The organism is Pseudoalteromonas sp. ATL1, from assembly GCF_058933015.1.
The window spans coordinates 1-115,343 of the sequence record NZ_JBZYXL010000003.1 but is presented as its reverse complement, the minus strand read 5'-3'; the positions used below and the strand labels follow the sequence as shown (position 1 = coordinate 115,343).

At 42.8% G+C, this 115,343-nt stretch carries 105 protein-coding genes (1 of these 105 running past the window's edge); 81 read left to right on the top strand and 24 right to left on the bottom strand.

The annotated features are described in order from the left end of the window. The 21 genes from AC5FX4_RS23590 to AC5FX4_RS23490 form a co-directional block, all read left to right on the top strand. On the top strand, nucleotides 1-1,155 hold the 3' portion of the coding sequence (locus AC5FX4_RS23590; protein WP_493608878.1) for a hypothetical protein. 213 nt of this gene lie to the left of the window's left edge; 1,155 of the gene's 1,368 nt are visible here — the last part of the coding sequence; its start codon lies beyond the left edge, outside the window; the stop codon is at nucleotides 1,153-1,155. A 77-nt stretch (nucleotides 1,156-1,232) separates the two neighbouring features. Next, nucleotides 1,233-1,541, top strand: a complete 309-nt coding sequence (locus AC5FX4_RS23585) for a PAAR domain-containing protein (protein WP_493608877.1) — start codon at nucleotides 1,233-1,235, stop codon at nucleotides 1,539-1,541. A 69-nt stretch (nucleotides 1,542-1,610) separates the two neighbouring features. Beyond that, nucleotides 1,611-1,979: a GPW/gp25 family protein gene (locus tag AC5FX4_RS23580; protein ID WP_125251876.1), complete on the top strand. Its 369-nt coding sequence runs from the start codon at nucleotides 1,611-1,613 to the stop codon at nucleotides 1,977-1,979. 16 nt (nucleotides 1,980-1,995) lie between these two features. Further along, entirely contained in the window at nucleotides 1,996-3,438 is a 1,443-nt protein-coding gene (locus AC5FX4_RS23575; RefSeq protein WP_493608876.1) for a hypothetical protein, read from the top strand. A 17-nt stretch (nucleotides 3,439-3,455) separates the two neighbouring features. Continuing rightward, entirely contained in the window at nucleotides 3,456-5,075 is a 1,620-nt protein-coding gene (locus tag AC5FX4_RS23570) for a phage tail protein (protein WP_493608875.1), read from the top strand. Nucleotides 5,076-5,357: 282 nt separating this feature from the next. Beyond that, nucleotides 5,358-8,381: a DUF4815 domain-containing protein gene (locus AC5FX4_RS23565; protein WP_493608874.1), complete on the top strand. Its 3,024-nt coding sequence runs from the start codon at nucleotides 5,358-5,360 to the stop codon at nucleotides 8,379-8,381. 17 nt (nucleotides 8,382-8,398) lie between these two features. Beyond that, a complete protein-coding gene (locus tag AC5FX4_RS23560) occupies nucleotides 8,399-9,610 on the top strand; it encodes a hypothetical protein (RefSeq protein ID WP_493608873.1) in 1,212 nt (403 codons plus the stop codon). 42 nt (nucleotides 9,611-9,652) lie between these two features. After that, the gene (locus AC5FX4_RS23555; protein ID WP_493608872.1) at nucleotides 9,653-13,438 is read left to right on the top strand and encodes a DUF4815 domain-containing protein; all 3,786 of its coding nucleotides are present in this window, start codon (nucleotides 9,653-9,655) and stop codon (nucleotides 13,436-13,438) included. A gap of 97 nt (nucleotides 13,439-13,535) precedes the next feature. Further along, nucleotides 13,536-13,961, top strand: coding sequence for a hypothetical protein (locus AC5FX4_RS23550; protein ID WP_493608871.1), 426 nt, complete (start codon nucleotides 13,536-13,538; stop codon nucleotides 13,959-13,961). Between the two features lie 3 nt (nucleotides 13,962-13,964). Next, nucleotides 13,965-14,852 (top strand): hypothetical protein, encoded by an 888-nt coding sequence (locus AC5FX4_RS23545; RefSeq protein WP_493608870.1) that lies wholly within the window; start codon nucleotides 13,965-13,967, stop codon nucleotides 14,850-14,852. A 146-nt stretch (nucleotides 14,853-14,998) separates the two neighbouring features. Further along, nucleotides 14,999-15,625, top strand: coding sequence for a hypothetical protein (locus AC5FX4_RS23540; protein ID WP_493608869.1), 627 nt, complete (start codon nucleotides 14,999-15,001; stop codon nucleotides 15,623-15,625). A gap of 158 nt (nucleotides 15,626-15,783) precedes the next feature. Then, nucleotides 15,784-15,993, top strand: coding sequence for a hypothetical protein (locus AC5FX4_RS23535; protein WP_125251867.1), 210 nt, complete (start codon nucleotides 15,784-15,786; stop codon nucleotides 15,991-15,993). 94 nt (nucleotides 15,994-16,087) lie between these two features. Then, the gene (locus AC5FX4_RS23530; protein ID WP_493608868.1) at nucleotides 16,088-22,039 is read left to right on the top strand and encodes a hypothetical protein; all 5,952 of its coding nucleotides are present in this window, start codon (nucleotides 16,088-16,090) and stop codon (nucleotides 22,037-22,039) included. Nucleotides 22,040-22,064: 25 nt separating this feature from the next. Next, on the top strand, nucleotides 22,065-24,461 hold the full coding sequence (locus AC5FX4_RS23525) for a hypothetical protein (RefSeq protein ID WP_493608867.1): 2,397 nt from the start codon (nucleotides 22,065-22,067) through the stop codon (nucleotides 24,459-24,461). 94 nt (nucleotides 24,462-24,555) lie between these two features. Next, nucleotides 24,556-24,858 (top strand): hypothetical protein, encoded by a 303-nt coding sequence (locus tag AC5FX4_RS23520; RefSeq protein WP_493608866.1) that lies wholly within the window; start codon nucleotides 24,556-24,558, stop codon nucleotides 24,856-24,858. Then, nucleotides 24,858-25,247, top strand: a complete 390-nt coding sequence (locus AC5FX4_RS23515) for a hypothetical protein (RefSeq protein WP_493608865.1) — start codon at nucleotides 24,858-24,860, stop codon at nucleotides 25,245-25,247. The genes AC5FX4_RS23520 and AC5FX4_RS23515 overlap by 1 nt, the downstream gene beginning before the upstream one ends. 8 nt (nucleotides 25,248-25,255) lie before the next feature. Continuing rightward, nucleotides 25,256-27,442: a hypothetical protein gene (locus AC5FX4_RS23510; protein WP_493608864.1), complete on the top strand. Its 2,187-nt coding sequence runs from the start codon at nucleotides 25,256-25,258 to the stop codon at nucleotides 27,440-27,442. Between the two features lie 35 nt (nucleotides 27,443-27,477). Then, nucleotides 27,478-28,458: a hypothetical protein gene (locus tag AC5FX4_RS23505; protein ID WP_493608863.1), complete on the top strand. Its 981-nt coding sequence runs from the start codon at nucleotides 27,478-27,480 to the stop codon at nucleotides 28,456-28,458. Nucleotides 28,459-28,507: 49 nt separating this feature from the next. Continuing rightward, a complete protein-coding gene (locus AC5FX4_RS23500; protein ID WP_493608862.1) occupies nucleotides 28,508-29,035 on the top strand; it encodes a hypothetical protein in 528 nt (175 codons plus the stop codon). A 45-nt stretch (nucleotides 29,036-29,080) separates the two neighbouring features. Then, a complete protein-coding gene (locus AC5FX4_RS23495; RefSeq protein ID WP_493608861.1) occupies nucleotides 29,081-29,776 on the top strand; it encodes a hypothetical protein in 696 nt (231 codons plus the stop codon). A 1,454-nt stretch (nucleotides 29,777-31,230) separates the two neighbouring features. After that, nucleotides 31,231-32,334, top strand: a complete 1,104-nt coding sequence (locus AC5FX4_RS23490; protein ID WP_493608860.1) for a hypothetical protein — start codon at nucleotides 31,231-31,233, stop codon at nucleotides 32,332-32,334. A gap of 780 nt (nucleotides 32,335-33,114) precedes the next feature. On the opposite strand, the gene AC5FX4_RS23485 is transcribed toward AC5FX4_RS23490, so the two are convergent. The 4 genes from AC5FX4_RS23485 to AC5FX4_RS23470 form a co-directional block, all read right to left on the bottom strand. Then, complete coding sequence (locus AC5FX4_RS23485; protein WP_493608859.1) at nucleotides 33,115-33,324, bottom strand: hypothetical protein; 210 nt, start codon at nucleotides 33,322-33,324, stop codon at nucleotides 33,115-33,117. 1,060 nt (nucleotides 33,325-34,384) lie between these two features. Then, nucleotides 34,385-35,815 carry a hypothetical protein gene (locus AC5FX4_RS23480; protein ID WP_493608858.1) on the bottom strand — a complete coding sequence of 477 codons (1,431 nt, stop codon included), beginning with the start codon at nucleotides 35,813-35,815 and terminating at the stop codon, nucleotides 34,385-34,387. A 258-nt stretch (nucleotides 35,816-36,073) separates the two neighbouring features. Next, nucleotides 36,074-37,684, bottom strand: a complete 1,611-nt coding sequence (locus AC5FX4_RS23475) for a hypothetical protein (protein ID WP_493608857.1) — start codon at nucleotides 37,682-37,684, stop codon at nucleotides 36,074-36,076. A gap of 172 nt (nucleotides 37,685-37,856) precedes the next feature. Then, entirely contained in the window at nucleotides 37,857-37,985 is a 129-nt protein-coding gene (locus tag AC5FX4_RS23470) for a hypothetical protein (RefSeq protein WP_493608856.1), read from the bottom strand. Between the two features lie 172 nt (nucleotides 37,986-38,157). Here AC5FX4_RS23470 and AC5FX4_RS23465 point away from each other — a divergent pair, with 172 nt between their 5' ends. From AC5FX4_RS23465 to AC5FX4_RS23360, 22 genes are all read left to right on the top strand, one after another. Next, a complete protein-coding gene (locus AC5FX4_RS23465; protein WP_493608855.1) occupies nucleotides 38,158-38,919 on the top strand; it encodes a hypothetical protein in 762 nt (253 codons plus the stop codon). Nucleotides 38,920-38,929: 10 nt separating this feature from the next. Further along, a complete protein-coding gene (locus tag AC5FX4_RS23460) occupies nucleotides 38,930-39,655 on the top strand; it encodes a hypothetical protein (RefSeq protein ID WP_493608854.1) in 726 nt (241 codons plus the stop codon). A 54-nt stretch (nucleotides 39,656-39,709) separates the two neighbouring features. Further along, nucleotides 39,710-40,252 carry a hypothetical protein gene (locus tag AC5FX4_RS23455; protein WP_493608853.1) on the top strand — a complete coding sequence of 181 codons (543 nt, stop codon included), beginning with the start codon at nucleotides 39,710-39,712 and terminating at the stop codon, nucleotides 40,250-40,252. Between the two features lie 12 nt (nucleotides 40,253-40,264). After that, complete coding sequence (locus AC5FX4_RS23450) at nucleotides 40,265-41,302, top strand: hypothetical protein (RefSeq protein WP_493608852.1); 1,038 nt, start codon at nucleotides 40,265-40,267, stop codon at nucleotides 41,300-41,302. Between the two features lie 46 nt (nucleotides 41,303-41,348). Then, the gene (locus tag AC5FX4_RS23445) at nucleotides 41,349-42,416 is read left to right on the top strand and encodes a hypothetical protein (RefSeq protein WP_493608851.1); all 1,068 of its coding nucleotides are present in this window, start codon (nucleotides 41,349-41,351) and stop codon (nucleotides 42,414-42,416) included. A 163-nt stretch (nucleotides 42,417-42,579) separates the two neighbouring features. Then, on the top strand, nucleotides 42,580-43,368 hold the full coding sequence (locus AC5FX4_RS23440; protein WP_493608850.1) for a hypothetical protein: 789 nt from the start codon (nucleotides 42,580-42,582) through the stop codon (nucleotides 43,366-43,368). An 8-nt stretch (nucleotides 43,369-43,376) separates the two neighbouring features. Then, nucleotides 43,377-44,105: a hypothetical protein gene (locus AC5FX4_RS23435; RefSeq protein ID WP_493608849.1), complete on the top strand. Its 729-nt coding sequence runs from the start codon at nucleotides 43,377-43,379 to the stop codon at nucleotides 44,103-44,105. Nucleotides 44,106-44,137: 32 nt separating this feature from the next. Further along, on the top strand, nucleotides 44,138-44,941 hold the full coding sequence (locus tag AC5FX4_RS23430) for a hypothetical protein (RefSeq protein ID WP_493608848.1): 804 nt from the start codon (nucleotides 44,138-44,140) through the stop codon (nucleotides 44,939-44,941). Nucleotides 44,942-44,952: 11 nt separating this feature from the next. Beyond that, a complete protein-coding gene (locus AC5FX4_RS23425) occupies nucleotides 44,953-45,684 on the top strand; it encodes a hypothetical protein (protein WP_493608847.1) in 732 nt (243 codons plus the stop codon). 51 nt (nucleotides 45,685-45,735) lie between these two features. After that, nucleotides 45,736-46,620 carry a hypothetical protein gene (locus AC5FX4_RS23420; protein ID WP_493608846.1) on the top strand — a complete coding sequence of 295 codons (885 nt, stop codon included), beginning with the start codon at nucleotides 45,736-45,738 and terminating at the stop codon, nucleotides 46,618-46,620. A gap of 383 nt (nucleotides 46,621-47,003) precedes the next feature. Further along, nucleotides 47,004-47,786, top strand: coding sequence for a hypothetical protein (locus tag AC5FX4_RS23415; RefSeq protein ID WP_493608845.1), 783 nt, complete (start codon nucleotides 47,004-47,006; stop codon nucleotides 47,784-47,786). 8 nt (nucleotides 47,787-47,794) lie between these two features. After that, on the top strand, nucleotides 47,795-48,520 hold the full coding sequence (locus AC5FX4_RS23410; protein WP_493608844.1) for a hypothetical protein: 726 nt from the start codon (nucleotides 47,795-47,797) through the stop codon (nucleotides 48,518-48,520). A gap of 32 nt (nucleotides 48,521-48,552) precedes the next feature. Further along, nucleotides 48,553-49,356 (top strand): hypothetical protein, encoded by an 804-nt coding sequence (locus AC5FX4_RS23405; RefSeq protein WP_493608843.1) that lies wholly within the window; start codon nucleotides 48,553-48,555, stop codon nucleotides 49,354-49,356. An 11-nt stretch (nucleotides 49,357-49,367) separates the two neighbouring features. Next, complete coding sequence (locus AC5FX4_RS23400; RefSeq protein WP_493608842.1) at nucleotides 49,368-50,099, top strand: hypothetical protein; 732 nt, start codon at nucleotides 49,368-49,370, stop codon at nucleotides 50,097-50,099. Between the two features lie 51 nt (nucleotides 50,100-50,150). Next, on the top strand, nucleotides 50,151-51,035 hold the full coding sequence (locus tag AC5FX4_RS23395; protein WP_493608841.1) for a hypothetical protein: 885 nt from the start codon (nucleotides 50,151-50,153) through the stop codon (nucleotides 51,033-51,035). A 145-nt stretch (nucleotides 51,036-51,180) separates the two neighbouring features. Continuing rightward, nucleotides 51,181-51,366 (top strand): hypothetical protein, encoded by a 186-nt coding sequence (locus AC5FX4_RS23390; RefSeq protein WP_493608840.1) that lies wholly within the window; start codon nucleotides 51,181-51,183, stop codon nucleotides 51,364-51,366. After that, nucleotides 51,347-51,718: a hypothetical protein gene (locus AC5FX4_RS23385; protein WP_493608839.1), complete on the top strand. Its 372-nt coding sequence runs from the start codon at nucleotides 51,347-51,349 to the stop codon at nucleotides 51,716-51,718. Before AC5FX4_RS23390 ends, AC5FX4_RS23385 begins: the two co-directional genes overlap by 20 nt. 25 nt (nucleotides 51,719-51,743) lie before the next feature. Further along, on the top strand, nucleotides 51,744-52,952 hold the full coding sequence (locus AC5FX4_RS23380) for a hypothetical protein (RefSeq protein ID WP_493608838.1): 1,209 nt from the start codon (nucleotides 51,744-51,746) through the stop codon (nucleotides 52,950-52,952). Between the two features lie 369 nt (nucleotides 52,953-53,321). After that, nucleotides 53,322-54,149 carry a ProQ/FINO family protein gene (locus AC5FX4_RS23375; RefSeq protein WP_493608837.1) on the top strand — a complete coding sequence of 276 codons (828 nt, stop codon included), beginning with the start codon at nucleotides 53,322-53,324 and terminating at the stop codon, nucleotides 54,147-54,149. 1 nt (nucleotide 54,150) lies between these two features. Continuing rightward, a complete protein-coding gene (locus tag AC5FX4_RS23370; protein WP_493608836.1) occupies nucleotides 54,151-54,507 on the top strand; it encodes a hypothetical protein in 357 nt (118 codons plus the stop codon). A gap of 119 nt (nucleotides 54,508-54,626) precedes the next feature. Next, complete coding sequence (locus AC5FX4_RS23365) at nucleotides 54,627-54,995, top strand: hypothetical protein (RefSeq protein WP_493608835.1); 369 nt, start codon at nucleotides 54,627-54,629, stop codon at nucleotides 54,993-54,995. A 56-nt stretch (nucleotides 54,996-55,051) separates the two neighbouring features. Next, nucleotides 55,052-55,531 carry an RES family NAD+ phosphorylase gene (locus tag AC5FX4_RS23360; protein WP_493608834.1) on the top strand — a complete coding sequence of 160 codons (480 nt, stop codon included), beginning with the start codon at nucleotides 55,052-55,054 and terminating at the stop codon, nucleotides 55,529-55,531. Between the two features lie 185 nt (nucleotides 55,532-55,716). On the opposite strand, the gene AC5FX4_RS23355 is transcribed toward AC5FX4_RS23360, so the two are convergent. Beyond that, complete coding sequence (locus tag AC5FX4_RS23355; protein ID WP_493608833.1) at nucleotides 55,717-57,609, bottom strand: hypothetical protein; 1,893 nt, start codon at nucleotides 57,607-57,609, stop codon at nucleotides 55,717-55,719. A gap of 563 nt (nucleotides 57,610-58,172) precedes the next feature. Here AC5FX4_RS23355 and AC5FX4_RS23350 point away from each other — a divergent pair. The 4 genes from AC5FX4_RS23350 (at nucleotide 58,173) to AC5FX4_RS23335 (ending at nucleotide 63,247) form a co-directional block, all read left to right on the top strand. Then, on the top strand, nucleotides 58,173-59,957 hold the full coding sequence (locus AC5FX4_RS23350) for a hypothetical protein (protein ID WP_493608832.1): 1,785 nt from the start codon (nucleotides 58,173-58,175) through the stop codon (nucleotides 59,955-59,957). Next, nucleotides 59,957-60,667, top strand: coding sequence for a hypothetical protein (locus AC5FX4_RS23345; RefSeq protein ID WP_493608831.1), 711 nt, complete (start codon nucleotides 59,957-59,959; stop codon nucleotides 60,665-60,667). Before AC5FX4_RS23350 ends, AC5FX4_RS23345 begins: the two co-directional genes overlap by 1 nt. A gap of 8 nt (nucleotides 60,668-60,675) precedes the next feature. Further along, complete coding sequence (locus AC5FX4_RS23340; RefSeq protein ID WP_493608830.1) at nucleotides 60,676-61,806, top strand: hypothetical protein; 1,131 nt, start codon at nucleotides 60,676-60,678, stop codon at nucleotides 61,804-61,806. 79 nt (nucleotides 61,807-61,885) lie between these two features. After that, nucleotides 61,886-63,247 (top strand): hypothetical protein, encoded by a 1,362-nt coding sequence (locus tag AC5FX4_RS23335; protein WP_493608829.1) that lies wholly within the window; start codon nucleotides 61,886-61,888, stop codon nucleotides 63,245-63,247. A 416-nt stretch (nucleotides 63,248-63,663) separates the two neighbouring features. On the opposite strand, the gene AC5FX4_RS23330 is transcribed toward AC5FX4_RS23335, so the two are convergent. Further along, nucleotides 63,664-64,761, bottom strand: coding sequence for a hypothetical protein (locus AC5FX4_RS23330; protein WP_493608828.1), 1,098 nt, complete (start codon nucleotides 64,759-64,761; stop codon nucleotides 63,664-63,666). 284 nt (nucleotides 64,762-65,045) lie between these two features. Here AC5FX4_RS23330 and AC5FX4_RS23325 point away from each other — a divergent pair, with 284 nt between their 5' ends. The 3 genes from AC5FX4_RS23325 (at nucleotide 65,046) to AC5FX4_RS23315 (ending at nucleotide 68,405) form a co-directional block, all read left to right on the top strand. Continuing rightward, on the top strand, nucleotides 65,046-65,405 hold the full coding sequence (locus tag AC5FX4_RS23325; RefSeq protein ID WP_493608827.1) for a hypothetical protein: 360 nt from the start codon (nucleotides 65,046-65,048) through the stop codon (nucleotides 65,403-65,405). A gap of 125 nt (nucleotides 65,406-65,530) precedes the next feature. Continuing rightward, entirely contained in the window at nucleotides 65,531-67,384 is a 1,854-nt protein-coding gene (locus AC5FX4_RS23320) for a DEAD/DEAH box helicase (protein ID WP_493608826.1), read from the top strand. Beyond that, on the top strand, nucleotides 67,350-68,405 hold the full coding sequence (locus AC5FX4_RS23315; RefSeq protein ID WP_493608825.1) for a hypothetical protein: 1,056 nt from the start codon (nucleotides 67,350-67,352) through the stop codon (nucleotides 68,403-68,405). Before AC5FX4_RS23320 ends, AC5FX4_RS23315 begins: the two co-directional genes overlap by 35 nt. A gap of 75 nt (nucleotides 68,406-68,480) precedes the next feature. Here AC5FX4_RS23315 and AC5FX4_RS23310 read toward each other — a convergent pair whose 3' ends face one another. Then, nucleotides 68,481-68,804 carry a thioredoxin family protein gene (locus AC5FX4_RS23310; RefSeq protein WP_493608824.1) on the bottom strand — a complete coding sequence of 108 codons (324 nt, stop codon included), beginning with the start codon at nucleotides 68,802-68,804 and terminating at the stop codon, nucleotides 68,481-68,483. A 369-nt stretch (nucleotides 68,805-69,173) separates the two neighbouring features. Further along, a complete protein-coding gene (locus tag AC5FX4_RS23305) occupies nucleotides 69,174-69,725 on the bottom strand; it encodes a hypothetical protein (RefSeq protein ID WP_493608823.1) in 552 nt (183 codons plus the stop codon). Between the two features lie 987 nt (nucleotides 69,726-70,712). Here AC5FX4_RS23305 and AC5FX4_RS23300 point away from each other — a divergent pair. Both AC5FX4_RS23300 and AC5FX4_RS23295 read left to right on the top strand, forming a co-directional pair. Then, nucleotides 70,713-71,033, top strand: coding sequence for a hypothetical protein (locus AC5FX4_RS23300; RefSeq protein ID WP_493608822.1), 321 nt, complete (start codon nucleotides 70,713-70,715; stop codon nucleotides 71,031-71,033). A gap of 272 nt (nucleotides 71,034-71,305) precedes the next feature. Then, entirely contained in the window at nucleotides 71,306-71,593 is a 288-nt protein-coding gene (locus AC5FX4_RS23295) for an HU family DNA-binding protein (RefSeq protein WP_493608821.1), read from the top strand. 64 nt (nucleotides 71,594-71,657) lie between these two features. Here the strand turns inward: AC5FX4_RS23295 and secB are convergent, their stop codons facing one another. After that, complete coding sequence (secB, locus tag AC5FX4_RS23290; RefSeq protein WP_493608820.1) at nucleotides 71,658-72,155, bottom strand: protein-export chaperone SecB; 498 nt, start codon at nucleotides 72,153-72,155, stop codon at nucleotides 71,658-71,660. A 46-nt stretch (nucleotides 72,156-72,201) separates the two neighbouring features. Next, on the bottom strand, nucleotides 72,202-72,519 hold the full coding sequence (locus AC5FX4_RS23285) for a hypothetical protein (protein WP_493608819.1): 318 nt from the start codon (nucleotides 72,517-72,519) through the stop codon (nucleotides 72,202-72,204). A 282-nt stretch (nucleotides 72,520-72,801) separates the two neighbouring features. On the opposite strand from AC5FX4_RS23285, the gene AC5FX4_RS23280 reads away from it, so the two are divergent. Together AC5FX4_RS23280 and AC5FX4_RS23275 are read left to right on the top strand one after the other, a co-directional pair. Continuing rightward, the gene (locus tag AC5FX4_RS23280; protein WP_493608818.1) at nucleotides 72,802-73,218 is read left to right on the top strand and encodes a hypothetical protein; all 417 of its coding nucleotides are present in this window, start codon (nucleotides 72,802-72,804) and stop codon (nucleotides 73,216-73,218) included. Nucleotides 73,219-73,693: 475 nt separating this feature from the next. Then, nucleotides 73,694-74,116: a hypothetical protein gene (locus AC5FX4_RS23275; protein WP_493608817.1), complete on the top strand. Its 423-nt coding sequence runs from the start codon at nucleotides 73,694-73,696 to the stop codon at nucleotides 74,114-74,116. 476 nt (nucleotides 74,117-74,592) lie between these two features. Here AC5FX4_RS23275 and AC5FX4_RS23270 read toward each other — a convergent pair whose 3' ends face one another. The 5 genes from AC5FX4_RS23270 to AC5FX4_RS23250 all read right to left on the bottom strand — a co-directional run bounded on the left by AC5FX4_RS23270 (nucleotide 74,593) and on the right by AC5FX4_RS23250 (nucleotide 76,896). Beyond that, complete coding sequence (locus tag AC5FX4_RS23270) at nucleotides 74,593-75,135, bottom strand: hypothetical protein (protein WP_493608816.1); 543 nt, start codon at nucleotides 75,133-75,135, stop codon at nucleotides 74,593-74,595. An 83-nt stretch (nucleotides 75,136-75,218) separates the two neighbouring features. After that, on the bottom strand, nucleotides 75,219-75,524 hold the full coding sequence (locus AC5FX4_RS23265) for a hypothetical protein (protein ID WP_493608815.1): 306 nt from the start codon (nucleotides 75,522-75,524) through the stop codon (nucleotides 75,219-75,221). A 9-nt stretch (nucleotides 75,525-75,533) separates the two neighbouring features. Continuing rightward, a complete protein-coding gene (locus tag AC5FX4_RS23260) occupies nucleotides 75,534-75,947 on the bottom strand; it encodes a hypothetical protein (protein ID WP_493608814.1) in 414 nt (137 codons plus the stop codon). A gap of 44 nt (nucleotides 75,948-75,991) precedes the next feature. After that, nucleotides 75,992-76,351 (bottom strand): hypothetical protein, encoded by a 360-nt coding sequence (locus AC5FX4_RS23255; RefSeq protein WP_493608813.1) that lies wholly within the window; start codon nucleotides 76,349-76,351, stop codon nucleotides 75,992-75,994. Further along, entirely contained in the window at nucleotides 76,348-76,896 is a 549-nt protein-coding gene (locus AC5FX4_RS23250) for a glycoside hydrolase family 108 protein (protein WP_493608812.1), read from the bottom strand. The genes AC5FX4_RS23255 and AC5FX4_RS23250 overlap by 4 nt, the downstream gene beginning before the upstream one ends. 579 nt (nucleotides 76,897-77,475) lie before the next feature. Between AC5FX4_RS23250 and AC5FX4_RS23245 the strand changes: the two genes are divergently transcribed. From AC5FX4_RS23245 to AC5FX4_RS23220, 6 genes are all read left to right on the top strand, one after another. Then, the gene (locus AC5FX4_RS23245; RefSeq protein ID WP_493608811.1) at nucleotides 77,476-78,570 is read left to right on the top strand and encodes a ParA family protein; all 1,095 of its coding nucleotides are present in this window, start codon (nucleotides 77,476-77,478) and stop codon (nucleotides 78,568-78,570) included. Between the two features lie 18 nt (nucleotides 78,571-78,588). Continuing rightward, the gene (locus AC5FX4_RS23240) at nucleotides 78,589-80,202 is read left to right on the top strand and encodes a hypothetical protein (RefSeq protein ID WP_493608810.1); all 1,614 of its coding nucleotides are present in this window, start codon (nucleotides 78,589-78,591) and stop codon (nucleotides 80,200-80,202) included. Next, on the top strand, nucleotides 80,195-80,767 hold the full coding sequence (locus AC5FX4_RS23235; RefSeq protein ID WP_493608809.1) for a YlcI/YnfO family protein: 573 nt from the start codon (nucleotides 80,195-80,197) through the stop codon (nucleotides 80,765-80,767). Before AC5FX4_RS23240 ends, AC5FX4_RS23235 begins: the two co-directional genes overlap by 8 nt. Before the next feature lie 88 nt (nucleotides 80,768-80,855). Beyond that, on the top strand, nucleotides 80,856-81,188 hold the full coding sequence (locus AC5FX4_RS23230; RefSeq protein ID WP_493608808.1) for a hypothetical protein: 333 nt from the start codon (nucleotides 80,856-80,858) through the stop codon (nucleotides 81,186-81,188). A gap of 250 nt (nucleotides 81,189-81,438) precedes the next feature. Next, nucleotides 81,439-82,479, top strand: coding sequence for a hypothetical protein (locus AC5FX4_RS23225; RefSeq protein WP_493608807.1), 1,041 nt, complete (start codon nucleotides 81,439-81,441; stop codon nucleotides 82,477-82,479). Between the two features lie 12 nt (nucleotides 82,480-82,491). Next, entirely contained in the window at nucleotides 82,492-82,779 is a 288-nt protein-coding gene (locus AC5FX4_RS23220; RefSeq protein WP_493608806.1) for a hypothetical protein, read from the top strand. Here the strand turns inward: AC5FX4_RS23220 and AC5FX4_RS23215 are convergent. The 6 genes from AC5FX4_RS23215 to AC5FX4_RS23190 form a co-directional block, all read right to left on the bottom strand. Further along, complete coding sequence (locus AC5FX4_RS23215; protein WP_246239897.1) at nucleotides 82,774-82,863, bottom strand: helix-turn-helix domain-containing protein; 90 nt, start codon at nucleotides 82,861-82,863, stop codon at nucleotides 82,774-82,776. The two genes, AC5FX4_RS23220 and AC5FX4_RS23215, sit on opposite strands and share 6 nt — an antisense overlap. Nucleotides 82,864-82,991: 128 nt before the next feature. After that, the gene (locus AC5FX4_RS23210; RefSeq protein WP_493608805.1) at nucleotides 82,992-83,318 is read right to left on the bottom strand and encodes a recombinase family protein; all 327 of its coding nucleotides are present in this window, start codon (nucleotides 83,316-83,318) and stop codon (nucleotides 82,992-82,994) included. A gap of 421 nt (nucleotides 83,319-83,739) precedes the next feature. Continuing rightward, nucleotides 83,740-86,598: a hypothetical protein gene (locus AC5FX4_RS23205; protein ID WP_493608804.1), complete on the bottom strand. Its 2,859-nt coding sequence runs from the start codon at nucleotides 86,596-86,598 to the stop codon at nucleotides 83,740-83,742. A gap of 5 nt (nucleotides 86,599-86,603) precedes the next feature. Then, the gene (locus AC5FX4_RS23200) at nucleotides 86,604-90,713 is read right to left on the bottom strand and encodes a hypothetical protein (protein WP_493608803.1); all 4,110 of its coding nucleotides are present in this window, start codon (nucleotides 90,711-90,713) and stop codon (nucleotides 86,604-86,606) included. Nucleotides 90,714-91,037: 324 nt separating this feature from the next. Beyond that, nucleotides 91,038-91,556, bottom strand: coding sequence for a hypothetical protein (locus AC5FX4_RS23195; RefSeq protein WP_171625418.1), 519 nt, complete (start codon nucleotides 91,554-91,556; stop codon nucleotides 91,038-91,040). A 249-nt stretch (nucleotides 91,557-91,805) separates the two neighbouring features. After that, nucleotides 91,806-94,739: a Tn3 family transposase gene (locus AC5FX4_RS23190; RefSeq protein WP_493608802.1), complete on the bottom strand. Its 2,934-nt coding sequence runs from the start codon at nucleotides 94,737-94,739 to the stop codon at nucleotides 91,806-91,808. A gap of 75 nt (nucleotides 94,740-94,814) precedes the next feature. Between AC5FX4_RS23190 and AC5FX4_RS23185 the strand changes: the two genes are divergently transcribed. Further along, nucleotides 94,815-95,303 carry a hypothetical protein gene (locus tag AC5FX4_RS23185; RefSeq protein WP_493608801.1) on the top strand — a complete coding sequence of 163 codons (489 nt, stop codon included), beginning with the start codon at nucleotides 94,815-94,817 and terminating at the stop codon, nucleotides 95,301-95,303. Between the two features lie 60 nt (nucleotides 95,304-95,363). On the opposite strand, the gene AC5FX4_RS23180 is transcribed toward AC5FX4_RS23185, so the two are convergent. Next, a complete protein-coding gene (locus AC5FX4_RS23180) occupies nucleotides 95,364-95,858 on the bottom strand; it encodes a hypothetical protein (protein ID WP_493608800.1) in 495 nt (164 codons plus the stop codon). Nucleotides 95,859-96,047: 189 nt separating this feature from the next. Between AC5FX4_RS23180 and AC5FX4_RS23175 the strand changes: the two genes are divergently transcribed. From AC5FX4_RS23175 to AC5FX4_RS23135, 9 genes are all read left to right on the top strand, one after another. Continuing rightward, nucleotides 96,048-96,530 carry a hypothetical protein gene (locus tag AC5FX4_RS23175; RefSeq protein WP_493608799.1) on the top strand — a complete coding sequence of 161 codons (483 nt, stop codon included), beginning with the start codon at nucleotides 96,048-96,050 and terminating at the stop codon, nucleotides 96,528-96,530. A 72-nt stretch (nucleotides 96,531-96,602) separates the two neighbouring features. Further along, nucleotides 96,603-96,956 carry a hypothetical protein gene (locus AC5FX4_RS23170; protein ID WP_493608798.1) on the top strand — a complete coding sequence of 118 codons (354 nt, stop codon included), beginning with the start codon at nucleotides 96,603-96,605 and terminating at the stop codon, nucleotides 96,954-96,956. Between the two features lie 88 nt (nucleotides 96,957-97,044). Continuing rightward, nucleotides 97,045-97,299 carry an RNA chaperone Hfq gene (locus tag AC5FX4_RS23165; protein WP_493608797.1) on the top strand — a complete coding sequence of 85 codons (255 nt, stop codon included), beginning with the start codon at nucleotides 97,045-97,047 and terminating at the stop codon, nucleotides 97,297-97,299. Further along, a complete protein-coding gene (locus AC5FX4_RS23160; RefSeq protein WP_493608796.1) occupies nucleotides 97,292-97,705 on the top strand; it encodes a hypothetical protein in 414 nt (137 codons plus the stop codon). The genes AC5FX4_RS23165 and AC5FX4_RS23160 overlap by 8 nt, the downstream gene beginning before the upstream one ends. Before the next feature lie 97 nt (nucleotides 97,706-97,802). Next, nucleotides 97,803-98,366 carry a hypothetical protein gene (locus tag AC5FX4_RS23155; RefSeq protein ID WP_493608795.1) on the top strand — a complete coding sequence of 188 codons (564 nt, stop codon included), beginning with the start codon at nucleotides 97,803-97,805 and terminating at the stop codon, nucleotides 98,364-98,366. Nucleotides 98,367-98,530: 164 nt separating this feature from the next. Next, nucleotides 98,531-99,865, top strand: a complete 1,335-nt coding sequence (locus AC5FX4_RS23150; RefSeq protein ID WP_493608794.1) for a hypothetical protein — start codon at nucleotides 98,531-98,533, stop codon at nucleotides 99,863-99,865. 58 nt (nucleotides 99,866-99,923) lie between these two features. Further along, nucleotides 99,924-101,240 carry a hypothetical protein gene (locus tag AC5FX4_RS23145; protein ID WP_493608793.1) on the top strand — a complete coding sequence of 439 codons (1,317 nt, stop codon included), beginning with the start codon at nucleotides 99,924-99,926 and terminating at the stop codon, nucleotides 101,238-101,240. A gap of 182 nt (nucleotides 101,241-101,422) precedes the next feature. Further along, the gene (locus AC5FX4_RS23140) at nucleotides 101,423-101,725 is read left to right on the top strand and encodes a hypothetical protein (RefSeq protein WP_493608792.1); all 303 of its coding nucleotides are present in this window, start codon (nucleotides 101,423-101,425) and stop codon (nucleotides 101,723-101,725) included. Between the two features lie 75 nt (nucleotides 101,726-101,800). Next, nucleotides 101,801-102,406 (top strand): hypothetical protein, encoded by a 606-nt coding sequence (locus AC5FX4_RS23135; protein ID WP_493608791.1) that lies wholly within the window; start codon nucleotides 101,801-101,803, stop codon nucleotides 102,404-102,406. Nucleotides 102,407-102,413: 7 nt separating this feature from the next. Here the strand turns inward: AC5FX4_RS23135 and AC5FX4_RS23130 are convergent, their stop codons facing one another. Next, on the bottom strand, nucleotides 102,414-102,629 hold the full coding sequence (locus AC5FX4_RS23130) for a hypothetical protein (RefSeq protein WP_493608790.1): 216 nt from the start codon (nucleotides 102,627-102,629) through the stop codon (nucleotides 102,414-102,416). Between the two features lie 213 nt (nucleotides 102,630-102,842). Then, nucleotides 102,843-103,289: a hypothetical protein gene (locus AC5FX4_RS23125; protein ID WP_493608789.1), complete on the bottom strand. Its 447-nt coding sequence runs from the start codon at nucleotides 103,287-103,289 to the stop codon at nucleotides 102,843-102,845. A 527-nt stretch (nucleotides 103,290-103,816) separates the two neighbouring features. On the opposite strand from AC5FX4_RS23125, the gene AC5FX4_RS23120 reads away from it, so the two are divergent. The 11 genes from AC5FX4_RS23120 to AC5FX4_RS23070 form a co-directional block, all read left to right on the top strand. Further along, complete coding sequence (locus AC5FX4_RS23120; protein ID WP_493608788.1) at nucleotides 103,817-104,308, top strand: hypothetical protein; 492 nt, start codon at nucleotides 103,817-103,819, stop codon at nucleotides 104,306-104,308. A 236-nt stretch (nucleotides 104,309-104,544) separates the two neighbouring features. After that, nucleotides 104,545-105,186, top strand: coding sequence for a hypothetical protein (locus AC5FX4_RS23115; RefSeq protein ID WP_493608787.1), 642 nt, complete (start codon nucleotides 104,545-104,547; stop codon nucleotides 105,184-105,186). 140 nt (nucleotides 105,187-105,326) lie between these two features. Continuing rightward, nucleotides 105,327-105,920, top strand: a complete 594-nt coding sequence (locus AC5FX4_RS23110; RefSeq protein ID WP_493608786.1) for a nucleotidyl transferase family protein — start codon at nucleotides 105,327-105,329, stop codon at nucleotides 105,918-105,920. Then, the gene (locus AC5FX4_RS23105) at nucleotides 105,917-106,255 is read left to right on the top strand and encodes a hypothetical protein (protein ID WP_493608785.1); all 339 of its coding nucleotides are present in this window, start codon (nucleotides 105,917-105,919) and stop codon (nucleotides 106,253-106,255) included. The genes AC5FX4_RS23110 and AC5FX4_RS23105 overlap by 4 nt, the downstream gene beginning before the upstream one ends. 216 nt (nucleotides 106,256-106,471) lie before the next feature. Then, nucleotides 106,472-107,554 carry a hypothetical protein gene (locus AC5FX4_RS23100; protein WP_493608784.1) on the top strand — a complete coding sequence of 361 codons (1,083 nt, stop codon included), beginning with the start codon at nucleotides 106,472-106,474 and terminating at the stop codon, nucleotides 107,552-107,554. Nucleotides 107,555-107,608: 54 nt separating this feature from the next. Further along, nucleotides 107,609-108,499, top strand: coding sequence for a hypothetical protein (locus tag AC5FX4_RS23095; protein ID WP_493608783.1), 891 nt, complete (start codon nucleotides 107,609-107,611; stop codon nucleotides 108,497-108,499). Between the two features lie 165 nt (nucleotides 108,500-108,664). Further along, complete coding sequence (locus tag AC5FX4_RS23090) at nucleotides 108,665-110,011, top strand: hypothetical protein (RefSeq protein WP_493608782.1); 1,347 nt, start codon at nucleotides 108,665-108,667, stop codon at nucleotides 110,009-110,011. Nucleotides 110,012-110,025: 14 nt separating this feature from the next. Then, nucleotides 110,026-111,357 carry a hypothetical protein gene (locus AC5FX4_RS23085; protein ID WP_493608781.1) on the top strand — a complete coding sequence of 444 codons (1,332 nt, stop codon included), beginning with the start codon at nucleotides 110,026-110,028 and terminating at the stop codon, nucleotides 111,355-111,357. Nucleotides 111,358-111,491: 134 nt separating this feature from the next. Beyond that, nucleotides 111,492-113,459, top strand: a complete 1,968-nt coding sequence (locus tag AC5FX4_RS23080) for a hypothetical protein (RefSeq protein ID WP_493608780.1) — start codon at nucleotides 111,492-111,494, stop codon at nucleotides 113,457-113,459. 18 nt (nucleotides 113,460-113,477) lie between these two features. Further along, entirely contained in the window at nucleotides 113,478-114,737 is a 1,260-nt protein-coding gene (locus AC5FX4_RS23075) for a hypothetical protein (protein ID WP_493608779.1), read from the top strand. Between the two features lie 255 nt (nucleotides 114,738-114,992). Then, nucleotides 114,993-115,343, top strand: a 351-nt coding sequence (locus AC5FX4_RS23070) for a hypothetical protein (RefSeq protein WP_493608778.1), incomplete at its 3' end; no start/stop codon positions are given.

Genomic DNA, 115,343 nt, shown 5'->3' with positions numbered 1-115,343 from the left:
CGTGCAGTAGAGCTATCCGATGACGAATTTCTCTACCAAACTGTTGGCGGAATGAGTCGTTTATTTGCTTCCATTGCCAATGGTGAATATTTCGAGCCACTGCGAGAGCAGTTCACCGCACTCACTCAGTTATCTGACTGTAATGCCATTGCTGCGCAGCTTGCGACTATTCGTAACACTCTGTACTTATTAAAAAACATTGCCCAAGAGCTAGTTGATTTTGCAAAAACGGTTGATGAGTTGCTCTCAACCGCCATGCAGCATTTAGCCCAACTCATGATGGAAATAGGTCAACTCACGGAGCCCAATTCTCCTTTTGAACACTGCTTTACTGCCGTAGCCACCTATAGCCAAGACATACAGCAAAATTATTTAAACATTCAACAACTCCAAGCCGGACTCGAGGACGGTTCAATTGATGATGAAGACATAGGTCCGTGGGCCACCAATAAGGCAAGACAGGCCGCCCTACTCCCCGACAAACTGATTGAATCAAAACAAGCACTGAGTGAACCTGCACGACAAAGACTGGATGTCGCAATTGAACAATTCGTCGCTGACAACCCGTTAGAGCCCAACGATCCATCAGAGCCCGTGCCTGCAGTCGATTTTTCATCGCATAGCTGGCGTGCTTTGCGCGGCGAATGGCAATGGCTTGGGCAAAACGAGGTGGTGCTGAGTGATGCTAGCTACTACCGTCGTGGGTTTTATTTGTACAATGATATTAATGATCCTGATTGGCGCGGCAGTTTAACCGTTCACCTAAAAAGCGCAGCGCTGCATCGATATGCGGCCGGTTTTTGTCTAGGCTATGACCATGAAGAGCAACTGATCAGCATTATTAAACGAGGTATTGGCGGCGTAATGAGTGTGGCTGTCGATCAGATAACCTTTAACACGCCAACCGATTACATTCCCTTGGAAAATAATAGCAGTGGTCAATCGTTCCAAACTTGGTCGGAAATAGAGGGGATTGAACTGAAGCTTATCAGCGATGATATTGGATTCACGGTGCTGGCAAGAGAGTTAAATACCGATACACCGTGGGACCAGCTCAGCTTCGAAAGAGACACTTTCGCGGAGTTAGAACTTGGCTTAATTACATTTGGCCAAGAAATTCAGTTTGAGTTGATCTCCCGTGAAGATATTCAATAACCAACTTATTAAAACATAGTGATACACATGGTAACTATTGTACAATAATATTAGCTTTCCGTTATGAGAGGTTTATTATGTTACCAGCACTGAATAACGCGCGACTCGGTGATAGATGGGTTGGTATATGTGTATGTCATCCTACGCCTATCCCAATGACAGGAACGATTGTGCGTAGAGGCGCAAAGAAAGTAATTGCGCAAGGTAAGCCAAAAGCAAGGTTCGGCGACATCACATCGTCCTCATGTGGCCATAAAGGTGTGATTGTCACTGCATCGGGATTTACGTCGGCTCAAAAAAGGAATGATGCACGGATCACTGACCTAGTGACTGGATGCAACATCGGGGTCATTGTGTCGGGTGCAAGCACGGTTAAAACAGCCTAGACAAGCACGTCTGTGAGTTAAATTGTACAACTTGCTTATTTCTAATGAGACCAGATATTGGAGTTTTAAATGGCGTTATATAGTGACGTTAATCAATGTGATATGTTTACTGAACATCTCGTCTCTGACGAAGAGTCCGTGCAGCAAGCATTAAATAATCTATTTAATACACGCCTCGGAGAGCGCGTATTCCATCCAGAGTACGGTATGGATATTGAACACCTGCTGTTTGAAATAATGGATGACGAGATTGCTTTTAACATTCAACACCGACTGAATAATGCCATCACCCAGTTTGAACCACGCGTCGTTATCATGTCTTTAAACGTAGAGATGATACCTGACGAACACATTTATTCTGTAAACTTACTTTATAGTATCAAAGGCTTAGGTGATAGAACCTTTACCTTCACAAAAAAACTGCAGACCAAAGATTAACACGAGGTAGTGTCCCATGTCACAAGACTTGATCAAGCCTGATTCGTTCAGCTATGAACAAATACTGAACGATTTAACCAGCAAATTAGAAGAAAAATACGCCGAAACCGATGGTGCTTGGCGCGACTTTTACAAGTTTGGCACCGGGCAAATCATTTTAGAGTTACTTTCTGCGGTCGGTTCATTTACCACTTACTCGGCGCTGGCAAATCGACGAGAGGCCTACCTAAACGAAACCCACTTAGAAAGCTCCGCCCGTGCAATCGCGGGGCCTCTTGGTTATTCTGCATATCGTGGTAGTAACGTGAGTCTGCGGTTATCCATTTATACATCGAGTGTTACCACAATTAAAAAATTCGACAAAGTGGGTGAATACGAGGACGAATCTGGCGTCTATGACTTACTCGCTTTAGGAGACTACACAATTTCTCCACCAAGCAGTGACCATGCGCTACCAACAGACATCGATGTTGCCATTGGACAACTTGCCACAACGTCTATCATATTACCCACGTCTAAACCGCAAGTGTTTAGATTTACAGAAGAAAATGTCAGCGAGCATTTTGAATTAAAGCTCAACGATAAACGCGTGCCACACAGTGAAGATGTGATTGATCTGATCAATGGCAAGTATGTTTGTATCACCAACACGATTGGCTCAATTGACGTGATGGCCATCAATGACTACTTGGCGGATGCTGATAAATTCAGGGCAGGATACGAACTGTCACTGCTTTATATTCAACTACATGAAAACAAACGCGTGCAATTGACCAATATAAACCTAGAAATTGGCACCCTAGAGAATGTCGCGATCGCCAGTCGCTATCAAGCACCCGACACCGTCGGCGAGATACAGGTAAAGGGCCCGCTTCGCCATGAAACAGGGCGCGTGATCAGAGGTCGTCATGACTACATGAAACGCATCACTGAAATGCTCCCTAATGCCATTGATGTTCGCGCAAAAGATTTAGATTCAGCAAAGCAAATGATCGCGTACATTATCGATACAGAACAACCACTTACAGAGGCTGAAAGAGAGAACTTAATTGCCCAGGTGGCACCGGAAGAAAATCGCCCTATGGGTGTAACCCCACCAGTACTGATCAGTGGCAGTGTTGTTGAGGTGATCTTAGAAGTACAAATCATCCCCAAACAAGGTAATCAGTTACCTCCTTCAATTGAAGTGGATGTGCTTGAATCTTTGGCTCAATTTGAAAACCGTTTAGGCCTAAAACTCGATGCTTTTGACGTAGAAAGCGCCATTTTAGCTGATCTACCTTACGCTAAAGCGGTGCGCATCGAGGTTATCCCAGCCCCCGATCTGACCGATGAAGAATTAGAACAATGGCAACCACTTAACATTGCTTGGAGTGAGTATTTCAAATTTATGCCGCGCGTGTCGTTATATGACTCAAGTAAAAACTTTGAAGCGACTTCGGGTCCTGCCCAGCGTTAGTGCATATGGAGAATGAGATGCAAAATTCTTTTATCGATATTCAAGGGTTGGTGCCGGAAAAACTGCGAGACAAACCGCTGTTTAAAGATGTTATCGACGCCCTTGAACACATCTACTTTGAACGTACCAATAATGTCCAAGAGCATTTAGAAGCGATTAGGGATAAGTACGCCACTTACTTAGTGTTAGCAAAACAGCCCGCTGCGGACATATTTCAAATCACAGGCTACCCTAGCGACACGCTCATTGAACCTAGCGTGTATATGGATGAACCCCTGATCAAACGACAAGTTGCCGAGTTAAGCTTTGGTACGGGAACCCATCAATTTATAGCGCAAGCACTCTCACTGGAGCCAATCAGTCACATTACTGCAGGCGAAGCAATAGAGTACATCAAGCAGATCACGCCGCTACAACGCAACATGAAAGAAGGCTATTTTGAAGAAAACGCCTTGTATGAAATCAAATGTGTTGCACCTGTACGCTTTGAATACTTAGGTTTATCTCATGGCCACCCAGTCCCAATTGATACCATCGAATGTGAAACGCTTGGTTTAGTTTATCAATTCAATGACTTGCGTAACTCCGATTTATACGCCTTAGAGCCAGGCTTTAAGTACCGTATTAAATCGGCTGCCGAAGGGTTTGAATGGGTCATTCAAGGAAAAAAACACACCCAAGAAGACCTTGACCTGAGTCGCAATCGAAACAGCCAAATTATTTCTGAGTTCGGGTATCAATATCTCACCGACGCCTTAAATATGAGTTCACTCGACGTGGCGTTGGTGCGCTCATTTTTAACGGCCATTCACCAGCTAAAAGGTTCTAGAAAAGGGGTTGAGCTGATGCTCGACTTGCTCGAACTGAAAGACTACGTACAGCTATTTGAATGGTGGGAAGATGATCCGACTGGTGACACCGTTGAGGAAATGACCTATCGTGCAGAAGTGGATCTAACCAAAGACAACAACAAGCTGACAGGAAACGCACTGCAAGCATTGCGACTCTTTTTGCGCCAATACGTTTACCCAGTAATGAGCGATTTTGCGCTGATGATCAATTTTGTTGATGAAAAGCTGCGCACCGCTTACAACATCCTACCTCATCAAACTCTCGATGGGACGGTACAATCGCCACTGGTGTTGGGTGTGCACTATCGCGCAAACCATACACTCGAAGGTAATATCGCCTCTCCGCTGATGCTGGATGTGAGAGGTTTGCTAGAACGCGAGTACTTGGCCACCATGACAAGTATTGTACAAGAGTACACTTGTTCGGTCAGTACTGAAATTAAAACCGCCGTCAACGTACTCTCAGACCGAGAAATTCCGGGCGCAACATCTACCGGCGTTTTATTTGGTATGGCGGGTGTCGGGCTAAGTCAATTTTCTGGTTATACCGTCAGCCCCATTGTCACAAGCGTGGTCGGCTTAGTTCATCAAGACTTACTTGGTTATACGAAAGAAAGAGAGCAAGAACAATCGCTTACATTCACGTTGGATGCCAACATTGTTGGTACAAAAGGCATGATAGCACAAACACTTAGTAGCACTTTGCCCTCGCCTTTGATGTGTATGTTAGTCGGACAACTAGACCGAGAGTTCTCGGGTGATATACACAGTGTGCAACCAAGCTGACCCAATCATGGATTGTAAAATGAATAAAATAACATCAAAATTAGCGTGGTATATTTTATGGTACATAGATAAGACCATGACGTTAACGCACAATTAAACTGAGACAAATTCGCTAATTGGTTTGAAGTAAGAGCAACTGCCAGTATTCTTTTTTCACTCCTTTTCGCTTTACGCTAGCGCCACATTGTACAACAGTGGTAGTATTAACACAGACTTATGTCTTGAGACTTGTAGGTGGCCTATCCCAAACGCCACCAAAATGAAAATTGAGGGGATTATTCCATGGCTATAACAGGCGTTGTGACCAATAAAGGTCTTGCCGAAGCTGTAAAGGCATCATCGAACCAGGGCTGGTCGATCTTCCCAACGCGGTTTGGTATTTCGGCATTAGACGGAGAGTTGAGTGCAAAACGAACTGACACAAATGACACTTGGTACGATGCACACATCACAGATCAAACCGTGGTTTCTGAAAATACCATTCAGTTTGTTTGTACAATACCTCCACAGGTAACCGAAACAGATCAGCACATCAAAGAAATTTACCTGTTTGGTGAAAATCCAGACGAAGGCTCGGAGTTTTTGCTAGCGATTGGTCACCCAAGTGACAGCATCACTTATTTTAAAGATGGCTCAATCACGCTGCGCATGCACGTTACGCTTGCCAACATTCAAGCATCACAGGTATTTGAATTTAAATACACAGGCCACCGTTCGATTGAAGAACACAATACCGATGCTACCGCTCACCAAGAATTATTCGGCACGCTAACAGATCAAATTAAGGCCCTAGGCGAAACCATTCTAGTGGACGGTCAGCTTGCCAGTGGTGGCTCAATGTATATTGACCGCACAACAGGCCGATGCAAACTAGACTCTGCACGTTTTTACCACAAAGGGGCACTCTACACGGTGCCTGCGGGTGAGGTGATCGTACCTTTAAGTGGCGTGATGGGCGTCGGTGTGTGGATCACAACCGATTCAGACACACAAGAGAAAACGCTAAAATGGGGCACGCGCCATCAAAGTGCGGGCACGCGTTACTATGAAGTTCACGTGGTTGAAAATGGCTACCTAAAAACCGTTGTAAAAGGTGAAATTGTACAAGAGCCTGTGTCTACCGCCATTATTCGTTACGACAGAGATGCCAATGGCTCTTATGTGGTCAATGGTCTAAAAGCAAAAATCACCGAAACCGATAATAACTCTTATGTGATTCAAGTTTCTGAAGGTAAAGCCCATATCGACGGCACAGAAATAAAACAGCATAAAACCGTCGAGATAAAAGAGTATTTTGACCCTGATACCGCGCCGATTGCAGGTGAGATCCATACTTTTCAACCCGATACTAAAGGGGTTATGGGAGTTTCATTATTTGAACAACCCATTGCTATCGACAAACCAATTCGAGTTGATTATATCAAGCAGCTAACGTTTAGCGTAGACAGGGAAGAATCTCGAGAAACTGACTTCGTTGTTGAAAACCTTCGCAAAGTCATTGCCGTAAATGTAGGCGGCAAGCAGTACTTAGAGGGCGTACATTTTGAGGTTTCAGGTTCATCGCTAAATTGGAGTCGAGGTGCATCAGACCGTCCACCAAGCGGCAGCACCTACTTTGTTGAAGCACAATTTAACAAAACCGAAATAATTACCAATGACAAAATAAGCGCAGCAGGCTTCACATTTCAAGGTGCGCTTGAAGGCTCGGACTTTTATGTCAGTTATGAAACTCTACTACCACGAAAAGACTTGGTTATTTTAAATCGTTCTGGTCAGGTAGAACGCGTAAAAGGCAAAGGTGATACTCGTTCACTAACCACACCAGCCGTACCAGCAGGAGCCCTGCAACTGGCTGAAATTCGTCATCACTGGACCCCAGGTGTTAACCCTTTGATTGAAGACTCTGGCGTGGTGGCACTCAAAGCATCCGAACTCAATGAGATGCGCAACCATATTTCACAACTGTTTGATATGCTTGCGGTTGAACGCGTTGAGCGCCTTGCTAATTCTGACGATCCGCGTACCACCAAAGGCATGTTTGTTGACCCATTTATCAGCGATGACTATCGCGATGGCGGTGCAACACAAACCGCCATGGTTGACGCACAGAACCAAGAACTCACCTTAGCATTTGATGTCAATACCATAGATACAAAGTCAATTAGCCAAGCAGATGCACCGCAAGGTTTAGCCTGCTTACCGTACACGTTAAAAGAAGTCGTCGCACAAAATGCCAGCACAGGCACCATGAAGGTCAACCCGTATGCTGCATTCGACCCCATTCCACCAAAGCTAACGATTTCCCCGGCGATCGATAATTGGACGGTACAAACAAATTTAAGAACTTCCATTAGTCGTACCGTCATTGCGTCGCGTCAACGTATGCGTGCCTCTGATTTCAGGCAACGTTTTGGTAGTGGTACCGTTGCCACCGTTACTAATTCGCGAAATGTAAGTTCATCCTCAACCATGCGTGTCGAAGATTTGCCTAACTTACGTAGCCTGCGCGTTAGTTTTGATCTGCAAGGCTTTAAGCCGGGCGAAGAGGTAAGGAACATTCGCTTTGGTAGCAGAGATGTGACAGATTCTATTGGTGAATACGGCCTACCAGCGGTGGGTAAAACACTGCTGATTGGCGACAACACGCGATTGGATACACGCCCACTGTTTGAAGGCGCACAGCACGCCATTCTTAATTGGGAGCGCAGTAACCCTTCTACTAATGGGCAAGTTGGCAACGAAAGTTCGGCTTGGTCAGTATCGGACGGCCACCTTCAGTACCGCTTTAACTCTACCTCTTGGGCGATGCTGCTTTCAACCAATACCTTTGATAATTTTGATGTAACGGCCCGTTTCACCGGCCTTGATAACGACAATGACCGCATGGGCATTGTTATTGCGCGTATCAAAGTGGACGGTAAAGAGCATACCCTCAGTGCTGTTCGAAACCAAGACAAAGGCGAAAACGATTTGCGCTGGGCCATTATTAAAGATTACCGATCAGCCGATGCCACTGAGATTACCCGTTCAAAAAATACCGATGTACGTAACAATAACGGCGCAGCTTGGTCAGCATTCCCTGAAGGTGTGTTAGTACGCGTACGCCGTCAAGGTGATGTGATTGAATGTTGGACCAGTGAAGCCGGTGAAACTGAACTCAAAGCATCATCTAAATATGTGATTGACTTGAGTAAAGATACTCGTTTATCAGTTTTTAGACGCCCTTGTTCATGGGGATTGGGTTCATTTAGCCAACAAAATCGTGCTGAAGTTATCAGCCACACAAACCATGGCAACTTAGGCTAATAAAGAGAGAATGAGACATGTCTAACACATTGATAGCAGATCACAACGGCGCTGTACGCGGTTCATTCCAAATTCCATCAAATGTGCCTGCGGGCACCTATGATGTAACAGTGGAAGGCAACAAAAACAGCAGCGCAGCAACCACCTTTACCGGACAAGGGCAAGCAGAAGTAACCCAAGTACAAGATGTGATCACCACATCTTTAACACAAATTACACGCTACGACCCATTGGCACAAACCTTTACTTTTGACCGCACCTTGTATTTGGCTGCAGCTGATGTGTGGTTTACCAAAGTAGGTGAAACCGCACTGACTGTCGACATACGTACCACAGAAAACGGCATTCCTACGCAAACCGTATTACGTCGCACCCGTGTTGAGGCCAATACCATTGCCACACAAAGCAACACGGCAACACGCATTACCTTCGACCCTGTGCTGTTAGAGCGTGGTGTTGAGTACTGTATTGTACTGATGTCTGACGACCCGAACTATGAAGTCGAAGTGGCCACATTAGGTGACTATGATGAACGAGCAGATACATGGGTAACAGCACAACCATTTCAAATTGGTGTGCTACTGAGTTCAAGTAACGCGGTCACTTGGACCCCACATCAGAAAACCGACTTGCGCTTTAAATTGCATGAAGCCGAATTTACCTCGACCAAAAGAAACTACAATTTGGGCGAGTTTGATTTGTATGAAGCAGATCTGGTGCAAACCCAGTTTAACGCCATGCGCCAAGACGCCGAAACCGATGTAAACCTTATCATGACCTTGCCTAATAACCGTGAAGTGCGTTTAAAAGAAGGCTCATTAGTCACCTTAGGCGAGAAAGTAACGGGCCGCGCAAAGGTCAAAGTAGAGCTGTCAGGCACCAACGGAAAAACCCCACAAGTACTTGCGCCCATCACCATGGTTGGTGCAGGTGTAAAAGAAAAAGGGGTTTATATCACCCGCCACATCAGCTTAGGTGAAAATGTCGATGTCCGTGTTGGCTTTGATGCCGCAACCGGACTTGAATCAAAAGTGACGGCGTTTTACTCAATTGGTTCACAATGGTTAGAGTTACCATTGGTAGAGCAAATGTCGTTGGGCGGTGGCTTTAGTGAGCGACGCTACGAACTAAATGATATCTCGGGTGAAACAATACGCATTAAGTTAGAACTTGAAGGTACCGCAAGTGATTTACCGCGCGTACGCCCTTTACGTGTGACCGTAGTTTAACATCCACACATCCGAATGAGACTTGTATAAAGGAAAATTGAAATGGCAGTTATTGGCGTCATAACGAACGAAGGTCTATCAAAGACGATTAACGCAGCCAACCAACAAGGTTGGAACATCAACCCTACACATTTTGCTATCAGCGCAATAAAAGGCGATTTAAATTCGTCACGCGATGGCGAATCTACCAATGAAACTTGGTATGAAGCCCCTATAACATCCCGACGTGTGATCAGTGAAAACTCCATAGAATTTGTGTGTAATATTCCACCAAATGCCACCACAGAAGATATGGATATAGGTGAGGTTTACCTGTACGGGAGCGTCAGCGAAGACGATAACATTCCAGCTGAAGAGCCGTTCCTACTGGCACTTGGTCAACCTTCAAATGCCTTAACGTATTATTTTGAAGGCTCAATTTCACTGCGCTTGGTAGTGACACTCACCAACATTAATATCTCTGAGTTATTTGAGTTTAAATACGAAAATACCCTCGATATTGATGATCACAACATGGATGCCGATGCGCACCCTAAATTGATCTCAGCCATTGCACAATGGGTGAAAGGCCTAGGTAATGCCCTGCTACGTAATGGCCAATTACTTTCGGGTGGTTCACTGCACGTATCACAACCGATTGGCGATGATATTAAACTGCGCGCCGATGCAGCCGCTATTTATATTAACGGTGCAGTGCTATACGTACCGCAAACTGCCGAGCCAATCTCAGCAAGCCATAATGCCACCTTTAAATTTGGTGTCTGGGTTGATAACTCAGGCGCAGAAAATGTCGGGGGTTCCGATCTCACTTCACCGGATGCTTCGGTTAAATGGGGCCTCGACTATGTTGAAGATAATGTAGGTGACTTCTACCCTGTTTACACAGTTTCAAATGGTAAACTGCTTGAAGAAGAGGCGCTATTATCCGATGAAGCCAAAGAATTAGTCGCACAGATTGTACGCTACGATGTGGACGCTCATGGAGACTATGCTGTCAATGGTCTTGATGTTCGATTACACAGTTTTAATACCGATATAGAAGGTGATCCAGCGGACAACACTCGAGACTCTACCGTGCTTATCATTTCAGGTGGGCGAGCCCATGTTGGCGGTCGAGAGATTGACTTGCGTCATGATAAACGCAGCCGTTTTGCCAACGATGCGATTACTTACCTTACCCAAGGTGAAGGGATTACTTTCCATCCAAACAATGACTCAACACGTTCTACATCTAAAGTCGATTTAGATTTTGGCCCAGTATATAAACTCGAACGTGTGTACGGAACCGTGAAGCTAGAAGGATATGAAGCAACCCGTAGCACCAGCGGTGAAGATAGTTTAGGCGTAAGTGCCGTTCAAGAAGTCTTGAAAGTTTATAATGGTTTTGGTGAAGACCAAATCATATACCAGTTTGGAACAGATTGGGTGTTCGCGGCAGGACAAGACAAGAATTCCAAAATACAGTGGGTTCTCGGAGGAAATGGCCCATTAGACGGACATACGTATTATGTCGACCTGTTACATCGTGAAGACATTACGCACGCATCGTCTATTTCTGGCGACCGCAAAGGGATCGAAATTCAAAAAAGTTTTGTACCACTTGAGAGCCCTGATGGGAAAGAAACGAGTGTAGAGCCTGGCACTGAATTAATTGTTGATTATCAATGGCGCGTGCCAAGAATTGATCGCTTGTACTTGAATAGCGATGGTGAATTAGTAATGAAACGAGGCGTTTCATCTCCATTTGCGCCTCCAACATCACCTTCTATACCAGATAATGTACTGTCTCTGGCTGAAATCTACCATACCTGGTGGGAAGAGCCTGAAATAAAACGAGATGGTGTTCAAGTTGTTCACATGAGTGACTTGAATAAAATGCAAAGTAACATCGTAGACCTCTATGATCTCGTGTCATTAGAACGCCTAAAAAATGACACAAACCGTCGAGCGCCAGCAGCTACACATGGTTTATTTGTTGACCCAATGTTAAACGATGACATGCGTGACACCGGTCTTGAAGACAAAATTATTCATGAAAAACAAGATGGTATAGAGGCGCGAGCACAAATTAACCCTGCGAGAGAAGAGCTGATACTTCCCATCGATATGAAGCCAAGCTCTTTAAATAAAACCAAAGAAACTAAGCCATGGACGCTTGACTATAAACATACTGTACTCATTGATAAAGGACGCCCAGTAGCACAGGTCGAAAAGACCGGAAGCATGAAAGTTAACCCTTATTCTGCTTTTAAACCTATCCCTGCTAAAATGACGCTGATTCCAGCTGTGGACATTTGGACAGAGAGTAAAATTGACCTAAAAAGCGGCGGCGCAATCAACAGCACGGTAGTAAACCATGGCGTATATGGCTTTAGGTTCCAAGGCAATGTATCTTCACAGAAAGTGGGTTCAACTTCCCGAGCAGCAGAGTTTCTGCGTGAACTCGATGTCGAATTTACGCTAGAAGGGATGCTAGAAGGGGAGGCAATAAAAACCCTAATCTTTGATGGTGATGTATTGCCAATCGAGTCTATTGACGGGAATACGCCTACAGTCGCAGACGCAAATGGCGTACTGAAAGGCAAATTCCAGATCCCAAGTAATACTTATACAGCAGGCCGAAAAGCTGTATCTATTATTGGAACATTCAATACGGAAGCTGAAGCATCATTCACAGGTAAAGGCACCATCACAACCGAAGAATGGCAAACAAAGTTTTCGGGGGGCTTCCAGCGCTGGGATCCATTAGCACAAACCTTTACGCTTAATGAAAACCATTATATTTCTGGTGTAGACATCAAAATGACCAATATTGGGTCTAAGCAAATTGTGGTTCAATTACGCAATACGACTGTCGGTATTCCAGATAAAACACTCGCGGAAGTACGTGTCGATGCTCAAGACTTACTGTTATACAATACAACGGAGTACATCAATAAAGATGACCCACTCGTGGACGGCCAACCTCAATCTTATAGCAAGCCAGAAGACTATGGTTGGACACGTATCACGTTTGATCCAACTTTCATTGAGGCTGGTAAAGAGTATGCATTTGTCGTATTAACCGATGATGCAGAACACGAGATGGCCATTGCTGAGCTAGGTGGAGTCAATGAAAACCAAAAAGTGATCACTGAGCAAGCTTACCAAATTGGTGTAATGTTATCCTCGTCAAACGCAACCACATGGACGCCGCACCAAAAAGCTGACTTGACTTTCCGCTTACTTCGAGCTGAGTTTACTTCAGTGGAAAAAGAGATCAACTTTGGTGAGTTTGATGCAGATAAATTATCAGATCTAATGGTAGTCGGTGGAGCTATTCGCCCCTCAGAGAAAGCCAACATCAAAATCAATTTTACAACAGATGATAACGTAACTTACGAGATCAATGAAAATGTACCATTACGCCTACCAAAATCGGTTACAGGCAAAGTGAGTGTATCTGCACATTTATCAGGTAGTACGTATATAACACCATTAATGTGGCCAGAAATGTTAATGATGATGGGCTCTCAAGCTTCTAAAGCTGTGTACTGTACAAGACGTTTTGAAGCGGGAGAACAGCCATCGACATTACGCGTCACCTTTGAAGCAGAGCTAAAAGGGGAAGCTGGCGTTAAAGTCTATTACTCAACTGAATCAAGTAATGGTCAAACCACTTGGGTGGAGATGACTTCTCCAGAAGAAGAGTACATTGGCATTGATAGAGTAGAGTACACATATACCAAGACGCAATTTGCCGATACCAGAACACGTATCAAATTAGTACTCAGTGGCTCGGCGCTTAACCGACCGGTGGTATCAAACTTACGTGCGATGGCTTTCTAAATAAAGCCCCTAGCAACTAAGCAACAACAGGGGCGTCTCACTGAGTGAGCCGCCCTTTTTTGACTAGAAGCCACAACGTTAAACACAGAGGCCTGTCATGGCATTATTGAACGACTTTAAAATCCTCAAGGGCGGTGGCGGCGGCGGTGCCGCGTATCGTCGTGAAGATATACTCACCTCGGGAGTCATTGCGCCAAAACAGTTTGAAAGCCTAAGCGTAAAAATGGGTCAATCAATCACGCTGACTAAGCTCAAGGTCAGTGCGCCCTGCTTGATCAGGATATTTGGCAAAAAAGACTTTTCTGATCCAAACCCTTTTGAGTTTTTGGCTTATCCAAACTATTTAAGTTATGAGGGTGCTGTGTGGGATACCTTAGGCACCGTCTGGGGTAATAACCGATACCCGACACTCATTAACAAAGACGAATTTCCAAATAACAAACTCTATTGGCACATTGCCAACCCCAGCGATGATCCAATACAGATCACGGTTGACTTTGGCTGGTTAGTTTTAGAGGAATAACGCATGTTTTATATTGATATACAAAGAGAAACAGAGCGCCGTTACTCAGCTGAAAAGTTCATGCCATTTAAACACCGTACAGAGCACTCTGGAAAGCTAGGTGGCGTGTATGATGTATTAGATTCATATATGTTTGCAGCCATCAAAAAGCTACCGATGGCCGGTACTTACTTAATCGTTGAAGATGAGGGTAATCCGCCACTCATCTCATACCGATTATATGGCCATACTGAGTATTGGTGGATGCTAATGACCTACAACAGTCTCGTTAGCCCCATGCAACTCAAAGCGGGTGTCAGTATAAAGTACCCCATACTCTCAGAATTAGAAGCTTTATACGCAAAACTAGCAGCTCGAGAACGTCATCCTGCAGTTAAAAAAGTCGCCGCGTCAACGCCACAAACAACGGGTAAAATTGGTGATCCTGATTCGCTCAATCGCATTATTCCAAGTGGTAATGGCAACACCAACGCCATGTTACTCAGAGCGTATGCAAGCTTTGCTGCGCAAAAGTACGATCTCGCTTATGCCATCATTGACGATTTTCAAACTACTGAAGGGATCAATATTGATGCCTCTTCAGGTATTGATCACACACCGTACAAAGTCGATATGTCAGCGGGTGGACGCAGCGCGCCAGTTCTGACCACTGTGACCCATAATTTGCTCGACGCAGCAAACGGTAACGCGGTTCATATTGCAATGCTACCCGACACCGAAGGGCTAAACATCGAATATAGTTTGGATGGCGGCACAAATTGGGAAGCGTTTAACAAGGGTGTTATTTTCACCAAAGGCGGTGAACATATTACACTGAGGTTTATATATAACCCCAGTGCAGGTGCGTCAATGAAACGTGCTTTTAACGGATATGTTATTGTACATAATTAGTAATGTATTGGGGGACAGTGCAAATGCCCTCATATCGTCATAAATATGCAATTCTAGGTATTTTTCAGCAGTGACTATCGCCTCAGAATTAGCTAAAATTGTACAATAGTAGAGAATGAGACTTGTAAGTTGGATATCATTTAAAGATGACCATACATAGAAAGACGATAACAGTTCCCGTCAAAACGGGCAGTCGCGATCACCGTCATAGCAACCTAGATGTGTTAGACAGTTTTCGTACAGACCAATATGGGACATTAAAATTCAATAGTAAACCTCTGGTTGATAAAGAATTTTTAGAGAAATCATTGAGAAAAAGAGAGCTGTTACAACGACCTTATGTCGTCGTCAGTTATTCAACTCACTTGTCACTGACGTCAGGTTTACCTTATTTAAACCTGATCACCTTTAAAGAAGGTAATGAAGTCAACAAGCAAGAAAGCCTTAATTGTACAATAGGACCATACGATGCGGTAATGCATATTAGTCAAAGTAACGCTGAACTGGTCACCAATAGTGTAAACATAACCAGTGACAGCCAACCAGATGGAAAAGCCCATCAACTTTTGATTACAACCATCCCATCGTATGAAGATCAAATTGTAAAAGTGTCTCTTGATAACACTGACAACTGGTATGCCATCGCTCAAGACACACCGATTGACATACCCAATGGTGCAAGCTCATTACGAGCAAAACTATCGATGCCTCAAAGCAAAGACCCCGCAGATACAGAGCGTCCGATCTACGGTATCTACATTCTGTATCGATGAGATTTGAAGGCGTTCAAACCACCGCCAGATGTCAGAGCAGTGGTATAACGCGAGCATCCAAAAAGTGCACGCTAGAGACTACAGCCCATGGTGATGGTAGACGCGAATGCTAGCTGTGAGTGAGACAAATAGCGAAAATGATTAATTAGGAGTTTGATATGGTGATCTCAACACACCGTTTAGGGCTAGCTGCGTTCATGAAAATGCAAGGTTGTAGCCTAGAAAAATTTGAAAATCGTCGTTTTTTCTTTGCAACAGAAAAAACACTGACCGATTGGGAAATCGAATACAGCAACTCTTGCTGTTATCGACATGACCTTGAGCTTTGTGAACTACGTAAGCTCTACCCTACAAGCCCTCGAGGTTAATTAAGTAGGCGTTGGAAAGGTGGCAAGTTTAGTTTGCCACCTTTGTTTATGAGCATGCGTCAATAAGGCGCAAAGTTGAGTGAGAGTTTGCGAGATGACCACGCTAGATTACGGGAATCTAAGTTCTCAAATTTTGCAAGAGGAACGAGCTGCATTAATCGAGTCAGCAACAAAGCAGCTTACTGAGCAAGATCAGGAATATTTTGGAACCCAAACCTATCACAACACCGTTATTTTCAACCTTGATGTTGATTTAGGTGCACTCGAAAATGCCAAATACGCTGTCAACGCGTATAGCGTTAAACAGTACGTCAATAATTTTTTTAACGAGATACTAAGCCCGACTGCAAATATTGAATACAAAGGAAAGGTCACATTTTCAGGTCTCACCCCTACTCAATTTGCACAAAGTCCCGTTATTCACAATGCGTTATCGCTATCTTCTATAGACAACTTAGCCAATTTCCCAAACCCTGAGCGCCTTAAAACCCCCGCGCTTGTTGGCGACGTAAAAAGCTACATAGACGAGAACTTTCGCTTAATAAACCTAAGCCTAGAATACACGGCAGAGCAAGTTGTTGAAACAAGACTGAATCAAATCCTACCAGACACGGTTGAGTATTTTATAGACATCACGCTTGGTGACAAATTAGCTGGCTTTTCTGATGAATATGTATTCCCAAGAGTTAAACAACAAGTCAGTGCTGCGCTAAATGAGCAGGTTGCGCCAGTTGTGGCTGCAGCAATTGAAAATGATTTAGCGACGTTCAAGCAATCAATCACCACGGATTATACAACGGCGATCGCCCAAGCCATCGAGAGCATTGACCAGGGCAATAGTTGGACCGAAGCACAGATCCAAGAAATCGCTGCTGCAGTAGACAACCTCACCGTCCCAGATATTGTTGATACGCAACTCAACTTAAAAGTGGCGCCGATGGCCAAAGCCGCCGTCGCCGATGACTTGAGCGCTTTGCAAGCCAGCGTTACCGAAGCGTATAAAACGGACATCGCCCAAGCTATCGAAGGCATTGACCAGGGCAACAGTTGGACCGAGTCACAAATTCAGAACATTGCCGCCGCGGTCGATAACCTCACCGTCCCAGATATTGTTGATACGCAACTCAACTTAAAAGTGGCGCCGATAGCCAAAGCCGCCGTCGCCGATGACTTGAGCGCTTTGCAAGCCAGCGTCACAGAGGCGTATAAAACGGACATCGCCCAAGCCATCGAAGGCATTGAGCCGGGCAACAGTTGGACCGAGTCACAAATTCAGAACATTGCCGCCGCGGTCGATAACCTCACCGTACCGGATATTGTTGATACGCAGCTCAACTTAAAAGTGGCGCCGATAGCCAAAGCCGCCGTCGCCGATGACTTGAGCGCTTTGCAAGCCAGCATCACAGAGGCGTATAAAACGGAGGTCGCTCAAGCCATCGAAGGTATTGAGCTGGGCAACAGCTGGACCGAGTCACAAATTCAGAACATTGCCGCCGCGGTCGATAACCTCACCGTACCGGATATTGTTGATACGCAACTCAACTTAAAAGTGGCGCCGATCGCCAAAGCCGCCGTCGCCGATGACTTGAGCGCCTTGCAAGCTTCAGTGACTGAAGCGTATAAAACAGACATCGCCCAAGCCATCGAAGGTATTGACCAAAGTGGCGGTTGGACCGAAGCGCAGATCCAAGAAATTGCCGCAGCGGTCGATAACCTCACCGTCCCAGATATTGTTGATACGCAACTGAACATAAAAGTGGCGCCGATAGCCAAAGCCGCCGTCGCCGACGATTTGAGTGCCTTACAAGCCTCTGTGACTGAAGCGTATAAAACAGACATCGCCCAAGCCATCGAAGGCATTGAGCCGGGCAATAGCTGGACTGAAGCGCAAATTCAGAACATTGCCGCCGCGGTTGATAACCTCACCGTCCCAGATATCGTTGATACGCAGCTCAACTCAAAAGTCGCTCCGCTTGCCAAAGCCGCCGTCGCCGACGATTTGAGTGCCTTACAAGCCAGCGTCACAGAGGCGTATAAAACGGAGATAGCTCAAGCCATCGAAGGCATTGAGCCGGGCAATAGCTGGACTGAAGCGCAAATTCAGAACATTGCCGCCGCGGTTGATAACCTCACCGTCCCAGATATTGTTGATACGCAGCTCAACTTAAAAGTGACGCCGATAGCCAAAGCCGCCGTCGCCGACGATTTGAGTGCCTTACAAGCCAGCGTCACAGAGGCGTATAAAACGGAGATCGCTCAAGCCATCGAAGGCATTGAGCCGGGCAATAGCTGGACTGAAGCGCAAATTCAGAACATTGCCGCCGCGGTTGATAACCTCACCGTCCCAGATATTGTTGATACGCAGCTCAACTTAAAAGTGGCGCCGATAGCCAAAGCCGCCCTCGCCGACGATTTGAGCGCTTTACAAGCCAGCGTCACAGAGGCGTATAAAACGGAGATCGCTCAAGCCATCGAAGGCATTGAGCCGGGAAACAATTGGACCGAAGCACAGATCCAAGAAATAGCGGCAGCGGTCGACAATATCACCGTGCCGGATATCGTTGATACTAAACTCAACGCAAAGCTGGGGCCTCTGGCCAAAGAGACCGTTGCTGAAAGTCTATACGTCATGGCTCAATCCATCACGCAAGACTACACGGCAGCTATCACTCAAGCCATTGCAGGCATTGATCAAGGTACCAACTGGACCGAGGCGAAAATCCAAGAAATCGCCGCTGCAGTTGATAACCTCACCGTCCCCGATATTGTCGATGCGCAACTGAACTTAAAAGTGGCGCCGATAGCCAAAGCCGCCCTTGCCGACGATCTCGATGCGTTAGAGACGTCCGTAACTACTGCCTATACCGCGGCCATTACGCAGGCCATAGAAGGTATTGAGCTAGGTAATAATTGGACCGAAGCGCAAATTCAGAACATTGCCGCCGCGGTTGATACCCTCACCGTGCCGGATATCGTCGATACGCAGCTCAGCTTAAAAGTTGCGCCAATGGCCAAAGCCGCCCTCGCCGACGACTTAAGCGCTTTGCAAGCCAACGTCACAGAGGCGTATAAATTAGAAATCGCCCAAGCCATCGAAGGTATCGAGCCGGGCAACAGTTGGACCGAAGCGCAAATTCAGAATATTGCCGCAGCTGTCGATACCCTCACCGTGCCGGATATTGTCGATACGCAGCTCAACACTAAAGTCGCACCACTGGCTAAAGCCGCCCTCGCCGACGACTTAAGCGCCTTGCAAGCCAGCGTTACCGAAGCCTATAAAACAGAAATCGCCCAAGCCATCGAAGGTATTGACCAAAGTGGCGGTTGGACCGAAGCGCAGATCCAAGAAATTGCCGCCGCGGTCGATAACCTCACCGTGCCGGATATTGTTGATACTAAACTCAACGCAAAACTGGGGCCTCTGGCCAAAGAGACCGTTGCTGAAAGTCTATACGTCATGGCACAATCCATCACGCAAGACTACACGGCAGCTATCACTCAAGCCATTGCAGGCATTGATCAAGGTACTAACTGGACCGAAGCACAGATCCAAGAAATTGCCGCGGCGGTCGATACCCTCACCGTCCCGGATATTGTTGATACGCAGCTCAACACTAAAGTCGCACCACTGGCTAAAGCCGCCCTTGCCGACGATCTCGATGCGTTAGAGGCGTCCGTGACGGCCGCCTATAGCGCTGCCATTGCACAGGCAATCGAAGGCATCGAGCCGAGTAACAGTTGGACCGAAGCGCAAATTCAGAATATTGCCGCTGCGGTTGATACCCTCACCGTGCCGGATATTGTCGATACGCAGCTCAACTTAAAAGTGGCGCCGATAGCCAAAGCCGCCCTCGCCGACGACTTAAGCGCTTTGCAAGCCAACGTCACAGAGGCGTATAAATTAGAAATCGCCCAAGCCATCGAAGGTATCGAGCCAGGCAACAGTTGGACCGAAGCGCAAATTCAGAATATTGCCGCAGCTGTCGATACCCTCACCGTGCCGGATATCGTTGATACGCAGCTCAACTTAAAAGTCGCTCCGCTTGCCAAAGCCGCCCTTGCCGATGATCTCAATGCGCTAGAGACGTCCGTAACTACTGCCTATACCGCGGCCATTACGCAGGCCATAGAAGGTATTGAGCTGGGTAACAATTGGACCGAAGCACAGATCCAAGAAATAGCGGCAGCGGTCGACAACCTCACCGTCCCAGATATTGTTGATACGCAGCTCAACTTAAAAGTGGCACCGATGGCCAAAGCCGCCCTCGCCGACGACTTAAGCGCCTTGCAAGCCAGCGTCACAGAGGCGTACAAATTAGAAATAGCCCAAGCCATTGAGGGTATTGAGCCGGGTAACAGTTGGACCGAAGCACAGATCCAAGAAATAGCGGCTGCTGTCGACAATATCACCGTGCCGGATATCGTTGATGCGCGGCTCAATTCAAAAGTCGCTCCGCTTGCCAAAGCCGCCCTCGCCGACGATCTCGATGCCTTAGAGACGTCCGTGACTGCTGCTTATACCGCAGCCATTGCGCAGGCTATTGCGGGTATTGATCAAGGCAATGCTTGGACCGAAGCGCAAATTCAGGCCATCGCGGCTGGCGTAGATAACATTACAGTCCCTGACATTGTTGATACTAAACTCAACATAAAACTGGGCACGCTCAGCGAAAGCACCGTGGCGGACAGCTTGTCGGCCATGACACAGTCCATCACACAAACATACCGCGCTGAAATAGCCCAAGCCATCGAAGGCATTGAGCCAAGTAACAATTGGACCGAAGCGCAAATTCAGAACATCGCCGCCGCAGTTGATAGCCTCACCGTGCCGGATATCGTTGATACGCAACTGAATTTGAAAATTGCGCCACTGGCAAAAGCCGCCCTCGCCGATGATTTGAATACCTTGCAAGCCAGTGTCACCGCAGCATACAAGGCAGAAATCTCCCAAGCGATTGATGCAATTGAACTAGGTAACAGCTGGACCGAAGCGCAGATCCAAGAAATAGCGGCTGCTGTCGACAATATCACCGTACCAGATATTGTTGATACAAAACTCAATGCTAAATTAGGGGCGCTTGGCGACAATACCGTTGCTGACAGTTTGTCAGCCATGGCCCAGACTATCAGCCAAGCATATCGCGCTGAAATAGCGCAAGCAATTGACAGCATTGAACTCGGTAACAACTGGACTGAAGCGCAAATCAAAGAAATCGCAGCGGCAGTCGACACTATCACCGTACCTGATCTGATCAATGCGCGTCTTAATGAAGATGTTTTGTGGCCTATCGTCGCCGCAAAGACTGCTGCACAGATCGATACGACGATTGATCAAACAGTCTTACCAAAAATAGCGCATGAAGTAGACAAACAACTACCCGATATTCTCTCTACTGTTGTACAATTAGAAATATCTAATCAACTTCCACCACTCGTTGACAGTGAAGTTGATAAGGCCTTTGGCACGATAACGTCTGGATTACCCAGTTTAGTTGAATTCAAGATCGATGAAGGTCTAAAAGATGCTGGCAGTATTGCCACATACTTTAAAAACAATGTAGAAGCGCTCGCACAAAGCATTGTACAACAATATATCAATACAACGGTGTCACCGTTTATCGAGCGCACAGTACCTGAATATGCACTCAGTGAAGTGCAAGCCGCGCTCCAAGAAGCGGTGCCTGACTTGGTAAACTACACAGTTCGTACCGTTGTAGATGCAGAAGTCGACACATTAAAGTCGACCTTTATACCAAACCTAGTCACGCTAAAACTAACTGAAACAGTGCCACAGCTGGTCGAAGACCGCATGGCACAAATACTGACTCAAGTATCACTGCCGAAAAGGCTGAGGTTTGAATTTGCTCAGCAGTCAACGCAGTGGATTGTACAACATGAGAGAAATACCAGAGATTTCTCAATTGAAATTTTTAACAGTCAAGGTGTGCGCATGTTCGCACATCACGAAATCATTGACGACATGAGTTTTGTGGTGAGTCTCACCGAAGCCCTAACCGGCTTCATTGACGTTGTGTTTTATTCATAATTCGACGTAAGAGGACAGTCAAAGTATGGCTAACTACCCTATTTTTCACGGTATCACGCTAGCAAATAGCGCAACATTTGAAAACCTAGTTATTGAATCACTGGCTTTGGATCCGCAAGGCGCTTCTGAAGGCCGCGTATGGTATAACTCAGCTGAAAAGCAATTTAAAGCATCGATCACAGACGAAGGCGGTGCACTGACAACAATCGCTTTTCAAACCACGCAAGAATTTACAGACTTCTTAGCGGCACTCGCATCTCAAGAAGCGGGAAAGTCAGGTGCCTCTAAAGTCGGCTACGAAGGCAAGCAAGGCAGCAATGCGCAGTTTTCAGCACAGGCAAGTACGCTAGATAACATTATCGGCGCTATCATCGATGCCGTTGATGAAGACAAGCAAGCATTAGCTGATTTGGCTGCTCAAAATGCAGGCCTAGGTGCCAATAAAGTTGGCTATGAAGGTAAAGCGGGTGATCTAGGCGAATTTAGTATTGCACCGACCACATTGAAAGCAGCCCTAGATGCGATGGTCGATCAAATCGACAAAAACAAAGCTGCAAGTAAAGTCAGCTCTGAAGCCATCCAAGATGAATTGGACAAAACGCAAAAAGCGGCAGGTTTAGGTGAGTTCGGCGATTACACGGCTCCGTCTGGTTCTAATTACTTAAAATCGGAAGATTTTACCAACGCCTCAAAAGTGCCTTCTTTGGCAACTGCGGACGAGCTATTAGATAGTGCAATCAAGTCATTATCTGACACAGTGCAAAGCAACAAAATTGCTGCAGAGCAAGCCGATGCATTAAAACTAGACATTGCAGGCGGTGTAATGACAGGTGCACTTGATATGGGTAACAACCCAATCAGTAGTGCACATGTACCGACACAACCTGATCACCTAGTTAACTTAAAATACATCGATGGTATGCGTGCAGGCCTTGATGTACGCGAGTCAGTGCGCGTTGCAACAACAGCACCAATCGCGAACCTTGCAGGTGACATCCAAGATAATGGTGATAAAAGCTATCAAATTGATGGTGTGACACTCGTTTCAGGCGACCGTGTACTAGTAAAAAATACCGCAAGTTCAGACGGTACTGAGCCACAAAGTGCCATTTTAAATGGTATTTATGTGGTCACTATTTCTGAAGGTGCGGCAGATACAAACGAAGCAAAAGCTGTATTTGAACGTGCTCTCGATGCGGATGGTACACCAGATGGCGAAGTTACCAACGGGATGCACACCTTTGTTGAAGAAGGTGCTACCTATGCCAATGCCGGATTTGTACTTGGTACCCCAAACCCCATTGATTTAGAAACCACTGAACTGACTTTCGTGCAGTTTTCTGGCGCAGGTCAGCTTACTGCGGGTGCGGGTATTCAAAAAGACGGCAACACGCTATTTTTGAATTTTGGTGCCGGTGTTAAAGAATCACCAACTGATGAAATTGGTATTGATTTTGGTGATGGCCTGTTTACAACTGAAGATGGCAGCACAGAGTCTGATGCAACGGCGGCCAAATTACAGATCAAAATAGATGGCGATACACTTGAAAAAAGTAGTGCCGGTCTAAAGGTTTCAGAGGCGTTCCAAGTCAGAGTGAATGCGATTGCCAATGAGCTAAACGCAACGCAAGTAGGTGCAGGCCTTGAGGATGATGGTCGTTATGTTGCTGACTCTGAAACGAACTACCTAACAGCTGTAACCAGCTTAAAAACGGCTGATAAAGCGTTAGATGATGCAATTAAAGCAGTTGATGAACGTCTGTCGAGCGAATCTGAAGCACATAACAACGCAAGACAAGCCCTACAGTTAGAACTTGATAAAACGCAAGTTGGTACTGGCTTAGATGTGGACGGTGGTTATAAACAACCAACCGACAGCAACTACTTGAATACGGCCTCAAGTGTACACAATGCAAGCTTACTCTTAGACAGCGCATTAAAAGCGGTGTCTACCGAGCTAGTCGCTGAAATAGCAGCCCGTGAAAACGGTGATAGAAATATCAAGCTAGGTGCGGGCCTATCGGTAGACGGCAGCATGCAAAGCGTTGATAGCTACACGTACATCAAGGATTCAACGTCGCTGTTTGGCGCTATCACTAAGTTAGATGTAGAAATGGCGGCAGAACTGGGTAGCGTGCGCTCAAACATCACCAATGTCGTAAGCCAAGTAAACGATAATGTGTATTCCTATCTGTCACCAGCCCCACAGATGGAGCACATAATCGAACATAACTTAAACGCTGAATTTGTCGATGTGATGGTCTGGGTAGAGCGTGGTGAAGGCGAAGATGCTCGCTTCTACAACGACATTACCATGGTCAAGCAAGAGTCAAACAAAGTTGTGAAGGTTTATCTAACTGAAGCAGCAAGAGTAAAAGTGTCTGTCCAAGCTGTTCGTAAACTTGCTGATCCAACAGCTTAAGTTTTTACGGCCTACCTTGTATTAACACACTTAATGGGCTGACGCATTTGTCGGCCCATTTTATGTTGTACAACATATGAAGACGGAGCCGAGTATGTCAACCTCATTCAGTTTTTACCGCGTCAATGTTGTTGCACTCAAAACGCGTGAAGATGCCTTGTATGTACTGCACGATGCATTATCAGAGCTAAAAGCAGCCATGCTCAGTGAGCAAGGCATGCCAGTGAAAGAACTCACGCAAGCAATTACGTTTTTACGCCGCTTTTATGAGCGCATAGAACGGCTGATCCTTGATGAAGGACATTTGGATTACCGCAAATTAAAGCAAAGGCAACAACAAAGCACGCTTTTACTCAACGCCATGCAAGTCAAACAAACGATGTTAAGGCACAGATAATGGCGATGAAAGATCTCAAAACAGTACAAAGTGCTGGCTGGATCAACCAGTTACAAAGGCAGATAGAGCGGTTTTTGATCAAATCAAATCATGGCAAGTTGCCAGCCGACGTACCAAAACATCTGGTGCAAAAACTAGCGCACACACAAAGCAAACAGCACATCGCCAATACGGATGAGATGTCTGCTGAAGATATGGTGGTCTTTGTACAAGAGCAATATGAGTTATTGAGTTTATTGCAGCAAGTTGCCACAAACTTTGATGGTAAATGCCGCTTTAGTGGCATTGACGTAGACAGGGTACAAAGCGAGAGCCATACCCTATCAAACACAGAGCAAACGTGCCCATCTCACAGTACAGCCAAACCTGAGTACCCAATTATTAAATAGGAGGCGATATGTCTACTTCTGAATTGCGCGTGATGACGAATATGAGAATGTTCGGTCGGTCAGCGCTTAGTTTTGACCAAATTGATTCTTTTCCACTGAATCCTTTTCCGGGGCAATTTGCACTCGTCGAGGGGATTTTATACATATATTCAAAAATCGGCGTGACAGAAACCTGGTTTCCATTAACCAATAAAAAAAGCTCTCATGTGCATTTTCAAGAAACCCCCGATTACGAATGGACTGTCTCACATAACTATAACACCAACGAATACGTGTTTATGGTTTATGATAAAAGCGGCAATATTTTACATGCCAACCCAACACCTATCGATGAAAATAGCTTTAAATTAAATTTCAGTAACGCGGTGTCAGGTAAGGTAGTGGTGTTCATCCATAGCGACTTAGCGATACCCAGACTGGCAACGGAAGATGGCATTATCGAAATGCTGACGGTAAACCAAATTATTTCTGTTGCCAACGGAAAGGTAACTGCAGATAGCAGTGGATTGATGATTGACGGCACCAATGTGGGTTCAACACTCACAGATCACACGCAGCGCATCGATTCATTGGACAGTATGTTGACTGCAGATTTCGACCACAGCAAAGTAAATAAAGACTTATTACCCAATACAGGTGAAGAAACGCTAGGACGCGCGGAGCAACCATTTTCCCAGGTTCACGCTGCTGCAGTATCGACAAACTCAGTCGATACACGCACTCAAAGCGACGATCCGAATACACAACAGGGCAAATTACTCGCTAACCAAGTTGATATTCAAGCTCGAGTCACTAGCGCAGGTGTTGCCCCCGCACAACTTACACTCATAGGCTCTGATAAGAAGCAGTACGTAATGCGCTATGATGAACCAACAGGCCAATTAAAGCTAATGGATGAGACTGGCGCTCCTCTTGCTATCAATGGCCACGCTTTTGTTGGTGCGCGCATTGATGTTGAACAAGGCGAACTCACTAACCTTCATGTTAGCAACAACACGGTATTGGGTAGCAACAGTACCGACAGCGCAGAGATCAATGCCACAACAATATTCAATGCGCCGGTGAGCTTTTCTGAGGACGCGAGCCTTGGTAATGGCGACGATAATGTCAATATTAACTGTGGCACCGAGCAGCTGCTCACGGTGATCAGCAAATTTTTTAACTTAAACTCAGAGGGCAAACTGACAGTTAAAAACTTAGTGGTGTCTGAAAATCTAGATGTGGCTGGTACACGTACCGAAACAAACTCGACCAATGTGACCTCTGGCGAGCAGTTTATCACCCTATTAGCCGGCACCACTGACGAACCAACCTTAGACGCCGGTGTTAAAATCACCCGCGGTAATTCAGCCAGCGCAGCTATTTTGTGGGATGAAACGCTCAATGCATGGACACTTGGTGTCGATGGTGACATGAGTGCCATTGTGCGTACTGACGACCTGCGCTTACTGACTGAACAGCAACATCAGCAGCTAACGCTTGGCGAGAGCACCCACCTACACTATCACGAAGCAGACCGAGATCGCGCCAATCATACAGGCACACAACTGGCGCAAACCATAGCCGACTTTGCACAAGCCGTAGCGCAAACGCCGTCAGTGCAAAGTAAAGTTGATAACGAGCCAGGCAAAGGTCTTTCAACCCATGATTTAACTGATGAGTTGATCAATAAAATCAATAGCGCGCTGCAAAGTGTCAAAATGGCTGATATTGCTGATTTACCTGATCTATCTGGCGTTGGCCCCCATCCATCCGATGACTTTACCCATGTGGAAGTTGCAAACTTGCGTTCGGGTAAAACCGCAACTGGCGAGACAATGCATAAAACGTTGGTTTTTGGCGGCGATGAGCCACCACCAGATGCAGATGCGGGGATCAATGATATTTGGTTTAACACTTCTGGCGACGCCACTGTTGTAGAACGAAAAACGGCAGACGGTTTTGAGCCGGTAGTTACCATTGCATCCGAAATGAATATGCAACACTCAGACATTGAATACGTGATGTCTACATCTCTCAAAGAGTACACATTTAAGGTTGATGGTGAGCCGCTCACGCTCAAACCCAAGTTCCTTACCGTTTACTTAAACCGAAAATTATTGCGTAAGAACGAGTACACCATCAATGGCACAGAAAGTATCACGCTAAACATCGATTTATCAGTCGATGATGAAATTGAGGTTGTAACTGCTTAATGCGGTTGAATTCATAGCTTAAGGAGAATACCCAGATGAGTAATATCGATGACCTATTTGTGGTCCGTAAAGGCGGTGGACGCCAGTACTTAAAAGCCAATAAACGCTATGTTGTGACCCGACAGGGTGCCGTGGTTGAACTGGACACCTCAGATCCATCCTATGCCGCACAAGCAGAAAACCAAGAAACCTTATTATTATTAGGTGACAAGGGCGATCTGCGTCAACTAGAAACCATTTATCGTAACTTAACCGTGCTGTTCAATGGCTCTGTGCGTAAGGAAGAAATGTACCACATTGAAGCTGGAGCGATTTCTACCGTCCACTCCCCTAACGGCAGTTACGATGCGACCGGTTTAGCCTATCTCAGAAGTGTTCGTTTCAAATCTACGGCCAATACATCGGTAAACTACCTTGTACAAGGTAGTAACGACGATCACACTTGGCATGACATTTTCGAGGGCAGCTTAACGGTACCTGAGTCAGAATCCGCACCAGAATCTGAGCCTGTCGAACTGACGGCCCCTCAAGGCATTGCAAAATTTAGATATTTTCGCGCCAGTGCTCAAGCTGGAGAAGATTTCCGAGAGATTGTTTTTGTTGTGGAAGAAATTGCTAAAAGTAAATTTCTCCCCTTGGATGAAGCGGGTAAATTACAAGAGCTTAATTCAGAAACATACGATGTGACTTTTTTCGTACAGGGCGCACCCGATCTATCAACCAAATTATTGACGTTTGTGGTGCCTCGAGAACTCTACATCAGGAATAATTGGGGCGGATTTATAGGCTTTGCAGATACCCCTCCGGCCGCCCCCTACCCTATCAAAATACTCATTAATGACGTTGCAAAAGGCACGTTTACGGTCGACCCCAATGGCACTACCAGTATGTCGAGTCTTGCCAGAACCAAGCTGGTCCCTGGTGATAGAGTAAGCTTACTCACACCCGCATATACGGACGCAACTTTGGCGGATCTGTCTCTTACCCTGGTATTCGATAGACAAGAGTTAGCTTAAATACCGTGCTAGCGTGTTCGCTAGCACACCTACTCAAGAAGGAAGTATCATGGAGAGTATTATCAAAGCTCTTTTTAACTGGGCACTTGTTGTGGAGCAAGACGGTTCAATTCGCGTGATGGCGGATGTGTTTCTCTCATCTGCGCTTATCATCGGCTTGTTTTTCTTATATCGATACAAAATGTCTCCATTGTTTAAACAACTCGAACGAGCACTCCCCGCTTGGATTGAACAAACCAGCACATTCAACGAATTGACCAAAGAGCACAGAGAAACCTCTAAGCGGCTTGAGCATGTTGTTGAATTGATGAAGGATCTTGACGCTGATCAACTCAAGTTCCATGACGATGTTAGATCATTCATCAAGTCACACCCCGACGCCTTAGAGCAACTCTCTTCGGCCACCGTTAACCAACATAACGAGACGCAAAAAGAAGTGCGAGACTGGCTCGATAATCTCGTTGATAAAACCCAAAGTAGTAGCCATCAATTGGCCACGATCCAGGCAGAGTTGAGAAATATTTCGGCACTCCTCGTCGCCGCATCAGCGGCTCGTTACAACAAACCATTAAATTAAACTTAGCCCACACCTGTGGGCTGCATTCTATCAAGGGAAAAGACAATGCATGTTGCACCAAGTACACATCATAAAAAGCTCGCATTTAGAATGAATTCATCTAAGTGGATTGAAACATTTAAATCAAACCAAACCTTCTCATTGAATGAAATGGTCAGCTACGACCCCCCTTTTCATATTGAAAGCCAAGAACTTTTAATGTCCTTATATGATAAGTGGTTCACCTGGTTACTCGATTTAGAATCTACGCTTAGCCAAGTGGATCAATGTGATGTCACGGTCAAACATCAGATCATACTTGCCACTGAGCAGCTTAAAAATGCGCTATTTGACGAATGGAAAGTAAAAACCAGTGCACAATATGTGCTATGGCAACGAGTCTACTTCAGCGCCCTAGATGCATTTGTTAGCCAAATCAGTGCAATCCCTCAGTCTGATCCAGAAACCGTCTTTTCTCACTGCGCCGAGCAATTGCTCGGGTTTATGCAACATACCTTATTAATAATGCACGAAATAGATACGATCGTGAACCAGCCAAACAAACGTCATTTCGTGTCATTAGACGATTATGGTTGTTCCGTGTTTAAGCAGCAAGGCAAAGATCTCGTTAGCGCGAGGCTGCAAGCATATCGACATAACATTGCGATGGAGCAGCTCGGTGAATGGGAAGTAAAGCACTATAACAACATCGATGTACCAAGTGATATGCATTGCCATTTACAAAGAACACTCGATCAGTAATCACTTAAAAGCGCCAAACAAATGAAAAGCAGGCTGTATCAGCTTGTGGATAAGCCGCTATTGACCACTAATCTATGTGATTACCAACCACTGATTTATCAAATAAATCAGTGGTGAAATGGCTCAAAACCAGTTGTCTCTGTGGATATTTACCACTGATCTATTTGAAATATCTAAAATTTTCTGTGAATAAAATATCAAATTCTGTGGAAAATTTGTGGAAACAGAATTCCAGAAAAAACAACACCATTGATTTTAATGATTAGCGACCACTGATTTTAAAGGATCCGATCCTCTGATCTGAATGATTAAGATTTTCAAGGGATCCCTTTTAAAACAAGCTTTGCGTAGAGTCCTAACCTTAGTTAACCTGATCTAACCTATAGATCTAAGTAGATATAAAGATCTTTGATCTATATTAACCAATCAAAGTTTAAAAATTCTAATTTGTTTTTACAAAACAATATGAGCTTACACAACTGTACCTGTTTGCTTTACCTCTGCTTTGAACAAAGATGCTCAGTTGAATTAAAACTAATCATTAAAATGAGTGGATAAGCAGGAAAAGTAAGTTCTACCGTAATCTAAAAGTTTATAGTAAACAAAGGATTGTAATTTTTAATCAATAGAATAAGTGGTTTGTAGTGTAACATCTTAATCATTTATATCAGTGGTGGAGTCACATAACTTGAGAGACATTAAGAGGAAAATCATCAAAATCAGTGGTCAAGACTCGACAAAAACGACTCAGCCTAGGGATTAATCACTCAGATCAGAGGTCTAGCATGATTTGAGTGATCGGAAAAATCAACTTTCAGCTTTAAATCATAGATTTCATTGATCGCTTAAATCATTGCAATCATAAAAATCAGGGGTACTGTTTGATTTAAACGATCAATAAAATCAACATAATCACTAGAATCAGTGGTTTTCTATAATTCTAGTGATCATAAGAATCAATGTAATCAATAAAATCAGTGGTCCAAAGAGCTTTACAGACCATATAATGGCAAATAATCACTGAAATCAGAGGTTGGTAGACTGATAGGTAATCAGTGAAATCAAGATAATCACAAAAATCAGTGGTCAAACTGAAATTATCTTGCTCAACAGTCAGTAAAAATATGCATCAAAAAACCATAAGTTGATGATTATTAAGTGGTAATTAATTTTTATCCCTGTCGAACAGCAAAACTTCACACAATATAAAGTGGTGCCTACCTCTGATCACAGTGATTATTTTTAGGCTGGACCACTGATCTATTTGATTATTTTTATCCAAATGATGATTCCTGTAAAAAACACAAGAAGCAAAAGTACATAAATATCAATGACTTATTTTGTTTTTATCAAATAGATCAGAGGTTATGCCTATTGCTTGCGAATATGTATTTTTTGCGGCAAACTCAGTCAATATCACTACACGCTTGTTCGAAGTTATTCAAAAGAGGATCATGATAATGTCAAGTGAAGAGATCACTCGAGATGATTTTATCAAAGCTGAATCTGCAAAAACAGCCCTATTTGGTATGGTTAACCAGCGTACTGAAATCGATTACGCGAATGCGGTAGAGTTTTTGGCGTGTATTCCTCGTTTTCTTCGTAAAAAAAAGAACTGGGCTAGGTTTTCAGAGGTCGACACAGCAGTTGTAAAGTTTGAAACCACCCATGATAACATTGATTACGAAATTCAAATGTCACCGGCGACAATCGAACGCAAAGGCAAAGACGGTGAAACTGAAGAAGTGTTTATTTGGCCTGGTGATCGAGAAGAAAAAGTCGAAGCTGCGATCATGCGAATAGCATCAGACGGTGGCCTGCTGCAAGCGAATGGCCGATACCAAAGAGATAATAACCGTCCGGTTTATGGTTGTTATTTTTCGGTACATAGAATACAAAAAGAGCTAGAGAAAATAGGTAAAAGTGCTCATCCTGACGACATTAAAGAAGCCATTGAAGTGATGAGTAAAAGCGCGCTACAGATCAGAAGTTTGTCTGGTGATGGTCAAGACGTTCAGGAATTCAGCTCTGCTGTTTTTCCGCAAAAATATATTTCTGGAAAAGCAACGGGTCACAGGGATGACAAATGTTATGTGACATTTCATCCATTGCTTAATGCCGCAATAGAGGCAATGCGCTACCGCCCTTATCAATTTGCACAAGTTGAGATGCAAAAAGGCTTATCTCGTTACATTCATATGCGGCTGATGATGCGATTTACCTACGCGGCTGCTGGAAAGACCTATTCTTTGAGGGTTAGAAAACTTTTAAATGACTACGGAAAACTGCCTGCCAGTGAAGTGATCTCTCGTGCCCAACTGAATAACTGTGGTCGAGACGTCAATTCTGCGTGCAACAAACTTGTAGACTCGAAAGTACTGCAAAAATTTACTAAGACAGCGATTCGTAAAGATGGTGAAATTATTGATTATGAGATCACCTTCTACCCACATGAAGAGTTTAATGCTGCTCAGTTGCAAAACAATAAGCTTAACAAAATGGTTCAAGCTACAGGACGTACTCAACCTGAATCGGCTATTGAATATAAAGGACAGTAACTGTTGCACAATAGCTGATCTGGTTCATTCACGGTTTTATCACCTAATTACAACCCCCCTATTGTGAAGCTTAATCTATTAAGTACGTTCAGTTACTGAGCGTTAACAACTTAATTTTATTTGCTCCGTATTAACGAAATTTACCATCATGGGGTAACCCTCTTAAACCTAAGTAGCTACCTTCTAACAGTGGCATCCGTTCATCTTTAACGTTATCTTCTCACACAAAGCATTGGTAAAAGTTTGATGGATCTTGGTAACTTGTTGTAAATGCGCTAGATGACATAGACGTGAGTAAAAGTAGTATAACAATTATATAGCTCATTTTTGTCTTCCTTGATCACTTAATATACTTGACTTGAATACCTTCAACCACCGCACTGAACCTATCCTCAAAATCTCCCGTGACAGGCAAAGTACATAGGAATTCTAGTACATCATATTTTCTACCTCTATATTTTGTTTCCATATCTATGTAATAGGAAGAAACAGGAAACTTCCAAGTCTTCCAGACTTCTTCATAAGATACAAAATGATAAGGTGCTTTTGTATAAACGGCCTGGCTCAGAAGCTGATGTACATTAGAGGTGTTTTTTAAAGCAAAGCTATCGGTAAGAGAAACTAAACAGGTGTCTTTTTGATGTCCATATCGACGGTCAAAAAAGTAGAGATTTGCTTGAATACGCGTTAATGCTTCGTATCCTAGATCCCGAATAGGGCTTTACATGATACTTTAATTGCTGGATACATCTGACCATCAACATTTGATAGCTCATAGAACTAGGCATTTCTTAGCTTTAGGCGTAGCCCTGAACCCGTGCTAGTGACGTTATATGCTGCCATGAACTTTTCGGGCTGATTTACAGAAGGACCGTTATCGATAACGTCGCATACATTACTGGCATGGTAATCGGATGTTAGATATTCTAATGCGCTTGATTTGAAACTAATGAGCAATATCATTAGCAACATATAATATTGATATTTCATATTCTGCCTTAAAATAAAAGCCAAATAGCAGCCAAAGTATATCAATAAACCAAAATAGGAACATTCACTCCCCTACTCTATCGAGAAACTTTTTGGTTAACTGGGTAGGCAGTGCATCTCTTTTTTACTGAGTTATCGAGTTACTCTTTGAATAAGTCATTTATTACTGCTAAGTACGTTGAGTAGTATCAAGGTATCTGTTCTAAAACGCTGCGTACCATTGGTACGGTGCGCGATTTTATTTATAGAATGCATGAGTCACTTTATGACTTTTCCAAATACACCGCGACAACATATAACTTGCTAAGTGATGCTTTACACATGACCATCATTTATCTGTGTAAAAAAAGCGTACCATTGGTATGGTGCGCGATTTTATTTATAAAATGCATGAGTCACTTTATGACTTTTCTAAATACACCGCGACAACATATAACTTGCTAAGTGATGTTTTACACATGGTCATCATTATCTACTTATGAAAATAGGTGTACCATTGGTACGGTTGATTTTTACATTATATTTTTGCCTATCAGTTATCAATTCGAGCAAACCGGTTTGGTTAAATTTATTTAAAAAGTTCGACAATAAGCCGGATATCCCTTATAGTTCTTTGCGAAGTTTCGCGCTGAGAAGTCTGAAACGAGTTTGTAAGATAGTATGTGATACCCGGCGTTCAATGCGTCGGGTTTTGTTTTTGTACCAAAGAATACTGATGTGCTGACTAACGCTGTAGTGCCACTTCTACGTAGTTAATATCAAGCAATATATTTTTCCCAAAATTCCACCTTTGAAAATAACTCCGTACCAATGGTACGCTTTCTTTTATTTATAGTTTTAAATACAAGAACTGACGTGCATCCCTAGTCGCCTGACTTAGTGCTCTATTTGGAGAGTGCGTGGTTTGGCCATTCCGTGACAAAAAACTTAAACATTTCGTTGTGCCAAACTAGACGTTTTTAATGAAGCGAACTGCTATATGCTTTAACTATGATAAGGTCTGATAGAGGTCAAGTTAGGGGAAGAATACAAGTTGTGTCAGCGCGACAAGCGCGCTGAATTAATCTGAATCTTTTGATGTGAACCGACCAAACAATGCTTGCTCAGTAACAGACGGTGTTCCTTTGCTGATAATCCAAATAGGGTCAATTCTAGCGCCTAATTGGTCGTCTACAGTTCGGTCATTGATCCTTGCACCTATGGTTCCGATATAACGAGCGAATTGGCATTTCTGGACTATCGCACTTATCGCACTATCCACAAAGCGAATGGGATCACTACGTTTAGAGCCTCTCAAATCACCCATATCGAAGACCAGCACACCGCCTTCTTCGAGCATATGCCAGGCATTAACGACGGCTTTAACTAAGAAGTGATCAACAAATGCATTTTCAGTTTTGTACCTTTTATACGCTTGCGTGTCGTCATCTGTATACCTTTCGTCGTGAAACGGAGGAGGGCAGAAGTAAAGTAAATCGGCTTTTTCTTCAAGTACTTCGTACTTAAATGATTCTGCTTGCGCATTATATAGCTCTACCTTTTTGCTTCTTTGCTTCAATTGCTTGTGCATAAGATTACCAGCTTGAATAACACGATTATCTGGGTCAATGCCCACAAAGCGCTTAGGGTAGGGACTTGCTTCAAATCCTAGTAGTCGGTCTCCCCAGCCCAAGCTCATATCAATTACTGACTTAGGCTTAAAGTAGTGAAAAATAGCTTTGGCGACTGCTGGCCTATACTGCGCTGCAATATAGCGCCTTGTGCCTAGAGCTTTGCGGATAACATGCCTATCAATAAAGGGCGTATCTTGATCTAAAATGTGGTTGAACACAGCGCGTCTAGATTCGGTGTCATTCCAACTATCTGTCGCAGAGCCAACGCGACTGCCTTTACATGTGAAACGAATATCTTGAAAGTACGGATCGGTCGCTCTGCTACCCGTATTGTCGACATCAATAGTGAGCAGGGAAATGGGGTGCTGATAGCTCATGCGCGCGTGGTTATAATTAACATGAAGTAAGCTGCTGGCATCAAGTGCTTTTAAAGCCTGGAAGTCTTCCCAAGCTTGTTCCTTACTGGTCATGCGATAGGGTACATCAATGTTATTCTTCTCAACGAGTTCGTTGAGTAAAGACACGAGGGCAGGGCGCTTTAGTTTTCGTTTCAGTAAACGCCACTCTTCTTTACCGATATTGATATGGTTATCATTACCTAGGTATTGCGGCATAAACACGTCTTTGGCCGGCACTTGAGAGCTTACCTCATTTTGCGTTGCAGATCCTGCTGTTCTGCGTCGTGAAGTTTGTCTATTTGTTTGCGCTTCGGTATTCACATCACTACGTTCAATGGATAAGTGGCGACGGCGAGGTCTACTCTGTACCTCGTCAGTATTCAACGCACTAGTTTGATTATCTTCTTTATTTAAACGAAGAGGGCGACGTCGATTTCGTTTTTCCAGCGTTGAATATCCTTGTTTATTATCATCACCCATAAAAGCTCCAAGACTCAGTTTATTCAATATGTGTTGACTCTTAACTTCAAGTTAGTTGTATCAAAGTACAATGTACAACAGACCTGAAAGTAAGGCGGTATCTTGCCACGGTAAAGCCTAGGGTGCAATCATTTAGACATTTCACTGATTGTTGTACTCATGCATTGTTTTTCTGAGTTATTCATCGCAGTACAAACTAGGTTGATATGGTATTTGACGCAACACATAGTTGTACAAAAGCATACACATTTAGGATATTTAAATATCAGGTATCGGAATGTCTCTTTTCTCTCTTAATATATTACTCGGCATAAGCTGCTTTTGATCTTGTATAACATGATCACCGCTTTGCGGTTTAGGGGGGGTTATAAAGAAACCTAGCGAATGAGACGAGCTGTGTTTAGCTTTGAGTAATTCACTTAGGCGCACAGGGTGTTTTTGTTGCACAGCCTGAATGACTTTACCCCAATGTCTATAAATAGTGGCTCTGGAAACTTGGCAATGGTTAACCAAGATGTTGGGTGTAAGTGAGGTGAGTATGTGTCCGGCTTTACATAGACCTTGAACTAACTCAACAAGCGTATTGAACGTTGCACTTGCTCGCGCCTTGCTGACTTTTTTACCAGCGAGTGATTGGCGGCGTTGCTGCTCAACATCACTCAATTTATCTTTACTTTTTAAAGGTATATTCAAAGGTAGTTCTAGTTCATCCGCCAATATATCGTTGAGCCGTTTCAGCGTATATCGGTAAACTGTTTTAATTGAGCTGGACAAGTATGCGTTTAGCTGTTGCTCCGTAAAACCAATATATCGCTCATTGATCTGACCTATTTTATCCCATGCTATTTGTGGGGCCATTATTCGGCGATAAATGTTGTACAAGTGGAATAGCGTTAAGTCACGTTTTCCTTTCTCAACTTGTCCATGTCTATTCAAATAAATTTCCCAATCCTTTGCCAGTTTGGCAAGCTTATCGGCAGCTGGATCTCTGGCAATGCTCGAACAGATTTTGGGAAGTTGTATATCATGCGATTTCATCGGCTTAGGTGCTAGGGTTGTTGATGTGTCCGTCGTTGTGACGGGAATTTTAAAACCCAGTTTTTTTCCTAGCATATGTAAACTTGTCACCGGCCCGCCAGTTAGATAGAGCACTTCTCTTGCCGTTTTATTATGTTGACTACCCGGCAGGCGCATCAATCTTGAAGGATCGTTTGATGCCCCATGATCAACTTTCCAATCTCGGTAGCCTAACTTCATACGCCAAGATTCAAGTTTTTTACCTAACGTTGCTGCAATATCTTTCCAGCGTTTTAAGAGCGCAAAGCGGTGGGTTTTGTTTTGTACGAGTTCAGGTTGATCATAACGCCAGTATAGGTGCACGCCGCCTGAACCGGTCAGAACCCAGTTAGTCGGAGAAGGCAAATTCGATGCGCCTAGGCAGTCTGCAATTTGTTGATATATTTCCCATGATTGGCTGGGTGAAAGCGGGGCATGACTGGCAGTATCAATTTCTAACCAATGAGCCGCCAATCCTTTTATATTTTGTGCATTTCGCCAATCAAAAAACAGGTTAGGTGTTATGTAACAGCCTGTTGTTTCAACTCTGTGCTCCGCTTGGTAAGCCCAAGAGAGATACTCTTGCCTGGAAACACGTTGTTTTCGACGAGTCGCATAGGTTGGTTGGCCGCAGGGTTTAAGATCAGAAACTTTATTGTCAGACAGGCGGGCTCGAGCAAACCAGCGTAGTGCTTCCTCTTTTCCAATACGCCAGTCTTCGTCGAATTGCTTATCGGACGATAGGTAGTAGCGAGTTACACGCGCACTTGTGCCTGCGTATACGGAGGTTACGAGAACCTTGTCACGTATCATGAATAAGACCTGTCTGTAAGATATATAGTATGCGATGAGCTAGTCATCGCGTCTCTGTATTAAGGCCAGTATGCTAGTCTCAATAGGTACTAAAAATCAAGAGGTAAAAAGTAGTTTTTTGTGGTGTTGATTCAATTATAACCAATGCTGTAGTGGGGTGTACGATTATTGTTCAAACTGCGTTATCTTTATATTGTACAATATGCTTGGCGTGTTGGATCTCAAACTCCATGCGTGGGTAACACATCATACCGCTTGTATTGGTTGTTATGTCTCGGCAATTTTGTGATTGAGCTGCCATGTGTATATTTTTTATTGTACAATAATGTTTGATTTGAGCGCATAGTACTTGTTTATCGTAGAATTAGGTGGCTGGTTATAAATATTACCTATATTGGTTACTTGGTTTTAGCATGACGCGATTAAGTGGCATGTTTTGAACAATTAATGCTGTTTAACACTTGGGAGACTATATGGTTGATAGCTATGAGGTATCGACACTTTTACCCGATGACACACTACGAAAGATCTTGCACAATTGGGGATGTCCTGCATTCGCAACGCCTTCGGATAAGAACGTAGCAGATACACATCAAAGAAAGTACTTTGTGCATTTATTTTGTGGCCGTATACCGACGCACAGCGAGGTTTTGCACGGCACATTTATCGACCGTATCGGTGAAAGCCATCGTGATATGCCGCTGACGTTGGAGCAACGCTATTTAGGTAGTTTTAATGTTGCTACGGCTGTTGGTGAAAGTGTTATTAATAAAAGCGTTAAGTCGACAGGTCGTATATGGCCCGAGCAGGTATCAATCGCTTCAAGTAATACAGCGTTGTTGCCACTTCCTGTTGCACCGATGGCGACCCAATCTTGGATGTTGGACTGGTCTTACAAATCAACCAAAACTTTAGTACTTTCAAATGGTAATCAGGAGTGGCTTGGCCTAGAAGCGTTATCAGGTGCCTTAAATGCGACCGGGCCCTCTTGGTTTTACATCTCAGAGAGCGACAGCCAGCCTAAGTGGAAAACACATATTGTACAAAATCCACACTCATTGGCTGATACGGCAGTGATCGAATCATTGCATATTGATATGCAAACCAGTGCATTACCGCTTGTTGTAGGAAATGTGGGGGCGATGGGGACTAATTCAGATCTCGAGTTGGTTTCAGGTGCAACTGGGTTTAATACACAGATCCAAATGGCTGGCTTACGCATAATCACAACATAGGAGCACAATAATGGCGATAATGTTACATCCCATGCTTGCCTATCAGTCAGAATCGCTGAATGAAGCGACGCAGGGCGCATTTAAACAAAGTGATCCTAACATCGCTCTAACGCGACAATTGGAAAATAAGCCAGCTATGCTGGTTATTACTGATGCGAATGACACGGTATTACTTACCGCGGTGGGTGAAACGCATTGGAGCATGTCCCAAGACAGGCAAGGGCATGAGTATGATTTAAGCGGTTTTTATTTTTATGAACGAGTATCTGAACTAGACGAGCAACCCACGCTCAGTCAGTATACCACGCCTATTAGACCCGTTCTTCCAGCGCTTAAGTTTACCTCTAATACGGTGTCATCGGAGCAGATCCATGCTAAAGGGATAGCTTCGAAAGCTTATTTACTTGTTGATGATAAAGAGCATTTCAGTAAGAAAGTGCCGCAAGGGTGGCATGATGCAGTGTTTAACGAGGGGCAACTTGTGCTTGCAACAGTCGACTTACCCTCTTTGGAACTCAGCATTGGAGATATCAGTGCACATGTGGGTGTAAAACTCACCGAACTTGAACTGGACCCTGATAGCCACGAAGTGTATATCGCGGGTAAAGCGCTTTCTATTTATTTTAGAAATTTGCTGGGTGATTGGACACAAGCAAGTGCTGAACTTGAAATGCTACTGTCGACCATACCTGAACTGGGTGCAGACCAATCCAGCATCGATGAGCAATTAGCTTAAATGACATGTAGGTTTTGAGGTCAATGCCTTAAGTACTAATTTTAGGGGAATACGGTGATAACAAACTATTCAACGGTTTTAAAAACATTGCTGTTTTTAAATCATTCCAAGCGCAGATTGATGCTCTTTTCAGGCGCCTTGCCTACCTTTGATATGGGGTTGTCAGAAGAGGATATGCTCAACGTTTTGCAAACGCGCAGTAGTGATTTTATTGCGACGTATGAGTTGATCCCCATTCTATCGGGTAAATCTCTGTCCTATACGGATTCGGTGGAATACGGAACACCTAATTGGAACAAATCAGCATTGGTTACCAGTCTTTTGTATAGCCAAGCCAACGATGAAGCTTCACTCACTCATAAGGTTGCTAACATGCTTTATAGTGCAAGTGAGCCGTTGTCGATACCGACATGGTTTGCGGTTGTGGACGGTGACGATGAACAGGTGGAAAATTTAACGGGTGGCATCGAATTTTTGGGTTCGGTTGGCGTTGGCCAAAATATTTCCAGCAAAGACTTGCTTGTAATAACAGCGACGCCCGATGAAGGGCAAGCGCCAGATCCGATAGATATGCTACCCGTCAGAGTGCCTTTGTAAGGAGTGTTTGCAATGATTGCTACACACTATTGGATTAACCGCCAAAAATTGCTACAAAACCTCAGTGAGTATTTGCCCACATTTGCGGGCTCAGTTTGGTCTAATGACGAGAATGAAGGGGCTTTGTTCGTGCTTGACAGCAGAGAACCAGAAGAGCTTGCTGCGTATTTACGCCATCAAAATGGGCTGAGCAAAACGCAAGTGAATAACATGCTCATGCAACCCTCAAAACCAATTGGCTGGCGTAATCGCGCGTATATTGGTATCAATGAATTGGGTGAGATCGGGTTTTCTTGGCCTAATATACAACAGCCCGTTTTCTACCCACCGCAGTTGCAAGAAGGTGAAGTGAAATCGTTTGCTTTTGTGATGAGTGATCTTAATGTAAGAGCGACGCTAGATAGCCAACTTAATGTGCGTGCGCACATTTTTTTCATCGGCTCGGTTGGTCCGAAAGGGAGTGGTGCAGATCTAGAACTTGAAAAAGTTGATGAATACAAGAATGGTCGGCCATTGTACATGTTAGATAATCACGTAAGTACGCCATTTAACTTTTATAACGTTCATATTGATCGATTAAACGTACCTCAGCCTGTGTCTCTCATTGGCACCAACGGCAATCGTGTATCTAGCTGTACGGCAAGTCCTAGCAGTAATTATTGGCGCCCTTTTATGGTGAGCGGCGTGTGGGACACTCGGGCAGTTTCTGGTGGGAGTTATGTGAAGGTTAGTTTTGCAGAACCACAGCCAGAAATTAATGGATTACATGTGGTGGGGCAAACAGGCTATCGTTATCGATTACCCAGGATCATTAACGTATTTTATACGCTGGCGGATGGGACAGAGCGAAGTGGTCCAACTTTTGATAACTCTGATTCAAATGGCATTGTCACACTTGAATTTCCTGAACCTATTAAGGGTGTGGTAAGTATGCGGTTTGAGATGATCGAGTCTCTTAGTAAAGATAGTGCTTATAACCGCTGGTCAGGTCGTACTACTTACTATTACCACATCGCAATTGATGAGTTGGTGGTACTAGGTCGTGTTTAGTGTTTGCTTGATCATCTATTGCCATGTACTAAGAGGTTGAGAGGCTATGAAACCAAAACATTACTGGATAAATAAAAACAAACTAAACGCTGACTTGGCCGCTTACTTACCTACTTTTAACGGGACTATTTGGGGGGGCACTTTAAGCGAAGGTGCACTTTTTTGCTTCGATGCTAGGCCTGTTGAAGAATTAGCAGATTATTTAAGGCTAGAAAATGGTCTTTCACCAAGCCATATCAATACCATGTTGATGTCTGGATCTAAACCTGCTTCGTACAGACAGATGCCTAAGTTAGCAGTCGATGATGAAGGTAAAATATCATTTAGTTGGCCGCAAGAAGCGAAAAAAGCGATTTATCCAATGCAACTGCAAGCTGGGCCTGTGAAATCATTCTTCTTGTTGATGACTCGCTTGAATGCCTATGCATCGGTTGACGCCAATTTAAGCGCCAGAGCCTATGTGTTTTTTGCAGGCTCGGTGGGTGAAAAAGGTTCAGGTGCTGATCTTGAGCTTGAAAAAATCGCTGATTATGAAGTAGGCAAAGCGATTTTTATGGAGAAGAGCAGCATAGGCATGCCTTTCTTTATTCATCAGCCTCATATTGACACAAGTTCTCATGCTCAAGCGCTGTCTTTACCAGGCACTAACGGTATCACCACGAGTGACTATCAAGGTATGAGTAATTCCGGTCCGCTCTATAGTGGTGCGCAACGGGGCGAATCAACACCACCGTATCGTGCGTTTAAAAGAAACTTATGGCTTTCAAGCAACTTAAATGGCTATCTGCAGGTTAACTTTGAAACGATACAACCCTCAGTGACCGGCCTATACATTGAAGGCCAAAGAGATCGTCGTAATCGTTGCCCAAAACAAATTGAGTTTATTTGTATTGATGCAAATGGAGTGTGGCACAGTGCACATACATTTGTTATTGAAGGGTTAAATGGTATTGAAACACTGCATTTGCCCCAACCGGTCAACAATGTCAAAAGTGTTCGCCTGCAATTTACTGGCGTATTGGGGCCTGACTCGCATGCAAACCGTTATGGCCCAGGGCGACTTTATACCCGTACAATAGGCATCAGTGATATTCGTATTTTTGGCGTTGTATAATAGTTAGTTGATCGCATTACGAATATTATATTGTACAATATAAGTGAGTGTTCATCTTAGTGCGTCAGCACATTTACTTAGACTTGAAATTTTATGATGTATGGCTTGAGACAGTTCACCGTACATAATTTGTATTGATGAGACACCGTTATTAGGAGATCCTATGAGTGATCAAAATGCACCAAGGTTAGAGACCTTATTAAATAAGCAAGACCTGCAAGAGATATTGCATGGTTGGGGGAGTCCTAGTTCTTATCGAACCGATACTCGATATGATGCGCCATCATTATCACGTTATTATATTCATGCTTTTACCGGGCGAGTACCAACTCCTGCGGAAATTTATTATGGCATGTACATTAATAAAAAGGGTGAGTTAAGAACGGATGCTTGCCATCATCTTAGAGAGGCTTATATAGGTCACATCGCGGTCCGCAATGATTATACAGTTTACGTTAGCGCCTACAGAGAAAATTACGACGCTGATATCAGTGGGCGTATCTTGCCTGAGGACGTAAATCTTGTCTATGACCAAGGAGGAGTTAGGAACCCGCCTAAGGAGCGCAATGATACTTCTATGATGATGGATATTACTTTTAGTGCTGAACCTACAAAACAATGGGATAGCCGCACATCATTAAACAACTTAAAAAGCCTTGCTGAGCAGGGGTTGTTAGCGGAACCGTTGAAGCCTACATGGTTTTTAATCAGTGAATCTCATCTTCTACCTGACTCTATCACTAAAGACGAGGATATTGACACTGTTTACAACAAACAAAACGAAGCGATTGCCATGATTAATCGACTTGAACTGACTGGAGACAGTAAAACAACGGGTCTGATTTTTGGAACCTTTGGTCCGATTGGCAGTGGAGCAGAAATTGAACTGTCAGATGGGTACGATCATATTGAAAGTGTACGCATGGTTTCGATTAAGATCAGAAGCAATTAGGAGGTACTATGGCACTTATCATTCATCCACAAGTATTAATGGCGGCTGAAAAAGGTCACCATGGCCCACAAACAAGTATTGTACAAAGCTCGGTAGATATTCATGTCACTAGAAAAATTGAACATAAACCGACGCTGTTAATCGTGGTTGATGGGCAAAATAATATTTTGGCTTCAACGGTTGGTAGTACATTATGGGCGCATAATGAGCGCACTAAATTGCCAGCAAGTAAATACGGTATTAATTATACATCTCGTAAATCGGATGGCAGTGACCTGACTAGCTTTAATACAATAGCTAATTACCAACCGATGATCCCTGCTCTGCGATTTATTCCTTTTCAAGATTACGATATTGAGCTGAGAAATTCAGGCACTATAGCCAAAGCGTATTTAATCAGCGATAGAAATGAACAATATAGCAACACTGATATCGAGACTTGGCCCAGTGAAATGTGGCGTGGCGATGTGCCATTTGATGTTACCGCTGGTGGTTATAAATACTTAGAGTTAACGGTTGGTGCAGAGGAATCGGACGCCACACTGCGTTTTTCCTCATTAGAAGTTGATAAAAACGATCAAGTCATTAAGTTAGTTGAGCCGCACATTAATGTGTATTTCACCAACTTTTTACGTGACTGGTCTAATGCAAAAGCGGAGTTAGAAGCGCGACTAAACAGTATTGAGTCGGTGAGCACCACGTTGAGTCCGCAAGAGATGCTGGACGCGGGTCTGTAGCCTCACTTTGCAATTAAATTTTCGGAGAACATATGTCTACATTAAATACACTGATTAACGATGAGGCGGTTAAAGAGATTGTGCATCGTTGGGGCAGTCCTGCTTATATTGATACTTCTTTAGAGAACAAAGGCGCACGCAAGTATTATTTGCATGGTTTTGTAGGCAGAGTGCCGACGCCTGCTGAATTCTTGTACGGCACATTTGTTATGACTGAAGGGGATATTGTTACAGCCGATGCCACCTTCGAGTTTGGAAATGCGTTGTCCCTGAGTTTCGCACATCTTGGTTTCATCGAACTGGCTTGTGACGATGAAGAGTGGGATTCGCGCGCTGTGTTTGGTCAGTCGGTTCGAGCCAGTGGTTTAGTGCTGCCTGAAGGTAGAAAGCTCGAGCCTGCGATTGAGGGGATGCAAGCCTTACCACCTATTGATGGGGTAACGACATCTTGGATGATGGACTTTGCATTTGATGGACCAAAAGAATATAAATGGAACGGAAGAAATGCCCTTATTCCTAAGAACGCTCATAGTGCAAACAAGTTAGTATCTGGTGATCTGCCAACTTGGTTTATGATCAGTGAATCATCGTCAATTTCATTTTCGAATTACTTTCATAATGTGCACGCACCGAAAAGTGCCGATAACCCCGATGGTACAAAAGTAACAGGCTGTATTTCACATATGTATTATGATTATCAACCAGAGAAAAGGCCCATTATCGTTGGTACTGTCGGTTTGGTGGGTAGCGGTGCAGACTTGCAAATAGAGCCACCAAGGCGGGGTTATGAAATGGAAACCATTACGCCCCTTTCATTACGCATTATGATGCAATAGGAGTATTTCGAATGTCACTTATTATTCTTCCTCATATTTTAGCAGCATCCGAGCAACCGCAATATGCTACCCAGTCTCAGTTTAAAGACACATCGGAAGATCTCAAAGAGATGCGTATCGTTGAAGGTAAACCCGCGTTATTGGTGGTGCTAGATGCAGACAAGCAGGTGTTGGCGTCGAGTGTGGGGTATACCCAGTGGTCTTCGGGCAAACCTCAGCTGCCCTTAGCAGAGTTTGGCGTATCATATACATATCGAAAGGCCGCTGATAAGGGGGACCCATCGAAGAACTTTGATACTGAAGAGGGACGTTTACCGATTATGCCGGCCCTGCGTTTTAATCCCACCTCTAAGTTTGCCATTGATATTCGCAATAGCGGTACCGCTTCACAGGCGTTTATTATTGTTGACCAAGATGAAGTGCGCAGCAAAACGGACATTACCGATTGGCCCAATGAAATCTGGGATGGCTCTGCGCCGCTGGACGTGACGCAGCTAACTTACAAATACTTCGATATGGCGGTTGGTTTACACAATTCACAGGCTCCTTTGCAGCTTACTCGATTGGACATGAGCAAGAGTGACGTCAATTTACCTTTAGTGAGTAAATTTATCGATGTTTACTTCACCAATATGTTCCACGACTGGTCGGGGGCAAAGGCGCAAATGGAAGCGGTACTTAATCGTCTTTCCTCAGTGGATACACTCAAAAGTGGCGCCGAGATAGAGGCTTCAGGAGAGTGATAGCTGTGGTAGGCATGGCCTACCATGAGTGTCTGACGGCTAGGAGACTTTATGCACGTTACTTTACGATATAAAGGTATCACGCTGCGCGATAGTTGGGATGGCGAGGAAAAGCCAGTATCTCGCTATCGTCAGCATTGGGTGAAAGCAAAGCAACACACGGCAGAATTTGTGGGTTATCCACAAGAGCAGTTGTTGTTTTTTGGTGATACACATTATTCAGGCCTCGCGCTAAAAGCCGCGCATACAGCAAGGTGGAGTGTGTTAACTCATTATACGGGTGATCACCAAGAGCCTATTCTCATTGGCAGCTTTCAGTCACCCAAAGTGAGCTATGTATTTATTCACACAACGGTTAATTCAGAACCATTACTGTTTGATACGGCACGGATTAAACCAGAGTATGTGTTTTTTGACGCTACCCCTAATAGTGAAGCGCTCTTATACAACACCGCGCATATAAAACCTGAGTATCTGATCAGTGTATCCCAGGTTCAGGCGCCTATTTTTCTGGGTGATACGCACAGAATAAGGCCCAAAGTGCTTATCAGTCACGCTCAGGTTGCTTCTGAAGCGCTTTTAACAAACACCGGTTTACCTGAGAAAAATAAGGTGGCGGTTGCTGCGGTTGAAAGAAGAGCGATTGCATTGCAACCTCTGCGCTTTACCACTAAGGGTAACTTGTTGCTGGCTCGATTTGGTGATCACACGGCGTATTTCAATCAAGCTAAGATGGCACCTGTCCCAAATATTACTTCGCTTGGTATGGACGCGCGGTCCGTTTTTGAAAACGGTCCTGTTACGGTGAATGAAGCGCAATCGCGCGCGATGGATCACCGTACTTTACTTAGTCTGGACGAAATGGACTCCGTCGTGATGCTGGTCAGTCAAGGCGTTGACGCAAGACCACTGGCAAAGGGGTATCACGCAATTTAGCTAGATACGTATACTTTTAAAATATTTGTTGTACAATGGCCGCTGTAAATTGAGACAGCGGCTTTTTTTTTGGCTAAAAATTATGATAGCGCTCTAGAAACTTGGAGCAGCATGCGATTAGCATCAGCGATACAAACTTATGCGCTGCGGTGCTTTATTTGTTAAAAAAGATTCTATACATTAAGGAGGAAAACTTGGGAGTGTGGATATCACTCCTGTAGATATTAACCATTGTACAATAATTTTGTGAGATGTAATGGTTGAACATGTGTCTTTTTATTTAGACGTAGTAACTGAGACTTTGAGATGAGCTAGGCAGTTTGTGTGATTAATGATTTTTTAGTCATTAGCAAATAGCCGTGATGAGACAAATAGGAGATCATATGAGTGATCAAAGTGTGCCAAGGTTAGACACCTTATTAGACAAGCAAGATTTGCAAGAGATATTACATGGTTGGGGAAGTACGACTTATCACATGAGTATTCCACGTTCTTCATATCAACCGGGGCAAAGCTCTCGATATGTCATTCATGCATTTACAGGGAGAGTGCCCTCACCTGCAGAAATTTATTATAGAACTTATATTAATAAAAAAGGCGACTTGCGAACTGATGCTGCCAGTGGACTAGCAGAGGCATATTTAGGTTGGGTGTCGATCCGCACTAATCGTTATGCAAATGATCATCAATATAGAGCGGATGATGATGCATACATCAGCGGCCGTATCTTGCCTGAAGAGGCAGATATTCGCGTTACTCACGGGTACTACATTCGAAATTTTGCTAGGAGTCATAATGATATCTCTATGATGATGGATGTGACTTTTAGTGCTACCCCCACAAAATACTGGGGTGGGTCCGCTCAAAAATCAGTTCTTGAAAGTCTCGAACAACAAGGTTTGTTAGCAGGGCCTTTAAAGCCTACATGGTTTTTCATTAGCGAGTCTACAGCGTTTCCTATTATGGAAACCGAGTCTGTTTACAATACACAAAATGAACAAGTGGCAGTGATTAATGTCACCACCGCAACGGATGACAGTAAAAGAAGAGGCTTGATATTTGGGCGTTTCGGCGCGATTGGTAGTGGTGCCGAAATAGAGCTGTCGCAAGGTTATGATCATGTCAACAGTGTGCGCATGACTTCGATTAAAATTAAAAGCAATTAGGATAACGCATGACACTTATAGTTCACCCTGAAGTTTTAATGGCGGCAGAAAAACCGGATCACTATGCTCAATGGAGTATCAGCCAATCTTCGCCGGGCATTCACGTCACGAGAAAAATAGAAGGCAAGCCGACTTTGCTTATTGTGGTTGATGGGCAAAATAACATTTTAGCGACTACAGTCGGTTACACAGCGTGGTCACGCGAGCGCTCTAAATTATCGCCAGCGGAGCATGGTATTAATTATACGCTGCGTAAGTCCAGTGGGAATGCGGTGACTGATTTCACTCAAAGAATCAACCTTCAACCTATGGTGCCCGCTCTGAGATTTATCCCTTTTCAAGATTACGACATCAAACTAAGAAACTCTGGCACCATTGCCAAAGCGTATTTAATCAGTGATAGAAACGAAGGATATAGCAAAACCGACATTAACACCTGGCCTACAAATATGTGGCGCGGCGATGAGCCGTTTGATGTCACCGCCAGTGGTTTTAAATATCTCGAATTAACGGTTGGCACAGAAGAGTCAGACGCCACGCTGCGCTTTTCCTCATTAGACATTGATTTAAGCGATCAGGTTATTAAGTTGATTGAGCCACATATTAATGTGTATTTCACCAACTTTTTACGTGACTGGTCTAATGCAAAAGCGGAGTTAGAAGCGCGACTAAACAGTATTGAGTCGGTGAGCACCACGTTGAGTCCGCAAGAGATGCTGGACACGGGTCTGTAGCCTCACTTTGCAATTAAATTTTCGGAGAACATATGTCTACATTAAATACACTGATTAACGATGAGGCGGTTAAAGAGATTGTGCATCGTTGGGGAAGTCCTGCTTATATTGATACTTCTGGCTCAGATGTAGGTGCGCGCAAGTACTATTTACATGGTTTTGTGGGTAGAGTGCCTACGCCTGCGGAATTATTGTATGGGATATTTGCGATGAACGAAGGCGATGTTGTTGCGCCTGATGTGACAGAGAAGTATGGTTTTGCGCTTCATTTAAGCTTTGCCCATTTAGGGTCAATAGAGTTATCTTGTGATGGTAATGAAACGCAATCTAGGGTGGTATTTGGTCAATCAGTCAGAGCCAGTGGCTTAGTGCTGCCACAGGAAAGGAAGCTAGAGCCTGTGATTGATAGCATGCAAACGTTGCCGCCTTTGGATGGCGTAACCACTTCTTGGATGATGGATTTTTCATTTGATGGGGAGCAAGAGTATTGGTGGAATGCTGGGAGTCGTACAGGTGTCTTACAGGCGAGAAGTGAAAACAAACTTGCCTCAGGTGATCTCCCAACATGGTTTATGATCAGTGAGTCCTCTTCATTACCCACAATGCAGTATTCTCATAAAATATACGCCCCCAAAAGTGCTGCCAATCCAGATGGTACAAAAGTCACAGGCTATGTTGGGCATATGTATTATGATCACCAGCCAGAACGTAGACCTATTTTATGCGGTACCGTAGGTAGAGTGGGTAGCGGCGCTGATTTACAGGTAGCTGAGTCGAGTCGAGGCTACGAATTACAAACAATTAAACCGCTTTCACTGCGAATCATGATGCAATAGGAGTATTTCGAATGTCACTTATTATTCTTCCTCATATTTTAGCAGCATCCGAGCAACCGCAATATGCTACCCAGTCTCAGTTTAAAGACACATCGGAAGATCTCAAAGAGATGCGTATCGTTGAAGGTAAACCCGCGTTATTGGTGGTGCTAGATGCAGACAAGCAGGTGTTGGCGTCGAGTGTGGGGTATACCCAGTGGTCTTCGGGCAAACCTCAGCTGCCCTTAGCAGAGTTTGGCGTATCATATACATATCGAAAGGCCGCTGATAAGGGGGACCCATCGAAGAACTTTGATACTGAAGAGGGACGTTTACCGATTATGCCGGCCCTGCGTTTTAATCCCACCTCTAAGTTTGCCATTGATATTCGCAATAGCGGTACCGCTTCACAGGCGTTTATTATTGTTGACCAAGATGAAGTGCGCAGCAAAACGGACATTACCGATTGGCCCAATGAAATCTGGGATGGCTCTGCGCCGCTGGACGTGACGCAGCTAACTTATAAATACTTCGATATGGCGGTTGGTTTACACAATTCACAGGCTCCTTTGCAGCTTACTCGATTGGACATGAGCAAGAGTGACGTCAATTTACCTTTAGTGAGTAAATTTATCGATGTTTACTTCACCAATATGTTCCATGATTGGTCGGGGGCAAAGGCGCAAATGGAAGCGGCTCTTAATCGTCTTTCCTCTGTGGATACACTCAAAAGTGGCGCTGAGATAGAGGCTTCAGGAGAGTAATAGTCATGGTAGGCTTGGCCTACCATGAGTGTCTGACGGCTAGGAGACTTTATGCACGTTACTTTACGATATAAGGGCATTACACTGCGCGATAGTTGGGATGGCGAGGAAAAGCCAGAATCTCGCTATCGTCAGCACTGGGTGAAAGCAAAACAACACACGGCAGAATTTGTGGGCTATCCACAGGAGCAATTGCTGTTTTTTGGTGATGTACATTATTCAGGCCTCGCGCTAAAAGCCGCGCATACGGCAAGGTGGAGTGTGTTAACTCATTATATGGGTGATCACCAAGAGCCTATTCTCATTGGCAGCTTTCAGTCACCCAAAGTGAGCTATGTATTTATTCACACAACGGTTAATTCAGAACCATTACTGTTTGATACGGCACGGATTAAACCAGAGTATGTGTTTTTTGACGCTACCCCTAATAGTGAAGCGCTCTTATACAACACCGCGCATATAAAACCTGAGTATCTGATCAGTGTATCCCAGGTTCAGGCGCCTATTTTTCTGGGTGATACGCACAGAATAAGGCCTAAAGTGCTTATCAGTCACGCTCAGGTTGCTTCTGAAGCGCTGTTAACAAACACCGGTTTACCTGAGAAAAACAAGGTGGCGGTTGCAGCGGTTGAAAGAAGAGCGATTGCATTGCAACCTCTGCGCTTTACCACTAAGGGTAACTTGTTGCTGGCTCGATTTGGTGATCACACGGCGTATTTCAATCAAGCTAAGATGGCACCTGTCCCAAATATTACTTCGCTTGGTATGGACGCGCGGTCCGTTTTTAAAAACGGCCCTGTTATGGTGAATGAAGCGCAATCGCGCGCGATGGATCACCGTACTTTACTTCGTTTGGATGAAGTGAGCTCAGTGGCAATGCTTGTTAGTCTTGGTGCTGACTCAAGGCCTTTGGCCAAGGGTTATCAAGCAATTTAGATTGATACATATACTTTCTTCATATCTGTTGTACAATAGCCGCAGTGAATTTAGACTGCGGCTTTTTTATTGCCGTAATTGATGAGACAAAGAGACTGGCATACTCCAAGTCTGGGGTTAACCGTCTACTGATGGTGTTAGAGACATGATGAAAGACATGGTCATCCTATTTTGGGCGGCATTTAACGTGACGATTGGCTTACTGGTTGTGCTACTGAGCATGCTGATTGATAACCCGGTAAGTTCGTTGATTGGGGTTATTGGTTGCTTATTTGGCGCCTTTCAATGGGGTATGATAAGAGGAGCGGTGGATGAAAACCACAGAATTTAAACGCCATAGAGTCGAGCAAACCGGCAGCGACTTAGTGTTAGTCAAAGGCTTTCCTAGTCGTGCACAACTAACCGATTGGTTGTGTAATACCGCTGCGACGGTGTACTGCTTATTCCCAAGTGATTTTCAAAACGAACAAACGCAGCTACAGCTACGCACCAACATCAGGCTTGAAGTTGAAAAACTCAACGTTGCCAGTGGACGCTGCGTGACCCTGACGATAGCGGATGAGTCGGTCGGGAAGCGTTTAGAGGAATTCGATTTTGCAGCAGCGTGTGATTATGTTATTGACATGTTGACCCCCATTCAGCCGCCATCGGGTCTGTCGGTGGCTATCCCTTCTTTTGAATAGTACTCAGTGAAACACGGAGAATATCATGATTTTTATAACTATTTTGGCTTTTACTGCGCTGTTGATTGCGGGTAATGCAGCTTACTTTTCTATTCTAGGTTTAGCTGCGATGTTTTCTGCCAGTTACTGGCCTGTGGTATTCATGGGCGCCAGCTTAGAATTGGGGAAACTCGTTGCCGCGTCTTATGTTTATCGCGCGTGGGATAGAGTTAGCAGCGCAATGAAAGTGTATCTGGTGACGGCAATTTTGGTTCTTATGGCAATTACCTCGTTGGGGATATTCGGCTTTTTGTCACAGGGATATGGCGATTCACTCAAACAACTGAGCGAAATAGAATTACTTGTTGAGCAGAAGAAAATTGAACTGGCAACCGTGCGTGAAGACATTGAACGGATACACACCGAAATAGGGAATGTGCCCAATACCTATGTAACAAAGAGAATTGAATTACAGCGTGAGCGCCGACCTGAACTGGAAGCGTTGGCAGAGCGAGAAAACAGCTTGATAGAGGCGTTAACGCAATTAAATAAGCGTATATTAGAAGCGAAGTCACATGTAGGTCCGATTTTGTATGTGGCTGATATGTTTAACATAGATAAAGACGAGGCGGTGAAGTACTTTATTTTTACCATTATTATCGTGTTTGACCCATTGGCGGTGATTTTAACGTTGGCAACCAACGGCGCCATTGCGCAAAGACAGTATGAGTCGCATAAATTAGTGTCAGCACAGTTGGATAACGAAGTGCCGCAAAATAGTGCCAGTGAACCAGTCAATGCCTCGGTTTCATCAGCCAAGCCTGTGAATGAACAAGAGGCTGTGCCGTCAAAAAAACCAGCGCCGCAGGTACCTGTTCAAGTGCGACAGATGGCTAAACAGCGAGCGCCGAGCGTTCAACAGATGGATGCGGTGTTGGCGCAAGCCCATGGCAAAGCGGATGGTGCTCAAGTTAAAAATCACTCACCAAAAGCGCCTTTCAACTTAACGGCGATACAAGGAGACGATAAAGACGTTGTGGTATTAGGGGGCGCTAAAGTACACAAAGCCGCTATTCAGATGATGGAGCAGTCAGATCAGGAGCTCATTATGGGGTTGGTGCAGGGGATATCGGTTGCTGCGCTGTCATCACGTTTAAGATTAAGTGAGAGTGCTTTTAAGAGCCGAGCCACTTATTTGATTGATAGACTCAAATCCTCGGGTTATCAGATCAATACTGAGCATTTATTTGTTTAACGTGATAGGCGCTTAAAATAAGTGGCTTTTTAAAGCGTAACGCAAATACAGATCAAACTTAAAATTTAGTTGTACAATATAGGGCTGGTTTGTTAGAAAAGCAGATCTCGTTTTAGCAAATGCTTTACAGTGCACCCGAATACCCGTATCCTTGTACCCAAGTTGTTATATTGTACAACTTAAATAAACATGAGACTTGAGATATCACAGCGTCTAGTTGCTGTGAACACAATGAGAAGAGAACAATGTATTATTGTATTTCTACCTTAAATGACAAAAGTGTTGCTAAAAAAGGCTGGATAGCGCGATGCGTCTACACACGTCAGAGTATTTTGGCCGACAACGCGATACGGTTTTGAGGGAAGCAAGATGGAAAATCAATTGCCACAAAGCCAAATTGAGTGTGTATCAACTCATGATGTCACCATTACATTTAACAGCCAAAGAGCTGTGATGCTCAATGCTCGAAAGCAGTTACAAAGACACTTATCCAAGGCCTACCCGCAACATTTTGGTAAAGAGTTGCTACCTTGGTCATTGGCTTTGCATACGCAGTTAGTGAACGAGCTTAAGGATAAGTTCTCGCCGCAGGTGATCAGAGACACGCTCGCATACATCGCTCGCTCAAAAAGATATTTAACATGTTGTGTATTGTGGGGCGTGGGTGCGCCTAGGGTAGACTTGCAAGGTAAGCGGGATGGGAAAATCACACGCAGAGAAATGATTTACGCGCTTAATCAACTTGTTGGATTAAGCAAACAGCATGACGAGTTGCAAAGTGAACGCTATTCACAGTGGCTGGAGCGTGAAATATTGCTTGGGATTATGCGAGGAGAACTTGCACGTAGTGATCTTACCTGCGCCAAAATTCGCAACAAATATGCGAGTTATTTGTATCGCATAGCGAAAGAAGAGGGTACTGCAAAAAAATATGCTTTGCTTGGTGAAAATGGCCAAGATCTATGTCAGCGTATTGCTCCTCGGCCTTATTTATCTGACTCGCTCTTAAAAGTGTATGCTGCGATCAATGACAAAGCCAAAACCAAGCGATTATTAAGACCGATCACGGGTAAGTCAAAAGGGACGCACAGTAAAGCTGCGGTAAAACCCACTATATTAATTAAACGAAAGCGTCGATTCGATATGCCCGTATCAGACACGGTATTTTCAACGGATAAAAAAACAGAGACTAAATAAGATGAATATTGATAATTCTTGTGCGCCATTACATCAATACGGCGATGGAATTGGTATGTATCAACTGACATATCATCATGTTACTAATGCGAATGTTAACCTATCCCCAAGTCAGCTAAATGGCGCGTTAACGCAGCTGTTATTGGCGAGTGATTTATTTAGTCAAGCACACAACGCTCCTCACGACGGCGCGCTGTTATTGCAGTGTGAAGCAATGGATTTAGCCCACTTTGAAAAAATAGCGGGTTACTCGCAAGGGAACTATCAAAATTTTTTGTGTGGTACTGTGCCTCATGGCTGTAGTACCGATTTGTTTTTTGAAGACTACGACCAAGTAACCGTCAGATTTGCCGCTTAGCGTGATGGATAAAAGCGATAAGTTGTAGAGAGACAGGGACGCGTAGTCAACAAAGAGTGTACTTTTTTTATGATATGTCCTAATATGTGACGTAATAAGTGTCGTTAATTAGGACTTTTATGGATATTTTACTAAGCTCCACCGTTAACAATCGGCAATATGAAGAACCTAAATTCTGGGTTGAGTCATTACATACCAACTTTGAAACACTGGCAGCGGCCACTTCTTTGCCCGTTGCGAGTTTGCGAAGAAAAGATAGAGTGAGAAGCCCTAAAGTACAAAATCGCTTACGTGATGTACACGCTATCTTAAACACTGTTTTACCTTGGTTTGCGAGCGTGGATGCGGCTTGGCTATGGTATCGCAGTGCCCCAATCGCTGGCTTTAACTACCTGTCACCGTCTGAAGTGATTAATTTATACGGTGAAGAAGGTGTGGCTATGGTGCAAAAGCATATTCGCCGTAAGAAGTTTGGTGGCTACAGTTGAGTTTGCTGGATAACATTGACTTCAAGTATATCCCCTTTGAAGGGGTGGTTTATCGGATGCATAATCCCCAATGGGCATTTAGTCCACTGTCAGGTACTGGTGCAAAACTCTTCGGTGGTAGGTTTAACCCTGAAGGGCAAGCGGCGCTATACACGTCGCTCGATTTTAAAACGGCATTTATTGAGGCGAGCGATTGCAATATGACCCCGGGGTTGGTGTCACCGCTTTTGCTGGTTAGCTACAAAGCCAAATTAGGCAAAGTGCTAGACTTAACACAGCATCGTGCGCTATTCGATATTCCTTGGGAAGTGCAAGCGGATAGATACACGCTTAATAAAGGGCCGCAACCCATCACTTGGGCGCTTTTCGACAAAGCTAAAGAGCAGGGGATCGAGGGCTTATTAGTGCCTAGTTACGCCAATCCCGAAGGATGTAATTTGGTATTATTAACTTGGTCACATAAAACGGTTGAAGTACACGATCCTGAGCAAAGACTGTTGGCGACATATGGTGGAAAATTCGATATAGAGCCGTAAGTTTACGGCTTTAACGCATTATTTTCTGGCCTGTAAGAGGTCATTTTAGCTGGTAAAAACGTGATCTATTTGTACTGGCATCCATGCCTTCTACTTGTCTCGGAGCGTTATATCTTGGCTTGTTGAATGTGGTTTTTTCAGCGTGCTATTCGGTTAGTAAAATGCCGTACTCTGCGCCAATACCATTACAGGCCAAGCTGTTTTAGTTTGATGGTATTTGTTTCGTGATCGTTTTTGCCATAGACCTTAATGACCACTGCTACGCTGTCCATCAGTTTGGTTGCAGCCATGCCATAATCACCGGTTTTGTCGAGTACAAAAGTTGCCATAAAATGTCTTAATGCGTGCGGGTTTATGCCATTTTCAATAAAGCGCTCTGGCCACAGTGCTTTGGCGGTTTTTGCGGTCCAATCTTGGATCACTTTGGCAAGTGCTTTACGTGTATAAGGTGCACCGCGATCGCGCGTTTTGCTGTCTCTACTTTGTATAAATACCGCATCACTCATGGTTGGCCAAGCCAGTTGCGTTCGAATTGTCGCTAATCGATTTAACAGTTTGATTGTGGCAGGGTTATCTATTTTGGCTTCAATCATCGTCACCTCTTGGCTACGGCGGTTTTTGAGCCAACTGCGGGGCACTTTTAAATAATACGCACCTGCATCTTTATACAAAATGGGGGTTTTAGCTTGGGCGGCAAAAGGAGCATCAAGCCAATGCATTGCGCACCAGTTTGAAACACGCAACGGGGCTTTTATGCTGAGCGATAGCCAAGCGGCCACCTGCAAAGGCGGCAGCTGTCTTTCAGGCTCTGATATGCTGTCAGCGAATTTGATCAGGCCGTCAATCATTAACTGCAATTCGGCCATGCTTTGCGATAGGTCGGCATCAGGCCTATCCAGTAACCAGTGAATATTCCGAGTGCCACTACTTTGCTTGTCATGACGCCTTTCATTGATTTTATGTTTTGTATCTCGGATCCAAGTGCCAATTTGGCGATGTAAGTATACGGATTGACTAAGCCAATCGTCGAGGTTGTCAAATTGCTCCGTGTTATGGCCATCGTCAATCATCCACGTGTGTTTTGCTGCATGATATCTCGTTAGGTAACCTGAATTTGCTTCACACAAGCCGTATAACGGCGTAAGAAAAGCCAACAGCGTGTTATACACCTCACTGCGAAAACATGCGTGAGTGTAACCCTCTAAAAGCTCAATACAGGTGAGCATACTCAGATCAAGCTGTTGAACGTCAATGGGGTGCGTCGCAACAACCCAGCGGAAGAAGCGTAAGACTTGAGCGCAAAAATTGTCAGCACTGCTGTTCACACCATCCGGGGTTGCGGTCCATCTTCCTGCGCCTTGCAGGGGAAGCGCTTCACGCTTTCTCATCGGGAAACTGGCTTGTGAGAGTGGCGGGGCAACTAACTTATTTTTAAAGTCCAGTAGATCTTTGATTTGCAAATGTAGATGTTCTGGTAAGGCATCGATTGCGGGTTGTTTGTCTTGTAACAGTGCCTTTGGTTTGGAGCGTTGGTGCTGTGCGTGTTGCGCATTCTCGGTGTTACAATGGGTGAGGGTACCCTTATCCAACTCAAAGAGCGCTTCTAATTTGGTCAGAGCGGCTGCATGCTGTGCTCTAGGCTGTGCGTTGTGGCCAGTCCAGCGTTTTATAGTCCCAATTGGAATACCACTGTGTTGATTGATTAAAGTATGCAGTTGTCCTTTGTTTTTGTTAGGCCAATATTTGGCTGCATAGTGCATTAAACGTTGGCCAGTATTGGCCTGCTCATCTAATACGTTTGGATCAATATGCTGTTTGTATGAGGCTGCCAGTTGGGTGAGACGGCTGCGGTAAGTGGTGATTGAATTTGCTGCAAAGTCGTGTTCTTGTAAGTGCGCAACCAGCTTTGCTTTCAGCGATGTTAACGCTTGCGGTGACAGGCATGCATTGATAATCGTCTTTTCGTCAATGAGCATATCATGGCGTAACAAGTTCAAAGTAGATAGCAGATTCAACGCGCTGCGGTCACCTTTAGCACTGAGTTTGCTTTTGAACGATTGGTATTCTTTTAACGCCATGAGAGCACTTTATACATTTATACAATAACAATCAGTGTAGCGTGGGCCGCAATCACTAATCAAGCATAACGCGCTGCAGCACAGGCACTTTGTTGAATATTGTGCAGTGTATTGTCACACAAAAAGCGTGACATTGTGTCGATAGACAAAGAGATGATTTTTTATTGTACAATATGCGTGAGCGCCTAAAAGGAGACATTATGGCCACTGAAATAGCGAAAAACTTGCTTGAGTGCACGATTATTTTATGGCTTGTATTGATGCATCTTGTCACTTAAAAGGTACATGATTAGGCTTATATTAAAATGGTAACTAGCTTATATATAAGACTTTATGTATAGAAAGAATACTTATTATTTTATTTCGAAAAGCGTATTCGCTTGCCCCATAGCGATTTTCGCGCAGCGTTAAAATAAAACTGGATTGGAAGCTATCTTGCAACTTGTTGTACAGCACTAGTCTTGATAAACTAGAACCAACCATTTCATTGTACAACCTGAGCAATAATTTACCTTGTACAAGAATATGAATTAATGAGACGTGAATTTAGGGCGGTACCCTTAGTGAATACTAATCTGTATGACACAAAGCAGGCTGTTGAGTTTGATAAATTAACTGAGTCTTCTACTCATCATCGCGCAGCAAATCTTCAACCTTTTGCTGAGCAATCATTATTTGGCTTTCAGGCTGCTGTAAAAGAAGAAATAGAACAACGCATTGCTGCAAGTAATACCGATGGTGCAGCGGCGTTGGCAATGGTCAGTACCTTTACCAAAGCTGCCAGTACAAAGCGGGACTACAGCCGTACAGTTGAAGAGCTATCCACTTACTACCTCGTCGATGCAATGCTCTCACTGATATGTGACGAAGTATTAGTGACCGATCCAACCCGAGGTTGCATCGTACATCTCCAAAGTAGCAACAAGGATGTTGAACCTGTTTTACGCGAGTTGCAAAAAGAGATTAATCTAGATCAGCTTTGTGAAGACGTGACGCCAGATCTTTTGAAATATGGCGACTATACGTTGCGTCTTGTTGCAGATGACAGCGGTGTGAGCGAAGTGATTGATGATGTTACACAAAATGATGTGGTCGCATTATATCGTCACGGTATGCCTGCTAAGTTTTTAGTACGAGAGCAAGAGCGTATCCGTATTACACCTGCAAATTCTCATCTGCATTTTGCGCTTGGACGAAATAAATTGCGCGTCGATTTGGGAGACGAGTTGGGGGTGTCTTTGAGAGATAAACAGCACCTTGCCAGCAAGATGCTGCCCAATTATGTGCGTGTGGGTAAACCGCTGCTTTTTGGTGTGCAGTCGAAACTTAAAGAACTCCAACTACTTGAAGCGCTCGTGCCGGCAAGTAAGTTACATCAATTAAGTACCCGATCTTTGGTTGGTGTGTCCATCCCAAGTGCTACTGAGCCCAAAGAAGCCTTTAATATCGCTAGACGCTACGAAAGCCTATTGAATCAGAAAACTACGTTAGAGGGCAAAGCGCACTCATTAACGACGGTCGGAGACATAATGGCCACCGCAGGGAAGGCCAAAGTTTTACCTGTGTTTGGTGATAGAGGTGCATTGCAGGGAATGGATGTACCGGGCACCGTAAATATTGATGATTTGCTCGCGTGTATCCGAGATATCAGAGCCACAGTGTGCGCCTCGATAGGTGTGCCCGTTGAATTACTATTTGGTAGTGAAACAGCGCAATCTCAGGGTGAGTTTGAAAAACGTCACTCACGCTACTTAAGAAAGGTCAAATCAATTCAAAGCGCATTGGCAAATGGCTTAAAACAGCTTGCCATGACACACTTGGCGAAAAAAGGCATCCAGTGTTCGGTGCAAGATATTCAAGTTAATTTCTGCAACCAAGGCATAGGCTTAGAAGATCTCAATCAGCTTGAATCAACAGAGCAGGTGATGTTTTCAGTCGCAAATTTGCTCGCGTTTATGCAAGACATTGATGACTCAGCACATTTTCAAGAAAAAGTGGACTTCAATGCGGTTTCTGAATGGATCAAACGCCAACTTAGCTTAGTCGGTGTGTTCAGTCCCTTCTTAGTGACTAGTGACGCCGATAAACCAGAACACGTCGCGCCCGATAAGCCTGCAAAAAAAGCGACCTCAGAGGTTAAGAAAAAGGCCGCAGAGACAAAGAAAAGCGCCCCGCCTAAACGCAAGCCATTAGAAGCATTACATATGGACGAAGCATCGTTAAGGCAGCTGGTAGACACCGCAGTACAGCAGTTATCACAAAGTAAAACATCAAAGAATGCCGAGTTAACTCTAAGTGAAGCATCATCAAAACGCGACGCCAGAGTGAAGATGAGTAATGAGAAGTGATGAGGTTTGCAAAGCCTGCTGACCGGGTATTGTTACTGTGCGAAGTAGGTCGGTTTGACTTGATTGATGAGGGTGGGAGTGCGCCAGAACAGATCCCTGAAGATGTGTTGGATGCATTTATTGAGCGAAGAAATCGCTTAGTTCATGGCGCCAGTGACTTTGCTAGAAGTGAGTGCATAGCGCATGACTCAATTGTAAACAATGCTATGCTAATGCGCGTCGCTAGCCGGTTTCATCGTTGTACGGCTGGAAGACGATTGCACAAAATTTTGGGACGACATTTAGCTGTTCGGATCAGCGGGCAGGGTGAAAAAAGCCTGCTTATTGTTCGAGAACGTTTGTTAAATGCAGTGTCGTCCCTACGCAGCCATCTATACACTGGGAATGAGGAATACCAGGCGTTAAGTCACCATATTGAGTGGCAGCAGGTGATGGATGTTGTCATCCCAATGCTGCTTAATATTGAGCTGAAGTGGTGGCAAATGGACAGCATATCGACAAAGGGTGAAACCACGTTACCTTTGCGAGAAGACGAATTAAGCATTTTGCTAGCTCTAGTCCATCCGGCCGAGTTAGGCAAGGCATTGAACAAAGCCAACTGCACAGAAGATGCTGTGCAGTGGTTGCAAGACTCACTGCACCATTTGTACAACAATGAAACTAAGCAATGCGTTGTACAACGACTGCGTGATAAACTGGAATTTAAATGAGGCAGCGCATGACAGAGCGTACACTGTTTATCGACGCGTTTGATACGTCTAAAGTGACCTACCAGATCTGCGAAGCATCTGAGCAAACACAAAGTTTGCAAGAGTCTTCGAAGGTGGATGGTGTGGGCGTATTGGCGCGTGTTGTAGGGCCATTTTTTCTCGTCGATGGTAAATCTCGCAATGGCCGTTTTTATACTCGCGAATTATGGCACACAGCCATTGAGCGCAGCCAAGCTAAAATATTATCAGGAACCATGCTGGGCACAATCGGGCATGCACAGACACTGGATGATCAGGCACTGTTGGAAGGCAGGGCATCACATCGCGTCTCCAAATTATGGATTGATGAGCAGGCCAACATGGGTATGGGCGAAATTTTGGTTTTAAATACACCGGCAGGGCGGGTGTTGAACGCCTATCTTCGAGGCGGTGTGCAGTTTCCTGTGTCTAGCCGAGGGTATGGTGGCTACAAGCCATACAAACGAGACAATGCCCCTGTGATAGATGAAGCCAGCTTCGTACTTGAAACCTTTGATTTCGTTCAAGAGCCTGGTGTTGCTCAAGCCATTCCGTCATTGGTTGAATCGCTCGATGATGAAGCCGCAAAATTGCATAAATCGATACTTGAGCTGGCCAATGCAAGCGTTAAAGCGAGTGTGGATGAAAAGAATGAGACCCCGTTAAAGACTAACCCCGTTAAGGATACTGTAATGAGTGAGAGTGCATCTACGATTGCGGCTCTGGCGAAACAGAAAAGCCACGTTGAAGAGAGTCTGGCAAAAGCCTATGCCGAACATGCGACACTACGTAGCAAAAACGATTCGCTAAATGAGCAGGCAAAAACACAGGCAGAGCATATCGAGTTGTTGGCACAAGAACTGGCAGAAGTTCGTCAACAAAACGCGAATATGATGACGCAATTGGAAGACTATAAAAAGCTTGGCAGCGTATGTGAAATTCAAGCAGCGTTAAGCAAGATTGGTGGGCAATACTCAGCAGCACGAACGCGAGTAGGCTCTTTGTCTGAACAGTTATACGCAAATTTTTCCATCAACTATGAAGACAGTGTTGCACTGTCTGATAGCACGGATGATTCAGGCACAAGTCGATTAAGCTCGTTGTTTGAATCGGCGCAGTAAAACTTACACCTAAAATGAATGCTCGTTTTGTACAACGAGTGCTGTTGACAGTTTTTTTAAGAATTTTGAGGACGATACCATGTTACAAGAAACCGTAACGGGCCAAGCAATTGAGCGCAAAGCAGATCACTACTTCACTAAGTACAAACCTTTTGTGGAGGCATTAGAAAGAAACTCGTTACTGAGCAAAGTACGTGCGATTAATACAACCGATGTTTATGCGTTAGGTAAACAACTTGAAAACTTCCAAGTGTATAAACAGCTTTGCGAAGAAGATGGCACATTATCTCAACTGGGCAAGATCCCAGATGTGGCATTAGATGTACTGACTGTTGCGTATGGTACTTCACCTTTATCTGCGATTGCGTCAATTCAACCAATTGATGAAGAGCAGGGCACCATTTACTTCAAGAACATTGTGTCAGGCGATGCGCAGCTCAACTCAGGTGAGTTACTATCAGGTGTGTCTGCAACGTCAAACGTGATGGGTGAGGCGCTAGGTCAAACTCAAGCGGATGTGACCGATTACAGTTTTGATCTGAAAAATGCGCCTGTGCAAGTGGGCTCTGTTCGTGTTGAAATTTCTGAACTGGGCTTAGTTGCACAAGACAATGGGTTAGGTCAGTTAATCGGCTTTGATATTCAAGGTACTGTGGATTACGTCAGTGGCGCGGTTACTTTGTCAACCAAGCACGCGCCAGATGCAGAACATGCAATCACAGCGGCGTATAGTGGCGATTATGACGCGGCAGACGATATTCCAAAAGTAGGGATGAAGTTTGCCTCTAAAACCGTTCAAGCGCGTTTATGGGCGCTAAAAGACACGATTGGTTTGCAGCAGTCATATGCTTTGCGTCGTCGTTTTGGCATGGTGGCTGAAGATGAAATTGCTCAAGACCTAGTTGCTGCAATTAACTCCGAGCAAATGAATACGGCCACGCGCATGTTGTTAGCCAAAGCACAGGGTGAAGTGACGTTTAAGAAAAATGCACCGAGTGGCATTAGTTATAATGATCACAAGCAAGGGTTTAAAGATGCCATTGCGCAAGCTGAAGCGACTATCTTAAATAATGCAGGTCGAGGTACTATTTCTGCAATGGTGGCAGGGCGTAATGTTTGCGCTTTAGCAGCAACGTTACCAGGCTTCACTAAGCTGTCAGATGGCGCTGCCGTAGGCCCTCACATTTTTGGTATTTTAGACGGTATTTTAATTGTACGCGTGCCTAACCAGCAGGTGATGGATGCCGATACGGCTGTCTGTGTTTATAAAGGCAAATCAAATTTCGAAAGTGCATTAGTCAGCGCACCTTACATGCCACTGGTCGTTACATCGGCGCTTCCACATGGTGTTAACCCACTAGTAAACCAAAGAGCGGCGGCAGTATGGTCTGCGATTGATGTGCTTGTACCTAGTTTTATTACCAAGATCCGCTTAGTATAAGTTCGCTATATCATAGGATCACAAGGCTGCATTGATTGCGGCCTTTTTTATTATTTTGGCTTTACTTTATTTACGTGGATTTTAAAAAAGTGGGCTTGAGATAAGAGAATGATTGAGTGTTATTGCAAATTGGTGTGACTGCTTTAAATAAAAACAAACCCGCACATAATTAATAAGGCGGGTTGCTCACATATAATGCAATTTGCGGCAAAGAAATCTACATACCTATTATCTAAAATAACCGCATTACTCTAGATAAATCATCATGGTCTGTACCCTGATGGTAACAATTTTTTGCGTTTCTTATCAATGCTTTTGTTGTGAATTATATAAAAATTTTCATGGTATTTTATTTAAGGCGCACAGCGGTTTGTTACGCCATAAATCAGCTTTTATATATTGACTATAAATTTGGCTTAGGTTCTTCGTTTTACGGGTTTAAACTCTAATTCGTTTAATAATTCATCAATGCGTTTGGCGTCTTCTAAACTTAGATTTTCATCGTACTGAGAGATTTTAACCATGGAGTCGTATGAATTTGCTAACTCCTCGTCTACTAGCCCCATATCACCCATATACAAAAGCATTTTTCGAGCGTCTGAAATTTTAGCGGGTAAAGCTGAAACCGCATATTTGATACCCAGCAAATCTAACACCGCCATGATCTGATCTTTGGATGCCTGTTCATTTAATACCAGCATATGGCGCACGATTCTGATCATCGCACCATGACCTTTCTCAGTTCGCGCTATTTTACGAATTTTTTTCTTGGTTGTGGGTACGTACGTCGCAACGTCATTGTCGTTATGTGCTTCGTAGATTGCTGTCTTTTCTTCCACTTCGTGTTGTGTCAATGCATGATGTTGCTCGGCGGCATCTGTCATTGGCACGTCGAGGTAGCCTTTAACCGTATATGCATCGTGAATGTGTGCAATTGCTTCCTGCGTTAGGCGGCTGTTATCGCTGATAGGGTCGACTTCTGTTGGTATCGACTCGTCAACAATGTCGATCGGTTTCTCGCTGTTTTGCTTTGGAAACATAGTAGCAAGAAAAGCGTCGGTGTCTGGTAGCAAAAAGGGTGCTGCTTGCTGTGCCAACGCTTTCAAAAGGTCAGGTACAGGCATGTTTTCCAAAGCAATGAGTGCCTCTGACAATGAGGGAAGTGGGTTGTCAAATGTCGCTTGTGCTTTGCTGGGAAATTTTTCGAACTTTTTGTGGTACTTTGCGGGCATTTTTTCCCACTGAACCTCGGTATCAAACACACTTGATGCGGATTCTGCCCAAGCGTTCAACTTATCAAGATCTTTACTTTTTTTATCAGAAGCTTGTGCTTGTTTGGTTAGCTCGATGATTTGCTCTTCTGAGGTGGCAAACCAAAACGCATAGTGAAGCTTAGCGGCAACAAGCAAGGCTGTGTCGTTAGGCTTTAGTTGTGAAAGTCCGCTGTGCATTGCGGGTAAGAGGTCGTGGGCTATCGCTAATACCCCATTAAACTCAGCTGCTGATTGCGTCATGTTGTCACCTTTTTAAGAGCATCATTGTTTTTCTATCAAGTTGACGTTGAAGCAAGCCAAAATGACTGCACAACAATAACTTTCGCTTCATTGTACAATAAAAGTTATTTTAGGCAACTTTAAAAAAAGTGGCGGCGATAAGTGGTGATATTTTGTCAGAAACGCTTGAACAATCGCCAATTTATTGGCTTTGTATGCCCTAATGCGTGACATTCCAACACGCTTAGCATACGATTATACAATTCGTGTAATGGTGCGCGGCAGGCTTTTTGATTGGAGCGAGTATGAGTTTAGAAAATGCAAATTATATTGTGATGCCCAACACATCGGCGGTACTCATTCTGCCTGTATATGAGGGCGAAACGGCAAGATTTGTGGAAGTTGAAACAAAAGCGGCTCGTTACTTTTCAAGAGATAACTGGTTATTTGATGCAGCGTCATTTCTCGAAAAAGATTCCCTAGCACAAAGACTCAGCAAGCTGGCGGCATTTACGGGCATTGCGACTGATAAGTTTGAAGGCGTGCTGGAAAATGTGTTGGCATCAGTTTTACCTGGTGCTGAAGTTAATTATATGGTTTTTATAGAAAATGAGCATTTGCTTGTGACGCATACGGATAGCGTGATCCAGAACCACCTGGTTTAATAAGCTGTCTAATACATTGTATAAGACCAGATATTGATGGCGTATGTCAGCTATTCACGGTGCAATCGCTGATACTGTGAGTCTTAAATTTCTCATTGAGCAATGAGTAAGTGGTAAGAGGTACTATGTTAAATGATATGCTTGACTGGGCCCGAAATCGTTGGGGTTACGTGGGGCTTGCATTAGATTCTGATGGTTTTGTTATTATTAAAACGGTAGATGGGCGGTGTGAACGTTGGTTGTGCACGGGGGTGAATGCCCATTTTGATTTTATTGAGCAAGCGGTTCAGCTAGTGACGTTTGACTCAGTGTCTAATCTCACACATCGAGAATATCAAGTGGAATGGCGTGCAGAGCAGGCCGTTCGCTGTTTGGACGGGGCGGCAGATGAGCAAGATACCGATATTGGTGCGTTAGAGTATTGTCCAAAATGCTACGCACATAAAATAGTGCAGTTTTCACAGGGCCGCGCGATGAAACTGTGTAGCAATTATGCTGTTTGCTCAGGTAAATCAAAATCCAACGGTAGAATTTATCCATTAGAGCCACTCAACTCAGATCAGCAACTTTACCTATTGTCTCATGGCCAAGACGACTTAGGTCGCCCTCCGGGCTCAATTCGTGCCTCCATGACGCGTCAAATCGGCCTGACAACGGGAGAAGATTCTACCCAATCAAGGGTCGGATTACCTTTGGTTGAAGATCATGCGCTCATCAAAACCTCTGAATATACTTTACTCAACTATCCGTTTAGCCACTTTAACCGCGTTCAATCGACGTTGCTTAAAAATCAGATACATACTAAAAATGTCAACCTAGTACTGGGCACCGCAACCAGTAGTGGTAAAACGGTGTGTGCGGAATTATGCATGGCGCAGACTCTGGCCAGAGGGGAAGTGGTTGTGTATGTGTCTCCGCTTCGTTCATTGACCCAAGAGAAATACGATGATTGGTCACACGTTTTCGGTGCTCAATATAAAATTGCGATACTGACGGGAGACTATGCCTTATCACCAGATAAAAGCGATGAAATTAATCAGGCAGATATCTTGTGTATCACGTCTGAAATGCTGGATTCTCGGACAAGAAAGTACGGCAGTGAACGTAGCGCTTGGATAGACAAAGTTGGCTTGTTGGTGGTGGATGAATCGCACATTATTGGCACTGAGCGAGGTCATGCCGTAGAAGCTGGTTTGATGCGCTTTACCCAGTTTAATCAAGCAAAAATCCTATTTATGTCTGCAACGATGCCAAATGTAGAGCAGTTTGCACAATGGCTGAGTGTATTAAATGGGTTGTCAAGTGAGATCATTAATTCGCCATGGCGACCAACTCCCCTTACCTGGCACTTTCCACGCTTCGTAGACAACGGGAATTACAAACAAAGTAGAGATAACCGTATCAATGAAGCTGTAAAAAAGGTGACTGATGTTGAAAAAGCACATGAGAAATATCTTCTTTTTGTGCATGACAAAGCCACAGGCGCTGAATTGCTAAGAAAGGTGAGAACGCAAGGTATTCATGCTGAGTTTCACAGTGCCGACTTGAGGCTTAATATCAGGCAGCAAATCGAAAATGAGTTTAAAGATCCGAAAGGAAAGCTACGCGTGCTAGTGTCCACCTCAACCCTTGCCTGGGGGTGCAATGTACCGGCACAAAATGTTGTGATAGTGGGCACCACACGAGGTTTATCACCTGTGGAAATCGAAGATATCTTGCAAATGGCTGGTCGTGCAGGTCGAAGCCTGCCTGCGGATTACTTTGTGGTTGCCCCGGATGGAAGCCGTTACGCGCAGTCCAGTTTAGATAGGCTGTCGTTAAGAATATTGGATAATGCCGATGAGTTAGATATGTCAGATGCCGGTGATGTGATAGATATACGCCACACTAACAATCAGCAAGGTGCCCAAGCAAGACGCCTTAAACGTACCAAAGCAGCAACCAATGCAACACGCCCGCAACGCAGGAGACAAACGTAAAGTGAGCAAACGACACGTTAAAGACCATCAAAAAGTTATTTTAGCTCAAAGCGTTGCAGAGGCAAAAGAGTGGATAGCACGCAATGACCCCCAGTATCTAGAGCGATATCATGGGCACTGCTACCTCATTTGTGCTCAGCCAAAAGTGTGGGAACACCGCATACAGCAAGCCAAGCCTGTTCATAGTCAATTAGTCAACGAAGCAACTCTGGGCTTTCATATTCTTGCAGAGGTAGACGCGGGTACCATTAAAAATCAAGCTGGTTTAGTGAACTGGTTCAACCGTTCCTTAGCTAAACTGCAAGGGTTAGTTGAGCAAAAAGTTGTGGATAGTGTGATGGGAGACTTGCTTCGCACTCAGATGCTTAAAGACCATGATGGGCAATACGAAATAACTGAAATTGGCAAAATTTCATCGCGCTGGTATTACAAGCCAGAGGATATCTTTCATTGGCATACCGCACTGCGATTTATCGAACATGGGCAGCTTTGGCATAACGATGATGCCTTGGCGTGGGCAATAGCAGGTGCCCCCTCTTACAATACAGACTATATTCAGCGCGCTCAGGCTAAGCAAGTCGATGAATATATGAAACGCTTACAATTAGTTGTGCCTTTTGCAGCTGAAATGGCGTTGCCGGCAGATATGGCGACATACCTCAGTGGCAAGACCGTGCAGCAACAAAAGATAAGTGGTTTTAAATACGATCTTTCACGTATTTTTCAAGCCATAAGACAAATAGCAAAAGCCTGTGGGATAGTACGCCCTGATGGATATTGGCATATCCTAGAAACACGATTTAGATATGGCACGACGGCTGATTCCGCGAAGCTGCTTTCCATCGAAGAAGTGGGTGTGATGAATATACGCAAGCTGGTAAAGGCTGGTATTGAAACGTTAGATGATTTTATTGATGCTGATCGACGCCATGAGGTCGCTCAGATCCTAGGTCATAAAAAGCTAGAGACCGCGTTGGCATCAGCGAGAAAGATCATGAGAAGCCAGTATGGTGTGGAGTGATATATTTGCAGGAAATTCACGGCAAATACCAGGAAAAGCCTGCAAATTCAATTTAATAACAAAGTGTGCTTTGTTTTAAAGTGAGAGTTCTTTTGCAAGTTTTTGCATAAAGTGTGGTTTGATCACTGCGCCAATGTTCTTCTCAAGAACGGTACCGTTGTGCATAAAATGTAATGTGGGTATCACATCAATATTCGCGCTCTTCATCGCGTCGCCACACTCGTCGATATTTACTTTTACAATCGTAAGATGTTGCGTTAGCGTTTGTGGGAGTTCTTCTAGTGCCAATCCCAACTGTTTACACGGACCACACCAAGGCGCATAGTAGGCAACCAATGTGTAGCCTTCATGGATTAGTGTGTGGACGTTGTCTTTTGTTGCATATTGTATGTCGCTCATTGCAAGCCTCCAATTCGATCATCAGTCTCAGAAAATGTGTGGCTGAATTTGACTAACTCGCGCGATTAAACGCGCAGAGCCATACTGTCAATGCATACGTATCTAATACCAATCCGCAATAGCACAGAGTCATTTTGAGAAATTAAATCAGACGCCAGCTGCGTTATTAATTAAGTAAATTGGTATAAATCGGCCACAGAGCGAATATACCTATATTCTAATAAGCAATCTAGCTTAGAGACACGCTCACGACTAGTCTAGTTATATTGTACAATAAATTTGGGGTGCGCTGTGCGGTTGAACTATTTGAACTGAGTGGGAAGCTGGGCAAGAGGTCATGATTGTTTCTCGCCCTTATCAGAGATTAAATTATACAGCTTCACGAAGGCTGACAACAACTTCATCTTTTTCAGAGACAAAATAGAGTTTTTCAGCTTCCTCTGTTAATGCTGATCTTTCAAAAATGGCTTCAAGTAACGGTAGAAAGTGCGCATTGACGATTTCAGGATCTAGACTTAAGATCATCTCAAAAAGTCCACCATCGTTTCTGCTTTGCTCGTTTGCTTTTTGTAACAGCGCTATCATTGAAGTCATTACTTTTGCTTTAGGAAGCAACTGCTTACAAGGGACCGGCGTTTTGCTCGCGACAAATTTCTTACCCTCAATGGACGGCTGTGTTGAGGTTTTGAGCATATCCATAAGCGAAGATTGTGCCTCTTCAATGCGAGCGTCTAGCAAGTCGCGAGCAGCAGTTAAGGCCCCAACTTGGTCAATAGCCGAGCCAACTTTGGCTTGTTTTAACTTGGCATTGTTTCCGCTTACATTTGCAAGTTTGATGGTAGGAGCTTGGGCGATAGCTTTAGCGCTAGCCGAAGAGCCATCGATATTACTTTTCTCGTGCACAACTCTCTTAAATTTCATAAATTAGCCTCACTGTTAGCCCCGATTTGATAACAGCCTATAGAGATTAAGACTGACAAAAACTAAATTTTACTTTAAAAGTTTTATCATAACTTTTTGATATAGCTCTAAAATATTACTTCCAATGATCATTTCACGATAAAACTAGTCATCATTTATTCCTAATTCACTAGTTAATCTTCCTGATACACTATATATTGCAATCGCATTGGATGTAAATCACTGCAATGCAACCAATTACGCTATATCCTAAACAAATCTATACGTTACGGCGCTGACTGTCAAATCAAAATAACAACTTTTGGCCTCTGAGGTCCTGTTTTAGTGCGCTTTCTAGCTTGATTGATCTGGGTGATCGTGAGGATTGAGTCATGGGAAATATGTTTGCAAGCATTGAAAATACTGGTTTTGTTGTACAACAATTTTATTCATTGCTGTCAATGGTATTGCGGTTAATTTAGTAACTAAAAATGGTATTACAGTCAATTACATCGGATCATGTTTTCGATGAATTAGGCAAATCAACAACGGGTTGATTGATAATTGTACAACTTTGGTGGTACCTTAGTTGTAAGTTAAGATGACGACATAGCGTTATAACGTAGCCGTTTTAAGTTCAATTGATTATTGACAACGATTAACAAAGCTTAGATACTCCTGCTCACTAATTAGATCTCTCGTGACATACGGTACATGTTGTTACCGTTGTACATTTAATGGGATATACAAGACACTGTAAAAATATATGTCTAAGCGTGAAATAGCATCGCATAACCTTAGTTGATCGCACATCAAATGTTTCTGCAACATGAGTGTGTGCAATATTATGATTTTAAAACATATATTTTAAAAAAAGACGATACAAGAGCTTTGAGCAGAGTAGACCCAACCGAAAAGCTACTCCCGCGTAAGGAGTAGCTTTTTATTTAATGCACTAACAAAAGCTTTAGGTATATAGCTCAAAAATAAAGAATCTAGGATGGTACTATGGATACACAAATCCAAAAAATATGCGCTAGTTTGGCGCAAGGAGAGCCAGTCTCATTGGTAAAAGGCATTGTCATTGGTTACGATGAGCAAGGACAGTTAAGGCTATATAATGCTGATATGAGCGCCGAAGAAATTGTTATTGCGGTTGAAATGGCAAAAGCGCGGGCATTGGGGTTAATTTCAAACAAAGAGCTGCCGGGGGCTGTTGCTAACTGTTTGGCTTCGAAGCAGTTTTTAGGTGAAGAGAACGCACTTTCATCTTGTGATAATGCCTGCACTCGGAGGCGTCAACGACGTGCCTCTAATTTAGAAAGCTGAATCACTAATAAGTTAATTTGACCGAGTCGGTTATTTAAGAGCGCGTTCTTGTTATGCGCGGCAGCGGTATGATACAAGTCAAGGCTGTGTAGCCATATCCACAATAGCGGGCTTTACAAATTCGATAGCTTAAAAGCGGCTATCAGATGAGTTAGATATGAATTGTACAATATCTATCAAACTATAATGCAAATGTGACAATATACAATATCTACTACCTCTTCATGATTTGGTTGTTAACTGAGACATGTAGATATTTAGGGGTATTTAAGATGGCAATTTCAAAGGCAGAGTTGGCAGATCACGTTGCTGACTCAATGCAAATTAGTAAAACTGACGCGCGTGGCTGTGTAAACGCGGTTATTGATGCGTTTTGTGACGCTCTACAGGCCGGACAGGATGTGCGAGTGCAAGGGTTTGGAACGCTGAAGGTTGTGCAGCGCAACGCGCGTTTGGGGCGCAACCCTTCGACAAAAGAGCCTGTTCCTATTGAAGCTTGTAATACTGTGCAATTCAAAGTTAGTCAAAGACTTAAAGAACTTTTACCGTGTGTAGAATAGCGCTTTTGTTTATTGATTTTGCATGATTAAGAAAGAGAAAAGCCGACTGAATGTCGGCTTTTTGCTATACTACCTCTGCATCGTCGCTGGTACTCTTTGTGTCATCATCTTGGTCTGCATTTTGTATTGCATCGTCGAGTAACGCATCAAAGTCAACGGGCGCTAAAAGTAATTGCGGAAAGCCTCCGTGTAACACCTGGCTGGAAATGTGGTTTCGTGCAAATGGGTAAAGCTGTGCTGGGCAATAGGACCCCACTAGTGCCATAATCTCAGTTTCTTCGTACCCTTCAATTTCAAATATACCTGCCTGCTCTACAGTCGCATTAAATAACTGTGTATCACTATTCGTTGCTTTTGCTTTGCACTTCACAGTTAATACCACTTCATACGTGGTATCGCTGATCCTATTCGCTTGCGTATTTAAATCAACGCTAATAGAAGGCTTCCACTCATCTAAAAATACGGCGGGGGCATTTGGCGCATCGAATGTGGATTTTTTATGGTAAATTTTCTGTAGTTCGAATGACTGCTCAATTGCAGTTGAATTTTCTTTGTTTGTCATTTCACATGTCTCATTAATGTGCACTCTAATTGAACGCATTTTTTGGTTAAAGTTCTGCTGCTTGTCCCTCAATAGATATCAACAACAGCATGGCGGCTTCCCTTAATGCTGTCAGCTCTTCTGATATGACAAGGCGATGTTCTTTTTCAACAAGATCTCTACACAGCGATGGGGCTGTTAACTCACCGATTACCTGCTCAGCCGTGGCTATGGCTATTTCTTGCTTTGCCACTTGCACCAAAGCGACTTGTATAGAATCGGCTATCACTTTAGCATAGATTGAACCGTGTTTCATTAGCGGTTTGAATTGCTTATCCATTTTTACTTGCAATGACGTTAATCGTTTTTTTTCGTTCAAGTCCATAATTTCTAACTCTTTTATCTAAGGCGGTCAGTTCTGGCATGGTTAATGTTCTCCCTGTTTAGAAAGATCAAATACCTTGTCTTTAAAGGAGATCATACCGCTACTTTGTAATTGTACAATTGAAATGTAAAAGTATTTAAGTCATCATGCGGGTGAGACAAATATAAACTCTACATATCGCTACTTCCTTTCTAGCTGACACAGTGAGTTTGCTGATCGCACATTAAGTAAATATGTAATGTTTTGATTTAATTATACAAATGGAGAACTCTAAGAATGAGCATGAATTTACCCCGCTGCCCGTATTGTAGTAATACCAGTATCGTTGGTGAGATAGCAGGTAAGCTTGCAGCCGTATGTACGCAATGTAACAACGGATATGCGATTGTGGCGGATGACTTTGCTAGTTTGACGCAGCGAGCCTTTCAAATGGCAACAAAAGCGCAAGTAGAGCAAGCAATAAATGTTGTACAACAACATTTGAATAAGCATGTTGATGAAAGAAGCTTGGCATTGCGTGAAGCTGAAAATGAGCTACCCGATGACAAGCGCAAATTAACAAAAGAGCAGCAAAAGAAAGCCTCAGAACTCGAATCTCAGCGTATCCTTCTAGCTGGTATTTTGCAAGGTGGCCAGCTATACAAAGAGCTGCTAGTAAAGGCGCTTGGTGTAGTGAAAGAAGATAGCAAAAGCGTATAATTTATGATTGATTGAGTGCTAGGAACGCCTAGCACGATGCGAAATTTTCCCCTGCTTTTGTTCATTGAGTTTGTTCATGTGCTCCTATAAGCGATATGTAAAGTTTGGTAAAAACAGTTGCGACCCAACCAAATAAACTCTATCCTAAACTGCCTATATGGTGTTTTTCTAGGAATAAACTCCGTATATTGAATATCTAACATATACATGTTTTAATCACTGAGTCAGAGAAGACTTGCTAGCGATTTTTAGTTTTTAAGTGGGACAATAGGCTCATTTTACAGCGTGCCGATGTAACAATTTTGCTTAATTGGTTACGATGACATTTTAGTTTTTTAAATAAAATCAAAAGCATACTATCTACTTGTTAAGCTCTGATAGGATTTGAAAAGTATTTAATAACGGATTGATTCACACATGGGACTACTGGTTTGTGATGACGCGAACTAAGTAAATTAAACAGGACTTGTAATTTATGCGTAACAATATTGCCCTACCCAAAGGGATTCCTCAAGGGTGTCGAAAATACACTGGACAGCTTTATTTAGAAGAAAATACGGCGAATTCAGAGTATCTAACCTCACTTGTTTCATCATTTTATGAATTGGGAACACAGCAGATTGATGAAGAGCAATGTATCAAGTTGGCTAACTTGCGAAATGAATTAATTGTTGCTGAAGACACCATTGAAGATTTAAGGGCTGCACTTGATCAATCGCGTCAACAAAGAGACCTTGCACAAGACAAGCTTGAAGTGACTTGTTTGTCTATTCAGCAGTCACTTCTCATGATGGAGCGTTTATTATTAGAGTTAGAGGCTCGCCAGGAACTGGGAGAAACTCATTTTCTTCAAAGAGAATTGAAAAAAATATCCACGCATCTATCTCAGCGAGTTTAGTAATTAATTGTACAATGTTATTGCAAGGTGAGTGCCTTTAGTTATGAAATACACTAAAGTGACAAATAACCGCTATTCTTTAAATTAGTGGGGTAAGTGTGAGTAGATTTTAGATTTATTTGGAAAGACGCTCATGTATCAATATTTTTTAGTAATATATTAATAAATATCATAAATTAATTGATATGAAATATTTTTGGATCGGAATAAAGTAGCTTAATTTATAGATATGGAACTTTTTAAACGATCCAAATATGGCGATTTGATCGGTTTTGGGTATTTATTGCCCAGATTCTGCACCCTAACCAGATCCTCTCGAAAATACGCTTGCTGCTTTGTTTTAATAATCAAACTAAAATTTAATGTACAATAACTTTTTGCTTTATATGCCTTCAAATATAGAGTGTTCGTTCGAGCGTTGTGGTTGACTGAAAAAAGAGGCCATTTTTAGTGGCCTCTTAGTGAACTACTCTATCTTATCTTTGCGCAACGTAGCTAATACGTACTTTGTCGCCTGCTTGAGGTGCACTTACGAAAGTCGCTTTTTTGGTTGCAGCATCAACGGTTACCATGTCTTCAAATACTGCAAGGCCATTTACAAACACTTGCGCAGAGCCAACGCGAGGTGATTTTGCAATATCAAAATCAACCGTTGTACCATCAACTTGAGCAGACAAATCTTCAGCTGTAACAATGTCTTGATCCATGATACGTGATGTATCTTCTTCAATTGCTTTGATACGATTATCTTGTGCAGTTAAAGCATTTGTTACGGTTGCAGCGAAATCGGCATCATTACCTAGCGCATCAGCTAACTCTTTTAGTGTATCAAGAGCTTCAGGTGCGCTGTTGATAAGGTCAGCCACTTTTGTATCAACGTAGCTAATGTCTGCTTTGATTGTACCAAGCGACGTAATATCGTCAGCAAATTTAACTAAGTCTGCTTCAAAAGCTGAGTCGACTAGTTCACGGCTAATCGTTGCAGACATAATTTGTGAATTGGCGCGTAATTTACTCATTAGATGAGTCTCCTTAATAGGTTAATGTATTTCTCATCTCAGACTCATACGCTATAACAAGACAGCGTAATATCTCACTGTTATCAGCGGAGTAATTTGGCTGACAATTGAATTCTATCGCCGTCAAAAGTTATGACAGCGGGGTCAATCAAAAGCGTACTTTTGTTGTCTTGTGTCGCAATATTATATTGAGTTTCCCTATCGAGACTCAAACCATTCAAAGTGACCAAGACATGTTTTGTACTATCAATCTGTTCATTGAGTGCAATGTGAATTGGTTGCCCGTCAGATTCGGAAATGGTGTATGACTGTTGAATTTCCGTACTTGATCCACCGCCGCTGCTTTGAACTGGCTGGTAAAACTGCTGTGAAACTGAAGTGCTGTACATGTTAAGTCCTTACTTTAAAACTGATACGGCATTATCACTATTGGCCGCCACCCATAACTCAAAAGAATCAGTTTCTTCATTTGCATCAACAAGTTCGATGGTTAGTTTAATCTTGACTTCATTGTTACCAACGGGAATTGGAAACCTATATTGTCCTGATTGTACAATATTTATTTCCATCGGCACAATGCTGTTGTTGACTAGCTGGCACATGCTGAACGAGGTGTTTTCTGCAATGTTTGGGTCCAGCATAGCGACTTTGATGCGCCCTGTTGTCTGCAAATTTTTTTTATTAAAGTCCACGTATACAAGCAATTCGCTTTTCCCAAATGTTGGTGCGACTGCATTTAGCGTGTGCTCACCAATTTGGTTCGATACTGATTGATACTGTCCATTTTCCTGGGGAATGTTTACTGTGATCATCTGTCGTTCCACTCTCATTTTCACTGGGTTTTGCCGAGCTTCGCTCAGCGCTTGGTTGGGTAAAGTGCCTGCGTAGGATGGGCCCACTCACATGGCATAAGTATCTGTTTTTTACTCAGTCGGATAAGACTGATATGGGATGGATGTATTTTTTCATCGGTATCAATGCAAACGAAGTGGGTGCCACTGCTATTGGGCATACATTGAAGGATCACGCGCCCATCGATGCATTGAATATCATGCAAAAGTTCTACGCAGCTTTCGAAGGCGTCGCTGTGATAGTTTATCCAATTAAACAAATAGAATGCGAATGGGGAATGCATTGCTATTAAGTCTTCAAATATCTCTTTAGGATCTTCGGTCTCGTAGCGTGTGAGTTTGGCGGTAATGTATTGTTGATTCATAACGCCTCCTCAGCAATATTTGCTTGTTGTGACAGGTACTGCTGCAGCCTAAACTGACGACGGAACCAGCCCTTTGCAAATTTACCATTGCTTGGTCTACGGGCAATGATTTCGGCATATTGCTTGGCTCTTAAGCTCTGGTAATCAATGAATAAATCTTCACCATGAGCATTGCATGCCTGTTTTAGAGCGGCGAGGGTATTAGGGCCAATAATGCCATCTACATCCGTTTTGAGTGCTTGTTGTAATAGCTTTATTGCGCATCGCACGCCCATGTTTACCGCGGTATCAAAAACTAAAATCGCTATCTTTTCAGGCATCAAATAGGCTTTACAGGCTTCAAAATAGTCTTTTCTGTATATCTCTTTTGCTTGATCTTTGGTCAGTGTCGCAATATCCAAATTAGGATAGGCATTTTGAGAAATACCGTATTTTGTTTTACCACCATTATCGTCAGGGTCGTCGACAAAGCCTCCTTCAAACTCTAAAAGTATGCGATAGGCCGACTCAAAAACGTGTTGATACTGTCGTAAGTGATCTGACATGTTAACTCCTTAACCAAACACCGTTAGTACCTTCATTTGAGTTGTTTTGGTACAACGGGCAATACTATACAAATGGCACTTAAAAAGGCGCCACGACAGGGTCTCAATCACTACTCACTATTAAGTTGTTATCAACTTGATGTCTCTTATATTGTCTATTGTACCTTGAACTGCACATTGAGTGCAGCAAAGAAATTACTTTAAGTGGCCGTGGAAAGAATTTTTACGTCAATGCCCTCAAGGTATCATCGCTTGCTAAATTGGCTGAAATGCATCTACTTTAGCTCATGGAGTAAGCAAGTACTTCCTTTATCTCGCTTTCTTACTTTCAAAGTTAGTTGGCACTTACATTTTTTTGTTGTAAGTGAGTGAATACATACCAATTGGTTGCTGTTTATTGTGCTCGCAAAAAGTGAGTGCACAATCAGTTGTTGCACTCACTTTTTTTATGGCGTAAGCTATAAGTCATTGTCGTACAGGCGTTCTTGACTCAATGGTAAAAGTGCGCGCAACTCAATAATCCGCTAAGGAACCGAAAATGAAAAAAATAATGGCTGTGAAATTCGCATGGAGGTTTGTATGAGTTTATCTGCTAGAAGCTTCAGACTTGCCCAAATTCCGGCCGATAGTCGGGCCAAAATTGTTTCTGTTGCAAACCGAAAAGGGGGCGTGGGTAAAACGACCCTAGTCAGTTATTTGGGAGAAGGTATTGCGCTGTGGGCTGGTAAACGCGTACTTCTTATAGATACAGACAAACAGTGCAATTTGAGTGGTGCTTATGGGGTTATTGAGTCGACAACGGTTGACGCGGCACATGCGTTTGCAGGTTCTGCACTTCGAGCCATTCATCAACCCATTATTCACCCTGAGTATTACGATGAAGATGGCAATCCAATGCCGTTTGCTGCTCGCAGTAGCTCGTCGGAGATCATGAAAGAAGACAGACAGTATGTGTGTCAGTACGGCACGTATATCCAGCACGATTCACCTCATTTGGGTACCGTGAATAAGTTGGGGGGCATGCTAGATATCGTGCCTGGCGACAGCGAGGCGCTGAGCCATATTCATACGCATGCAGAAAAATACCCGGCACGAACACTCTATGAGCGCTGGGAATCTTGGTTGATTGATTGCGACATCATCAATTGTTACGACCTGATCATTTTCGACACCCCACCACTGGATGCGGAATTGAACGAAGCACTTTATCAATTATCGGATCACGTCATTGTGCCGGTCAATCCATCAAGAGATACGCTTGGTTCATGTAACACCGTGACTATGTCTTGCCTTGCGGCAAATAACAGCGATGGCCGTATGCGTCTGGTTACGACGATTGTTAACCCATTAAACTCGGGTAAGTTGAGTAAAAGAGAAGAAATTTTACTGGACCCAATTTTCAATTACCCTGCTTTTGGTTGCTTTCCAAAAGACGAGGTGTTTCCTCGTAGTCGACTAATTCAGGAACGCCGTGATATTTCCGTCCCGCCTTACATTGACCCAGAAAGCTTTGAAAAGCTTAGTGCAGATGAGAAAAAGGCTGCAAAACCGCCAATGTCATCGCTTATTTGGAATAAAAAATCAGACCCTTCGAGAAAGAAGCTGTTTTCAATAATTGATAAGTTACATCAACGCATTTTTGGTGAGCCTCTTCCTCCTGAGGATGATAATTAAGCTGCTAGGTAATACGCTATGACAAGTAAAAAACAATCAAAACTCGGTCACTTGCTTCAAAACAAAGGAGCACGAGACAAGGCTGCTGAAAGAACTGCGCAGGCACTTTCTCAGGAAATGGATGCGGTGAATGCGATGTATTTGCAGCAACAACAACGAGCGAATAGCTCTATGGGCTCGAGCGAGCAAGTTCAATCAGGCACAACAGTGGAAAAAACAGTCTATAAAGTGCCTGTTATTGAGCAGTTGTCTCAAGTAAAAAAAATGTTTGAAGAAAACGGTGGTGAGTCGTTCGATGTGGAAGTACCACTGAATTTGATCAAACCCAGAGCAGACAATCACCGTTTAAATGGCACATTAAAATTATCTTTTGATACTTATATGGAACTGTTGCCTTTATGCCCTGATAATTGGCAAGAACAAGATGCATCTGAGTATGTAGAATCTCTTTGGGCTTCACCGCTTGCGATGTTAGTGGCTAAGGGCAAGTTGCACGGCAAAGAATTAAGCGATGCTATGACGGGCGTTCAAGAATTATTTAAAACCGCGGTGAGCTTAAAAACAAAAGGCCAGCGTAAATCGATTGACGGCTTCTTAGCGTATGACGAATTTGGTGCCCCGTCACATGCGGTGATCATTGATGGTGAACGACGCTTGCGTGCAGCGCACTTGTATGGACGTGAGACGCTAAGACTGCGTTTGGCTGTGAATGAACGTGCTGCCGATGGCCTGGCCCAAGATGCTTCTGATCTGGATGTAGAGCTGGCTACACTTGCGACCTCATACGAAGCGAATAGCTCGTCGGTGTCCTTGTCTTTGGCTGATACTTTTAGACATTATTACACGCACTACAACGTGCTATGCCAAAAGGTCGGTAAAGATGTTGCCGATGCAATGTCTACAAACACGGCAAAGGTCGCGATGAAGCTGACTTCCGAGTCAAAGCCACAAGTTGCACGCTTTTTAAAGTTGGTTAGACACCCGCAAAGTGCGTTGCTTTTAGAGATCTGCTCGGTGCATAAACCCGGCCGTGAATCGTTGATAAAGGTCGCAAACGATGCCGCTGCGTATGCTCAGCAACATGGCATTGCTTGTGATGCCGCGCATGTATACGCCTTTACAGTAGCGGATGAAAAAATTGATTTTTCAGTTGATGAAGTGCCTCAAGCACTTGCTGATGAGGTGTCTGAACTCGTTACGCAAATAACCGGTAAACAGGTCATTAAAAAGAGTGAAGATGTTACACGCCAACAAGTTGCACAGCAGTCAGAGGGTGATAAAAAGGATACGGTTAAAAAACTGAAAAAATTAGGTTTTCCAACGCCGGAATCTGACAATGCACTACGAGATAGACAACTAAAAATGCTGATTGCAGTCTGCGCGCGTATTGACCCAAAACTTGAGCAAACAGGTGAGCTACTCGAATCATTGGCAGCATATAAAGGTTCAAAAGAAGACATAGATACCTATCGTCAGGGTTTATTAAATATTGTTAGCCAGTCGATGCAGCATTTAGACAACCTCGATATGGCAGGTGAAGATTTATCTGGTTTAATCCGCAAGGCGCGCACCGAAGGGGTAAACTGGTCTGAATTATTCCAAGGTCAGACAGAGGAGCACAAGCATGGCTAACGATCGTAGCTCAAGTAAACTTGCTATGCTTGTAACGGCTAAACCGAAGCTTGACTCGGTGAGTGATGGCTCTGACCGTATTAACGCCAGGTTTCCTAAAAAAATGATTGAATTGATGGATGCGGCGGCGCAGCAAAAAGGGGTATCACGTAGCCGCTGGGTATCAGAAGCCATTATTGAATTTAAGCGTATTCACTTAGATACACATCTTGAATTCGTGAAGGAAATTGACGACAAAGCGGAACAAGAACAAGAGCGTTTGGCGATATATCAAAATTTAGCGCGTATGACACTGGAAACCAAAATATCGACGGTAGGTGGGCGCTCATTGTCGATAAGGATGATCCAACAATCTATTCCTGCTTTAAGTGCTTTTCAAGAACTTCTGCGCGTTATTGACTTAGCTGATAACACGCCAATTGAGTCGGATGATGTGCCCGCTATGCTCTCTTTAACACCCGTTAGAGACAAATTAAGAACCATTTTAGGCCATATGGTCATTTGGGAGCGGTTAATGAAAGAAAGTGACTTGTCCACTTTGATTGGCTCTCCTTTAAACCAATAACCGGCCATTGCTGACTTTTTGCAGCTCAGTGCTTTTTAACTTGCCTTTCTTTTGTTATTGTACAATAACAAAAGAAAGGAGCACCCTGATGGAAATACAGCACTCTGTGGTAACAATCCTAGTTACTGATTTAAACACTCCCATTAAACGCTTATCGAGAGACCTCATCCGCCAGCGCTGGAAAAGCGCCTATGTGGTGGCGGATATGATCAGAGATAGGCTGTTCAATGACGAAGCATTACGTGAAATTACACAGTTGGAGAGAAATATATTCCCGGATAAGTTTGAGGTTACTCTTAATATTCAAGGGCCTAAAAGTAAAATAGCCGAAGTGGTTGCCTACGCAAAAGTAACGGCTGATCACGCTGGCTTAGTCATTGATACCGACTTAGATCTAACTCGTGTGACGTTATTAAGCTAAGACATTCCACGTGTTTGCATTCATGTGCAATCGGTTTAAATCCGCGCTTTTATTATTGTACAATATTTGGGGTGTGCTATATTGCGCCCAGCTCTCTACTGACATGTAATAGGGCTTAGTAATGAGACTGGGTTATATTTTTCAATGGATATTGCGTAACAGTTAGCAATGGGTTACGCGCACTCGCGAGCGCTTATCTGCCCAAAGGTATCACAGTATCCAGACAGCAAATTAGACAAGGAAACTTTTAATGAAAGCGTTAATCACGGTTATCACGCTGCTGCTAACTGCACTCCCCGTACTGGCCGAAGAGCCAATTTTTGCACGTGATGTTAATTGGGGTACAACAAGAGTTAAAGATAGAGTAGCCAGTGCGATTTTGCAATTTAATGCACATACCTCAGAGCGTAAAGTGCTGTCCGATAGTTTGGAAAGCTTCACTAATGGGCAAACTGCTGAAGGACAAACTCTAAATTTTAGTAGCGGTGTATCTGCCACGCTATCGGGCGCTGCAACATTTCAAAAGACGACCTCTTCTGCAACGGGGTCGATGTCACTTAACATCAACCATTTGGCAATGACCTTTAGCGCTCCCATTCAGTCATTTGCGTTTCAAGCGGTGGACTTAGATGTTGGCAGTGCCAATTTGGAAATTCAGTTTGAGCATACCGATGGCAGCGTTGCGCATTACACCATGCCTGATGCGGTTAATGTGAATGATAACTTGGTTTTTTGGGGTATTCACGCTTCTAAAGCAATCAAAAAGATCAGCTTTAAGCGCACTAGTTCGGGTGATATCGTACATTTGGATGATTTCACAGTGATCGCACATAGCTCGTTCCGCGATCCGACTTCGTTTAAAAACCTTGAATATTATGCAACCCAACATTGTAGCGTCGATCAGGCGGATTATACGGATGAAAGGGGGGGTATTCAGCTTAAATCGCCGATAAGTCGAGTTAACTGTTCGGGACGCCTTAGGCGGGATCGTTTAGCCGTAATCACAAATGTTTATTCAGCAGATCGTTTCTTAGGGGATACGACGACGGATACATGCTCTATAGTTACAGGTTATAAAAACGTTAGCATAATTATGAGCCCGCCTCATTGGACCCATGAAATAGTGAATGGTCAAAAGATTTCAACCATGACAATCCGATATACCCATCATAGCCCATTCCCCAATAATGCCTATGGCGGGGCGGGAAGTACGTGTCAGTTTAAAAACCCCGAAGATGACAACATTAAATTTTTAGGTGGTATTTCGTTTACGTACGCTGACAAATTTTAAAGGACGGCTTTTATGTTATTTAATAAATTAGTTATTGCGCTCATAGCGCTCGTATATTCTGCATCTACTTTGGCAGCGCTTTACCCAGAATATGAGAACTACCCAAAATATCGCCAATATTGTATTTTGACGGGCGCGGCATACTCGGGCTCCCCAATTGGCCAATATGGTGGGCTATGGTCAACGGTAACCTATACCAACATGACGCCAGTGCGTAAATATCGTGTTGGACAAGCGGCGATTGCGTCACCTGATGGGGGTAGTGACCACATAGCTGTGAAAACGGCCAACTTTTTATAGTGACAAATATCGGTAAAAAGTTGCCCGGGATATTGAAAGCGACTCACAGATAGAATCGACAGAAAGAGATTTGTTTTGGTGCATCTGTTTGGCCATCTGGACTTTCGGGTTCTTGCTTCCTATTTTTGGCCGGCCTCCATTTCTACCTCTGACTCTCGCTGCTTTCAGTCCTGCCTTTGTTCGCTCTTGAATAAGCCGCCTTTCAAACTGCGCTAGCATTCACCAGATGCGGTCGTTGTATCAATTGCACCGTCCTGAATAGATTTGAACCCTATGTTTCTCTCGATAAGAGACTCGATGAGATTAATCAGGTGAGACATAGAGCGGCCAAGTCTATCTAAGCGCCAAACAACTAAAGTGTCACCTGGCTCTAAAACATCAAGACATTGATCCAACCCGGGGCGAGTGGATTTTGCTCCGGAAGTGCGATCTTTGAATACCAGTGACTGGTCACACCCTTCTCTTATTAGCGCATCAATTTGTAGATCAAGTTCCTGTTCATTGGTACTGACTCTGGCATAGCCAATTTTTCGTCCCATTTTCTTATATACTAAAAATTTAATGACTTTATGAAACTATGATAGATGAGATGGATTAACAAGACAAATAACCACTGAGTTTTTGGGGTAAGTCGATCCAAAAAAAGAAGTCCCATAAAACATTCGTTTAAAGAGACTTCCAATATTCGCAGATATGCACTTTTTACATTTCGCCGGTTGGGTATGTTCGTGCAACGGGCTTGCAGGCCCTATCAATACTGTAACTGAAAGGGATTACTTTTTACAAAAAGCGCCTTTTGTAAAAGCTTGGACACTACCCTGCTTTCATTCACCAATCCAATCTATTTCACGACTAATTACTACGACTATTGACAGTGCTACTTAAAATTGTTGTCTCCTGTTTGTGATATTACAGAAAACTCTAATTAAACATGCTTCATGTTAAGGGAAGTGGACATATTTAGTCAAAATTATAATATGTTCCAAAAAATTGCATTTCAATTTCGCTTACTTCCATGAGATCCAATCCTTCATTTAATTCTGCAGGAATTTCTATTAACCAGCTTGTAAACGGACCAACTGGTGCAAAAACACCATTATTTGCATTTGTATTAAATTGACGAGGATTTTTATACCCAAAGTTTGCTCTGCGATGTATTTTGTTATTATGTTTCATATCATATTGAAAGTTCTTTTTAATTGTTTTATGAGAAAATTCATGGGTTTCATTATCAGTGCTTACTATTGTTTCATGGCCTTGATGTGTAATAAGAATATTTAACATACCATTTTTAGTATTTGCCCCTTTTACATAGATACGTACTTCGTTAATTCGCACGTCTGCCATGCCTGCAAACCCACTTTCTTCAATAGTCGTAGAATGGTACAGTGCTGGCTTGAGTGTAAAAATTAAAGAATTAGTAGCCTGCAAATCAAATATTTCATTTTCTCCCAAAGTAACAACTACACCTGGTTCATCAGGTTCGGCGGGAAAGTCACTTCGCTCTGTCCCAAAGTCCTCACTTACAGCTAAAATTTTTGTAATAATATCTTCTTTTATACCATTTAATATTGTGGCGTTTATCTGAACCAAGCTTTTATTTTTTGTTGCATTTTCAAGTAGGCTTTCATCAGAAAGAGCCCAAAATTTGTAAGATTGAGACGCTAAATATAGATGCTGTAAAATTTGGTCTCTGCTTCTCTCATAGAAATACGACACATAATCAACAATTGCTGGTAAATCAGGATCCGATGTCTCGAGATAATCTCGCGTTATTTCCTGAAGTTGTTGATTAGCTTCATTTAGATTAGTTTTCAAACTAAGTGCATTGGAAATTACGTTGTTGTATTCTAAAATTGCATTGTTACGCGTGATTACGTCACTAATATACTTATCGAAATTTGAGGACACGTCTTTAAGCTTATCTCCTAATCTATTTTTAAAAGAATCCATCGTCTCTAGAAACTTGTCTCTAGCCACTAATAATTTACCAGCTCCTGGATCGTCAGCTTCCAATGTTCCATTTTCCAATTGTTTATAACCTTCAATTAGGGATTCAAGACTCCCTTCAATACTCCTGATTTGATTAACAACATAGCTTTTTTTTATTGGGAGACCTGTATCAGAAGTTACTTTATCAAAAGCGTTGTAGCCTACATTTGCGATTTCTGAAGCCAACAGAAGTCTAGATTTCGGAGCAAATGCTATTGTTGAAACTGCTTGAAAAATTGAATCAATGTTAAAATCCAGTTTACTATCGATCTCCTTTCGCGCTGCTGCGATGCTCGCTAATAACCTCTTTTTGCTGGGTTTAAGTGCTTCGTTAAGTTGAGTAATATTTGAGGCGATTTTACGGAGTTGTCTAGGAAATTTTGAGGATTGATCGCTAGAAAAGTTTATAAGCCCTGAGTAAAATGAACGGGAGTTGATAATACTTTCTCTTTTTTTCTCAGCCGTGTTAAGTGTATTTAAATACTGATCATAGTCTAGTTCCAACTGTCTAAAATCAGCAATCAGGGTATTTAATGTTTCTTTATATTGAAAAAAGCTGGCTAATGGCACCTGACTGCTGGTTTGCCCAAAAAAATTATATCCGTTAAACAAGTTACCTAGGTAGATTTTGGCCTTCATATTGATATCTTTCAAAATGGAGACTGAGTTTTTACTGCCAAACTCTAATTCATGTTTGCTGAAGTACTCTATCCACGGATTCTTATTATCAGCCTGTACAAACAATTCAGTCTTATCTATTACTCTTTTTAGGTTAGTAGTGAGGTCTGTAACGGTCTTGCTTATATCAACTTGGCCATTAAGCGAAAAATATTGTAACTTAATGGCGTCCAATGCTTTTTTACATTGACTGGGATGGATTAAAAAAAATGGTTCTACTTTAGAAGATATCAAATCAGCGCTGGTTTCTATCAATAAAGTTTCGTTGATACCTTCAGCTCCTGAAATTCCATTTTTTGCAGGAGGTTCACCTTCACCTCTTAATCCATAAAGACCACCATCGACATTGATATTTGCGTCAATGCTCTGTAGTTGATCTTGGATAAAATTTTCAAGGAGTTGACCTGCGATTAAAAGGTCGCCTCTCAAGTCTTTACTAGATTTAGTATTAATTGCTTTTTGCAGAGAATGAACTATCGGATTCCAGATAGTTTCCTTCGGGATTTTTTCTGAAATTATCAGATTTAAATCACTTCGTAATTTTTTAGAAGAAATCTCAGATTTTTCTAGTGTCAAAAAAACTTTACGAATGTCATTATAAATTTCAATGATTATAGACCCTAATACAAAATTTATTTTTCCTCCTACACCTCCGTTTCCGCCAGAACCAGGCTTTTTTCCTAAATTGCTATCCGCGCCGTCTCCTCCTTTTCCACCTTGAGCATTTATTTCTAAAGAAACTCCTGATTGATTTAATACAAATAGAGATAAGTTTCCTGCATTCTCGCCATTACCACCTGCTTCTCCATTAACTAACTTAGTTTCCCCTGCTGAGCCACTGATATTAAAAGTTGGAAGTGTGATTTTTTCCGAATCGCTTGTGTTGGTCATTATTACTTCAGATATAGCGTCAGTAAAAAGCACATCTGCAGAGATTCCGCCACCAAGAAACTTATACTCGCCCCTTAAAGACAATTTGGACGCAAACAAATATACTTCAAGTCCAAATGCTTCTTTACCCAGCAATGATGTAATGTCACCAACTGAAAGTTGGTCAAGGGCACTCAATACAATTATCTTATTTCCCACAGTAACAGATTGATATCTATTAAAGTTTTCTATGATAGAATTATTTTCTAAAATATTCATATAAATCATCCTTTTGTGGGGGCTTGTATTAATTCACCAACCATCAACATGTCGTACGGTATATTTACTCCATCAGCCTTACTCAAGTTGAAAAGGTTTTGGCCTGGAGACAAGACGTTACTGGATAAGAAAAAGTCGAACGACCCAAAACTTATTTCAATTGTGGGGATATCTATTTTCACGTCCTTATAATAGGAGGGTACTGTTGTTAGCCAATCCTCTTCACAACAGGCCTCCTCGCCATCTGGAACAAAAGAGATGTTTACATATTGCTCCCCGAATTTTAATGGAGGGATGGTAATAGATTGATTTTCTGCAGTTAATTTTGTAGTTGGATAGTGCAAATCAGCATTAATTATAACTCTTCCGTGGTGCCTACGGCTCTTGACGTGAGAAACAGGGCTTCCATGACTTTCCTGCCAATTAGAATGACACGTACCATGCCAGTTTACACTTAAACATCCATTGCCTATCGTAAAACAAATAGGGAAATCTGATAAATTTATTGCTGCTGCTTCAAATTTGTAATTATGAGTAAACCACCCCCCAGACTCGCCGCGCTTCCCTGGATAACGTATTACGTCCGTAGCTTTAGATAACTTAGCTTGTATGCCACCAGTTCCCGCAGTATTTGGAAATTCTACATGAAACCCTTCTTTGCTAATTGCAGGTTCCAGTAAATGGGATTTAGTAAAGTCATTAGAAATAATCAGACTAGCTTTGTGACCTTTAGGTATTGGAGAAACTCTGCTGTCTTTAGGTTTAAAAGCTGGGTAGCGTGCTCCATTAGCAGTGCCTTTATCCGCACGCATGTAGATAGTCAAAACTCCATGTTCTGGAGTGCCTATTGCATCAATTACAAACTCTTGAGGCTTAATAAGGGATGTACCCTCTTTCTCCTGCTGGTTATTTACTTGTGCTAATGCCAAATCAATTTCTTTTATTTTGGTAGAAAAATAATTTGCTAATTTTGGACCTAGATAATTCAATTCATCTATATTGCTATCTTCCGAAGTATCGTGCGGGTCTATTGCCTCAAACCGGAACTGAACTTTGTTTGAATTTTCAAAGTGTAAAATTACATGGTCAGATACTTCTTTATCCTCATCGAAAACTATAACGGTATCACTAGGCTCTACCTTGCCAGTAGTTCCCCTAAGAACAGCCAATGGTACATTTGCGACAAGCTTGTATTTGTCACCTTCAATGTTGGTTATGGAGGGGGAGGTATCGTTGTCTTGAAACACCTCTATCTTACTTTTATCTTTGATGACCATCGACATTTCTAAACTTTTAAGGTCTGCCCCATCAAATACAATAGTTGGACTTTCAAGATGAAGTGTATAATCTGCTTTGATAGTGCGCCCGAAAAGCTTGCTTGACGTAGATAAATTTATTTCTTCGATTAATTTACCTTCCGAGTACTTTTCTTTTAAAATTGCAGTCAAGGTTGCTGCATCATAAGAAATTGCTAAATCCCATTTGTCAGTAGTATTTACACCCTTCATTTCTTCGATAAGTTCATTTAATTCCAGCACAGGTAAAGAGGTTTGTTCATTATTGGAAATTGTTACTCCATAACCGCTATTGATCCCTACCTTTCGTGAAACAAATTTTCTTTCCTGTGGCTGGCTGTTTATATTGGATTCATCGCAGTTTTTAATTTGCAATCGATGAATAAAAAACTCTTCGACCTCTTTAACACTAACTTCCCAGTCAGATAAATTGAAATTACATGTTGAGGATGGAAAATTATTTCTGAATATTAGTTCTCTAAGATCATATGATTTTTTGGGCTGTATTCTGTGGTTTATTTTGGTGAAAAAAAACTCTGCGAGTTTGGGTAATAAATAATGGCCCCAAATAGAATGAGTTTCTTCACCTTCCATACAGAGCTGAAAGAATGTTCCTTTTTCAGGACTTAATGTAAGGTTTAATAGTTTATTATAAAACTTCACCCTTACTTTAGAGCTTTCTATAGAATCAGAAGAATTGTTTTTTAAATCTGAGAGTGTTTTATATATTGGTATTACCAATTTAAATGTAGAGTGTTTATCATTTACTGATTCTGTTCTGTTGAGTTCTGGGTTATTTTCACTATAGATTGAGAAATTACTTTCAGGAGCAAGTGAAAGCTCAAGAGTGAAGGAGTTTAATTTTTCACAAATGTTTGTAATAGTGGGTTCTTTCAGGATAATATAAAAACTAATTTGTGCGAAGCAATCTAAATGGGGGATTTTTGTATTGAAGCTAGTTTGAAAAACGTTCGCAAGTTTATTTTTTTTGTACATTCTATTGAAATGAGCTAAAACAATGTTTTTTGCTCTTTCTATGACATTCTCAAATATGACTTCACAAGCTGATTCACCTAGCCGCCAGCTAGTTTCTTTAACAAAATTTTTATTCATACTAGCTGCGTTGGATGTCATAGTGTTAAGCTTGGGTTTTTCATGAAAGATTTCTTTCCTTTTTTCGATGATTTTTAATTCTAAATCTTTTATTTTCTCTTTATATTCAGAACCGTCAGTTTTTAGCTCTTTGCTAACCTCTATTTCCCTTTTCTGCTTTTCCCTTAGCTCTCTTTTCTTACTTTCCAAGGCTTCTTTTTGCTCTAATAACTTAGCTTCATGCTCTTGAGTCAATTTGCTAACATCTTTTAATTTACTTTCAACACTAGACAGCTCGTCAATATTTGCTTTGATCTCATCTGCAGTTACTTTTTGATTTTCTGCGCTTTTAGCAGCCTCTTTAATCAAATCCGAAATATTCGTTTGTCTATATCGTTCTCTTAATTGTATGATTGACTGCTCAATAGCTAATTGCATAAATGAGTTATTATCTGCAGGGGTGTTTCCTCCTAACTCAGAATACACTTTGCTTGCAATGCTTCCTTGTATAACAGCAGAAGTACCTATGGGTGATAAACCTTTAAGAGCGTCCTTTAGATTCGTATCGTTTCTTGCTAATTGTGTCACAGCAAGAACGCTTTGCTTGGATAAAGTAGATAAAACCTTTTCGTTAGTTTTAGTGCTCATTACTGCAGCTTTTATTTCAGAAATGGATTTACTAAATGGGCTTTTCAGCGTCCTAACTTCTTCCTTAGTAGCGTCATTAACAATTTTTAATATATCAGGTGAAACAGAACCAAGATCAATAAAATCTTTGTATTTAACTACAGTTTGAGCATCCTTATCCATCTTAATTAAATCGTCGATTAAACTATAGCCGAAGTAATCCTGATGAGGGTTAAAAAAATCAGCATACGGAACTATCTCACCATTTTTAGCCTTTACATTCGAATTTTCAGATATATCATTGTTTGTGAAAAATGCCTTAAATACCCCACTAGAATCCTTTAAAATAGTCATTTGTGATTCTAATTGGACGTTTACAACAGGCTCTCCCTCCGCGTTTGTCCTTACGACTAAATTGGATACATCTGGGTCTTGAACGGAAGACAGTAAAACAGCATCAACCTCAGTAAAGTTAAATAATACATTTGAGAGCGCCTTAACAAATGTAGTATCTGATTTATTTAGAAGCAGTTCTTTAGCATTGCGGTTCGGAAACACCGACGGGTCATGTTGATGAATAAAGGATAGGAATGATTCTGCCACCTGCAGCGTTTCCGGATTGTTTGCAGAAAAATCAATGACTTTAATAGGTTCATTTATGCTTGCGATATAAATGCTAGCTGGGCTCTGCCCTTTTTCCGGAACCCATTTAAGATTTTCAGCTAGTTTATAAAACGGCACAATTTCTTTACCTTCAAGGCGTGTGTATTTAGCTAGTTCACCAAGAGGGTAGCTTTTTAATGGTTCTAAATATGTAAAATAACTTCCACCTATAGACTTAAAGTGTCTTCCAGTTTCTGCAATTTCGAATCTTTCTATTCCATCTATTTGACCGGTGGCTCTATTTGTCAAATCATCTTTAATTTCACGGTGATTTTTAATGCCATTAAAAAAGTTATTAGGAAGATACTTTCGATAAAAAGAAAACTTAGCTATTTCTGCCGTTGTAAAGTCACGATTAACATAAATATCAAACATAGAACTTTTGCCATTTTTGCTGCATAATGAAATTATTTTCTTAGCGGTTTTAATATCAAACATTAGCGATTCTCAAAGTATATTGTTAGTGATAATTGTATTTATTCACAAGGTTGATCTTAATAAAGTGTGAATTTAAACTCTGTTAGTGATCAAATAGATTCGCCAATAAAAACCTAGTCATATTACAGAGCTAATATGCACATTTGGCTGATTAATTAAACCACTACAGGAATCGGTGGTTTTTTCATGGTGGTCCCCTGGTAAGTGCCGCGGCGCAGCAAAACCGGTATTATGTCTTAACTTTAAACAGTGGAATAAACTTTAATTCAATCACTTGCTTAAAAAGAAAAAGGTTTTGATCGATTACTTAAAGAATTAAAATGCTCACAGGTTCCCTATTTCTTTACCTTGGTTAAATACTTTAAATTGGTCATTCAATACCCGTTCAAATCCGTCTGACGCAAGTAAAGTTGTAAAGGAGGATGGGTTGGCAATGTTGTCATTCCAAAATTGGATAGTCGTCGGTACAACTGAAACGCCGGCGATTTCATTCCCTGATAAGTCATCAATTGCGGTTACGCTTTGTATAATTGGATTGTTAATTAGCGCCTCTCTTGCATTCTCAATTAACAACTCAGTATTAAAATCGGTTTGATTGGGTTCATACGTTTCACCCTTGATGTCTTTTACCCAAATTTTGATATTCAAATTGCCTATATTTTGTTCGAGCTTTATTACTTGCGCAATTGCTTTTGCAGTATTAGATGACAGTGCAACAACATCAATTTCGTTTTCATTGTATAACTCAGAAACAATTACGTTAGATGATTGCCCTAATGTATAAGATAAAACTCGTTGAAATTCATAAACTGGGCTTGATAAACCGAATGTTTTAGATGTCATAAATTTAGTCCCTTTTATTTAAAGTTAACGATCAGTACTAAATGTAAATAAAATCAGCTTTTTCTTATGAAAAGTAAAGCTTCTTAATTACGTAAGTTCAAAACAACTTCATACATAATGCGCGTTCTGTAAAAAGTTGCTGCCAGTATTTTCAGTGATATAAGCTTAAAAATACTGGCAGCAACACAGGTAGAGAAATATAGCGCAATGGTAAAAAAAATGTTATTACAGGTAATTACACAAACGTTCCTAAGCAGTTAGCGCTTGTTCAATAGGCAAGCGTTGGGTCATATCCAATTCGAAAATCCCATACGGATTTACATGAGCATAGATCAGTGGAGACAAAGCCCTGTAATCTTCTTCCGTTAACACGCCATCCCACTCTTTGGCTGACGTGACTTGTTGGATCATTAAGGTATTGACGTAAACCAAACATATCTGCAATAGGTGCAACGCCAGAACGGACAGTTCCTGATCTTCAAGCCGATTTGTGGCAACCTCTCCACCTTTACCGTAAAAGATAAACGAGTTGGCAGAGTTCCAGTTCTCAACAACGTTTAAGCCTTCATGGATTTCCCTGCGTAGCGCTTCTTGTTCGAGATATTGGCAAAGAAATAGGGTTTTTATCACTTTCCCCAATTCAGAAAGTGCTTTATAGGTTGGATGCTGAACGTTGTTTCTGGTAAACCGTCGTAGTATCGCCTCTGGATCAGCGGTGCCTTGTTTGAGTGCCATAGTATATTTAATCATCTCATCGTATTGCTGAATGATTAGATCCCAGTTGATAGGCCGACTTAGTATAGATTGTAATTGATCGTAGTTAGATGTCTCTTCGGAACCTGGTAAATACAGTTTTTGGCTGGCAATATTTTTCAACCTTGGCATCAATTGAAAGCCTAACAAGTGACAGAACGCAAACGCGACTTCACTCTGAGCATGCGTATCCACATATTGCTTTTCAACTGACATTTCGGTGCAATGCCTGAGCACACCTTCGATCATACTGGCCACTTCAGATGAAGAGCAGCGTTTAAGTTGGGAGTAGATACAGGTGGTATTTTTTTCCACATGCCAGTAAATCATCACTCCGCGGCCACCGTAGCGAATATGCCACTCTGTCATCAGGTTTTGATCCCAGGAGCCAAATTTTTTCGAGTCAGATGCACAGCTTGTCGTACCTTCACCCCACAAGTGTACATGCCTGGCTTTAAATATCGCATTGGCTACCTTGGAAATAGCCTGGCGCATTGATTGTTTATTTATGTAGAAACGTCTGGTATGCAGCAGCTCTTTGTAGCTGATCCCTGTCCGACTGGCGCTGACTCTTTTTAACCCGGTATTGGTACCCATACCAAATAACGCTATCAACAAGCGTCTTTGCAACTCATCACCGCTCAAACGTTCTGATGTGCGTTGAGCCTGAAAACAATCAGTAAAATCAATACGCAGATCGGCTTCTTTTAAAATATCCAGCAAGCTGGTCATCGGCCAATTAGACGGAATTTCCCCTTTTAGCCGGTTGATATTCACAGGCTCAGGCTGTTGGGTAAGTGGCGTAATGGATAGCCTGTTCTTGCCCGTTGATAAGAGTTTTACTTTGTCATTTTTTGGTATGGATGTGTTTAGGTTTGTCAGTTCAGCTCTCATTTGCTTTTGAAGAGCTGCCACAAACTCACCTGCATCCATGGTCTGACCGAGCGTCTGATAATAATGCTTGCGATTTTCGCTAAAATCTTGCGGTAAATCTTCATCTGGGTTGCGGTAACGATCAGCGCCAGACACCCAAACTTCTTTGCACCTAAGCTTGTCTCTTAGTGCCTGAAGCACACATATTTCATAATTGATTCTGTTTATTCGTTCCTGTGCGTTATCATCAATTTCAACCACGATATCCCTCCATTTAGGTCGTATCACACCTTCAATCGGAATATCTTCAGACAATAAATAGTGTTGCCGTTTGGAAGCCTTATGGGTATTAAGCCATTCAAGTGCTGTTAGGACAGGGCGATGCTGGTCATTATTTGAGTTGAAATTCAAGCTATTCAAAATCTTAGGTACCATCCTTCGATAGTGGCTACCGTAGCTTGCGCGTATCACCTTATGTACCTCTTTTTTATAGCCTTTGCCGGATGATTTAAACTCTTTAAGCAGATTTTCTAAAGTTTGCTCGTTGGCAATGGGGTAAACGATATCTTTGACCACACCTTCTGGATTACCCAGGGCCGCTTCAGCAATACGAAGTAATAAGGTATTTTTGCCATACACCTTTTGATAATTACGCATGAGTTCTTTTACAACCTTACGTTCAGCCCTAACGGACAAGCGGCGAACGATTTGACAAAACAGCTCTATCAGCCCATCAATCAACTCACTTTTGCGGAGATAAAAGAAAATCAGCATCATGGCATATCGTATATGGTCTGGGTGACGTTTGACTTCCCAGGCGGACTCTGGAGATACACGTTGTTTAAACCGAGTCAGGATTTTGGGGTTTATCTTAATAAGCTGTTCATTTGGTAAATTAAGTGAATTGATAAAGCTCAGCTTTTCGATTTCTTTTAATACCGTATCCAGGCCAATTCGCCCTGGATCTGCTTTAATTTGTACAAAAGATGAAGGAACATCATGAGAAGCACTTAAACATTCATCCAATTGTTGTTTGGAAGTTGGTAATATACTGATCTCTAGGCGCTTAAATAGATCAAATTCAAACTGGTTATATGCCGTAGCAAGCTCTCTGGTTAACTGTTTATCAGCCGGGAACTCTATTTTTCTGTTTTTAAGCCATTCGTATGTATGCTCTTTCGCTTCTTTTTGATTCAGCCCATTGGCATAGACAGAATTGCACAACCACAAAACTAACTCATGGCGGGTTTCTTCGGTAAGCTTAGCTACGCCCAGAAACACGAGAATCTCTTCTCGATGTCTGCGTCCAGTGCGTCCGTTCCAGTCGTACTCCTTGATGTCTTTAATTTCAGTGCCTAGCTGATCAACAAGGTAATGCGGTGGACTGTCTGGTAAATCAGTGAGTGATTTGGGGAAGGTTCCTGTGTATTGGTAATATTTTAACTGGAGGCAAAACGCCAAGCGGCTTCTTGCTGGTTTTGTTTTTAATAGTTCAAGTTCATCAAATGTAAGTGACCAATGTTCGCTAAGTTCATGTGCATCCCAAAACTGTTTCACCGTTAACGCTCCTTTTTGACTAGAGATTAACCAGTTTTAGGAGGCAATACAAAAGTTGGCCGTTTTCGCAGCTATGTGGTCACTACCCCTGATGTGGCAAATACGCCAACACAGGTGATTTGCCCTTTCAGTGTTGGCGTGGTGGATAGCCCTCTTTCGCCTGACTCTCATCCAGAACTCTATATCGGGGCTGGATGGTATGCTGGTCGCGTCGGTAATATTAGTTCAATTGTGAGTTGTGATGTGGTGGCTCGCATAAAAGGTGTTGAAGTATTCCGAGAGCCACTCAATATTGGCAATTATGAGGTCGACTCAAGCTTCAAGCGCTACAACGATTGGGCGGCAAACATTACAAAAAGAAAGCTTTGGGTGCCTGAGGGAGAGACGTTGCCTGTAACTTTGAAGCAATACGGGGTAAAAGTTACCTCGACTGGGCTTTATGAAATTGTTACTGACTTAAATAAGCCCGTCGACCGAACTTATTTCGATTGTACAATTAATAATAACTATCAAAATGCAGATGTTGTTACGTTCAATATCAGTGGCGGACAAAAAACTTTCTAAGGTTTAAAAAAGGTGACTTCTTGTCACCTTTTTTCCCCTACCTTATTAAAATTTCGCCAGTTATTCTTTCACTTCATCCATTTTAGTATCTTCATCCGCTGTGCTGTGCGTTGATGCTTCAAGGTGATCCATATGATACTTGTATTCATTCAAGAGATTACGTAGATGGGTATAGTTTTGTGCGAACAGTTTTTTACGGGTACTGAGATTGATGCTGGGTAAGTGAATGGGCATGCCGTTCTCTTTACTCAGGGTTGCCCACCCCAAAGGGGTTAAATTGAGCGCGCCTTTTATATCCAAACTATCGTGTTTAATAAATACCGCCATAGCTTGTTGCCCGATTGGTGTGGAACTGGGGTAACAATCGAAGAAGGTTGCTATTTGCGGATATTCTTTGATATGCAGTTTGCGATTAAGGCAAATGGTCTCTGTGAGTGGCACATTGACAATATTTCTCAGCCCAGCAGGTCTGACTCCATCAGCGAAAGCGATTAACTCATAAGTATGCTTCATTTTAGTGCGGCAGATTGCCCCTAGTATTTCTACACGATCCATAATATCGCCTCTCAAGTCTCATTCAGATTAAACGGCGCTTATTCTAACTGTGATATACGCGATTAGCTACTCTCTTGTTTTAAAACGTCATAAAGAGTGATTTATATTGTACAATATAAATTGTGTCGCGTTGTAATTGTGACGATTATAAGGCATATTGCTATCAAGATGAGACTAGGTTTAAAAAAGATGACATGTACAACTGATACAGTATTGGTGTATTTAGATGTTGAGTGCGAGGATGCTGCACAGCGAGTACGTAAATTTTGTGAGTCGTTAGGTATAGACGAAGCTGAACCAAATTCGCAATTGAGAGCTGCACAACTAGCTGAATATGAAATAAAAAAATCAATAGCTAAAATAAAAAACAAACCTCGACCAGGCGTAAGAGATAGAGAAAAGCTCGAATCTTTGAGTGACGAGCTAACGCATTTATTGCATGCCATGCCGCAAAGGATCAGCGCGTTGGTGCTCGAACAAATCATAGAGCAGTTTGTTGCTGAGATTATTCATAATCACCCCGTTGCAGACAATACCTGTATTATTGCTTTGTGTATGAAAAGACTTCGAGAAAACTACTTAGGTGAGTATGATGGCCGCTTAGCCTACTCAATTGTACAACAAATAATTGATTGTCTTAATGCGTCGAGTGGCCGCATTATGTTTCAGTGATGCAGGGGTGCTGATTCGTGTTTATAAAAATCAACAGTATGATGTGTTAATCTAATTAAAGAAGGATAAAACATGTGGTTTCAAGTTCTTACAGCCGCAGGCGGTTGGATTTTCGAAATATTCAAAGGTAAACAGGATATCGCAAAACAAGCTGCGCATGCCAAAGCGCAACGCGTGATCAGCTGGGAAGAAGCGATGGCCAATGGCGCAGCAACGAGCTGGAAAGATGAGTGGTTCACGGTCTTATTAAGCGTGCCGTTTATTATGTGTTTTATCCCACAGCTTGCACCTTATGCACATGAAGGTTTTATCCAATTAGAACAAACGCCAGAGTTTTACCGATATATGTTTGGTCTGGCCGTAGGTGCCTCGTTTGGGTTTAGAGGCTTTGACAAATTTGTAAGAACAAGAAACATACGTAATTAACGTCTGTGACCTTTAAAAAATGAGTTGTTGTGTCGCAAATATGAACAAAAGTGGCGCAAGTAGTAATCAGTAAACTGGAGTTAAATCGATGTCTAATAAAGAGTTTGTATTTCCCAATGGTGAGCCTTTTGATCTTTGGGGAGAGCACTTAATACAGTTCCTGTTAAAAGGGGCTAAAGTGCGTGTGTATTTAGTCAATGGTATTTGTCTTAACGGCAAAGTGCGTCGATTTGATAAAGATAGCGTACTACTTTCTTCCCATAATAAAGAACCTATGCTGGTAAATAGAGTGAGTGTGGCAACCATCGCTCACGATGATCATAAAGTGCCAGTTTGTGAATAGCGATAACCAAGGGGTTGCGACGATTGACCCCGAATTTTGGCGGCCGAGTGATACCGAGCTAAAAAGAATGGAACAGGAACAATTGTTGGTGATCTCAGGTACTGAAGAAGAACCAATTTATCATTTCAAGTGCGTTAGAAGTGGTGCATGTTGCCGAACCAGTTTATGTGAAAAAGGCGAAATAAACACAGAAACAAATCAATGCACTCACCTAATTTCAGATGAAACGTTAGAAGATAACGTAAATCTCTATCGCTGCAACCTATACTCATTGTACAATAATACAAATGATGGTTCCGCTATGCAATTTGGTAAGGGTTGCTGTGCACCTTGGAGTGAAGCAAGAACTAAAGTGATTGAACAATACCGTTCAAGACAGATAGCTATCACTTCGGTGACAAATTAGCCTAGGTTAAATGTGTGAGGTAGGTAGAAGATAAGGTTCTACTTTGCGTTTGAGAGCGTTGAGATGTTTATTTGGCTCAACGATAAGGAAGCGCAACATGACACAAAAGCACATATCTCACCATAACGAGCTCGGCAAAAACCGAGATGATATATTTAAAGAGCAGCAACGCCTGCGCTTTACCAATGAGTTGTTAGCAGAGGAAGTTCGATTAGCAAAAGATGCTTTGTCTATTGCATTAGACAAGCTCGGACTAGACTGGTCTCCAAGATCAAGAGACTATAGTGTTTTACAAGATATTTTAGGTTTAATGCCTCTGGCAAACTACGAGCAAGCTTTAACAGCAAGTGAGGGCCAGCGTAAGGAATTACTCAATAGCCATGTAAAACTTAAACACTCGTTCGAAGAGCAAAGCCGAGAGAAAAATGATTTGCTGATAGCATTCACCTATGCACACCAAAAGGCGTGTTATTTATGTGAATATAATCACAGACTAGCTTTGATCATCGAAACTGAGTTGGGCAATGCGTGCTGGTTTTTACAAGCAGAAACCAAAAGTGCCTTTGCTCACTTAGCATATAAAAGAGCGCCAGATTCGATACTTGAAAACAACCAAAGGGTGGTTGCATTAATCATGCTAGCCACCTCGTCACATAGCTGAATAACGGTTTTCGAGTATCAATGGGCGCCTCTTAAAGCATGCAATTGGGCGAACCGAGCCCTGATTGCACCTGTGAGAATATTGAACTAACAAACGCGTTGTTGGTACATAAATGAGTCTGTGAGATTGAGCCTTACAATCCTGCACCTATAGGAGATGCTAACATGGCATTTGATATTACTACTGTATTGAAAGACACCGTGACGTTTACGTCGCAACCTAACAACCATGGTATCTATAGTCTATCGCTGACTTTAGAGAATCAAGAAATTGCAGGCGACTACTTATTCAATGCAATTAAAGCGTATGCAAGTGAAAATAACATTTCTCTCAAAGAGGATATTCGTAATTCATATATCACTGTATATTTGAAAGAAAAAGTGGGCGATCTGACCAAAGAAGATGACTTATCAGATGCACTCATCACTAAAATAGCACTTAAGGATTTTTACCAAGCACAAGAAGGTGGTGCTGAATACGCGCCAATTACAATCGATGGTATAGCCGCAAATGCGCGTTATAAATGTGCATTCGAACTTGTTTTGAACGGTGTTATTCAAGGAACGAGTGACTTGCCAAAAGATGCTTTTTTCTTAGCGCCAAGCGATACAATTCAACTTGCTGGTGAAACAGTCAATCCACCAAAAGATGTTAGTTTACTCGTAGAGGAAACTTCAAGTGGCATTGAAGTGACCGTAGATAACGTGTCTACGACTGAAGTAGGCGACTTTTTGCTTGAAGTTGTTGATCATACTAAACATGAAATGCCAGAGGTACCCTATGAACAAAAAGTGGTATTTTCAGGTGAATTTAAGTTTATCGCTGAAAGTAAACCAACATTTGTATTTTCTGTTGGTGAAAACAATATGCGCAGTTTTGTAAACTATTCAGTTTACTTAAGAGCCATCAAAAAAGTTGACAATACACCTAGTTCAGCATCACCTTCTGTTGAAGTTTCAGCACAACCATTTGTATTACCTTGGCTTTCTGGCTTTGTAGATACCACGGTTATCAAAGGCAAGCAAATTGAAGATGCTTTGGTCAGTAAGGTAGCGGCTAAGTTAACAGTCAATGAAGACGCGCGCAAAGCACTTCGCACAGCGTTAAATACCGGCGCCTACTCGCTTGTTGCATCGCAAATGTACGACTTGACTCGTGACGTAGCGGTAGAGGAATTTAAAGGCGTAAAAGATACCTTCAATGCAGTACGCACTCAACTACGCCGCATTGCGTTGTACAGCGATATTGACCCAGAGTACAGCGAAGTAATGGACTTGAGTGTGTCTTCAGGTGATGCTGAGTTTGATACCTATGACGTATTCATGTTTGTTACTAAACAAGGCTACACCAATGGCGTGGAAACCCGTTATTTTACTTGGCTTGGTAAAGCCTTTTACTTAGGCCCAATTGTTGAAGACGGCGTTATTTCTGATAGAAAGTTCCAAGTATCAGTGCGTGGTGATGTGTATCGTGACCGTGCTGAGCTTATTTTCTCATAACCTGTTAAACAGTCTTATCGGGCGTTGATACGCCCGATTTTTATAGAGGTGATCTCCTATGAATTTTGATTTATTGTCGTTTTTGAATGCTACAAATAACGTAGTCACGACGGCGCAAACACAAGCTGCAGCCGATGGGCTTATGCGCCACGCCATTGCCTTGGTTGGCGCGCAAGATCATATTTCGCTGCGAGATGCATTGAAAGACCAAGCCAGTTTACCCAATACCTATTTGTCTATTTATGTTGCAGCAAAAGACGAATTAGATAGCAACTCAGTTTCATTTGATCAAGCATACGCGCAAAGTAACTTAAATCCATACAAGTTTAACGGTACGCAGCTATCTTACAAAGTCACCTATCAAGCAGAAGACCGTTTTCAATACAAAGACTTATTTGTAGATGGCTTACTTTCAGGTACCGATTATTATTATGGTATTGAGCTTGTTGTTGATGGTGTTCTGCAATCGGGTTGGTTACAGGGTGCCTTTACCACACACGGAACGGCTTATGCTGCGCCAACACTGACTGATATTGTTTTCTCAAGCCCAAATGACCCATATCGATTAATTTACGATATTGAAAGCGTTAATATGAGCGGAAAAGACAACTTGGCAGTACGTTTCGAGGTGATCAACTCCGTGCTATCAAATACCGGCCCGCGTGAATATATTGTTGAACGGGATGAGTTTTTTGGTCCTGAAGGCGAAAAATTCGCAGTTGAAGATTTACCCGGTTCAATCTACCAACGTTACGTTGAATATGATGTACAAATACGCTATGTCTCAAAACCTGATACACCCGTAGGTGCATCTGCACCATTGAAATTAGCACAAAACATACAAATTCCATGGTTAGATCACTTTGTTGATACCGTTATTTTAGACGGCGGCGGCATAGATCAAAAAATCCTTGAAGATGCCGCTAAAAGTATTGCCCAGCTGACACCGGCACAAAGAGATGCGCTTTTGGCGCAATTGAGCGAAGGTGACATTAAAGATATTGGCTCAGCGTACAAGGCTCTACTCAAACAAGCCGCGATCGCGACTGTGCAAACCCTAGAACCTGACGCTAATGCGATGCGCAAACAACTCATGGACTTGCTATATGAAGCCAAAAGTAAAGGGGTACAAGCGCCAGGTATTTATATTACGCTTGATTTAAAACCTAATGACGCCCAACGTGTGTTCAAGATGATCACAGCGCCATGTTATGTAAGAGAGCATCACATTGACAGTATTGTTCGCTTCTCTGAAGGTGTGTTTTATATAACCGAAGACAAAGATGACCAAGGCGTTGATACCGGTTTAACGCGTATTGTTTATGTCGGACAAGCTGCGTTTGAACGCTTTTTCTTAAAATTTAGTAATCGTTAAGCCAAAACGAGTTGGGCTCTGTTACTAGAGCCTAGTTCTAAGTTTGTCAGTAAGGTGTCAGCGACCCTTTTAGATACGGTGTAGATTGTACAATGCGCACCGTAAATAAAAATAATAGAGCGAGTGTCCTACTCGCTCATTCTTTATTGCATTGCTTTTTACCTCTCAATGAGACTCTTTAAATGTATAATTCAGAGCCACTTTTTTTAACATCAACTCAAAAACCAAACACACATCGCATTGGTAATGTGCTTCATTGTGATAAGCTCCCCTACCCCACTAACTACGTTCAACATGATATATATTGTGTAGTGTATGTAGGCAATGATGAGCATGACATACTCAAAGCCCGTTATACCATTAATTTGCTTATTGAAAGCGGACGCTTAACGGAAGATAGAGTTAGATTAAGAAAAGCGCTGGGTGAATACAATTTCAATAATATGATTGATGGCTTTTTGCAAGAACAAATTCGCACGCCATAACATGATTAAATTGTACAATATAGAATGCGTTACACCGCACCGCATCAATAAACTGATAGTCAGGAAATTTTTTATATGAATGAGCGCAAACTACGTACTACACCTGATGCTGATGCGTCACCTTGCTATCAAAAACAACCATCTCAAGCAGTTCATTCAAGACTACATCGAGCAAACGATTGCTCTTTTTCTATTATCCCACATCAAGACAGCCTTAAAGCCGGCAACCTACTTGAGCGGTCTATAATTGCGATGACCAGCGCTTTGCTTGGGAGATTAATACATCGCTATGACATCAATAAACCAGAACGACAAATACAATTGATATTCTGCTTGCAAAATATCCGCCGTTATACGGGGATAAAAGATTTATTAAAAATCAATGAGCTACTAGATAAACTAATTCACAATGCCAGCCAAGCAAACTGTTTATTAAGCATAGAGCATTGTTCTGGCACCGTGATATATTGCGCCCTAACAGGCGCACCATGTGAAATAAATGACTATTCGCGTGCAATCACTACGAAAAACCAAGAAAGCCAATTTGTCATTACTCACGATTTTGAGGAATGCGTCATGCTGCCAGCAAATTCGTCGTTACCGCGCTTTAAAAACGACAATATGAAATATGACCATATTTGCACCGTCGACCTGGTAAAACAATTCTTAGCGCATGACTAGGCCTTTACTATTCCTCTTCTTCATACTCAACTGGTGGCACCATACCTGCTATGCCAACCCCAACATTAATTGCCGCGTTACATAACACCTTTGCCTTGTCTTCATCACTTAAGGCTTCATACGCAGCGATGAGTGCTGGGCCGCCTTGGTAAGTTGTATTAAGCAGCGCTGCTATGTTAATTTCGTCTCGTACAAAAGTCGCATTGAAGTGTTTTGCGTCCATCCTAGTCCACCATTTATTACAAAGTTGACATAAAACCCATTTCCATTGTTTTCAATGAACAATGTGTCATATCAATGATATAGGGTTAAATGTTGTTAGTCTCGAGTCGACATTCTAAATGCAGTTCGCTACGAAACGCAAGGCGCAGTGGCAATCATATATTGGAAACACCACTTTAAAAGTGAGTATACCAGACCCAACAGCAGTTCAGAGCTAGTTAAGCGTCAGATTATCCAATACCGGCGTAATGTCAAATACTTGCTCAATATCTGGATTGCCTATATAGAATTCATCTGACGGGAACTCAAAGGCTTGATATGCAACGTCAGAAACCGTCGCTAACAACGTTGCCTGGATTTCATTTTCAGGCACCCATTTATTATAGGTTAATATTCCCGCGTCATTGGCCACACCCACAATCGCAACACTCACGTTGTAATTGAACTCATCAAAACTCATGCCTAGTGTATCCGCACAAGTGACGAGTAAATAGGCTACTTTCGAGTTTTCACTTAACGGCAGAGCGTTTCGCAATCCATTGGCTGTATTCAAAGCCAGTGTTTCAAATGCTCTAACGTGGGTATCTTTTAGAAGACTGTTTAGGCTTATTCGCTTGCCTCGACCATCTGCTATGTTGGACTTGCTGTACCTTATTGTCATACAACACTCACTCCCTAATAAAACGTACATTTCTTTATAGGCGCCCTAGATTGTCTAGTAATACAACGACTAACATTTCCCCGCGCTATAAAACATTACACTCAAAGTGTGATTGATTCAAGCTCAATCTGTTGCGTCATATACAATTCTTCACTTCTGTATCTGAAAACCCGTTTTAGCACACTTCTTGATAGAGTTGTGTTGATATATAGCAAATCTAGACGGACAAACGCATCTAAACCAATTCACATTTTGGATAAATTGCGGTGCCAATTATCCTGTTTTATATAATTATAAATATTAAAAAATACATTTAAAGTGCTATTAATTCAAAGTGTTATTTTTCAAATTGACAAAGTAGTAATAAAAAAATCTTACTAATAATCGATTTAATATGAACAAAATCATACTTATAGCCGAATTAGAACAACGCATCCTATGGCGTTTCAACTGCAACGGCTGTATGATTGCTGCAGCTTTTTGCACTTTAAGTGTTAAGCAATGTTTTTCGTTCGGAGCCACTAAAGTTGACAGAACTATACTATAAAGATCACCAAAATCTGGGCTTAAAAAGCCCAAATGGACCGTCAGCCCGCCTCAATGAAATGTTGGATAAAAATAAGAAACGATGGAAAGAGCCTGGCCATGGTAGAACCACCGTGGTTAGAGAGATTGCCGATATATCCTTCTCGGCGGCTGCAAAGTGGTTAAAAGACGACGTATTACCTAGAAAGGCTGAAGATAGAGTGCATTTTGCGCAGATCTTACAAGTAGATCTACTTTATTGGGAATACGGTGAGCGGAAAAAAGTTGAACGAAAACCGGTAGATATTTTGAAGTTCAGTGTTGTTACGCACCAAATAATGTCCAAATTAGGTCTTTCTCACAATGAAATAAAAACTGAGCAGCTCGTGTTGATTCAAGAAATTGCGCTTGCATTCTCTGATGGGTGCGGAGAAACGCACCCAGATGAAAGTATCATTGAGCGACTTTTTAAGTTAGCAGTCGGCAATAGCTAACCTGCCACAAATAATTGTACAATATCAAGATTCAACTTACTCAACTCTATTATTCTCCTGCCGCATCTTGTATTGTACAATTACATTTTGTTTCGTGTTAAATATTAAGTCAGTTGGCTTTTTGGTAACGACGAACAACACACTTTAGTCAGCGCTGTTGTAAAATTTGGCGTCAGAAACTCACACATTTGTGAGTTTCAATTTCAGTGTCCTTACAATCAATTGGAGTACTTGGTATGTATCTCGAAGAGTTAATTGACTACGTCATGATAGAGACGGGTGGGTTCATTATGGGCGAGCTAGAGATGACCCAAATCGATAAGCATCAATTTCACCTCATTGTGAAACGCGCGTTGGGCATTTACAACAAATACTGCCCGCAATCAAAACGCCTTGTCATTGACTGCCGCGACGCTTATGACTTCACTACTTCATCAATGGGTAGCCCGAGTTGGATCTCGAGCGTGACCCCATTAAATCAAGAAGCAGCCATTGCAGAATTAGTTTATGGCTTAGCAATCAACCACAAGCAACCTGCTTGGGAATACCAAACACCAACGCTTTTCATAGATGGGCCCGCTGGAAAATACGATGTAACAGCGCTTTACCCTCATGTTATGAGTGATATCACGTTGAATGAAAGCGATCGAGTATCGACCTGTACCCTACCATCAATTTCCTATGATGATGTTTTATTTTTAGACCTTTTGGTGGCTTACTCTTTACTGGCTATTGGTCGCTCTAGGCGTGCTTTTACATTGCAAGACTTTCCAGTCTCAATGGATGGAAAGTTACTTGTTTATGAAGGAAGAATGATGCTTAAGAACACCAAACGCAGACTCCAGGAGCAATCTAGCTGGTATCATGCAATTGGGTGATAGTAAACGACACAGCAAAGCCTTGTTTCTCTCAGGTAATTTGATAAGATGCCTGAAAATTGTACCTATCTAAGTACTCTTTTATAACTAAGGCAATTTTGCAATGCTAATTTGAGACTGGAAGTATGAGACGCTGAACTATGACATCTAAAGATTATGATTGGTCTATTGTACCCTTAAAGCCCGCTCCCCTCACAATGGGTCACATCCACTTGCTAAATTTGGCCAGACATCAAGCCAATAATACGCTGATTGTTTTTCGCCATTCTAGTGCAATCGCCTCTTCTGAGCATGTATGGAGCACAGTTCAAAGCCAAGAAATGATTGAACGCTGGTGTGCCTCTCAATCATTTGTACCCGCTTTTAAGTTTGCTTATTTACCAGAGCAAAGCAGCAATGACGATTTTATTGAACTCGTGAGCTCAAATACTAGTGGCGACAGGTTACTGCTTTCGTCAAGCCCGAGTGTATGCGATAAATTCAATAAGTCTTTGCAAAATGTGTTTGACTGTCACTTCGTCACACCAGCAAAAGACAAGACTGGCGCTGCTATCCATGCATCAAAAGTTCGGCAACTATTCGTAAAGGAACGCTCTTTAGCCGATTTACAGCGCGAACTCTCGCAACTTTTAGAGCTGGGCGTTTTACATTACTCAACATATCAATGGTTGCACCGTTATACGCTTAACATGCGACATAAAAACACCAAAACGGGTGAGGTAGGTGAGCTATGATTAAACACCCTCATAGCAATAAAAAAATTCACGGTGCGCATTACGTGGCGCGTACATCTGTGTTGCAAGCCCTCAGCCGTTGTGCATCTTCGATTGAGCAACACGAGTTCGAAGTAATCGACATACTGTACAATAGGATAATGAGTTTGTTTGATAAAGACCAATATGCTTTATATGAGCAGGTCGCAAATATATTATCAGTCATGAACAACTCCTCTATTACGGAGCAACTGAAAGAAGCTATCGATGTCGTTGCAGTCCACACTGCACAACATATGCTGACATGTCCGTATAACAGCGATTTTTTTGAAATAAAAAGACCCGAAAGTGTTTAACAGCCATGATAAGCTGTTCAGCGACTACGACTCTTGATATACTCTATTGTACAACTGAGACTAAGCCGATAACCAAGCGGTAAATAATGGGAATTATGGGGCCTGTATGATGTCCACACGTGAAACATGCAATACACGACTTTGCGCTTTGCCTGCCTACTTTACGGACCTATATGTGTTAGCTCGTCAAAAAAGCCAATATAGCGAGTAAACACTATGTCAGGTATGTCGTTTAACCGCAGTGGCTACAAATCACACGTCAATATGCTAAAAGACGTTGTCATTGACATGGTCGAGTCTGGAAAATTTCAGTCAGTCTCGATACAGCAGTTAGATAATGATCAAATCATTCACCCGAAACTGCTTGAAGATGATGCGCCATTCTCCTGCTTACTCGAGGTATTGCCAGAGGGCAATGCTATGCTGGCTGGCAACCAATATAGTTGGCGCGTTATGTTTAAAGTTAAATGGAACGAAGCCAGATTATATGTTGCCCCTAAGTTACAACTGCCCGATACGGCAATGCTCACCGAGGTCCAAGGTCAGTTTGAAAGGTTGGTGGGTTGGGACCACGTCGGTGTTATTGGCTCTGATGTTGGCAATGCAGGGATCCCATTCGTTGATAGAACATACCTAAGAAAAGCGGCTCCGGCATACCCAATGGGGTATGTATTGACATTAACCGAACGTGGCTTTGTTTTTTTCTCATACGAAGAAACGTTTGATGACGCGACACAAATAAACAGCAACAACGCGAGCTGGTTTAGCTGGCTTTGCGTACAACGCCCTGTTGATCCAGAGTCTGGTGAACCGCTGGTGAGTGAAATGTCGCCCGTATTCGCCGCATATGAAATAAAAAATGGCTTTGGGCATGTAAGAAACAAGTTTGTCGTACGAGAAGCCGACGTATACGTCCCAACTAAAAGCCAACCAGCTTGGCGATTTAAGTATATGGACAATGCCATCTTGCCCCATCCAGATGCTGAGGTTAACTACTTCACCGATGACAATACCGCAAAAGTATTTTTCCCCCATAACTTAAATACGCGTCGTTATCGCTACAAACATGTACTCGACCTGATCGCATATAGCGAATCTCGCTTATTTGGTAGCCTGCAAAACATTGAATTTTCGCGAGTATTTTATGAAAAGCAAAATAGGCGCTTTAAAACAGTATTGAATCATGCGCAAGACTCAACGGGCACCATTATTATGATTTATATAAACGGACCTGAAATTAAAGAGCATGTCCGTTCGGTGCATGATGAAAGCTATAACTGGTTATTGGCCACAGGTTAACGGCATGATGAACAATAAAACACATCTCGACATGAAGGGCTGGTAAAGTAAATTATGTACCATCAGTTTAAACATGGCTTAGTAGAATTGGCACAAGTGTTTGATTTTTTGATAGAATCAACGAGCATGTATTTCACGTATAAACGAATGGAGAATGGCCGTGTACTCAACTTGATGCCGCGTGTCACGCTCGATGCGCATGCAAAAGATCAGCCCTGGGTCGTTCGTTTTGAGCTGGTAAACGACACAACGCTACGCCTGAATATTGTGACGCCCATGCAGCTTGATCCTGACGGCTCACTGTATAACAGAAATATCGGCAGTCTTAATACAAAAGATACAACTTACGCTGTTGGCTATTGGCATCAAAGAGAAGGACTTGCAGGTGACGCTAAATATTCTCGACCTTTCTCTGTGCTTTTCACAGCAGACTCTCATGGTTTTGCTTTAGCAATTTGGGAGCATGCAGTCGTTGATAGCTTAAACCGTCAACTTTCATGGCTAGTAGTACAAAAGCCGGTAGAGTGGCAAAATGGTATTGCTATTCCAACTGAGCATAACCCGGTGATTGCTTTAAGCGGCATATTCAATCGCTATGAGTCAAAAGTTGAACAAATGCTGGTTCGAGAACGCGATATTCCTGTACCAGCACCGGTGCAAACGGCAATTTCAGATCAGTACAACCGTTACAGCGCTATGCATACAGTTAAGTTAAAAGAGATTTCAGAAAGTAGAGATTACTTTATTCAATTTCCAAATAATTTCTCTACTGAACGATTTAGCTATGATGGTGTATTCGATATGATTGGCTTTGCCAATACAGACTTAGTCAGCGCAAATGCCACTTTACCGCTTGAGGTATTTGGCGAGCGCAGAGACTATCACACCATGGTAAGTACATTAGCCGATAACAACGGCGTCAGTGTTATGTTTCGTATTACATAGTGCGCAACATATTGAGATTTTGTGAAACACAGTAGTGAATACACCTTAAATATTGTACAACTTCAGCACATTAAATTGTACAATAGGTGAAACCGCACTTTGCGTATGCAAAGTAGGCATTAATGAGACCAGTTTGCATTGGCCCCAGACTATCCGGAGAAATTTATGGGTTTTGTCAAAAAAGCGGAGTTTGCGCCTTATTCAGTCGAGCGTGGTGGATACACGACGTTAAAAAGCCTGATCACAGCCGTAGTCCGCGATTTAGTGAATTATTATGAGCATCCAACTTCTGCCGATGAAGCACAGAATGCGTTTGAGCTTTTATATCCAGCCGATAACCCAGATTTGGGTGATCCGGAGTCAATTGATAGCGACGTATTTGTTGTACAAGCGACAGGGTTTGTAGACCCTTTAGCTGGCGCCGATCCTACTTTTAAGGCGCAAGGTACAGAAATCATTCCGCAACCGTGGATTATTCGATTCGATACGGGTGTTGGCAAACAATGCACCCCTGCACACAACAATCGCCGTGAAGATCGCGATAACGATGCACCTGAAGTCGGTAACTTGCACATCAATATTTCTACCCCACTACAGTTGTACAAACCAGCCAGTGGAGACTGGCAAATGTACGACTACACGCCACCAAACCGTGGCACGGGTGACGAACCAATTGTGGTTGGTACATTGGGCTTCTTGGGCGAGCGAATTCCCGTTGTAGACAAGCAAGTTGCATGGTGCGACCCCAATGACAAGCTTCGCTTAGAGATTGAAGACAAAGGCTTTTTCTGTCGCCGCCCGCTATACAATATTAAAACAGAATTTGAAACTAAATACCCTGACACGGCTCAGGTAAGCATTGCAGGTACACCTAACATTCCAATGTCTTATGCGCTGTCAGTCAGTGATCATGGTATTGCGCTGGCTATCTGGGAAGAAGCAACGGATCAGTATGATGCCAAAGGACACCGCCATAGTTGGTTTGTTTGCCAACGCCTAGTAGACAAAGAAAGTGGTACACCCCTTGTTAATCAAGCGGATTCTCACTGTCCACTAGCTTGTTTGTATGGTATTCAAAACCAAACTCAAAATATTAAACGTTATTTTGTGGTTCGAGAATCAGACGTACACCGTCCTTCTGAAGATTTAGATGCAACTAAGAACACGCAAGACAGCGTTGCGCTGATCAATCCGAACGAACAGATCTCAGTTACAGAAAACTACGAATATGTGGTATCAGTACCCAGTGGTATCAATACCCAGCGCTATTTGTACCTTGAAGAAATGGACATGATCAGTTACTGCTCAGCCGACATTATTTCTCAAGACGGTATTGCCGAACTGTCTATGTACAATGACGGTAGTAAAAAGCGCTACAAAGGACTGCGCTCAACGGGCAGATATAATACGGGTGTACGTATTCTAATGCGCTGGTACAACACCGCGATCACGACACAAGACAACGTAGGTCAAACCGACGTTGTGCCTGGCTCTAGCGCTGGCACTTACTAACAGGAGAGTTATCAATGCCACTTACAATAAATGGTGATATTTACACTTCGAATTTACCAGCGAGCTTGGCCAATGGTGGAGAACATTTTGTCACGACCGTTACTCGAGATGGCTTTACCGATGTCCGAGAGCTTGTCAGCAACTGGTTGCAAGTAATGGTTGAAAATGGCTATAAGCTGGTTACACGTACGCCTATCACCTACGATCCAAACAACCCTCAGCCGATTATGGCTGTGCTTGAGTCGACGACTGCCACCAATTTACTGAACGGTGAAGAGCCTTATCGCATCAGGGTATATGCGGATACGCAATACACCTGTGAAATCCAAATGGCGACGCCACTGCAACTGGGTGAAGACTTTGAGGAAGCAATTCCGAATTTGCGCGGCTATACCTGTGGTCATGTTGGTGAATCACCGCACACAGTGCCTTACAACTACCGTGATGTGATCCCATTAAACAAATCATCGGCAGCCAATGCAACAACAAAGCAACCGCAGCCTAGCCACGGCTTTAACGTCTCAACACTCTACTTTATTGACGTGCGCGAGTTTGAGGGCATGTTACGTGCTTACCCAATGTCGTACCGTTTATCTATCACGGACAGAGGTTTTTCTTTTGCGTACTGGGTGGAATCAGACGACCAATCTGCGGGAGACTCGCCAACACAAAGTTGGCTAGTACTGCAAAGACCGGTGGATCAAAAGTCAGGTAACAACCTGCAAGACGCTGATCCGTTAGGGTCTCGTAACCCCATTTTCTGTTTGTATGGTATCTACAACAAATTTATTTATGATAATTTTGGCACCACACAAGACGGTGATATTTACACCATGGATATGGACGGACAAGTGCCACTAGGCAGAACACAACCTGTGTCTTTAAGTCCACTACCGGGTGTTATTCAAAAATTCACGGTACGAGAAAAAGACGTTTTAAAACCAACCTACGCTGAAGATGCGACACTGAACACCCGTGACTCCAATGCATGGGTAAACGAAGTACAACAGCAAACTCGAGTTGAATACCGAGCGAGTTCAGAAGCAACAAATGCCGGCGCATTTACCTTAGCGGGTGCCAAATACGTTATCCTTTATCCTAATAGACTGAATACAAAGCGTTTTCGCTATCAACATGATATGGATATGGTGGCATATACATCCGCCGACGTGATAGCGCCACAGCTAACCATTAAAGTGAATGTGTATAACGAGGGCGACACGAGCGCCAAACGTTATCGTAAATATACCGCATTAACACCAAACAGCAGCCATAATACCAATATGACTGTACTAATGTTAACCGAAATAGATTGTGATGCCCCAGATACCGGGGAAAATCAGTAATTAAACAGCTTAATAATCGTTATTGAGCATTCGCCATTTTGTTCAAAACTGTTGTACAATACAAACACACTGTACAACAGTTACAGAGCTAACTGTAATGGTGCTGAGACTAGAGACAGCGAGGAAAATGAGTCATGTCAGAATTTTCACCTTATTCCGTAACACGCGGAGGGTTCGCCACACCCCGGGAAATGTTCTTATCTATTGTACAAGACCTAACACGGGAAAATAGCAACCAAATAAAAGCATTTGATATTGTGTATCCACAAGATACCTCAGAACTTGACTATCAAAATCCAGATAACCCAGCCAACGATGTAATCATTGTGCAAGCAAGTGAGCATGTCGATGCATGCGCAGGAGACGAGTCGAACCCTCAACCTTGGGTGATCCGCTTTGACACTCGTTCAGAAATTGGCCATGGTATGGGCCATATCAATGTAACCACACCACTACAAATTGATATGGACAAAGACAAAGCACCAGCCATTCCCTATATTCCACCTAATACATCCTATGATGAGAGCAATATTGCTAATATCCAAACCCGCGGTACCTTAGGCTTTATTGGTAATCGCGTGCATGATGGTAATGGTGCCGTGCCACAATCAAACCGCTATGGTTTTATTAACCGTGCAATCTATCATACCAAGATAAAAGATACGCACGATATTGATGGGTTTGGCAACTTAATGTGGAATTGTATCAATAAATCGAATGGTGCTAGTGACACCATAGTATGGGGAAGCCGAAATATGGTGCCGCGTGGCGCCTTTGATGAAAATAACCACATACTCTATCAACTGAACCTCGAGTGGTTTGAGGTCATGAACCCGGAAGGGATTGATATAAAAGCTGTTTATCCTATATTCAACGGGGACTCAAACAAACAGCCGCATAAGAAAGCAGACGGCACCCGCGCAACAGGGTTTGAAGATCCGGTATATGAACGCAGAGAGTTTACCATTTATTTCCGTGCTCCTGTGGGCAAATCGTTAGCAGACCTTGATGGAGACTCGATCACAACCATTAAAGTGGAAGGCGAGCTTCCTCCAAGCATACTCAATTTAGCAATTGAAGACTCTAAACGAGACGAGCTTGGCCAAAAGCAAGAATTTGAAATTGAATTTCCACTCAGCAATTATCCAGAATTTACATACTACAAGATTAGCTATGAGAACTTTGCCCCCAGTGGTCAACTCAAGTACAAGTCTATTTGGATAGTCGATGTGGATCCAAACCTTAATCAAGCGCCACAGCTAACAGGATACCCGCCACAAGACCCATTTGTAGTGAAAAGCTCAGGTACCGACGCAATTAACAAAGGGTTAGAATTTTACGACAACTTAAAATATGACTTAGTGCCGGTAACCATTCAATCCTTCGATGTAGATGGTGAAGCTATGGACCCAAGAGAAGGTGCCCGTAACGTCCCAATGTCTTATGCACTAACAGTGAGCGACCATGGTATTGTACTAGCAACTTGGGACCAAGCGGTGGATCAATATGAAACCAGTGATGGTCACCGTTTTAGCTGGTTTGCAACACAGCGTTTAGTCGATAAAGACACCGGCACACCTTTAGTCGACCAATCTAAGAGTTTCTGCCCCTTGTTTTGTATTTATGGGGTGTATCATGAGCGTGTTAGTACCAGTAATTACTTTATTGTACGTGAATCTGATGTACACCGTCCTTCTGAAGAGCAAACCGCAGGAGATGATAGCCCGGATTCAAACGCAATCATTAACACCTACGAACAAGTGGCGGTATCGGAAGACTATGAATACGTGATCACAGTCCCGTCTGGCCTGACAACACAACGCTACCTGTACTTAGAAGAGGCAGACCTCATTGGTTATACCTCGGCTGATGTTATCTCCAACGGCGCCCTATCTGAATTTAGCATGTACGATGAGGGTGTCTGTTCTGTCACTGGCCATGGTAGTAAAAAGTCATGCGAAGCAAACGGTGGCACATGGGAAGAAACGTCGCGTCTGTACAAAGGTTTACCTGCAACAGGTAAGTTTAATACAGGTATGCGTATTTTAATGCGTTGGTATGGCGGTCGCTTAGGCAACCTTAACAGCACACAACAAAACTAATTTTAGGAGAAGACGAGGATGGCTTTAAATACCCTTGTACAAAGTAATGTTAAGTACGGCTACAGCGACCTGCGTATCGTCTTGTTCGAAATCGCAGAGTGGCTCAATACCGTTGGCTGGGAAATCAAATATCAATACCCAACCGCTAAAGAAAAATTTGATACGCAAGGTGGTTACAGCTTTGTAGCAGTCCCTCGCGGTGATTCACAAAACATGTTTGATAACGAGCGTATCGCTTTGAAGATGGCTGCTAAAACGGTTAGTGGCTCAGAGTTTTCATATCAAACCATTGAGGCGCATGTTACACCGCAACTGCAGTGTGACTTTTCAAATGGCCAAGTGATCCAAGACGCACGTGGCGTGACTTCTGGGAACTTAGGTCCTGGTTATGATTATACGTATACGGATCTAGGTGTTGAACATCGTTCTCACACGGGTGATGGTCTGTTTTTTGACACCAAGGTAGTCAAAGGTCGTTTGCAAGCACACCCAGTTTCATGGCGTGCATCATCTACCGAGCACGGTCTATTTTTAGCAATTTGGCTAGAGGGTGATGAGCACCGCGATCCACCTACACAAAGTTGGTTTGTGGTACAGCGCCCGGTAGACCAATCAGATGGTCAACCTCTGAGAGAACCAGATGCTGACGGTAGCCGTAACCCTATTTTCTGTATGTATGGCATTTCCAATGAAAGCAATACCCGTTCAACAGCTCATCAGGCCGCTTATGAAGATTATGCATACAATAATGGCATTCCATATACACCAGTTATAGGCGCACCAAAGGCGGGACCACAAAGCTCTATTACCCCGTCGCCAGATGCGACCAAACAAGGTGCTATCGCGCTAAAACGCTTTATTGTGCGTGAAAAAGACGTCAACGCACCGGGTAAACAGTACGATGCATGGCGTAATGACCGTGATATGAACGCCATCATCAACTTGCGCCAACAACAAGCGCGAATTGAAATGCGCGACATTGGGGTGGCAAGTATTGAAAAAGCGGGCTCTCGCTATGCTATCTTGTTCCCATCAAAGCTGAACACACCACGTTTTAGATTTAAACATGAGCTAGACATGGTTGCGTACACGTCCGCAGATGTGATTTCATCTGGATTGCCAGTGAATGTACATGTGTATGGTGAAACAGACCCAGAGACTCAAGAGAAGCTCTATCGCAGATACATTGCGATTCAGCCAACAGGGCCATTTAATACCAACCTTATTATGCTCCATTTGATTAAAGCCGGCATTCCCGAGTCTGAAATCAAAAAATAATCGAGCACTTGTTTGAAGGGTGCAATGCCCTTCTTTTTTTGCTGTTTCTCGCAAAGTTTACGTATAATTTTTTGTACAATAACTTAGGTTTGGATCGCCTGAGAAACAGCCCTTCTTCATTTTCTGACTCACCATAAACCGATCACAATTAATTTATTGTACAATATTTCAATCTCACTACTGCTTCATTTCAACAATCGCGGTACAATCCTTATATTAAGGCGATGCCAAATGAGACTAGTATGAGGGTGCCTCGTGAGTGTAATAAATACTATAAAAAGTGCGAAATACCGCGCATTTATCAATGAGCTAGCGGATAAGAGAGAATGGTTCAAGGTCAAGTCAGAGCAAAGAGTACCCATCGTTATACCCGACAGTAAAGGGTTATTGTATCTAGCAAACTTTAACGAGAACTATGTTGTTGCCGTCACGCCAATCAACCATGATATGGTGTACGTTGCCGAGGTAGCCTCTCCGACTCGTGTGGTCAGCGGTATTATCGCTGGCAGCGAGCGCGTATTAGTGCTCAGTTCAGATGGCAAACTGCATATTTTCAGCCCGAACCTTATCCATCTGCAAACACTAAACTTACACGACAATATAACC

What these genes read in the sequence shown, in the direction of transcription:
- AC5FX4_RS23360 (WP_493608834.1), top strand. Translation starts at nt 55,052, where the DNA reads ATGCATAATCCCCAATGGGCATTTAGTCCACTGTCAGGTACTGGTGCA.
- AC5FX4_RS23535 (WP_125251867.1), top strand. Translation starts at nt 15,784, where the DNA reads ATGGTGATCTCAACACACCGTTTAGGGCTAGCTGCGTTCATGAAAATG.
- AC5FX4_RS23465 (WP_493608855.1), top strand. Translation starts at nt 38,158, where the DNA reads ATGGTTGATAGCTATGAGGTATCGACACTTTTACCCGATGACACACTA.
- AC5FX4_RS23155 (WP_493608795.1), top strand. Translation starts at nt 97,803, where the DNA reads ATGACACAAAAGCACATATCTCACCATAACGAGCTCGGCAAAAACCGA.
- AC5FX4_RS23315 (WP_493608825.1), top strand. Translation starts at nt 67,350, where the DNA reads ATGCAACACGCCCGCAACGCAGGAGACAAACGTAAAGTGAGCAAACGA.
- AC5FX4_RS23165 (WP_493608797.1), top strand. Translation starts at nt 97,045, where the DNA reads ATGTCTAATAAAGAGTTTGTATTTCCCAATGGTGAGCCTTTTGATCTT.
- AC5FX4_RS23330 (WP_493608828.1), bottom strand. Translation starts at nt 64,761, where the DNA reads ATGACGCAATCAGCAGCTGAGTTTAATGGGGTATTAGCGATAGCCCAC.
- AC5FX4_RS23510 (WP_493608864.1), top strand. Translation starts at nt 25,256, where the DNA reads ATGTCTACTTCTGAATTGCGCGTGATGACGAATATGAGAATGTTCGGT.
- AC5FX4_RS23130 (WP_493608790.1), bottom strand. Translation starts at nt 102,629, where the DNA reads ATGGACGCAAAACACTTCAATGCGACTTTTGTACGAGACGAAATTAAC.
- AC5FX4_RS23430 (WP_493608848.1), top strand. Translation starts at nt 44,138, where the DNA reads ATGTCTACATTAAATACACTGATTAACGATGAGGCGGTTAAAGAGATT.
- AC5FX4_RS23140 (WP_493608792.1), top strand. Translation starts at nt 101,423, where the DNA reads ATGTATAATTCAGAGCCACTTTTTTTAACATCAACTCAAAAACCAAAC.
- AC5FX4_RS23575 (WP_493608876.1), top strand. Translation starts at nt 1,996, where the DNA reads ATGTCACAAGACTTGATCAAGCCTGATTCGTTCAGCTATGAACAAATA.
- AC5FX4_RS23280 (WP_493608818.1), top strand. Translation starts at nt 72,802, where the DNA reads ATGAATTTACCCCGCTGCCCGTATTGTAGTAATACCAGTATCGTTGGT.
- AC5FX4_RS23345 (WP_493608831.1), top strand. Translation starts at nt 59,957, where the DNA reads ATGAGGTTTGCAAAGCCTGCTGACCGGGTATTGTTACTGTGCGAAGTA.
- AC5FX4_RS23225 (WP_493608807.1), top strand. Translation starts at nt 81,439, where the DNA reads ATGAAAGCGTTAATCACGGTTATCACGCTGCTGCTAACTGCACTCCCC.
- AC5FX4_RS23385 (WP_493608839.1), top strand. Translation starts at nt 51,347, where the DNA reads ATGAAAACCACAGAATTTAAACGCCATAGAGTCGAGCAAACCGGCAGC.
- AC5FX4_RS23125 (WP_493608789.1), bottom strand. Translation starts at nt 103,289, where the DNA reads ATGACAATAAGGTACAGCAAGTCCAACATAGCAGATGGTCGAGGCAAG.
- AC5FX4_RS23175 (WP_493608799.1), top strand. Translation starts at nt 96,048, where the DNA reads ATGACATGTACAACTGATACAGTATTGGTGTATTTAGATGTTGAGTGC.
- AC5FX4_RS23265 (WP_493608815.1), bottom strand. Translation starts at nt 75,524, where the DNA reads ATGTACAGCACTTCAGTTTCACAGCAGTTTTACCAGCCAGTTCAAAGC.
- AC5FX4_RS23390 (WP_493608840.1), top strand. Translation starts at nt 51,181, where the DNA reads ATGATGAAAGACATGGTCATCCTATTTTGGGCGGCATTTAACGTGACG.
- AC5FX4_RS23305 (WP_493608823.1), bottom strand. Translation starts at nt 69,725, where the DNA reads ATGAAATTTAAGAGAGTTGTGCACGAGAAAAGTAATATCGATGGCTCT.
- AC5FX4_RS23335 (WP_493608829.1), top strand. Translation starts at nt 61,886, where the DNA reads ATGTTACAAGAAACCGTAACGGGCCAAGCAATTGAGCGCAAAGCAGAT.
- AC5FX4_RS23405 (WP_493608843.1), top strand. Translation starts at nt 48,553, where the DNA reads ATGTCTACATTAAATACACTGATTAACGATGAGGCGGTTAAAGAGATT.
- AC5FX4_RS23210 (WP_493608805.1), bottom strand. Translation starts at nt 83,318, where the DNA reads ATGGGACGAAAAATTGGCTATGCCAGAGTCAGTACCAATGAACAGGAA.
- AC5FX4_RS23245 (WP_493608811.1), top strand. Translation starts at nt 77,476, where the DNA reads ATGAGTTTATCTGCTAGAAGCTTCAGACTTGCCCAAATTCCGGCCGAT.
- AC5FX4_RS23170 (WP_493608798.1), top strand. Translation starts at nt 96,603, where the DNA reads ATGTGGTTTCAAGTTCTTACAGCCGCAGGCGGTTGGATTTTCGAAATA.
- AC5FX4_RS23145 (WP_493608793.1), top strand. Translation starts at nt 99,924, where the DNA reads ATGAATTTTGATTTATTGTCGTTTTTGAATGCTACAAATAACGTAGTC.
- AC5FX4_RS23570 (WP_493608875.1), top strand. Translation starts at nt 3,456, where the DNA reads ATGCAAAATTCTTTTATCGATATTCAAGGGTTGGTGCCGGAAAAACTG.
- AC5FX4_RS23250 (WP_493608812.1), bottom strand. Translation starts at nt 76,896, where the DNA reads ATGTCAGATCACTTACGACAGTATCAACACGTTTTTGAGTCGGCCTAT.
- AC5FX4_RS23325 (WP_493608827.1), top strand. Translation starts at nt 65,046, where the DNA reads ATGAGTTTAGAAAATGCAAATTATATTGTGATGCCCAACACATCGGCG.
- AC5FX4_RS23275 (WP_493608817.1), top strand. Translation starts at nt 73,694, where the DNA reads ATGCGTAACAATATTGCCCTACCCAAAGGGATTCCTCAAGGGTGTCGA.
- AC5FX4_RS23560 (WP_493608873.1), top strand. Translation starts at nt 8,399, where the DNA reads ATGTCTAACACATTGATAGCAGATCACAACGGCGCTGTACGCGGTTCA.
- AC5FX4_RS23270 (WP_493608816.1), bottom strand. Translation starts at nt 75,135, where the DNA reads ATGAGTAAATTACGCGCCAATTCACAAATTATGTCTGCAACGATTAGC.
- AC5FX4_RS23555 (WP_493608872.1), top strand. Translation starts at nt 9,653, where the DNA reads ATGGCAGTTATTGGCGTCATAACGAACGAAGGTCTATCAAAGACGATT.
- AC5FX4_RS23220 (WP_493608806.1), top strand. Translation starts at nt 82,492, where the DNA reads ATGTTATTTAATAAATTAGTTATTGCGCTCATAGCGCTCGTATATTCT.
- AC5FX4_RS23340 (WP_493608830.1), top strand. Translation starts at nt 60,676, where the DNA reads ATGACAGAGCGTACACTGTTTATCGACGCGTTTGATACGTCTAAAGTG.
- AC5FX4_RS23080 (WP_493608780.1), top strand. Translation starts at nt 111,492, where the DNA reads ATGTCAGAATTTTCACCTTATTCCGTAACACGCGGAGGGTTCGCCACA.
- AC5FX4_RS23100 (WP_493608784.1), top strand. Translation starts at nt 106,472, where the DNA reads ATGTCAGGTATGTCGTTTAACCGCAGTGGCTACAAATCACACGTCAAT.
- AC5FX4_RS23205 (WP_493608804.1), bottom strand. Translation starts at nt 86,598, where the DNA reads ATGAATATTTTAGAAAATAATTCTATCATAGAAAACTTTAATAGATAT.
- AC5FX4_RS23425 (WP_493608847.1), top strand. Translation starts at nt 44,953, where the DNA reads ATGTCACTTATTATTCTTCCTCATATTTTAGCAGCATCCGAGCAACCG.
- AC5FX4_RS23090 (WP_493608782.1), top strand. Translation starts at nt 108,665, where the DNA reads ATGGGTTTTGTCAAAAAAGCGGAGTTTGCGCCTTATTCAGTCGAGCGT.
- AC5FX4_RS23300 (WP_493608822.1), top strand. Translation starts at nt 70,713, where the DNA reads ATGGATACACAAATCCAAAAAATATGCGCTAGTTTGGCGCAAGGAGAG.
- AC5FX4_RS23475 (WP_493608857.1), bottom strand. Translation starts at nt 37,684, where the DNA reads ATGATACGTGACAAGGTTCTCGTAACCTCCGTATACGCAGGCACAAGT.
- AC5FX4_RS23460 (WP_493608854.1), top strand. Translation starts at nt 38,930, where the DNA reads ATGGCGATAATGTTACATCCCATGCTTGCCTATCAGTCAGAATCGCTG.
- AC5FX4_RS23380 (WP_493608838.1), top strand. Translation starts at nt 51,744, where the DNA reads ATGATTTTTATAACTATTTTGGCTTTTACTGCGCTGTTGATTGCGGGT.
- AC5FX4_RS23375 (WP_493608837.1), top strand. Translation starts at nt 53,322, where the DNA reads ATGGAAAATCAATTGCCACAAAGCCAAATTGAGTGTGTATCAACTCAT.
- AC5FX4_RS23420 (WP_493608846.1), top strand. Translation starts at nt 45,736, where the DNA reads ATGCACGTTACTTTACGATATAAAGGTATCACGCTGCGCGATAGTTGG.
- AC5FX4_RS23395 (WP_493608841.1), top strand. Translation starts at nt 50,151, where the DNA reads ATGCACGTTACTTTACGATATAAGGGCATTACACTGCGCGATAGTTGG.
- AC5FX4_RS23110 (WP_493608786.1), top strand. Translation starts at nt 105,327, where the DNA reads ATGACATCTAAAGATTATGATTGGTCTATTGTACCCTTAAAGCCCGCT.
- AC5FX4_RS23150 (WP_493608794.1), top strand. Translation starts at nt 98,531, where the DNA reads ATGGCATTTGATATTACTACTGTATTGAAAGACACCGTGACGTTTACG.
- AC5FX4_RS23255 (WP_493608813.1), bottom strand. Translation starts at nt 76,351, where the DNA reads ATGAATCAACAATACATTACCGCCAAACTCACACGCTACGAGACCGAA.
- AC5FX4_RS23355 (WP_493608833.1), bottom strand. Translation starts at nt 57,609, where the DNA reads ATGGCGTTAAAAGAATACCAATCGTTCAAAAGCAAACTCAGTGCTAAA.
- AC5FX4_RS23505 (WP_493608863.1), top strand. Translation starts at nt 27,478, where the DNA reads ATGAGTAATATCGATGACCTATTTGTGGTCCGTAAAGGCGGTGGACGC.
- AC5FX4_RS23365 (WP_493608835.1), top strand. Translation starts at nt 54,627, where the DNA reads ATGGATATTTTACTAAGCTCCACCGTTAACAATCGGCAATATGAAGAA.
- AC5FX4_RS23440 (WP_493608850.1), top strand. Translation starts at nt 42,580, where the DNA reads ATGAGTGATCAAAATGCACCAAGGTTAGAGACCTTATTAAATAAGCAA.
- AC5FX4_RS23435 (WP_493608849.1), top strand. Translation starts at nt 43,377, where the DNA reads ATGGCACTTATCATTCATCCACAAGTATTAATGGCGGCTGAAAAAGGT.
- AC5FX4_RS23540 (WP_493608869.1), top strand. Translation starts at nt 14,999, where the DNA reads ATGACCATACATAGAAAGACGATAACAGTTCCCGTCAAAACGGGCAGT.
- AC5FX4_RS23415 (WP_493608845.1), top strand. Translation starts at nt 47,004, where the DNA reads ATGAGTGATCAAAGTGTGCCAAGGTTAGACACCTTATTAGACAAGCAA.
- AC5FX4_RS23495 (WP_493608861.1), top strand. Translation starts at nt 29,081, where the DNA reads ATGCATGTTGCACCAAGTACACATCATAAAAAGCTCGCATTTAGAATG.
- AC5FX4_RS23450 (WP_493608852.1), top strand. Translation starts at nt 40,265, where the DNA reads ATGATTGCTACACACTATTGGATTAACCGCCAAAAATTGCTACAAAAC.
- secB (WP_493608820.1), bottom strand. Translation starts at nt 72,155, where the DNA reads ATGACAAACAAAGAAAATTCAACTGCAATTGAGCAGTCATTCGAACTA.
- AC5FX4_RS23585 (WP_493608877.1), top strand. Translation starts at nt 1,233, where the DNA reads ATGTTACCAGCACTGAATAACGCGCGACTCGGTGATAGATGGGTTGGT.
- AC5FX4_RS23515 (WP_493608865.1), top strand. Translation starts at nt 24,858, where the DNA reads ATGGCGATGAAAGATCTCAAAACAGTACAAAGTGCTGGCTGGATCAAC.
- AC5FX4_RS23530 (WP_493608868.1), top strand. Translation starts at nt 16,088, where the DNA reads ATGACCACGCTAGATTACGGGAATCTAAGTTCTCAAATTTTGCAAGAG.
- AC5FX4_RS23520 (WP_493608866.1), top strand. Translation starts at nt 24,556, where the DNA reads ATGTCAACCTCATTCAGTTTTTACCGCGTCAATGTTGTTGCACTCAAA.
- AC5FX4_RS23525 (WP_493608867.1), top strand. Translation starts at nt 22,065, where the DNA reads ATGGCTAACTACCCTATTTTTCACGGTATCACGCTAGCAAATAGCGCA.
- AC5FX4_RS23485 (WP_493608859.1), bottom strand. Translation starts at nt 33,324, where the DNA reads ATGAAATATCAATATTATATGTTGCTAATGATATTGCTCATTAGTTTC.
- AC5FX4_RS23445 (WP_493608851.1), top strand. Translation starts at nt 41,349, where the DNA reads ATGAAACCAAAACATTACTGGATAAATAAAAACAAACTAAACGCTGAC.
- AC5FX4_RS23370 (WP_493608836.1), top strand. Translation starts at nt 54,151, where the DNA reads ATGAATATTGATAATTCTTGTGCGCCATTACATCAATACGGCGATGGA.
- AC5FX4_RS23105 (WP_493608785.1), top strand. Translation starts at nt 105,917, where the DNA reads ATGATTAAACACCCTCATAGCAATAAAAAAATTCACGGTGCGCATTAC.
- AC5FX4_RS23295 (WP_493608821.1), top strand. Translation starts at nt 71,306, where the DNA reads ATGGCAATTTCAAAGGCAGAGTTGGCAGATCACGTTGCTGACTCAATG.
- AC5FX4_RS23550 (WP_493608871.1), top strand. Translation starts at nt 13,536, where the DNA reads ATGGCATTATTGAACGACTTTAAAATCCTCAAGGGCGGTGGCGGCGGC.
- AC5FX4_RS23470 (WP_493608856.1), bottom strand. Translation starts at nt 37,985, where the DNA reads ATGGCAGCTCAATCACAAAATTGCCGAGACATAACAACCAATACAAGC.
- AC5FX4_RS23115 (WP_493608787.1), top strand. Translation starts at nt 104,545, where the DNA reads ATGTATCTCGAAGAGTTAATTGACTACGTCATGATAGAGACGGGTGGG.
- AC5FX4_RS23135 (WP_493608791.1), top strand. Translation starts at nt 101,801, where the DNA reads ATGAATGAGCGCAAACTACGTACTACACCTGATGCTGATGCGTCACCT.
- AC5FX4_RS23480 (WP_493608858.1), bottom strand. Translation starts at nt 35,815, where the DNA reads ATGGGTGATGATAATAAACAAGGATATTCAACGCTGGAAAAACGAAAT.
- AC5FX4_RS23400 (WP_493608842.1), top strand. Translation starts at nt 49,368, where the DNA reads ATGTCACTTATTATTCTTCCTCATATTTTAGCAGCATCCGAGCAACCG.
- AC5FX4_RS23490 (WP_493608860.1), top strand. Translation starts at nt 31,231, where the DNA reads ATGATAATGTCAAGTGAAGAGATCACTCGAGATGATTTTATCAAAGCT.
- AC5FX4_RS23320 (WP_493608826.1), top strand. Translation starts at nt 65,531, where the DNA reads ATGTTAAATGATATGCTTGACTGGGCCCGAAATCGTTGGGGTTACGTG.
- AC5FX4_RS23180 (WP_493608800.1), bottom strand. Translation starts at nt 95,858, where the DNA reads ATGGATCGTGTAGAAATACTAGGGGCAATCTGCCGCACTAAAATGAAG.
- AC5FX4_RS23410 (WP_493608844.1), top strand. Translation starts at nt 47,795, where the DNA reads ATGACACTTATAGTTCACCCTGAAGTTTTAATGGCGGCAGAAAAACCG.
- AC5FX4_RS23195 (WP_171625418.1), bottom strand. Translation starts at nt 91,556, where the DNA reads ATGACATCTAAAACATTCGGTTTATCAAGCCCAGTTTATGAATTTCAA.
- AC5FX4_RS23580 (WP_125251876.1), top strand. Translation starts at nt 1,611, where the DNA reads ATGGCGTTATATAGTGACGTTAATCAATGTGATATGTTTACTGAACAT.
- AC5FX4_RS23260 (WP_493608814.1), bottom strand. Translation starts at nt 75,947, where the DNA reads ATGATCACAGTAAACATTCCCCAGGAAAATGGACAGTATCAATCAGTA.
- AC5FX4_RS23085 (WP_493608781.1), top strand. Translation starts at nt 110,026, where the DNA reads ATGCCACTTACAATAAATGGTGATATTTACACTTCGAATTTACCAGCG.
- AC5FX4_RS23075 (WP_493608779.1), top strand. Translation starts at nt 113,478, where the DNA reads ATGGCTTTAAATACCCTTGTACAAAGTAATGTTAAGTACGGCTACAGC.
- AC5FX4_RS23095 (WP_493608783.1), top strand. Translation starts at nt 107,609, where the DNA reads ATGTACCATCAGTTTAAACATGGCTTAGTAGAATTGGCACAAGTGTTT.
- AC5FX4_RS23240 (WP_493608810.1), top strand. Translation starts at nt 78,589, where the DNA reads ATGACAAGTAAAAAACAATCAAAACTCGGTCACTTGCTTCAAAACAAA.
- AC5FX4_RS23200 (WP_493608803.1), bottom strand. Translation starts at nt 90,713, where the DNA reads ATGTTTGATATTAAAACCGCTAAGAAAATAATTTCATTATGCAGCAAA.
- AC5FX4_RS23215 (WP_246239897.1), bottom strand. Translation starts at nt 82,863, where the DNA reads ATGCACCAAAACAAATCTCTTTCTGTCGATTCTATCTGTGAGTCGCTT.
- AC5FX4_RS23565 (WP_493608874.1), top strand. Translation starts at nt 5,358, where the DNA reads ATGGCTATAACAGGCGTTGTGACCAATAAAGGTCTTGCCGAAGCTGTA.
- AC5FX4_RS23285 (WP_493608819.1), bottom strand. Translation starts at nt 72,519, where the DNA reads ATGGACTTGAACGAAAAAAAACGATTAACGTCATTGCAAGTAAAAATG.
- AC5FX4_RS23310 (WP_493608824.1), bottom strand. Translation starts at nt 68,804, where the DNA reads ATGAGCGACATACAATATGCAACAAAAGACAACGTCCACACACTAATC.
- AC5FX4_RS23500 (WP_493608862.1), top strand. Translation starts at nt 28,508, where the DNA reads ATGGAGAGTATTATCAAAGCTCTTTTTAACTGGGCACTTGTTGTGGAG.
- AC5FX4_RS23545 (WP_493608870.1), top strand. Translation starts at nt 13,965, where the DNA reads ATGTTTTATATTGATATACAAAGAGAAACAGAGCGCCGTTACTCAGCT.
- AC5FX4_RS23230 (WP_493608808.1), top strand. Translation starts at nt 80,856, where the DNA reads ATGGAAATACAGCACTCTGTGGTAACAATCCTAGTTACTGATTTAAAC.
- AC5FX4_RS23235 (WP_493608809.1), top strand. Translation starts at nt 80,195, where the DNA reads ATGGCTAACGATCGTAGCTCAAGTAAACTTGCTATGCTTGTAACGGCT.